We start from the raw sequence: 101359 nt of genomic DNA on the forward strand, positions 1-101359 counted from the left end.
AATCGAGGCCGACCGCAAACCGGGCATGGGCCTCGGTGGTGCAGATCGCATTGGCCGGATCGAACCCGACCCAGCCGAGGCTCGGGATATAGGCCTCGGCCCAGGCATGGCCGGCTTCCTGATGGACGATGCCGTCGGCACGCAGGAAATGACCGGCGACATAGCGCGCCGGCACGCCGCCCCGGCGCGCGCAGGCGATGAAAATATGGGCGTAATCCTGACAGACGCCGCGTTTCAGGGCAAAGGCCTCGGCAGCCGACGTGCCGCTATGGGTCGGGTCGGTGTCGAAGGTGACGATCTCATTGATCTTCTTCATCAGCGCGTGCAGGAAACCGAGCACGTCGTCGCCGAAATCGCCGCGCAGTTCCTGTGCCAGCCGGGTCATGGCCGGGCTCGCCTCGGTGAGCGCGGTCGAGCGCAAAAACAGGCTGGGCGGGAACCGCTCATCGGTTCCCTTGAGCACGCCGCCAGTGTCCGAGGTCTCGATCAGCCCCTCGACATGAATGGCGAGATCGGCGATCGGCCCATGGCTGAGCACATGGGTCAGGTTGCCGAACGCATCGATATGGCTGTCGAGCTTGGTATCGCTCGAGGTTTCGATCTGCCAGCGCACGACATATTGGCCGTCGTGGCTGCTCGGCGACATCCGCAGCACCTGGATCACCCCCGAAGCCGGCGGCTCGTAGCGATAAGTGGTCGAGTGAGCGATACGTAAGCGCATCTTATCAAGGGTCCGGCGGCGTGAGATCGGTCAGGTCAGGTATTGTCGGGCGATGATTTCGCCAAGCCGGGCGTTATCTGCAATAAACTCCTGGATGAATTCGTGCACGCCACGCTGGAAAATGTCTTCAATTTGACTCTGTTCCAGCCTGTTGCGAATGCCGCGCGCATGGCGCTGTGCCGCGCCGTGCCGGCCATAGGCGACGCCGATCTGGTCGAGATTGGTGACCAAATTCTCGTAGCACGAGGCCAGTGAGCGCGGCAGCGAGTCGTTCAGGATCAGCAGATCGGCGATCAGCCAGGGTTGCAGGGTCTGACGATAGACCCAGTGATAGGCGGTGAGCGCCGACACCGAACGCAGGATCGACGACCACTGATAGTAATCGAGTGGCCCGCCGATATGTTCCTGGTCCGGCAGCAGCAAATGATATTTCACGTCGAGAATGCGCGCGGTGTTGTCGGCGCGTTCCAGATGCAGGCCGAGCCGCGAGAACCAATAGGCGTCGTTGCGCAGCATGGTGCGATAGGCGCAGCCATCAAAGCGCAGCGAGGTTTCCTGCACGAAACGCAGGAACCTTGAGATGTCTTCGCGGCTGACCGCGCCGGAACTCCAGGATTCGCGCAACTCGATCCAGGCGCCGTTGATGGCGTCCCACATCTCGCCGGTCAGCGCGGTGCGCACCGCGCGGGCGTTGAGCCGGGCGTTCTGGATGCAGTTGCGGATCGACGACGGATTGTCTTCCGAGAACGACAGATATTCGACGACGTTGCGCTCATTGGCTTCGTCGTAATGTTGGTGGAAACTCGAGGACACGCCGACCGTGAGCAGCGCGCTTTCCCACTCATTGGTATGGCCGATATAGGTGCTCGGCAATGAGGTCAGCCGCTGCGTGGCTTCGATCGAGCGGGCGACATATTCGGCGCGCTCGACATAGCGCGCCAGCCAGAACAGGTTTTCAGCAGTGCGGGACAGCATGGTCGTTCCTTTCCCGCGCGGCGCGGGAGAGCGGAGCCCAAAGCCGCACGCCGCGGCCGAGGTGGCGGGAGCCGCAAGCCGGCGCTGCGGCGCGTGACCGATAGCGGGGGCCGGGGGCCTGACTAATCATCGAGAATCCATGTGTCCTTGGTGCCGCCGCCCTGGCTGGAATTGACCACCAGCGAACCTTCTTGCAGTGCGACCCGGGTCAGACCACCGGGCACCACGGTGATGTCGTCCCTGCCGCTGAGTACGAACGGCCGCAGATCGACATGGCGCGGCGCCAGCCCGCTGGCGGTGCAGGTCGGGCAGGTCGAGAGCGCCAGCGTCGGCTGGGCGATGAAACCATCGGGCTCGCGCTTCAGCTTGTCGCGGAACGCTTCGATGGTGGCTTTGCTGGAGGCCGGGCCGATCAACATGCCGTAGCCGCCCGAACCGTGCACTTCCTTGACCACCAGTTCGTCGAGATGGTCGAGCACATAAGCAAGGTCGGCGGGCTCGCGGCAGCGCCAGGTCGGCACGTTCTTCAGGATCGGTTCTTCGTCGAGATAGAAGCGCACGATGTCCGGCATGTAGCTGTACACCGCCTTGTCATCGGCGATGCCGGTGCCGACCGCATTGGCGAGCGTGACCTTGCCGGCCATATAGGCCGACATCAGCCCCGGCACGCCGAGCGCCGAATCCGGTCGGAAGGTGAGCGGATCGATAAAATCGTCATCGACGCGGCGATAGATGACGTCGACCCGCTTCAGACCCTCGGTGGTACGCATGAACACTTCGTCATTGCGCACTACGAGGTCGCGCCCCTCGACCAATTCGACGCCAAGCTTGTCGGCGAGAAAACTGTGCTCGAAATAGGCGGAGTTGTAGATGCCGGGCGTCAGCAGCGCCACGGTCGGCTCGGTGGTGGCGGAATGCGGCGCCACCGAGCGCAGCGCCGATAACAGCGCGTCCGGATAGTCTTCGACCGGCGCGATGCGGTGGCGCGCGAACAGGTCTGGAAACAGCCGCATCATGATCTCGCGGTTTTCCAGCATGTAGGACACGCCAGACGGCGTGCGCGCATTGTCTTCCAGCACGTAAAAATCGTCGGCGTCGATCCGCACCACGTCGATGCCGGCAATGTGCACATAGACGTTGTGCGGCACGTCGAGCTGATTCATCTCCGGGCGGAACACCGGATTCTGGAAGATCAAATCTTCCGGAATGCGGCCGGCGCGCAGGATGTCGCGCTCATGGTAGATGTCGCGCAGAAACAGATTGAGCGCGCGCACGCGCTGCTTCAATCCGGTCTCGAGCCGCGCCCATTCCTTGCCGGACAGGATGCGCGGGATCACGTCGAATGGGATCAGCCGTTCCTGGGCGGCGGCGTCGCCATAAACCGCGAAAGTGATGCCGATTCGGCGAAACAGCAGCTCTGCCTCGTGTCGCCGGTATTCCAAAGCGTCAGGCGGCGTTTCGCTTAGCCAACGGGATAGCTCCTGATAGGCTTGGCGAATATCGCCGTTACCGCCATTCATTTCGTCGAACGCAACTGCCATGCTCGTCGCTTGTCTCGCGATGGTGCGAGGAAAAGTCCCCGAGTTCAGCTTAGCAAGTGGCGGGCCAGCGGCAATATGCCTCCGGACTGCGCATTTCGCCGCGGAACGCCTGCTCATGCTCAGAAAAGCGACCGAACCCTGCACAAATTAATGGCAGGGCCTCGTGGAATGATGGTGGGCCGTGCTAAGCGAGGCAGCAGAAATAGTTGTGCTGGAGGCCCCATGACCGAAATCGTTACGGCTGGCGTTCTGGTGATCGGCGACGAGATCTTGTCGGGCCGCACCAAGGATCAGAACATCGGCTTCATCGCCGAATACCTGACCAATATCGGCATTGATCTGCGCGAGGTGCGGGTGGTCGCCGATGACGAGGCGGTGATCATCGAGGCGCTCGACGCGCTGCGCGCGCGCTACCATTATGTGTTCACCACCGGCGGCATCGGTCCGACCCATGACGACGTCACCGCCGACGCGGTCGCCAAGGCGTTCGGGGTCGGCATCGATCACCATCCCGAGGTGGTGGCGCGCTTCCGCGAGCGCTTTACCGAGGCCGAACTCAACGAAGCGCGGCTGCGCATGACCCGGATTCCGGACGGCGCCGAGCTGATCCAGAGCGCGACCATCCTGGCGCCCGGCTTCAAGATCGGCAATGTCATCGTGCTGGCCGGGGTGCCGTCGATCATGCAGGCGATGATGGACATCGTGTCGCCCAAGCTGAAATCGGGCGCGCGCATGCTGTCCGAGACCATTCGCGCCAATGCGCGCGAGGGCGATATCGGCGGGCCGCTGCGCGCACTGGCCGAGGCTCATCCCGAGGCGATCATCGGCAGCTATCCGTTCCTGGACGAGGACCGCAAGCCCAACACCAACCTGGTGGTGCGTTCGCGCGACCCCGAGCAGCTGCGGGTCGCGGTCGCGGCGGTCAAGGACATGCTGACCAAGCTGCACACACCGCATTGAGGTTGGTGCGGCAAATGCCGTATGCCTTGCTGGCGAGCGACGCGGCGCCGCGTCGCTGCCAGCCAAAGCGCGATCGGGGAGCAAACACATGACGGCAAGCGATCTCAGCAAGCAGGATCGGACAGGGCGGCCGTTTCCGGTGTCGTGGGACCAGTTTCACCGCGACTGCCGGGCGCTGACTTGGCGGTTGAACGAGGTCGGGCCGTTCAAGGCGGTGATCGCGATCACCCGCGGCGGATTGGTGCCGGCGGCGATCGTGGCGCGCGAACTCGGCATCCGCGTGATCGATACCGTGTGCATTGCCTCCTATGATCACGACAAGCAGGAAGCGTTGCAGTTGCTAAAACCGATCTCCGCCGACATCGTCGCGCTCGGCGCTGGCACCGGCGAGGGCGTGCTGATCGTCGATGATCTGGTCGACACCGGCGCCACCGCGCGCGTGGTGCGCGACATGATGCCGGCGGCGCATTTCGCCACCGTCTATGCCAAGCCGCTCGGCCGGCCGCTGGTCGATACCTTCATCACCGAAGTCTCGCAGGACACCTGGATCTATTTTCCGTGGGATCTCGGGTTGTCGTTCCAGCCGCCGATGAAGGACGGCGCCGGCTAGCGTCGTCGTTTCGGCGCGCGCACGGCGCGGGAGTCCTGGTTGCCTGGCCTTGCGCCCGCCATCACGGGAGGAGCGCCGATGCCGCTGCAAAACCGCGTGCTGCCGACCGGTGAGATCGTGGCGCTGCCGCTGCGCGGCCTGTTCACCGGCAATCGCGGCATCATCCATGATCCTGAGACAAAAACGCTGCTGGCGCGGCGCTGGAGCAGCAAGGCCTGGATCATCTGCGTTTGCGAGTTTCAAGGCCGGCGCCGCGATGTGATGGCGACCCGCAGCTGGACCGAGCTGTTCTTTCTGGACGAGGCGACCGCGATGGCCGCCGGCCATCGGCCCTGTTTCTATTGCCGGCGTCCGGCCGCAACCGCATTCGCAGCGGCCTGGGCGCGCGCGCATCATTCGCCCCATGAACGCCAGCCGCGCGCCAGCGCCAAAGAGATCGATGCCGTGCTGCATCAGCAGCGGCTGCAGGACGGCGCGCCGCGCCGCCATCCGCTGCCGGCCGCGCTTCCGGCATTGCCGGACGGCGCCATGGTGTTGGCCCCCACCAGCGGCACCAGCTTTGTGATCGTGCAGGGCCGGGCGCTGCAATGGCATTCGGATGGCTATCGGCCTGCATCACCGATCGACGCCGCCGAGCTGCAATTGTTGACGCCGCCAGCGACGCTGCGCGCGCTAGCGGCCGGCTATCGCCCGGTGCTGCATCCCAGCGCCGGGGCTGATCGATAGGCGTCAGCCGGGCGTGAGGTGACAAGGCGCGCGGGCGCGGTCTAGGATTGACGAAATCCACCAAGAGGGATGGTCAGGGGAGCGGCATGATCGATCTTTATTACGCGCCGACGCCAAATGGCTGGAAGATTTCGATCATGCTGGAGGAATGCGGGCTGCCATACCGCGTGATCCCGGTCGAGCTGGGGCGCGGCGACCAGCACCAGCCGGACTATCTCAAGCTCAATCCGAATGGCCGCATGCCGGTGATCGTCGATCAGGCGCCGGCCGATGGCGGGCCGCCGCTGCCGGTGTTCGAAAGCGGCGCGATCCTGATTTATCTGGCGGAAAAAACCGGACGCTTTCTGCCGGCCGAGCCGCGCGCCCGGCTCGACGTGCTGCAATGGCTGATGTGGCAGATGGGTGGGCTTGGTCCGATGCTCGGCCAGAACGGTCATTTCTTGCTGTACGCGCCCGAACAGATACCTTACGCGATCGATCGCTATGGCCGCGAGGCGCGGCGGCTCTACCGCGTGCTCGACGGCCACCTGGAAGGTCGCGACCACATCGCCGGCGACTACTCGATCGCCGACATGGCGTGCTTTCCCTGGATCATGACGCACAAGGCGCAGGGCCTGACGCTCGATGATTTCCCGAACCTGAAACGCTGGTACGCGCTGCTGCGGGCCCGGCCGCAATTGCAGGCCGGGCTGGCGCTCGGCAAGGAGGAGCGCAGGCCGATGGACGAGCAGGCCCGCAAGATCATGTTCGGCGTCGACCAGCCTGCCTATGCCGACGCGCAGGCGCAGCAGCAGCAATGATCGGCAAGCGCGCTGTCGCGCGGCGCGAACAACAACAAATCAGGAGGAACCGCCGATGATCGAATTCTTCTTCGATATTTCCAGCCCCTGGACGTATCTTGCGTTCCACAACATCCAGCCGCTCGCCAAAGAGTTTGACGAGGAGATTGAGTGGCGGCCGATCCTGGTCGGCGGCATCTTCAACACCATCAATCCCAGCGTCTATGAAATGCGCAAAACGCCAGTGCCGGCCAAGGCGATCTATATGCTGAAAGACCTTGGCGACTGGGCGCGCTCGGCCGGGCTCGCCATCAAGATGCCGCCCTCGGTGTTTCCGGTGAACAGCGTCAAGGCGATGCGCGGCTGTCTGTGGTTGCTGCGTGAGCAGCGCGCTGTGATGGTGCCATTTGCGACCGCGGCTTTTGCGAGTTACTGGGGCGATGACCGCGACATTTCCCAGGATGCGGTGCTGGCCGAGATTTGTGCGCGGGTCGGCGTCGACCCGCAGGCGTTGTTGGCCGGCATCGCCGAACAATCGATCAAGGATCAGCTCAAAGCCAACACCGATGACGTGATCGCGCGTGGCGGCTTTGGTTCGCCGACCATCTTTGTCGATAAGACCGACATGTATTTCGGCAATGACCGGCTGCCGCTGATCCGCGAAGTGCTGGCGCGGCGCCGCGCCCATGCCGCATCGAGCGCCGCCTGATGCCGCTTTCGGTGGTGTGCCATGCGCTCGGCGCACCGGAGACGCTGCGGCTGGAACAGTTGCCGCGGCCTGATCTGCGGCCCGGCGAAGTGCGGATCGCGGTCCATGCCGCGGGTATCAATTTCCCCGACATTTTGATGTGCGCCGGCGACTATCAGTTCAAACCTCCGCTGCCATTCGTGCCGGGCGTCGAGGTCGCGGGCGAGGTGATCGAGATCGCTGAGCCAGCGGCGGCGAAGCTTGCCATTGGCGCCAGGGTAATCGCCAAAATGCGCCTTGGCGGCTATGCCGAGGAGGTGGTGGTTGACGCGCGCAACCTGTCGCCCTGGCCCGCGACGTTCGATGCCGCCGAGGCCGCGACCTATCTCGCCGGCCACGGCACCGCCTATCACGCGCTGGTGGAGCGGGCGCGGCTAGAGGCCGGCGAATGGCTGCTGGTGCATGGCGCTGGCGGCGGCGTTGGTCTTGCGGCGGTCGAGCTTGGCAAGGTGCTCGGCGCCCAAGTGATCGCCACGGCCTCCAGCGACGACAAGCTCGAAGCGGCGCGCCGCCGCGGCGCCGATGATCTGATCCGCTATGATCGCGAACCGTTTCGCGACGCCGTGAAACGGCTGACCGATGGCCGCGGCGTTGACGTGGTGTTCGATCCGGTCGGCGGCGAGGTGTTTGAACAAAGCCTGCGCTGCATCGCCTTTGGCGCGCGGCTGTTGGTGGTCGGTTTCACCGGCGGCATCGGCGTGGCGCGCACCAATCTGGTGCTGATCAAGGGCGCGAGCGTGCTCGGCGTGCGTGCCGGGGAATCGGCGCGGCGCGATCCGGCGCTCGGTGCCGCAAGGCAGGCGGCGCTTGATCAATTGGCAGCGCAGGGCCAACTGCGGCCGCATGTCTCGCACCGGCTGCCGCTCGCGCGCTTTGCCGAGGCGATGCGGCTGATCACCGACCGCAAAGCGATCGGCCGCGTCGCGCTGATGATGCGCTGATGATGCGCTGATGGGCTGCGCTGCTGCTGCGAGGGGATCGTGCAAGGTGCGGCGCGCCGCTGCAACACACGTCGCAATCCGTTCGCGGGGCGGTGCGGAGCGCTTTGCTTTGCGCGGCCGCCTCGATTATGGAGAGAACCGGGACCGGGGGGCGCCAGCGCGGCGGCCGGCCGGGCCTGTGACCGGCGCGGGCGTGGCGGAATCGGTAGACGCAAGGGACTTAAAATCCCTCGATGGCCTCATCGTGCGGGTTCGAGTCCCGCCGCCCGCACCAGCCGGCCTCATTGCGGTCATTCGGCCGTGGCCAATAGAGCGTTTTCGAGCGAAGTGGATGCCGTTTCGCGTCAAGAAAATGCGTCAGAACATAAAGTTAGAGCTTCGGTCAGAACCGAAGCTCTAACCGACCGCAACAGACGACGAGCAGCAAGCATGACCGAACGGCCGCATCTTTCCCAAGTTCCGAACCGGGCTTTTCTGGCCGGCGCGCTGCTGCTCTCCGTGGCGCTTGGCGGCTGTGCCGGGCTTGGCGATTCTGCGGTGTCGGCGGCGTTTGTCGATCCGGCGCGCTATGACCTCTATGACTGCCAGCAGCTCGAGACCGAGCGCAAATCGCTGGCGAGCCAGCGCAAGCAGATCAACGATCTGATCGCCAAGGCCGAGACCGGGGCGGGCGGCGCGGTGGTCGCGGAAGTGGCCTACCGCAACAGCTACATTTCGGTGCAGGCGCAATCAAAACTGGCCGACGAAGTCTGGGCCCGCAACAAATGCGACCGGCCGTCGGCCGAGGCGATGCCGGCGCCGCCGCCGATGGGCGCGCGCGCGCCGCTGCGCTCCGGCAGCGCGGTTTATTGACCGCCTTCAGCTTCAGCGGCGGCCGTCAGTCCTCGCTGCGCCAATCATAGATCCAGCGTTGCCGCGCCATCAGCCGCTGGCCGAGCAGCCGCATCGCCACATCGCGCGCCAGCGCCATCGGGCCGTGCAGATGATAGATCGCGCCATTGCGCCGCGCCGTGGCCTGCACGCGGCCGACCCGGGGCTGGCGCAGCCGGGCGTAGCGCTGCAGCGCCTGCGCGGCATGGTCAGCGTTGCTGACGCCGTCAAGACATGACGCCAAAACCGCGGCGTCTTCGATCGCCATGCCCGCGCCCTGGGCTGCAAATGGCAGCATGCCGTGGGAGGCATCGCCGAGCAGCGCCACCGAGCCTTGGCTCCACACCCCGCCATCCGCCATCGTGAACAGCGCCCAGCGCCGCCAGCCATCAGCGCAGCCAATCAGCTGCCGGGCCGAGGCTGACCAGAGCGGTTCAGCGAACTGCGCCATGATTTCCGAAGGATCGCCGGGCGCGCTCCAGCCGGGCCGGTTCCAGCTGCCGGCGACAATGGCAACAATGTTGACCCGACGGCCGCCCGAGATCGGGTAGGCGACGATATGGGCGTTCTCGCCCAGCCAGAGCCGCACATCCTTGGAGATCAGATCGGCCGGCAGTCGCGCTGCGTCGATCGTGCTGCGCCAGGCGATCAGGCCGCTGAAGCGCGGCTGGGCCTGCGGAAACAGCTGCTGGCGCACCGCCGACCAGATACCATCGGCGCCGATCAGCGCCAGCGCGGTGTGTTGGCAGCGGTCGAAGCCGCCGCGATCGACAACGATGACGCCGTCATCACATGACGACACCTCATCGAAGCGGCGGCCGAGTTGCAGTTCGATCGCCGGATGGGCACGGACCTGCGCCGCCAGCGCCGCTTGCAGATCGGCACGGTGCAGCACCCAATAAGGATAGTCGTCGCGCGGCTGCGCCTCTGCGCCAAATTTCAGCCGCGCCAGCGTGTCGCCGGTGCGGGCGCTGAGCATCGACACCGCTTCCGGCGCCAGCGCGACCGCATCGAGTGCGGAGCGCAAGCCGAGCTTGGCGAGAATGTGGCTAGCATTCGGGGAGATCTGCAGACCGGCGCCGACTTCTTCCAGTCGTTCCGCCTTTTCCAGCAGCACAACGCGAAAGCCCTTGCCGGCCAGCGTCAATGCTGCGGTCAATCCTCCGATCCCCGCACCAGCGATAACGATGGTGCGTTCAACCCCCATCGACGATTAGGCGACTTTATCTTTCAGCACACACTCGGGCGGCCGGGCTTCGCCGGGCGCAAGGTCGGGTGAGTAGCGATACAGCGTCGAGCAATAGGGGCAGATGATCTCGCTGTCGTTACCGAGATCAAGAAAGACATGGGGATGATCGAAGGGCGGATTGGCCCCCACGCACATGAACTCCCGGGACCCAATTTCGATCATCGGCACGCCGGCATCGTTGTGAAAGTGAGGGACGACGTGATCGGACATGATCTCTACCTTGTGGTCGCGACGAACGAAGACAGCATGGCGCGAGCACCATACTGTTCAGGGTTCTTGATTCCTAGAGCGGCCGGCGGCCAGTAGCCTGGGCGAAATTCGACACAATCCGATGCCCGTGGAGAAGCCCTCCTTTCGTCGGGGAAGATGTGTCCGAAAGACGACGCGAATCACGGTGAGACATGAGGTTTTGTGAAACGGCGCAGTGACGGAACGGAATTGCGTTCGCCGGAACTGTTATTTGCGTTTCTGTCGTGGTGGCCGGATTTCGCCGTCTATCACAACACTGTGCTGAGTGCGCAGGTTAGTCCTGCATCAGCGGCCGGGCTGCGAACAACATTACATTTCCACCGAGCACACTCTGCCGCTGGACTGTTCTGTTGCCGCACCGCGGCATCCGATCAGCACAGCATCAACAGATAGTTGAATCGAGGCCCGTTGGGGCTGGGGAACGTACGAGCCTGCACTGATCGGCGGCGCTGCTAGCAGGGCTTGGTGCATGGCGCGCCTTCCTGCAGCGCGCTGGCGGCGGCGCGACAGCCGGGCTAGAACCGCGCGTCTTGCCGCGTGCGGCACGCGCTCACTTCGATGGACGGACTGAATGCCGAGCTTTCACAACGGCCGCGTTGAAATTGCCTATCTTGACGAAGGCGAGGGCGAGCCGATCGTGCTGGTGCATGGCTTTGCCTCCAACAAGGAGGTCAACTGGGTCTATCCGACCTGGGTGTCCGAATTGAAGAAGCATGGCCGCCGCGTGATCGCGTTCGACAATCGCGGCCATGGCCAGTCCAGCAAGTTGTATGATCCGGACGAGTATCAGATCAGCACGATGGCCGGCGATCTTGGGGCGTTGCTCGATCATCTGGCGATCGAGCGCGCCGACGTGATGGGCTATTCGATGGGCGCGCGCATCACCGCCTATGTCGCGCGCCGCCAGCCGGCGCGGCTGCGCTCGGCGATTCTCGGTGGTTTGGGCATTGGTCTGGTGCAAGGCGGCGGGCCCGGAGAAAACGTCGCAGCGGCGCTGGAAGCGCCGTCGTTCGCCGATGTCACCGATCCGGTCGGGCGCACCTTTCGCGCCTTTGCCGAACAGACGCGCTCTGATCGGGCCGCGCTGGCCGCGTGCCTGCGTGGCTCGCGGCAATTGATGAGTGCCGCGGAGGTTGCCGAGATTCGCGTGCCGCTGCTGATCGCAGTCGGCAGCACCGACGACATCGCCGGTTCAGCCACGGCGCTGCAGCAGCTGATTCCTGGGTCGCAGGTGCTCGATATTCCGCGCCGCGATCACATGCGCGCGGTTGGCGACCGGGTCTATAAGGAGGGCGTGCTCGCCTTCCTGGCAAACAGGCCCTGAGGCCGAAAACGTTCGCGCGCGGCAAACCAGCGCGCGACCACGATCAGCACCACAAAGGTCGACAGCCACACCATGCGCGCGCCGTAGCGGTCGTGCGGACCGGACACCACGCCGCAGATGAAGGCGTTGCCGAGCAGCGCCAACGCAACGGTGCCGGCCAGCAGCGTGACGTCGTCGAGCCGGCGCCGCCAAGTGGCGTGGCCGAGGATCGTCAGCAATAGCAGCATCGAGCCGAGCGCCACCGGCACGTGCACGGTGTTCACCGCGGCGAAGTTGATGTCCCAATGCTGCTGCCGGGCGTTGCGCATCGCCCGCGCCTGATCCGGCAGATAGCGCTCAATGATGCCGTAAGTGTGCGGCAGCCAGCCATTGGTGCCTTCGCCGGTCGCGACCTGGGTGAGCTGCTGCAAGGTCGCGATCAGCGCGGCCTTGGCCTGCCACAGCGGATAGGCTTTCAGCGCGTTGACAGCGATGAAGCGCATCTCGTCGTCCATGCCCTCGAACCGGCCGAGGGTGTTGAACATGCTGTTGCCCCACAGGAAGTCGTCGGCGGTGGCCGGCAGCTCGTTGCGATAGGGGCAGAGCTTCAGCTTGACCTGGTCGCAGTGGTCATTGAGGTAACGCGCGACAATGCCATCCTGCAGCATGCGGCCAAAGGTGACGCCGGCCCCGCCAGGCGTCCAGGCCAGCTTGCCGGACAGGGCGAAATTGGCCGCCAGCAGCATCGCCGCCGACACCGCCACGGCCGCAAAACCGCGCGCAATGCCGGCCCAGCTCAGGCGGGCGCCCAGAAATGGCTTGAACAGCAGCGCGGCGAGGCACAGCCCGAGCAGCACGCCGAACGTGCCGGTATGGGTGGCGGCCGCGAACGCGGTGAAGGCAAACAGCAGCAGTTTTTCCAGCCACGAGGTCCGCTCGCTGAAGGCGACCAGCAGCACCAGGGTCAGCACCGACAGCCCGGCAAAGATGTCGGTCAGCAGCATGCTGGCCAGCCAGGGCAGCGCGGTGGTGGCAATCAGCGTCAGCCCGATCGCCAGCCGGCGGAAATGGGTGGTGACCCCGAACACGCGCAGCGTGGTCCACAGCACCCACAGCGTGGCTACCGCCTGCATCGCCAGGTTGGTCCAGAACTGCCAGGGCTCGCCGAAATGCAGATACAGGCCGAACACCGTGGAGCGGCTCGGCACCAGATAGCCTTCGTACCAGCGCGCCAGATAGCCGCCGGTGTCATATTGCAGCAGAGGGTATCCATTCCACAGCGCCGGTGCGAGCAGCAGCAATGGGATGGCAATGGTGGCAACGGACGGAATTGCAACCGATCCCACGCGGAGGCGGGCGGTGGTGGTGGCGGTGCTATCACTCATGCGTGAGGTATCCTGCCGATTTCCGAAGGTCTGACAAGGCCGCAGTCCACAATCATGCCAGCGATACCGCTTGAAATAGGGCGGTTCGGGGCTACGTCTGCCTACGGTTCAGCCTGTCTGGGGGCTCGTTGCAGAGAAACTGTTAGTCGTCAATCATTTAACTTGAATGAACGCGATTGGCGGCAACAGCAAGGCAGGACAAGGCGTCCGATGCCGTGCTAAAGTCGAATATTCCCACTGGGAAATCGTGAGAAACAGCATGTCGATCCCCCTGGTCCAGCCGCAAAATGCCAGACTTTCCATTGTCGATCCGATCTGGGAGCGGGTGCGCTCCGAGGCGGAGGACATTGTGCGGCGTGAGCCCGAACTGGCTTCCTTCATTTATGCCTCGGTGCTCCATCATGAGCGCCTGGAGGACGCGGTGGTGCATCGCGTGTCTGAACGGCTCGATCATGGTGCGCTGTCCGGTGATCTGGTCCGCCAGACGTTTGAAGAAGCGCTGCGCGATCAGCCCGATCTCGGCAACGCCTTCCGCGCTGATCTGGTGGCGGTGTATGACCGCGATCCGGCGACCGCGCGCTTCATTGACGCACTGCTATACTTTAAGGGTTTTCACGCGCTGCAGAGCCACCGGCTTGCGCATTGGCTGTTCCACAAGGGACGCAAGGATTTCGCGTACTATCTGCAGAGCCGCTCCTCAGAGGTGTTCCAGACCGATATCAATCCGGCGGCCAAGATCGGCCGCGGCATCTTCCTCGATCACGCCACGGGCCTCGTGGTCGGCGAGACCGCGGTGATCGAAGATGACGTATCGATCCTGCATGGCGTCACGCTCGGCGGTACCGGCAAGGAGCATGAGGACCGTCATCCAAAGATCCGTCATGGCGTGATGATCGGCGCCGGCGCGAAAATTCTCGGCAATATCGAAGTTGGTCATTGCGCGCGCATCGCGGCGGGCTCGGTGGTGGTGAAAGAGGTGCCGCACAACGTCACCGTGGCCGGGGTGCCGGCGAAGGTGGTGGGCGAGGCCGGCTGTGCCGAACCGTCACGCACCATGGACCAGATGCTCACCGAACCGGGACTTTAACGCTATCGGGTTTTCCACGGCGCCCGCGCCAAAATGACTGGCAGCGGGCGCGATCACGGACTAAGCATCCGCCAGCACAATCGCATTGGAGATCTCCGTGGACGTTCAGGAAGTCAGAAAGCTCGACGCTTACCTCAAACGGGTGTTCGGCAACCCGAAGATCCGCGTGGTGCCGCGGCCGAAAAAGGAAGACTCGGCCGAGGTTTATATCGGCGAAGAGTTCATCGGCGTGCTGTTCGTCGACGACGAGGATGACGATCGCTCGTATCAGTTCCAGATGGCAATTCTGGAAGACGATCTGGCCGACGCCGAGTAACACCACCACGATGCGCTGCGGTGATCGCCGATGCGATTGCCGCAGCGTGCTGTCGCAATACGTGCTGTCGCAATAACAGTGTCTCGATAATAATCGCTGCGCCTTGTTCGAAGTGCAGCGTGCTGTCTCAGTTCAGAACAGGCCTGCGCTGCGCGCGATCGCCGCCATCATTTTCCTTACGCATTTGATCCGAAAAAAGCGCGGCGCGGCGTTGCGAGCAGCGTTGCCGTGCGGCGATCGCAACCTTGCCGGCTGGCCGCTCAGTGCTGCCGATGAACGCTCGACACCCGTGACGTCAGCCGATCGATCGCGGTTGCGACCTCGCGCCACTGCGTCAGCCATTGCCGCGGAAAGCGGAAGGTCAGGTCGGCACCGCCGACACGGCGTTCGCTGAGGCAGCTGCCCGGCGTCATGCCGTCGCGGGTACAGCGCGCCGCCAGGTCAGGATCAGTGCCGATGAAAAGGTCTTCGTCGGCATAAGGCGTGCCGGCGCGAAAGGTCTGCCGGCTGAGACCATCGGCGTCGGTCGCCGGCTGACCCGGCGCAAAATAGCGCGGGTAGATGGTGCGCAGCCGCTGTTCCGGCGACAGCGCGTCGTTATGCGCCGCGATCGACAAAAAGATCCGTTCAGGGAGCCGCGTCTGATCGGCGGTTTCCGTGGTGACGTGCTTGGGCTTGTCCGGTGGCTGCAGCGATGGATAGTCGAAGTTCAGATCGACGCGCTCCTGCGGACCGGCGTGCTTTTGCACTTTGATGCGGAACGCTGCGGTCGGCACGTTGAACAGCGTGCCGCCGATGCTGAGCGGCGTCTCGCCCGGGCCGTCGACGGTCTCGACATGCCAGGTCGGCCGCAGCAGGTGATAGATGATCGCGATCGCCGCACAGGCGATCACCACCGAGGCGATCAGCGGCCAGCGCTGGCCGTGAGCGGGCTTGCGGTGAGGGGCAGCGGTGCGAGCGGAAGATGCCAAAGCGGGACTGACCAACAGCAAAGAGCAGACGAATCAGGGGCGACTATCGCACGCGGGCGCGCGCAGCCGAACGGTTTTGGGCTGATCGCTGGCTGCAATTGCCGGCGCGGCATTAACCCTTTCTTAAGGATAGGGTGGCGGCCGGGGCGGCGTTCTGCGATTCAAGCACCGGGACGGTCGTGGAGCGAGGAAAGCCCGATGTCGCCGGAGACACTGAATCACTTGCTGTCACTGATGATTGGCTTTGCGTTGGCCGGCGCTTTGGTCAGCGCCTATCAAGCATTTGCGCAGCGCCAGGCGAGCTTTGGCCTGCTGGAGGACCGCGCTTCTCCGCGCGCCTTTGCCGCGGTGCCGTTTTTGGCTTTCGCCGCGCCGTTCATCATCATGCGTAACACGCTGCGGGTCGACCGCTGCGAGCGCCGCCGCTTTGAATTCGTGATGCTGGCGACGGTGCTGGCCGGGTTTTGGAGCATGATGTCCGGCACCGTGGTGGTGATGGTGCTGCGGGCGCTCGGGCTGTTGGGTTAGAGCTTCTTCGGTTCTGATGGAATCGGAACCGAAGCTCTGACTGGATGTTCTGACGCGTTTTCTTGACGCGAACCGGTGTCCACTTCGCTCGAAAACGCGACAAGCTGCGCGCGCGTACCGTCTTGCATCTGGCGGGGCTTGGTGTAGCCAGGGGGCAGCGTTTCTCCGACCGCAGGACCCCTTGGCATGGCGATCTATGAACTCGACGGGCAGGGCCCGGAACTGCCCGCTGACCAGGACTATTTCGTCGCCGACTCGGCGGCTGTGATCGGCAAGGTTCGGCTCGGGCAGGGCGCCAATATCTGGTTCGGCGCGGTGCTGCGCGGCGACAATGAGTGGATCGCGATCGGCGACGGCTCCAACATTCAGGACAACGCCACCTGCCACACCGACCCGGGCTTCCCGCTGACGGTCGGGCGCAATTGCGTGATCGGCCACAACGTCATTCTGCACGGCTGCACCGTCGAGGACGACGTGCTGGTCGGCATGGGCGCGGTGGTGATGAATGGCGCCAAGCTGGCGCGCGGCTGTGTGGTCGGCGCGGGCGCGGTGATCACCGAGGGCAAGCAGTTCCCGGAGCGTTCGCTGATCATCGGCGCGCCGGCGCGTGCGATCCGCACGCTGGAGCCGGAGCAGGTTGCCGCCATGACCGCGGGCGCCGGGTTCTACGTCGCCAACGGCCAGCGCTATCGCAAGAGCCTGAAGAAGATCGGCTGAACCACGCACGCTGCGCTCGTCATCGCTCGCGGTAGCTAGAGCGATGGCGGCTAATTGCATTACATCGCGTTCCAGCAGAATTCCGTGTCGCGGTTTTGCGTTGAGCAAAGCTCGGCGCGTGAGCGCGCGTCAACGAGAGGGCACCGCTGCTGATCGCTGCGCCGCGAGCATTGGTTCATCAAGCGACGCGGCGTGCGCCAAGCGATGAGACGTGCGCTCAGCGCGCCGCTTCCGTTTTCCAATTTGAATGAGCTGCCGGCCGTAGTCGGTGACAAGCTTTGCCCGGCGCCAAGCGCTTGGTGGTGCGCGACGCTCATTCGCTGCGCGCCGCGGTGGCGCGTGCTCATCTGCACAAAGAAAAGCCCCCCGGCGGGGCATCGCCGGGGGGCACTTGGAGGTTTACAGAAGAAGGAGCGAACTCCTTATCGGTAAGGACCTCAGAAGTTCCGCTGAGCGCGGATCACGCCGGACCAGGTGTCCTGATCCTTGAGTTCGTAGGTCTGACCGGTGGGCTTGGTACCACCCGCATTCACCGCAGTGGTCACGCCCGAGTAGTTCTGGTCGAGCTTGGTCCACATCACTTCGCCGGTGAAGGTCAGGTTCTTGACCGGGGTCCAGGCGGTGCGGGTACCGATCTGGATGATGTTGAAGTCCGGGCTACCGACAACGCCGGTGCCGACCTTGCTCTGCAGAGCCTGGGTGTACCAAGCCTTGCCCTGGCTGCTGTATTCCAGCGAGCTGTACGAACCGAAGATCGAGGTCGCCCAGTTCTGGTTCCAGTTGTGGTTGAAGGCGCCGCGGATGCCCCAGGCCTTAGTGGTTTCGATGCCGCCGTTGGTGGCGAAGATGCCGTCCGCCGCCGCACCGAAGCCGACGCTCTGGTAGGCGAGGCCGCTGCCACCGAACATCGAGAAGGTGTTCACGGTGGTGCCGCCGATCACGTAACGCGAAGCGCCGTCAGCATAGACCGCGTCGACGTTGATGCTGTCGCCAGCGCCGGTCGGCAGGTTCTTCAGCGACAACGCGGCCATCACCGCATAGCCCCACTTGTCACCCGGGTGGCCGGTCGACTCGTCGGTCGGCACATAGTACGAGGCACGCACCTGGTGCGCAGCCGCCGCGACCTGGAACAGGCCCCAGGCCTGGTCGACCCGAACCTGGCCGACGATGTCCGGAACCTGGACGCCGGCGTAGTTGTTCACGCCCGAGCCGAGACCCGCGAGGTAAGAAGCGGCATCGCCCGCGTAAGCAGCGCCAACGCCGTTGACGTTGAACAGCTGCGACTGACGATAGCGCGACTGGTCTTCCAGCGAGATCGCCGCCGACACGCCGTTACCGAACTGCGCGGTGTACGAAATCTGGTTGATGCCGGTCGAGGTGTCGTCGCCGCCGAGCAGGTTCGAGGTGATGTTGCCCGGGGTGCCGTTCCACGGCGCCGAGAACTGCGACACCGCCTTACCGAAAGTGAAGCCGGCGAACTGCACGAAGGCAAAGAACACGCCGACATCGCCGCCAGCGATGGTCGAGGTGCTGCTGCCCGAAGTCCAGGTGAACACCGCGTCAAAATAGGTGCGCACCACGCCATATTCGGTGGCGGTGCGGGTGTCGAGGTTGACGCTCTGACGGGTGCGGAAGATGTAGTCGTTCTTCAGGCGGTTGTCCTGGCCGGCGGCGCCGCTCCAGGCCGGGGTACCGGTCATGCCGGAGGCGTTGAACGCCACTTCGGCGCGGGTGTAGCCGCCCAGCTTGATGCAGGTGTCGGTGCCGGGGATGTAATAGAAGCCTGCGCCATACAGCGAGCAGACCTTCACATACTCGACCGCCTTGGCCTTGAGCGGGAGATCCGCCGCCTGAGCGCCAGCAGTGGCGAGCATGGTCGCCGCGGTGCCGAGCATGAGGCCCTTAACAAAATTCATATCAAACCTCCAAGTTTGCTTGATGGATCAGCATCGCAGCGACAGCGCCGGCGATGGCTGATCCTCGGTCCCGTTCAGAAAGCTGACGACTTGCCTCGCGTGAGAGCTTTTTGGTCTGAAACGGAGCGACTTCGAGGTGCCCCCCTCCGTCTGCATCGGGGAACTTACCGGCGGGTTTTGGTGAAGGAAACTATAAAACATAGTGAGCTAATGTGTTTCCAGAGTTTTGTTGTTTTCAGGCAACAGTGCCATCCCCTTGTCATAAATGGTCAAAATGGTTCAGAGTGGGCGACAAGTGAGCACCAGGCTGTCTGTTTTTGCTTTGACTTCCGGCTGCGGGCAGGCTCGGCTATAAAGAGAAAAAATCGACTGTTGATCGATCAAGGGCTGGAACGGGCCTGTTGTCGAAATTGGCAGTTGGGGGGATATTCGGTGGAGGGATAGGCGATGCCGAGTAGGCACAACGCCTCACGCGACGATTTGACCGGACATGATCCGGAGCCGGCCGGTGAAACGGCCAAGGGCGACGACGCCATGCCCGATCCCCACCGCGATTACGGTCTGTCCCATCAGATCATTTGGGACTTTGTGGCGATCAGCAATCATCTGGAAGACATCCGGCGATCCTGGGCCAAGCTGTTCGGCATCAGCGGCTCGCAATGGCTGATCGTGATGGCGATCAATGATCTCGACCAAGGGGGCGGTGTGTCGGTCGGTGAGGTGTCCGCCAAGATCCACGCGGTGTCGACCTTCGTCACCACTCAGACCAAAATCCTGGAAAAGCTTGGCCTGGTGATCCGGCAAACCTCCACGGCCGATGGCCGGGTGGTGCTGATGTCGCTGTCGCCATTGGCGCGCCAGCAGATCGCCGACCTGTCGGCGCGCTGGGAGGCGCTGCACGCCTTCATCTTCCGCGACTTCGACGCCCAATCGATGAGCGATGTCAAGGATAAGCTCGAGATGCTGAAAAAGCGCGCCAAGATCGCGGTGGCGCGGGTCTCCGATGGCATCTGACGCAAGTCGCTAGTTCCAGCCGTTTTGAGAAAAGCGGATGGAGGTTGGTGCTGCTGCTTTTGCGGGCGGCGGTAGCTGATTGCAACCACGTGTTGATTGCGCGCAAGGCGCGTGTTGTTGCTCGGCGCATCCTCCGCATGTGTTGCCGCAGGAGGTTTTCGATGACCCGATTATTTCTCACGATATCGTCCGCTGCTTTGGTGTGTGGCGTCAGCGCTGCCTCCGTGGCAGCGAAAACCTGTGAAGCCCCGATCAAGACCGGCGGGACCTGTGTTGCGACCTGTCCCGATGGCTGCGGCGTTCATGTCAAGAACAAGCCGGCTGCCGGTGAAGATCCGTGTTCGCGCTATTGTTTTGGGAGCGACGGCCGGCAGATCGACAATGTCGTGTTCGACAAGTCCGGCCGCGCTGTCAATCTGTTCGCGGCGCCAACGGCGCCACAACCTCAACCGCAACCTGTCGCGCCGCCGGCACCGCCGACGACCCAGTGCGACGGCGGCCCGTTCAACGAGAACTGCACGGTCAAGGCTGTTCCGCGCATCTGATGCCTCTGATGCTTCGGCGATCAGCTTGGCTGTGCAATCGACCACGGCAGTTGCTGTTCAAGCGTCCCGTCAGCTCGCTTTGGCCCCTCCAAAAGCGATGCGGCCAGCCCTTGGGGGAAGGCTGGCCGCCACGATCCGGTCTGGGACGGGGAGGGGTGGGGTGACCGGGTCGCGTTTCTCCTATTGTTACCTGCGCGGCGCGCTGGCGGTGGCGATCGCCGGGCGGGCATCGCCCAGTGCGACCCAGGTGTTGGGATCGCTCTGCGACTGCCGCTTCACGAAGCGATAGCCAGTCTCGGTCCAGGCCACGATGTCCTCGTTCTGGTTGTCGAGCACGAACTCGCCCTTGTCGCTCTTGACGGTCAGCACGGCGTGGCCGTCGCCCTTCTTGTCGCGCACCACGGTGATCAGCAGCGCCTCGCGAGGCCAGCCGGCATCGATCAACAGCTTGCGCTTCAGCAACACGTAGTCTTCGCAATCGCCATAACCGTCGGTCGGCAGCGACCACTTTTCGATCACGCCCCAATGCTCAGCATCGGTGATCGGCTTGATCGTCTCGTTCACGTAGCGATTGACGCGAACCAAATCCTTCCAGGCGGTCTGCGACATCACCACGTCGCGGGCCTGGCTCGTGCCATTCGGACACTCGGTCGGATTCTCAGAACAAAATTCCACCCAGCCGATCGGCGCGCGAGCGGTCTCACCCAGGCTCGCATACATCACCCGCTCTGAAGCAACGGACTTGGACGCTGTCAGGACGAGCGCTGCAATCGCAACCACCGTCCCAAAACTCCTGCTCAAACCCATTGTGGCCCCCGCACTTTTATGGGGACCATCATTTGCACAAACGGCTTGCGTGGCCGCTAAGTACCGCAAGTACAATTGAGAGAAATATCAATCAAATACGAAACTATATTTGAACCCTACTTGAAACGAATTTGCTTCAAATTGGATCGATCGCCATTTGATTCAAATTGTATCTTTAACCAGTAAACGCCCGCCGGATCGGCGGCGTCGCAGTGGCGCCGCGGTGACGTTAACTTTTGCGGGGGGTGCAAACGGCGGCGCGCCGTCCGCCCCGCGGCCGGCGCAACGCCTTCAAAGGGCGGCAGAATGGGATTTTGGGTGCCGCGGCGCTTTACTGCGCGGTAACGCTGTTTTCCAGCGTCTCGGCGAGTTGCTCGTGGATGAACTCGAGCGCGAAGCCTTCTTCGAGATGGCGGACCACCCGGGCGTGGACCCGGCCCAGCACCACCCGCGAGCGCAGCGGCGGCCGGAACTCGGCCGCGATCGCCGCGCCGGAGCGGGACATGTCGATGATCCGGCAATTGTGGCGGCTGCCGTCTTCCAGCATCAAGGTCGCCGCCGGGTTGCGCGGCACGATACGGTCGTGGCGGCGGTCTTCCGGCAGATTGAGGATGTCGCGGTTGGCGAGCCAGGTTAGCTGCGCCGCCAGCTTGTCGCGCTTGCGCGGCGTGGCGCCGACCGTCATCGCAAAGCCGTTGTCGATGATCCGGGTGATCTTGCCCTCGACGCGGCCGATGTGATCGAGATAGGCGATCACGCGATCGCCGACATTGCCGATGCCCGGCGCCAGCATTGCCAGGCCGCCGGGCGACATATTGATCACTTGGCAGGGGAACTCGCGGCGGTCAGGCAGCATATAGCGCCCGAGCAGGTGCACCTTGACGCGCTGAAAGCGGCGGCGCTCCTCGGTTCCCGGAAACAACGCTTTCTGTTCGGCCAACGCCATGCTGTCACCCGTTAGCCGGTACCACCCTTGGTCGCAAGCTAGAGCACGCAAGGTTAACACTGCGTTAGCAAGACTGGCACAGTCAATCCGCGTGTCGCGCCGATGATGTTGATGTGCTTACAAGAAATGATCCCGGGCCGCCGCGTTGCGCAGGGCGATAGAACGAGGTCGCTTAGCGGACGCGTTCATACACGGTCAGGCCGCGCGCCACCGCCAGCCGATGGATATTGCGACGGCGCACCGGCGGCTGCAGCACCCGCCAGGAGGTCAGCACCAGATCGCCGATCGGACTGCGCACCGGATGCAGCGGGGTCAGCAGCCCGGTCAGGCTGGCCGGGGTATAGGGCCGGGGATTGAACGGCAGCAGCAGCATTTCCAACGGCGTGATGCTGCCGTCCTCGGCTTCGCCGCTGACGCCGGCGACGGTCGGCAGCAGGTCTTCGGCGACCACCGCCACCAGATCCTGCACGGCATCCTGGTTCTTGGGGGCGAACAGCGCCGCAAAAGCCTCGTCTTTGACGTCGCGGCCGAGCAGGGCGCACACCCTCGTGCCCGCGACCCGGAACGGCAGACCGGCTTCCGGCCGGTAAGCCAGCACAAAACTGTCGCCCAGCAGTGCCCGCACCGCTCCCGGCTCGAATTGGGTACGGTCCGGCGCCTTGGCAGTGCCGCGCTGGTCGTCCCAATAGGCGTATAACGCCCGGCTCGACGGATGCTTCATACGCAAATCCTGACCCGCATTTGGCGCTGCTGGGACAGTTCTGTCCCGCTTTAGAGCAGCGCCGATCTACAACCTGTTGTGCGTGACCAGACCTGCATCGTCTATGCCGTGGGGCTCCCCCTTGGCAGTTAACCCCGGATTTGTATCGTTAACCGTAGGTTAACTAGCCGCTTGCCGGCATCAGCGGCTCTGCTACGGTGGCCGCACTCCAGGCCGCCGATCGCCAGATTGTCGGTTGTATTTACAGGGCAGGCTTCAAAGCAGAACGGCCGAGTGGGACTTCGTTCCTAAAACAGGCCGGCGTCGTTCAAGGGAGGAAGTTCTCAGCTTCCTCCCTTTTTCTTTTCCTTTGGGCCCGGTTCCACGGTCGTTTAGCGTTCTGTCTGTCACGCCCTGATTCGCCGTGGCGCGGCTTGCACCGCGTCGCCAACGCGCTTATTGGGGCCCCATCGCTCACCCGAGCCCCTCCAGCGCAGGCATCTCCTTTGCACACCGCCCCTTCGTCGCGCGAACCGATCTTGACGCTGCCGGGCGCGCTTAGCGCCTATATTCTGCTGCTGGCCGTGATCCATTTGCGGATGCTGCTGCCGCCGGAATATGACAATTGGGCGACCGAGGCTTTCGGGTTCATTCCGCAGCGCTATGGCGACACGCTGCTCGACACGCCGTTCGCGGGCGGCGAGGGTGCCAAGATTTGGTCGTTCGTCAGCTATTCGCTGCTGCACGCCAATTTCAGCCACATCGCCTTCAACGTGCTGTGGCTGCTGCCGTTCGGCAGCGCGGTGGCGCGGCGTTTTGGGCCGGCGCGGTTCTTCATGTTCATGGCGGTGACCGCGGTCGCCGGCGCGTTCGCGCATCTGTTCACCCATCCGCATGACGTCGCTCCGATGGTCGGGGCTTCGGCGGCGGTGTCCGGGGCGATGGCAGCGGCCATTCGCTTCGCGTTCGTTCAGGGCGGCTTCCTGTCGTTCCGGCTTGGCGATGATGCCGACGAGGCGGCGCGTGTGCCGGCCCAGCCGCTCAGTGAGGCGCTGCGCGACCCGCGCGTCTTGGCGTTCCTGGCGGTGTGGTTCGGCATCAACATCGTGTTTGGGGTCGGCTCGATCGCGGTCGGCACCGAAGGTGCCAGCGTGGCCTGGCAGGCGCATATCGGCGGCTTCTTTGCCGGCCTGCTGCTGTTCTCGCTGTTCGACCCGGTGCCGCAGGACAACGCCGGCGCCACCCGGTAACGAACGCGTTCGGCGGTTTGGTATTACCTTGCGCGCCTCCGCCGCTTGATCCATGATCGTTACGTGAAGCGTTGAGAGCAGGCCGCCGCTGGCGGCCCATGCAGGCTGCGGCGGTGCGCCGGACCTGGTCTGGCGGCCCCGGCCGATTGATGGAACGCGGTCCAGTTAGCAGTCCCAAAGTCACGAGCGCCCGCCAAGGGCGCCAGCAGCCATGGGAGGCAACACATGACGGTACGCGCAATTCTCGAAGCCAAAGGACGGCAGATCGTGGCGATCGAGCCGGATACGCTGCTCGCGTCAGCGGCCAAGGTGCTGGCCGATCGCCGCATCGGCGCGGTGCTGGTGCTGAGCCGAGGGCGGCTGCAGGGCATCTTGTCGGAGCGCGACGTGGTGCGCAGCATCGGCGAATTCGGCGCCGCGGTGCTGACGCTGCCGGTCAGCGCGGTGATGACCCGCAATGTTGTGAGCTGCCGGCAGACCGATACGGTCGGCTCGATCATGGAACTGATGACCAACCGCAAATTCCGCCATCTGCCGGTGGTCGAGAATGGCGAGATCATCGGCGTGATCTCGATCGGCGACATCGTCAAATCGCGGCTGCGCGAATTCGAAAACGAACAGCAGGCGCTGCAGGACTACATCAAGACCGCCTGATCGCTGGCCGTCAGACGTGTCCTCGGCAAGCTTGATCCCCGGATGGCGCTGCGCTGATCCGGGCTACCTGCTGCCTGTTGCGTGCGCACGCCGCCGCGCGCGGGCGGCGATCGGCGCTGGTATCACCCCTCACCAATCCGCCCGACCGGTTTTTCCGGAGCGATTGACTCGATCGCTTCCTGGATCGACTCGATGGCGCGTTCCGCGGCGCGGGTGCCGTGCGCCATCAATTCATCGGCGCGGTGGAAGTCGAACCAGCCGATCTTGCCGACCCGCGGCGAGATCAGAAGGTCAGGGGGATCGCCGGCCAGCCGGGCGCGGGTGATGCGGTCCTGCATGATGTTGAAGGCATCGACCATCACGGTGGAGATGCCGGGGCGCTCCGGGGTGCCAAAGATCTCGCGCTTGACGATCCATTCCGGCGAGAAGAACCGGCCGATGCCGCGCTTCGGCGCCGGGGTTTCTGCGGCGGGCTCGCTGTCTTCCAGGGCTGGGCCTTGGGAACCATGGGAGAAGATGGTGGTGCCGTGGCCGACCACATCGCTCGACACGTTGGCGGCGATCACGATCTCGGCGCCGAGCGCCCGCGCCGCCGACACTGGCACCGGGTTGACCAGCGCGCCGTCCACCAGCCAGCGGTCGCCGACCAGCACCGGGGCAAAGATGCCGGGCAGGGCATAGGAAGCGCGGATCGCATCGACCAGCCGGCCCTGGGTCAGCCAGATTTCGTGGCCGGTGCGCACCTCGGTGGCGACGCTGGCGAATTTCACCGGCAGATCGGCGATCTGCACCGGGCCGATGGTGTTTTCGAGCTGGGTCGCCAGCTTCTCGCCGCCGATCAGCCCGGAACCGTTCAGCCGGATGTCGAGATAGCCAAAAATGTTGCGCGGCTGCAGGCTGCGTGCCCAATCCTCCAGCGCGTCGAGATGGCCCGCGGCATAGGAGCCGCCGACCACCGCGCCGATCGAGGTGCCAACCACCACGTCAGGCACGATTCCGGCGGCGAGCAGCGTGCGCAAAATCCCGATATGGGCAAAACCGCGGGCGGCGCCGCCGCCGAGCGCCAGCCCGATCACCGGCCGCCGGATGCTGCCGAGCCCGATCTTGTCCCGGCCAGCGGCCGGCTGTTGGCCTCGTCCGATCAGATTTTCCAGCATCGCAGTCTCCTCGTCACGCATTGCACCCTTTGAGATAATCGCAAAATCTCGCCGTTCCATGACGCTCAGCGTCCCATGATGCGCTGCCGCGATCCCGCACTGGCCCCGGGCGGCTCGTGCCGTTGGGCACCAGTTCAGCCGAGATCGCGCGACATAGGCTTGAATTTGCCGCGTTTTCAGTGAAAACCATCGATATGATCGGAAGCGACAAAGCTGACTCAGATTCCAGGCGCGGCGCAGCTGGGCGCATGGCTGTTTTGGCATTGTTGTGCGTGTTTGGCGTGACAACGACCGCGCAGGCGCAATTGTTCAGCGATCGGCCGCCGCCGATTCCCCCGGCCGCGGTTCCGGAAGCGCCGTCGGGCGGAGCCGTCAGCCTCGCGCCGCCGTCCGGGCCGGCCGCCGCGCCCAGCCTGCCGCCGCCCTTGGTGCAGCCTCCCGTTGCCGCGGTGACGCCGCCGGCGATCTCGCCTTTGCCGACCCCGGCGGTGTCCGGGCCGCCGCAAGGGGTGTTGGCGCTCAGCGCCCGCTATGGCAAGGACCTGCCGGTGATCAATAGCGGCCTGGTGTGGCGGGTCTATTCGGACCGGCCCGATGAAACCGGCGCCTTCAAGCTGGTCCGCGAGGACCGCAACGCCACGCCCAACATCGTGCTGACCCCGGGCAGCTATGTGGTGCACGTTTCCCATGGTCTGGTGAGCGCGGTGCGCCCGGTGACCATCAAGTCCGACACCGACCGCGAAACCTTCCTGCTGCCGGCAGGCGGGCTGCGGATCGAAGGCCGGGTCGGCAGCAGCAAGATTCCGCCAAACCAGATTTCGTTCAGCGTGTTCAAGGGCAGCCAGTTTGAAGGCGGCGAGCGCGCGCCGGTGGTGCAATCGGTAGTTGCCGGCGACGTGGTGCTGCTGCCGGAAGGCACCTACTACATCATCTCCAATTATGGCGACGCCAACTCCTCGGTGCGCTCCGACATCCGCGTGCAGGCCGGCAAGCTGACCGACGTCACGGTGACGCACCGCGCCGCGGTGATCACGCTGAAACTGGTCGGCGAGCAGGGCGGCGAAGCGCTTGCCAACACAGCTTGGTCGGTGCTGACGCCCGGCGGCGATACCGTGAAGGAATCGATCGGCGCGTTCCCGCGCGTGGTGCTGTCGGAAGGCCAATACCGCGCCATTGCCAAGAACGAAGGCAAGATGTTTGAGCGCACCTTCAACGTCGTCAACGGCGTTGACGGCGAGGTCGAAGTGATCGCGCGCTAAGCGTAACCTTGCTGTCAGCCGTGCTTCATCGCACTGTCATGGTCGCTAACGGCAACTAACCATCGTCCCACTTAAAAGCGTCATAATCGCCTGCGGCCGGGCGATCACGATAAAATTACACGCGACGTTAAGCAGCGCGGTTTTCGGTGCGGCATCTGTAGTTGTTAGTTGCACTGCGAGGAAACGTGACGACCGTCAGCGCGTCATCCCAAAATCCGGACATTCAGTTTGGCAGTGATCTCGCCGTCTTGCAGCGCAAGTGGCAAGCGGCTGTGCTGCCGGGGCAGGGCCTGCCCGGCTATGAGGAAGTGATGCTGGGCAGCCTCGGGCGGCTTGCCGATCATATCGCGCTGCTGAAAGTGGACGGTGACGACCTCGAATTGTCGCGTACCGGCCGCTATGTGCAGAGCTGGGTCGGCCATGATCGCTGGAATGTGCCGCTCAGCGACGTGCCGCCCGATTGCGCGCTGGCCTTGGCGCAGGTGGCCCGCAACGCGCTGCAGAACCAGCGCCCGCATCTGGCGGTGGCGAGCTGCGTGCGCGATGGGCTGGTGCAGAAATATGAACTGCTGGCATTGCCGACCGCGTCGCGCTGGGGCGGCACGCTGATCGGCGTCTATGTCAACGAGCAGGGCCGGCGCTACCATCTGCTCGACTCGATTTTCACCACCACCGACGACGGCATTCTGTCGCTGGCGGCGATCCGCGACCATCAGCAGCGCAGCAGCGATTTTCATATCGTGCATCTCAATCCGTCGGCGGCGCGGCTGTTGGGGCAGCCGGCGCAGGCGTTGCTGTGGAGCCGGCTGCGCGCCGGCAGTCATCTGCTGGCGTCCACGGCCGTGATCGAATGGCTGCGCCAGGTGATCGACGGCCACATTAACAGCAAGCTGGAGATCGACTCCGATCAGCGCAGCTTGTCGCTCAGCGCCACCGCCTGCGGCGATATGCTGTCGGTCACCATGTCCGATGTCACCTCGCTCAAGCGCCGCGAGGCGTCGTTCCGGCTGCTATTCGACCACAACCCGATGCCGATGTTGGTGATCGATCCCGGCAACCTGGCATTTCTCAAGGTCAATGACGCCGCGATCGCTCACTATGGCTACAGCCGCGATGAGTTTCTCGGCATGAGGGTGCCGGAGATCTGGCCGCTCGATGAGCGTGAAGCCCATCTCAATGCGTTGCAGCAGGCCGGCGACAATTACCTGATCGATCGCAATTGGCGTCACCTCAAGGCCGACGGCACCGAGATTGAAATCGTGGCATTCGGCCGCCGGGTCGCCTTTGAAGGGCAGGATGGCTATCTGGTCGCGATCGTCGATGTCACCGAGCGCCGCAAGGCCGAAGCGCGCATCGCCTATATGGCGCAACATGACGCGCTCACCGGGCTGCACAACCGGGAAGCCAATCAGCAGCGCTTGCAAAACCTGTTGGAGTTGCGCGCGCCCGACAGCCATGTCGCGGTGCTGTGTGTCGATCTCGATCTGTTCAAGAACGTCAACGACGCCTTTGGTCATCCGATCGGCGACCGGCTGCTGCAAATGGTGGCCGAGCGGCTACGCCAGCAGATCAGCGGCCGCAATCTGGTGGCACGGCTCGGCGGCGATGAATTCGTGATCGTGCTGGCGCAGATCGCATCGCCCAATGAGGCCAGCGATGTTGCGACCGCGCTGATCGAACGGCTGAGCGTGCCATACACGATCGACGGGCTTGACGTGGTGATCGGTGCCTCGATCGGCATCGCGTTGTCGCCGAGCGACGGCGGCACCGCCGACGAGCTATTGCGCAATGCCGACATGGCGCTCGACCGCGCCAAGGACAGCGGCGGCAACTGCCATCACTTCTTCGAGCCGGAAATGGACCGGCTGGCGCAGCGCCGCTGTGACCTCGAAATCGATCTGCGCCGTGCTTTTGCCAGCGGCCAGTTCGAGCTGCACTATCAGCCGCTGATCGGGCTGGCGGAGGGCCGGATCGCCGGCTTTGAGGCGCTGCTGCGCTGGCGCCACCCCGAGCGCGGCATGATCTCGCCGGCCGAGTTCGTGCCGGTCGCCGAAGATATCGGCTTGATCGTCGGCATCGGCGAATGGGTGCTGCGCCAGGCCTGCGCGGAAGCGGCGAGCTGGCCGGAGCCGGTCAAAGTCGCGGTCAATCTGTCGCCGGTCCAGTTCCGCAGCCGCCATCTGGTGCAGGCGGTGCTCAGCGCGCTGGCGCAGTCCGGGCTGCCGGCCAGCCGGCTCGAACTCGAAATCACCGAAACGGTGTTTTTGGCCGACACCGAGGCCAATCTGGCGACGCTGCATCAGCTACGCGATCTCGGCGTGCGCATCTCGATGGATGATTTCGGCACCGGCTATTCCAGCCTGAGCTATCTGCGCAGTTTTCCGTTCGACAAGATCAAGATCGACCGCTCATTCGTGCAGGATCTGGCGCATCGCCCGGATTGTCTGGCGATCGTGCGCGCCATTTCCGGGCTCGGCCGCAGCCTGAATATCACCACCACCGCCGAGGGCGTGGAGAGTGCCGAGCAGCTCGATTGGCTGCGCGCTGAAGGCTGCAATGAGGGCCAGGGGTTTTTGTTCAGCCCGGCGCGGCCGGGCGCCGAAGTCGCGGCGCTGCTGGCGCAGTTTGGCGGGCAGAGGCCGCGCGCGGCTGAAACTGAACAGGAGACTGAACAGCAGGCTGAACAGTATTGTTCCTCCCCACCGCTGGCGTGCGAGGGGAGGAAAAACGTCGCTTAGAACCGGGTGACGATCTCGGCGAGGTCCGGGCGCGGCCGGTCTTCCAAAGCCGCGCTGCGGCTGCCGATATGGATGAAGCCGGCGAGCTTTTCCTCGGGCCGCAGGCCGAGGCCGGTCAGCACGTCGCGGTCATAGGCGATCCAGCCGGACATCCAGGCGGCGCCATAGCCGAGCGCGCTGGCGGCGGCGACGATGTTCATGGCGCTGGCGCCGGCCGACAATTCCTGCTCCCACTGCGGCACCTTGGGATGCGATTTCGGCACGGACACCACGGCAATCACCAGCGGTGCGTCCATCATGCGCTTGCGCTCGGCGGCGATGTCGGCCTCGGTCGCGTCCGGGTGCTTTTGCGAAAACACCCGCGCGATCACCTCGCCAGCGCGGGCGCGGCCGTCACCCTCGAACACGATGAAGCGCCACGGCGCCAGCTTGCCGTGATCGGGCACCCGCGCGCCGATGGTGAGGATGGTGTCGAGTTCGGCCGCGGACGGGCCGGGGCCGGTCATTTCGCGCGGCTTCACCGAGCGGCGGGTCTTCATGAATTCGATGATGTCGGACATGGGGTCTCCGGAGCAGCGGCGACGCCGCGGCGCGCTGGCGTCGAAGGGAAGGGCAGCGCCAGCGCCGCGGGGGCGCTGGCAGTCGCCGCCGGCGGTCAGGCCGGCGGCTTGCGGTTGCGGGGCGGGGTCAGCTCGGCGCGCGCCAGCAGGTCGCGGCCGAGGTCTTGGAGGATTTCGCGGGTGGCGAGGAACAGGCTGTGGCCGCGCTCGGTCTCGATGGCGAGCGCCACCAGCGCCGGATCATCCGGATGCGGGATCAGTTGATAGGCCCGGATCGGATAGGCCGGCAGCTGCTGTTCGTCGACGACCTCGCTCACGCCTCGCTCCTCGCGCGCTTGACGTCGGGCGGGGTTGCCTCGTCAACCAAGGCGGCGATCGCCTCATCGAGCGGCAGGATGGTCTGGCCATCGCTGCCGAGCCGGCGGATCGAGACGGTGTGGTTCTCGGCTTCCTTCTTGCCGACCACCAGCAGCGCCGGGATCTTGGCCAGCGAATGCTCGCGCACCTTGTAGTTGATCTTCTCGTTGCGCAGATCGATCTCGACCCGCAGCCCGGCCTTGCGGGCCGCGGCGGCGACCACCTTGGCGTAGTCGTCACCCTCCGAGGTGATGGTGGTGACCATCACCTGCAGCGGCGCCAGCCACAGCGGGAAGTGACCGGCAAAGTGCTCGATCAGAATGCCGGTGAAGCGCTCCATCGAGCCGCAGATCGCGCGGTGCACCATGATCGGCGTCTTCTTGGCGCCGTCGGCGTCGATATAAAACGCGCCGAACCGTTCTGGCAGGTTGAAGTCGACCTGGGTGGTGCCGCATTGCCAATCGCGGCCGATCGCATCGCGCAGCACATATTCGAACTTCGGCCCGTAGAACGCGCCTTCGCCGGGATTGATCGCGGTCTTGATGCGGCCGCCCGACTTGGCCTCGATCTCGGCGAGCACGGTGGCCATCACCCGCTCGGCGTGATCCCAGCTTTCATCGCTACCCACCCGCTTTTCCGGACGGGTCGACAATTTGACGACGATGTCGCCAAAGCCGAAGTCGGAATAGGTCGACAGGATCAGCTCGTTGATCTTCAGGCATTCCTCGGCGAGCTGCGCCTCGGTGCAGAACACATGGGCGTCGTCCTGGGTAAAACCGCGCACCCGCATCAGGCCGTGCATGGCGCCCGACGCCTCATAGCGATGCACCACGCCGAACTCGGCGAGCCGCAGCGGCAGATCGCGATAGCTCTTCAGGCCATGCTTGAAGATCTGCAGATGGCCCGGGCAGTTCATCGGCTTGAGCACGAACCAGCGCTTGTCTTCGGCCTCTTCGCCGGCGGACTGCGCCGCGAACATGTTCTCGCGGTACCACTCCCAGTGCCCCGAAGTCTCCCACAGCACCTTGTCGAGAATCTGCGGCGCGTTGACCTCGGCATAATCGCCATCCAGCCGGCGGCGCATATAGGACACCAGCGACTGGAATAGGGTCCAGCCCTTCGGGTGCCAGAACACCACGCCCGGGCCTTCTTCCTGGAAGTGGAACAGGTCGAGCTCGCGGCCGAGCCGGCGGTGGTCGCGCTTTTCGGCTTCCTCGATCTGCTTGAGATAGGCGTCGAGGTCGTCCTGCTTGGCGAAGGCGGTGCCGTAGATGCGGGTCAGCATCGGATTGTTGCTGTCGCCGCGCCAATAGGCGCCGGCCACCTTCATCAGCTTGAAGGCGGTGCCGATCTTGCCGGTCGAAGCCATATGCGGACCGCGGCACAGATCGAACCAGTCGCCCTGCTTATAGATCTTGATGCTCTGGTCGGCCGGGATCGCTTCCAGCAGCTCGACCTTGAAGCGCTCGTCCTTGTCCTCGAACACCTTGCGGGTATCGTCGCGGGTCCATTCCTCCTTGGTGAAGGGCTGGTCGCGCGCGATGATCTCGCGCATCTTCTTCTCGATCGCCGGAAAGTCTTCGGGTGTGAACGGCTCGTTGCGGAAGAAGTCGTAGTAGAAGCCGTTCTCGATCACCGGGCCGATCGTGACCTGGGTACCCGGCCACAGCGTCTGCACCGCTTCCGCCATCACATGGGCGGCGTCATGCCGGATCAGCTCCAGCGCGCGCGGGTCGTCGCGCGACACGAATTCCAGCCGGGCGTCCTGGACGATCGGATCGGTGAGGTCGGTCAGCACGCCATCCAGCGCCATCACCACGGTTCGTTTCGCCAGCGACGGCGAGATGCTCTTGGCAATCTCAAGGCCGGTGGTGCCGTACGGAAACTCGCGGGTATTGCCGTCAGGGAAGGTGACGGTGATCTTGGGCGGCTGGGTGACCGGCTTCAGATTGCTGAGGGTGAATTGAAAGCCCTGGGCGGGCGCAGACTTGTCAGGCATGGAGCTCTCCTCTGGCTCACTCCTGCGAACGAACGCAGGTAAGCGTAAGGCTGTGGTATAGCAGCGGAATTGGGCGTTGCAACGGTGGCCGTGCCGAGGCTGCCTTGCGAACAGGATGGGGATCGGCCATGCGGGCGGGGTGGATCGCGTTGGCAGCTGGAGGGCTGGCGCTGGCTGGCTGCCAGTCGCTGCCGGCCACGGGTTGCCTGCCGCCGGCGCAACCGATGGCCGCGGCCGAGCTGGTGTTCGGCCGCAATATCGGCGACCGGCTCGGGGTCAGCGAGGCCGATTTTGCCCGCTTTGCTGGCGCGCAGATCGCGCCGCGCTTCCCCGGTTTCACCGTGCTGGACAGTGTGGGGCAATGGCGCGACCCGGCGCGCGGCCGGCTGGTGCGCGAACCCGGCAAGCTGGTGATGATTGCGTTCCCCGATCGGCCGGAAGCGCGGGCGGCGCTCGCCGACATCGCCGAGGCCTATAAGCGCCAGTTTTTGCAGCAATCGGTGCTGGTCGCGGTGCGGCCGGCCTGCGTCAGTTTTTGACGGCCGCCGCCAAGCCCGTGAGCGAGGGTTGAAGTCTTCGGCCGACGTTACGGGGTGCCATCATTGACCCCGCGCCAGCGGGCATAGCGCCAGGGCAGATACCAGCGCGCCCCGGCCGGCAGTTGCTGCGGCACGTTGTCGATCCCCGATGTGCCCCAGGGCTGGCAGCGCAGCAGCCGCGCCAAGGTCATCCAGCCGCCGGCCCATAGACCGTAACGCCCGATCGCCTCGTCGCCATAGACCGAGCAGCTCGGCAGATGCCGGCAATTATAGCCGACCAGCGGCGACAGCGTGTGCCGATAGACCCAGATCGCGCCGCGGCCAGCATTGCGGGGCAGGTTGAGCAGCGCGCGCGCGCAGTCCGGACAGGGCAGGGAGATTTTCATAACAGGTAACATAAAACCCTAAATGCTGGGCTGCGGCGCCCGCGATACGGAGCATTACTTACGGCGGCCTACTGGCCACAGTGCTGAAATATCGCACATATTTGCCCCCAGCACAGCAAAAGTCCTATGGACCGCGCACCCCGCCACAGATACCTTTAGCGCACTTGCGTAACAGGTGAGACGTGTGGGGCGGGGCCGTCGCTCGAGGCCGGGCGGCAGGAAGGATGCGACTTGAAGCGCGTGACGATCCTCAGGTTTCTCGGCAAGGCGATGCTGGGCGCGGTGCTGCTGCGGATCGGCTTTGCGCTGGTCCTTCCAGACGCCGGCAGCTCGGCCCAGGCGGGCGCGATTCTCGAAGAACGCAAACTGCCGATGCGGTTTGGCTGGGTGAACTGCGAGCCGAACTGCCGCGGCTGGATCAGCGCGGTCGGCGTGGTCACCGCCGACACGCCGCGCGATTTCGAGCAATTTGCCCGCGACCGCGATCTGCAGGGCTCAACCGTGGTGCTCGATTCCAGCGGCGGTTCGGTCAATGACGCCATCACCTTGGGACGGCGCTGGCGGGCGCTCGGCCTGAAAACCACGGTCGGCCTGTCGATCGAGGCACCGGCGCCGGGCGGCGGCGGTTCGGCGCGGGTGGTGCCGGAGGCCTATTGCGAATCGATGTGCGTGTTCCTGCTGCTGTCGGGCTCGACGCGCTATGTGCCCGAGCAGGCCAAGGTGCGGGTCCACCAGATCTGGATGGGCGACCGCGCCGACAATGCCCGCGCCGCCAGCTACAGCGCTCAGGACATGACCGTGGTCGAGCGCGATATCGGCCGGCTGGCCAAATATACCTTTGAGATGGGCGCGACCGGCGACCTGCTGGCGCTGGCGCTGAGCGTGCCGCCCTGGGAGGAGCTGTATCGGCTGTCGCCGCAGGAATTGCGGCTGACCCGGCTGATCACCACCGATGCGCCCGGCGATCTGCTGCTGCCGCGCCCGGCTGACGATCTGGTCGCCGAGCTGCCGGCCAAGCCGCATCAGGATCGCGCGCCGCAGGATGGCGCCGCGCCGCACGATCTGCTGCTTGGCACCTCGAAGGCGACCAAGACCGCCTCGGCCCAGCCGCACGGGGAGATGGCGGCGCCGCAGCCGCCGCGCTGAGCGGCCGCGCTCGTTCAGGCGATTGTTCAGCCTGCTCGACGGCGTTTGAGCTGTTGGCGTTAAGTGGCGGCGCTGCCTGCTTTTTCGGTCGCTTGCGAGGCCGGGGACGCTTTGGCCTCGATCTGGCTGATCGCGTCTACCACCGCATCAAAAGTCAGTAGCGTTGAGGCGTGCCGCGCCTTGTAATCGCGCACCGGCTCGAGCAGCGCGACATCGGCCCATTTGCCTTCGGGCGGGGCGCCATTTTCTTTCAGCATTTTGCGAACTGTTTCGCGCAACTCTCTCAGCTCGCTCGATTTTGATCCGACCACATGGCGCGCCATGATCGACGATGACGCCTGGCCGAGCGCGCAGGCCTTCACTTCATGGGCGAAGTCGGTGACCACGTCGCCGTCCATCTTCAGGTCGACCTTGACCGTGGAGCCGCACAGTTTGGAATGCGCGGTGGCGCTGGCATCGGGGGCGGCAAGCCGGCCCAGCCGCGGAATATTGCCGGCCAATTCGATGATGCGTTGATTATAGATGTCGTTCAGCATCGATTGCCACACACTCTCATTTTCGCCCTTGGCGGAACTGTTCCCGACCCTATATAGGGCGAGATATCGCGAATGTCAGAGCACTCTGCGACACCGGCGATCCGGAGGGCGTGGTAGGATTCGGCGCGATATGCGGTGGGGTTTCAGGCGCCCGGCGGCCTTGCTGCCACGTCTGCCCGGTGACACCTCCGGCCTGGCGGCCGGTCGAACGGAGTGGAGATGGACGCGGTGATCAAGCCCCTGCGCGGCGGCAAGCCGAGTGATGAGCCGACTGATTTTCGGGCACCTGAACTGGACCCTTCTGATTTCCTCGATGCGGCGGTACTGCCTGATCAGCCTCGCCCGACTCGCGAGGAGGCCGAAGCCGCGGTCAAGACGCTGCTCGCCTATATCGGCGAGAACACCGAGCGCGAAGGGCTGGTCGATACGCCGCGCCGTGTGATCGAGGCCTATGACGAGCTGTTTCAGGGCTACCACCAGTGCCCGGCCGAGGTGCTGAACCGCACTTTTGGCGAGACCGCGGGCTATGACGATTTCGTGCTGATCCGCGACATGTATTTCACCTCGCATTGCGAGCATCACGTCATGCCGTTCTACGGCCAGGCGCACATCGCCTATACCCCGGTCGAGCGGGTGGTTGGCCTGTCGAAACTGGCGCGGCTGGTCGATGTGTTCGCGCGGCGGTTGCAGACCCAGGAGCATCTGACCGCGCAGATCGCCGCCGCGGTCGATGAGGTGCTAAAACCGCGCGGCGTCGCGGTGTTGGTCGAGGCCGAGCATACCTGCATGTCGGTGCGCGGCATCGCCAAGCGCGGCGCCAAAACCTTCACCACCCGTTTCACCGGCGTGTTCCGCGACAATCCCGCAGAACAGGCCCGGTTCCTGTCGATGGTCCGCAGCTAGAGCTTCGGTTCTGATAGAATCAGAACCGAAGCTCTAACTTTATGTTTTGACGCGTTTTCTTGACGCGAACCGGAATCCACTTCGCTGGAAAACGCTATAAGCTATCTGCCGACCCGAGGACTGCCCATGTCTGCCTCAACCCACGCCGCCGATATCGAGGAGGGCAGCGCGCTGCGCCCGAAATTCGACGCGGCCGGCCTTGTCACCTGCGTCACCACCGATGCCAGCGGCGAATTGCTGATGGTGGCGTTCATGAACGAGGAAGCGCTGAACAAGACCATCGCCACCGGCGAGGCTTGGTATTATTCGCGCTCGCGCGCCCGGCTGTGGCGCAAGGGCGAAAGCTCCGGCCATGTGCAGAAGGTGCTGGAGCTGCGCATCGATTGCGATCAGGACGCGGTGTGGCTGCGGGTCGAGCAAGGCGGCGGCGCGGCCTGCCATACCGGGCGGCGCTCCTGCTTCTATCGCCGCATCGACCGTGACGATGCCGGCGCGCCGGTGCTGACGCCGGTCGACGCCGAGCGGCTGTTCGATCCCGCCAAGGTCTATCGCTGAGCTGCCGGCCAACCGCTAGACTAGGGCGCGAACCGGCCAATCCGATATTTCGGCAACAGCTGGTCGGCCTCGCGCGAATGCGGCCGGCCGCGCGTTTTGGTGGCGTAGGCGTCGCTCGCTTCCTTGCCGCACCAGGCTTCGATGATCTGCGGCCGCGAAGGATGATCGGGCAAATAGCCCGTGATGTCATAGACCGCGCCATTGATCGCCATCCAGCAGCTTTGCGGCGTGGCGTGTTGTGCCAGCTCCGCCGCGCCAATCGCGCGATCGGGCATGCTTGGCGCCGCGGGCGGCTGCGCGATCGGCGCCGACAGGCTGCCGATCCAGAAGCCGAGCACGGCCAGCCAGAACACCGCGGTCGAGGTCAGAAACAGGCGCTGCATCATCGAAACTCGTATTTCTCGGAATGAAGTTGGCGCGCGCCGACGCCGCGGCGGCGCAGCATCGCACGCGCGCCTTTGATCAGACCCGGTGGTCCGCACAGATAGCATTCGACGCCCGAGAGCTGCGCGGTCTGCGGCAAGAGTCGCTTGAGATCGGGCAGCGCATCGCCGGTGGCCTCAAGTTGCAGCGTCAGCCGGGGATCCGCAGTGGCGCAGGCCTTGAGCTCGTCCAAAAATGCGGCGTCGCTCTCGTGGCGATAGAGATAAAGCAGCGTGGTCGGCGCCGGTACCGGACCGGCGCGCAGCAGACCGATGAACGGCGTGATGCCGATGCCGCCCGCCACCCATAATTGCGGTGCCGCGCCATGATGAGCAAACACGCTGTCAAAACCGCCGATGATGCGCGCCGCGACGCCGCGCGGCATGGTCAGCATCTGCCGCGTGCAATCGCCGAGCGCTTTGACCGCGATGCGCAGCATGTCGCCCCGCTCGACCGAGCTGACCGTGAACGGATGGAATTCGCCGCAGCCGCGATAGTTCGGGCCGCGATAGAACGCCACCAGCAGAAACTGCCCCGGCGCCACGGCCAAGGGCTGCCCGAGCGGCCGCAGCGCGATTTCGACCGATTGCTCGGTGAGCGGCTGCACCTCGGCCACGATGTAGGGCCGGGCGGCGAGGCCGAGATCGCCGCGCAGCGCGCGCCAGCCGACGATCAGTGCCACCACCGCGATGATCGGCAGCACCGGCTCGTCGATGCCGAGCAGCACCAGATGAATGAGCCCGAGCAGCACGCCGATCGCGAGCCCGGCATGGAGCCAGCGCCACACACCGTAGGACAGTTTTTTGCTAAACGCGGTCGCGAGGCCGACCATCAAGACCACCAGCCCGAGCCAGCCGGTCCACACCGGCCAGCCGCCATCGAACGCCGACAGCGTCTGCCAGGCGAAGCTCGGCGAGGTCGCAAGGCCATTGGCGGCGAGCGCGAGCGGATGGATCAGCAGCAGCACATAAGCGAGCACGCCGGTGGTGTGATGCCAGCGATACATGCGCTCCAGCCCGCCGAGCCAATCGGCGAGCCGCGGCTCGCGCAGCATCAACAGCAGGCTGACCATGAGCAGCCCGCCGCCGAGCCAGCCGGCCACGATGCCGGCAGCGCGCAGCGGTGCCAGTTCGCTTGGAAACGCCCACCAGGCAAAACCCAGCGGCACCGCCAGCGTCAGCAGCGGAATCGACAGCCAGCGCAGCAGACCCGGCAGGCGGCGCGGCGCCATCACGGCTGGTCCGGATTGGGTTTCAGGCGATCGCAGAAGTTCCGGCCCGACTCCGGCAGCTTCAGGCCGCGCGCCGCGGCGCGTTGCTGCATCAGCTGGTGATGCTCGGTGCGATAGGCGAGGCAGGCCTGATAATCAGTGAAACCGCGCACCCGCGCCTGATGCGCGATGCGCTCATCCGGGCTCATCAGATCCCAGCCGCGGGTATTGCCTTGATCGGCCCGCCAGGGGCCGGCGCCGGCAACGGCAGCTGTTGCCAGCAGGAGGCTTGCCGTCAAAATGGTGACTTGCGCTGTCCGCATCATCGCTCCGGATCGTTATCCGGCCTGCTCGGCATGACAGCAATCTAGCGCGCTGATGCGGAATGTCACCCGCGGCGGGCACAGACGAGCCCCGCCGCCAGTTCAGTGCTGCGGCGATTACGCCAGCCGGTTGGCGACGTCCTCCGCCGATGCCTTGATGCCGTTCGGATCGGCAATGGTGTCGATGAAATCGACCGCGGCGGAGCGCAGCTTGCCGTCCTGCAGTGAGATCACCCCCGACAGCGACTGAATGTTGATCGTTCGAATATTGTAGCGGGTCCAAGCGTCAGACTGCTGCTTGCTGCCGAGCTGGCCCTTCTCCTTGTTGTAGAGATCGAGCGCGGTCTGCGCCGCCTTCAGCGCATTGAGCGCTGAAATCTCCTTCAGCTCCTTGGCGAGAGCAGGATCGTCCCGGAACAGCTCTTCGATCTTCTCCTTCCAGGGGCCTTCCGATGTGACATTGCCGAATTTGTCGACCTTGAGCCGCACGGCGTCGTCGAGATTGACGTTTATCTTCGCAAACGCCTTGCTCAGTTTTTCGGCCAGCGCGTCGGAGCGCTTCTGCAGCCGCTCCTCGAAGGTCATCGACAGATCCTTCTGGAGCTGAAGCAGCGCCTTGGCCTGATCCGACAACTCGACAGTGTCCGAGTTAGTTACCTGTGCCGTAGCAGTGGTGGCGGCAGTGGCCGGGCTGCCTTTCGCGGCGGTCGCGGCGATCGGGAGCGGGCTGCGGGACAGCGCGCCGCTGGTGGTGTTGGCAATGCTGGTCATGGCGTCCTCGCTCGATGGTTGTCAGAAGCGTTACTCGCAACCTTATCTGGCGCCCGCGCGTATTAATACGCGGTTAAGGCGATCTCCAAGTTGCTGATTTTGGCTCGACAATGCCGGCATTAACGGTGCGTTAACCATAACTAACCACATTGCCGAGTCATAGGCGCCATTGCGCCGCCAGCGTCCGAGCGGCCGTCTCGCGCGGGAGCGGGGACACAGATGTCGGTCGAAGCAGCAAATCTCTCAACTACCGCGCTGACACCGGCGCGCGCGCAGGTCGCCGGTGCGATCAAGAACGCCGCTGGCCAGACCGGCACCAGCTTTTCCTATCTGCTCGCCACCGCGAAAATGGAATCGGATTTCAATCCGACCGCGACCGCGACCACCTCCAGTGCCAAAGGTCTGTTTCAGTTCATCGAACAGACCTGGCTCGGCACCGTGAAAGAAGCGGGCGCGCACTTTGGCTACGGCCAATATGCCGATGCGATCAGCCGCACGCCGTCCGGCGGCTATACGGTGGCCGACCCAGCCGCGCGCGCAGAGATTCTCAAGCTGCGCGACGATCCGGTGGCGTCCTCGGCGATGGCCGGGGTGCTGACTCAGTCCAACAGTTTTAAGCTGACCGGCGAGATCGGCCGCCGCCCGAGCGATGCCGAACTCTACATGGCGCATTTCATGGGCGTCGGCGGCGCCGCCAAGCTGATCAACAGCGCCGAGAGCAATCCCGGCATGCCCGGCGCGGCGCTGTTTCCCAATGCCGCCGCCGCCAATCAGTCGATCTTTTACGACCGCAGCGGCAATGCCCGCAGCGTGTCGCAAGTCTATGCCGAGCTGACCTCGCGCTATGATCGCGCGGTCAATGCATCGTCCACGCAAAACGCGATCGCTGCCAACGGAACGCTGCCGGCGATGGCGAGCAGTTTTGCGCCGGTCGCCTCAGAGGTCACGGTGGCCGACAACGCCGCGTTCCTGTCGAGACTTCCCGATCTACGCTCCGGCACCAATGCCACGGCGGTGCCGTCGACCAGCACGGCAACGCCGGTCGCGGCGCGTAGCACATCGCCAGAGCCGATCTTCCGCTCGCTGTACCAGGGCGGGGAGCGCGACCAGCCGGTGTCAAATGCAGTGCAGGAATTGTGGGGCAATCGCGCTTCGCTCACCACGACCGCCAACAGCACTAGCGCTGATGGATTGGCACAGCAGCCGACGCTGCGCGCGCCGCAGCCGCTTGATCTGTTCAGCGATCGCTCCGGCACTTTCAGCGGTTAGTCGTCATCTGATGGACCTTCGCGCGTGATCATCACGCGCGGGCTCTTGCATTCGGCGCGAATCTTCAACACGTGGCATCGTTAACGAAACGGCAACAAAGCCAAACGTTTATGGTGAACCCTTTGTTAAGCGTCATGGTTTATGGTGTGTGAATGAGAGGTGGCAGCGTCGTGTTGCTACAGCCCGTTGCGTCAGTTCACCCATGATCGTTCGGCAGTTCATCAGTTGGATCCGTACGGCTTCGGCGGGCGAACGCGCAGAAGCCACGCGCGCCTTGGCGCGGGCCTGGCTAATCTCCGATCTGTCTGACGAGGACCGCGCTGCCGCCGAAGGCGCGCTGTTGATGCTGCTCGACGATCGCTCGCCGCTGGTGCGACAAGCGATGGCCGAAGTATTTGCGCAGAGCGCCGACGCGCCACCCGCGGTGGTGCGCGCGCTGTCGGTGGATCAGCCCGCGGTCGCACTGCCTGTCCTGGAATTCTCGCCGCTGCTGATCGACGCCGATCTGGTCGATATCGTCGCCACTGGCAGCTCCGAAGTGCAGTGCGCGGTGGCGCGCCGCGCGGGGTTGCCTGCGCCGGTCGGCGCCGCGATCGCCGAGGTCGGCAGTGCCGCGGCGGCACTCGAACTGATCGAAAATCCGCACGCGGAACTGGCGCCGTTTTCCTGGGATCGCATTGTCGAACGCCACGGCCATCTCGCCGCGATCCGCGAGGCGATGCTGGTGCTGGACGATCTGCCATCGGCGACGCGGATGGCGCTGGTCACCAAGCTGTCCGACACGTTGACGCAGTTCGTGGTGGCGCGGCGTTGGCTCAGCGCGGAGCGTGCCGAGCGCCTGATGGATGAAACGCGCGATCGCTCGATCATGCTGGTGGCGTCGCGCTCGCATGAAGACGATATGCTGGCCTTGATGCGGCATCTGCGCGCCACCGGCCATCTCACCGCTGGCCTCATTCTGCGCGCGCTGCTGTCCGGCAATCTCGATCTGTTCAGCCATGCGCTCGCCGAGCTCGCCGATCTGCCCTGCGCGCGGGTGATGGCGCTGGTGCATGATGGCGCCAGTGCCAGCCTGAAAGCGCTGCTGAAGCGCGCCGGTCTGCCGGAAGCCACCCATGCCGCGTTCCGCGCGGCGCTGGAAGCGATCCGGGAAATCGGCTTCGTTGATAGCGAAAGCGGCGCCGCCGGCCTGCAACGGCGCATGGTCGAGCGGGTGCTGACCCGCTGCGAAACCGACGCCGCGGTTGCTGATCCGCTGCTGATCCTGCTGCGCCGCTTCGCCACCGAGTCGGCGCGCGAAGAGGCCAGCCGGTTCTGCGGTGAATTGCTAGCAGAGGATACGCTGGCTGAGCAAGAACAGCGTTGGATGGTCGCCTAATTCAACGACACGTGGTTGGTCACGCCCGCGCCCTGGTCGCGGGTGCACATGCTCTGAAATATGGAAGACCAAAGACGTCGATGGCCGGGACGAGCCCGGCCATAACGATTGAACCAGCCGCTATTCGGAGATTAGTCCGCATTCGGAGATTAGTCCGCCGGCACGATGCTCGGCGCCAGAATCGCTTCCAGATGTTCTGGGCGATCGTGATTGACGGCGGCGAGATACTCGTCGGCGACCGCGCGCAGCCTGCGGCTCAGCTCCTGCTGCACACCGAATTTGTCGATACGGGCGTGCTCGCGCACGATCGCCTGAATCGCCTTGACGTGGTTGTCGATCAGCTCGGTCGGAACTTTGGTGAGATCAGGCGCGTGTTCGATGATGCGGCACAGGCTGTCGGCGGCGGCAGCGGCGGTCGGATAGCCGAAGGTCGCCGCTTCGCCCTTGATGTCATGGGAGGCGCGAAACAATTCCTCGCGCGTGGTCTTGGTAAAGCCGTGCTGCTGCACATTGACGTAAGCGTCGGCGAGTCGCTGGCACTCGATCGCCATCCAGTCGCGAAACTCGCTTGATAGTTCGGCCAGCGCCTGTTCGGCGCGCGCGATCGGATCGTCGTGCTCGTCGCCGCCGATGCGTAGCGCGCCGCGCAGCGGATTGGGCTGGGTGATCACCTGGTGGGTGGCGAAGGTCTGCACCTGCAGCTCGGTTTTTTTGGCTTTGGCCATGGCGGTGGTTATCCCGTGACTCGGGCTTTATCGAGCAGCGAGGGTTGGTGAATGGTCTCGGCTTCGCCGCCGGAGCGGCGCTCAGGACCGATATAGGTATTGGCGTTGGGATTGCGACGGCGATCAGGCCCAAAGTAATTACGGGTCTTGATGAACGGCCGGGGATTGGCCACGCAATTGAGCACGCGCTGATAGAGGCCCTTGGCCGAAATCGGCTTGGCCAAAAACTCCGTGACGCCAGCGTCGCGCGCCAGCGTCACGCGGCGCTTTTCCGAATGCGCGGTCAGCATGATGATCGGCGCGAACGGATTGCCCTTGGTGTCCGGCTGCCGGATCATCTGCGACAATTCCAGCCCGTCAAAAATCGGCATCGCCCAGTCGGTGATCACGATGTCGGGTGCGTACAGGCTGTACATTTCCAGCGCGGTCGCGCCGTCCTCGGCCTCATAGACTTCACGCGCGCCAAACGAATGCAGCAGCGTGCGCAGGATGCGGCGCATATGCGGATTGTCGTCGCAGACCAGGAATCGAAGTTTGTTGAAGTCGATGCGAAACATGGTTCGGCCTTGGCGCGCGCCCGGGCAGGGCCGGTATACTCGCCATTAACGATAGGCAAGCGTCGTTAACGAAGCGTTGCGCGGCGGCACGATCGGCCGCGTCTCGTTCGCACTGCTAACCAGTTGTTAACCAAAGGGCGGCGGCTACGGGCCGAACTGCTCGCGCAAGATCCGTTCTTCCAGGCTGTGGCCGGGATCGAACAGCATCCGCATCGAGATCTTCTTGTCAGAGATCACCTCGACGCGGCGCACGTTGCGCGCTTCGTCATGATCGGCGACCGCCGCGACCGGGCGCTTGTCGCCCTCCAGCACCTCGATCACCACAAACGCGCTATTGGGCAGCAGCGCGCCGCGCCAGCGCCGCGGCCTGAACGGGCAGATCGGCGTCAAGGCCAGCAATTGCGCGTTGATCGGCAGGATCGGCCCTTGCGCCGACAGATTGTAGGCGGTGGAGCCAGCCGGAGTGGCGACCATCACGCCGTCCGCGACCAGCTCGGACATGCGCTCGCGCTCGTCGATCAGGATGCGCAGCCGCGCGGCCTGATGGGTCTGGCGGAACAGCGCCACTTCATTGATGGCGTGGTGGATGTGCACCTCGCCATTGACGTCGGTGGCGCGCATCAACAGCGGATGGATCACGGTGTCGCGTGCCGCGGCCAGCCGGCCACGGAGATCGACCGCGCTGTATTCGTTCATCAGGAAGCCGACCGTGCCGCGATGCATGCCGTAGATCGGCTTGCCGGTGCGCATATGGTCGTGCAGCGTCTGCAGCATCAAGCCGTCGCCGCCCAGCGCCACGATCACGTCGGCGTCGGCCGGCTCGACATTGCCATAGGCATCGATCAGCTGCGCCAGCGCCGTTTGCGCCTCTGCGCCGGGACTCGCGACGAAGGCGATCCGGGAGTAGCGCGAGGGATGAGTCATTGGGAGCAGCCTTTGCGAGCGGCGGCGAGGGGTAGAACGCTGCCGTGCTCTATACGACCTGCCGGGCGATTGTCGAGACGGTAGTCGGTCGCGTGCCGGCGTCGTGCCCGGCGCAGTGCGACCGCTGGTCGCTACCGTCGTTGGCAATTCACTTTGTCCGTGTGACGGTCTATGACGGCCAAAAGGGGCAAACGACGCGGGTTCTGTGGTGAAAGTGGCATTTCCGACCTTCCGTCATGCGATGCTGGGCCCGGCCGCGTTGCTGGCGTTGGCGCTTGCAGGCTGCGGCGCCGGCAGCGGTCTGACGGTGCCGACCGAAGGCGCGAACCAGCCGTTTCCGCAAAATTTCCGGGCCGAGCTGCTGGCGTTCTATAAAACCTATCTCACCAATCCGGTCGGCGTGCGCGAAGCGGCGCTGGCCGAGCCGGTGTTGCGCAAGGTCGGCGGCCGGCCGCGTTATGTCGCCTGCGTGCGTTACAATGCGCGCCAGTCCGACGGCCGGCTGCGCGGTTTGCAGGAGCAGGCGGTGGTGTTCGTCGATGGCCGGCTCGACCGCGCGGTCGACGACACCGAGGAACTGTGCGGCGGCGTCAGCTACGCCCCGTTTGCCGATCTCGAGAAATTGACGCGCTGAGCGCCAGCCGGACCGGCGCGCGGCGCAAAATCCTCCAAAGCGCAAAATCGTCACGGCGGTGAACCTTCCGGGCCGTGAAGCAACCAAATCAAAGACAGGTTGTTGTGTGACTCGTCCATAGCCGCCGTTCCGTGAGGCGGCAGCTGGCGTGGTCAAGCGTGAAGGGGAGCCCGATGACGAAGCTTCTGCTCGGTGCAGCCGCTGCGCTGATGCTGGCGGCTCCGGCGTTGGCGGCCGATCTGCCGCGCCCCACCGCCGCCGCCCCGGCCTCGGCGCCGGAGGCGGTTTACAACTGGACCGGCTTTTATGTCGGCGGCCAGCTCGGCGGTGCCTTCGCCGGCAGCGACACCATTGTCGGCAGCGACGGCCGGTTGCTGGCCGGCGTGCAGGGCGGTGCCGACTTTAATTTTGCGCGCAACTGGGTGATCGGCGTCGAGGCGCAATATAGCTGGCTGCCGAGCAACAGCAGCGGCAGTCTGCTGTATCCCGGCGGCACGCTGCTGACCGAGGACACCAGCGGTATCGGCTCGGTGACCGGCCGGCTCGGCTATAGCTGGGGCCCGGCGCTGCTCTATGGCAAGGGCGGCTATGCGTTCCGCGACAACAGTTTGAGCGCGAGCGTCGCCGGCGTGGCGCAGCCGATCACCGCCAGTGGCAATAAGCGCGATGGCTACACCATCGGCGGCGGCCTGGAATATCTGTTTGCGCCGAACTGGTCGGCCAAGGTCGAGTATCAGTACTACAATTTCGGCAACACCACGGTGAGCAGCGGTCCGGCCGAACTGGTCGGCACCAACATCCGTAACGACGAACACACCGTCAAAGCCGGCGTGAACTATCGCTTCGGCTGGGGCGGGCCGCCGGTCACGAGGTACTAACGCGCATCTCATCAGCCCCCTGCATCAGCAGGCTTTGGCCTGAACCTGTCACGGCACGCGCTCGAGTTACGTGCTGAGCTTGGGAGCGGGCAGGCGGCTACTGCCAGGGCTGGTGGCGGTTGGAAGCGAGAATCAAACGTAAACGAGTTCTGAATCTGCAAAAAAATAAGCTGCGGGACTCTTGACACCGAATCGCCCGATCATCTGCAGGCAATGAACACGATCTCACCAAACTATCCCAACGGACTGGCCGCAGGTCTGGCGCTTGGACTGTTTGCGGCCTGTATCGTCAATGTGCTGGCGCTTTGGTCGCTGGTGTAACAGCGCGGCCAGCGCGGGGTGCCCTCGGGCGGCCTGCCATCTGCCGCGTTGGCTCAATGCGCGCCGAACCAGGCACGATGCTGTCGCGGCGAGATGCGCCGCGGCACAAGCGGGCGTTCAGTCCGTGATCAGGTAGAGAAAGCAGGAGATCCCGGCGGCGTAGCTGATGGTCAGCGTCACCAGGATTTTCATCAAGCGCCGGTAGCTCTGCGCGCCTGCCGAGTCCTGACCTGTCATGAACTCGTGAAGAATGTGCCGCTGCATGGGAGCCTCCGTAGGTGCGCCATGGAATCAGCGGCGCGAGTCGCCGTCAAGGGCGCCGTCTCGCGCTGCACGCGGCGGTCGCAGAGGCTGGGCCGGGGAGATGGTTTTCCACACGCCGATAGAGCTGCCGTTTGGTCATAAAGCTCTGAACGGTAGGAAGTATCCGATTCTTATCAACAGTTTTTCCACATCTATGAATGATGCGGCCGAGCCGCCATGCAGAGGCTATCGGCGAGGACTTGCTTTAGTGGAGATGCACCGAGGCTACTTCCTCGGACGTCGCAGGAATGCAGTGATGCTGACGCTGATTGCAGTACTGCCGCCAATGACCGCTGCGGTAATGAATGCACCCTCCGCAATGGCGAAGGCGACGACGCCAAACACGATGATTGCGAAAAGTCCGGCCAAGAACTGCCCAATGTGGGTGTCGCGGACAATCAAACGTGCATCGCGATCTTCCAAGGTGTGCCTGTGCTCGGCCTCTTTCTCGAACTGGTCGATGATCCTGGCCGCTGAACCTGGAACAATTCGATCAAACTCCTCCAGTGCTCCTGGAGGAGGCAAAGGGACCTTGCCAGCCGGCGATCGTGGTCCTCTGATGCATGACGGTTTTTGACTGCTGGTTAGGCTGGGTCGTGTCCGCCGGAGAATTGGAGGGCTTTCTACTGCGCCGACTCACGTTCTTTGACTTTCCTGACCGCGCGCTCCATGTCGCCGCCCAGCCGAGCCCAATCGCCACGAAGAGCTTCGGCGGCGGTTTTTCGTGGTGCCGGCTTGCGACGCTCGGACATCGTAAGAGTGCCCATTTGCGCAATGCCCTGCACGAAACTGTCGGCTACGCGACCGGCTGCTGCACGGATGGTCTTGGTCACAAGTCTCTCCCTGAGATGGAGCTATTCGTAGCAAACCATAGCATCAAGGCATAGTTTCGATTTGGTAGCGCGCGGAAGGGTCACATAGACAGGCGTGACGGGGGCTGGTCCTGTCAGACGTCTTTTTGGCAAGCTGGTCGTGAAAGTCTAATTATTGCAAATAGATAAATGGTGCCGGCGGAGAGGATCGAACTCCCGACCTTCGGTTTACAAAACCGCTGCACTACCGCTGTGCTACGCCGGCGCGCCCGCACAGCTAGCAGCGTACTGCGCTGCCGACAAGACGCTGGCCGGGATTTGTGCCGGCGGGGCCGCTTGAGGCCGTCGGTGGGCGGCCGCATCCCTGCGCCAGCAGCATTATCGCCCATCGGCCACGTTTCGCCACAGCGACCGCGGCGGTGCCCAGCCACGGCCCGTTAGCCTTACCGGCAGGTCGTTCGCGCCCCTTAACGCATCTTGAGCTGATTGCGGCTACCATCCGCGGGGCATGAGGAGACTGTGATGCGGGCAGCGCTGACGGTGGCGGTGTGGATCGGCTCGGCGCTCGGCGCAGCCGCGCTGGAGAGCGGTCCGCAGATCGTGATTCCCGGTCGGCCCGGCGTGCCGATCATCATCAACGGCCGCGATGCCTCTTACGCCGTGATCGAAGGCGATTGGGGGCTGGCGCGCGGCAATAAGGTGCAGCCCACCATCTATGGCGGCCGGCGCGTGCCGCCGCTCAATGTCGGCCATTACTATCCGGGTGCCACCGGCGAACAGGTCGGCTATGGCCGCCTTGAAATCGAGCCGCCGGAAAACCGCAAGCTGCCGAAACCGGCCGAGAGTTTTCACCAGTCATGGTCGGCAGAATCGGCGCCGCCGATGCCGCAGCCGATGGTCGAACCGCCGCCGGTGATCCTGGCGCCGGAGCTGCCAGGGCCGCGGCGTGATTTTCGGCCGCGCAACTGAACCAGCACCACCATGACCGACAGGAGAGAGTACATGCGTCAGACCCTCGTTTCAGGACTGGTGGCCGTAGCCGCGCTGTTCGCCGTGTCGGCGACACCGGCCGAGGCCTGCGGCGGCTGGTATGCGTCCGGCTGCGCGCCGTGCGGCGGCTATGTCGCGGCGCCGATGCCATGCGGCGGCGTGGGCTATGGTTATGGCTACGGCTATGGCGGCGGTTACTACGGCTATGTCGAATACGAACGGCTGCCCGATCCGTCGCCGCAATATTTCTATGTCAATCAGGGCCCGGTCTATTCCGGCCCGGGCATGTTCGCGCCGGCGCCGTATTATCGTGAGGCCACGGTGTCGCGCTGGGGCTATGGCTACCGCCATCACCATCGCTATCATCACCGGCACGTGCACGGCCATCGCCATGGCTACGCGCCGCGCTATGGCCATGCCCCGCGCCACGGTGCCTATCGCGCCGCGCCGCGCTACCATCGCTAACCGGTCACGCGAGACGCTGGCGGAGCGCGCTGCGCTCACGCTGGCAGCGTGGTTCCGAAAGCGCGCGGAACAGACTGCCGACCAGCGCCGGGCGTTGCTCGCCCGGCACCCAGAGCGCGAAATCCTGGCCGCCGTCGTCGCGGGGCGCCTGCCGCAGCGTCGCTTCGGCGCCAAAGAACGCCGGTCCCTTGATCCATAGATCGAGCTGGCGCGGCGGCGCGCCGGTTGCGGCAAGATGCGACAGACACTGCGCTGCGACGCGCTGCGGATGCGGGAAGGCGCCGCCAAAACCCATGCGATGCGCGTAGCGCGCGTTGAGATGCATTGGGTTGTAGTCGCCGGTGAGGCGGCAGAATTCCCAGCGCCGGCCGTTGTCGATACGCCATTGCGCCACCGGCGGCGCTGATGGGTCGAGCGTCGGCGAGGTCGAAGGCGCACCGTGCGCTTCGCCATGGCTGAGCGGCGCGCCAAACCGGCCGCGATAATAGACCGTGACGATGCTGTCCCACACCACCGCGCCGCGCTGCTGCAGTCGAGTGTGTAGATCGACCTCAAGCCCCTTGGCATGCACCCGCCAGGCGCAGGCTTGCACGCTCAGTTCCGACGGCTCATCGAGTAGAAGTGGGCCGAGCAGCCGCAGCCGGTTGCGAAACTGCAGCGCGCGCCAGATCGCGAGCGGCCAGCGCGGATGGGTCAGCAGCGCCATCGTCAGCCGAAAGCCGGTGATATGCGGCGCGAGTAGCAGCAGCGCATCATCGTGATTGAACTCGCCAGCGCCGGCGAAATCGCGCAGCCTCGCCATGGTTCGCGAACTGATCCGGTAGTCCTGCCAGATGAACTGGCTGTCCGGGCAGCCGCGCTCGGCGCGCCAGCCCGGGGAAGGCCACAGCGCCTTGGGCATGAAACGCAGGGTCGCCGGACGGCTGGCAAATATTTCGCGATGCGGATTCATGGGCGGCGAGCTGTGGCTGGCAAGGGGCTATGAGGCGTTGCGGCCGGATCGCCGCACGCGATGTGCCTTGATAGGCGAAACCATTTTGGGGTCAATGATCTTGCTAATCAGGCGAGGGCGGTGCCGCGCCGTCATTGGCTGCCTGCGCTTGATCTTGTCCGCACGCGCACGTTAGATCGATGCGCAAGTGTCGATCCTGATGCCGATCGAGAGCGCTGCCACAGGGAGTTTGATGCCGCCGATGATGTTGGTGATGCACAGCGATCGGCGACAGCGCCGAGCAACACGGCAACGGCTGGGCTCATGAGCGGTTTGCGCGCGTTTCTCGATCCACGCTCGATCGCCGTGATCGGCGCGTCCGACAATCCGCACAAGATCGGCGGCCGGCCGATCCATTATCTCGGCAAGTTCGGGTTCAAGGGCGCAGTCTATCCGATCAATCCGAGCCGGCCGGAAATCCAGGGGCGCCGCAGCTATGGCTCGCTGGCTGATCTGCCGGAAGCGCCGGACCTGGCGATCGTGGCGGTGGCTGGCGATACAGCCGTCAGCACCGTGGAGGACTGCGCCGCGCGCGGTGTCAAAGCCGTGGTGGTGATGGCGTCCGGGTTCGGCGAGGTCGACCCGGTCGCCGGCAAGGCCAAAGAGCAGCGCATGACGGCGGCGGCGCGCCAGGCTGGCATGCGCATCGTTGGGCCGAACACCCAGGGGCTGGCCAATTTCGGCTCCGGCACCATTGTCTCGTTCTCGACGCTGTTCACCGAATTCGATCGCGCTGGTGGCCATGTCGCGATGCTGAGCCAGTCCGGCGCGCTGTCGACCGCGCCGGTCAGCTTTCTGCTGCGCAAGGGCATCGGCGTGCGCCACTGCCATGCCACCGGCAATGATTGCGACGTCTCGGTTGGCGAATTGGCCTGTGCGGTCGCCGAAGACCCCGAGGTGAAACTGCTGCTGCTCTATCTGGAGAGCATTCCGGACGCGCGGCATCTTGAGCAACTGGCCGCGATCGCGCGCGAGCGCGATCTGCCGATCATTGCGCTGAAATCCGGACGCAGCGTCGCCGGCCAGCGCGCCGCGCAGTCGCATACCGGGGCGCTCGCCAATGAGGACCGGGTGGTCGATGCCTTTTTGGCCCATCACGGCATCTGGCGCGCGCCCGATATCCGCGGCTTGGTGGAAGCGAGCGAATTGTATCTGAAAGGCTGGCAACCGACCGGCCGCCGGCTGGTGGCGGTGTCGAATTCCGGCGCGGTGTGCGTGCTGACCGCCGATGCCGCCAGCGAGGTCGGCATGCCGATGGCCGAGCTGGCGCCGCACATTGATCAGCAATTGAAAGCGATCCTGCCGAGCTTTGCCACCGCCGCCAATCCGATCGATCTCACGGCCGCGATGCTGTCCAACGACCGGCTGTTCGGTGAAATCCTGCCTGTGCTGGCCGCCGATCCGGGCGCCGACGCCTTTGTGATCGGCCTGCCCGTGCTCGGCCAGGGCTATGACATTGCCGGGATTGCCGAGGATAGCGCGGCCCTTGCCCGGCAGACCGGCAAACCGGTGCTGATGGCTTCGACGCAGCCCGCTATCGCGCGGCAGTTTGCGGAGCGCGGCATCGCCGTGTTCCCGACCGAAGTCGAGGCGGTCACGGCGCTGCACCAGTTTGTGGCGCATCGCGAGCTGATGGCCAAAGCCGCCGCGCGCCGCACCAGCAGCAGGGGCGAGGCGCCGCGGCAGCCGGCGGCGCAGGCGATGGTGATGCTGAATGAGGCCGACAGCCTGGCGCTGCTGGCGCAGCACGGCCTTGCGGTGGTGCCGCATCGTCTGTGCCGGTCGCCAAGCGAGGTCGCCGCGGCCGTTGCGGCGATCGGAACGCCGGTGGTGGTGAAAGGCTGCTCGGCCGACATCGCCCACAAATCGGAACTGGGCTTGGTGCGGCTCAATGTCGGGGACGAGGCGGCGGCGTGCCAGGCCTTTGCCGCCATGGAGGCCATCATTCGCGCGCAAGGCGCGCGCTTTGACGGCGTGATCGTCGCCGCGATGGCGCAGGGCCGCCGTGAATTGATGATCGGCGCGCATCGCGATCCGGTGTTCGGGCCGGTGGTGGTGGTCGGCGATGGCGGCAAATATGTCGAGGTGCTGCGCGACACCGCGCTGCTGTTGCCACCGTTCGGTTCGGACGAAGTGAACGAGGCGCTGCACAGTCTGCGGATCGCGCCGCTGTTTGCCGGCGTGCGCGGCGAGCCAGCGATGGATACCGAGGCGCTGGCGCGCGCGGTGGTCGCGATCGGCCGATTGATGATCGCGCAAGCCGACGTGATGTCGGTCGATCTCAATCCGGTGCTGATCAACGATGCCGGAGCGGGCGTGGTGGTGGTTGATGCGGTGGTGTTTCGCGCTGCGGAACAGGTGCGGGCTGACTGATAGCAGTGGCCCCGGCAAAGCCGCTGCTGTCGCTACGATCGTGGTGCGATCAGGCTGCTATCAGCGCCGCCGCCATAAAACACTTACTTCCAAAGTACGAAGTGTTCAGTATTAGAGGTCGCTGACCGGCTGTTGCTCGCATGAGCCGCGTGTCAGGGATTCCAAGGACATTGCCCGGCGTATGCCCAATTAACTATCAGCATACGATCGCAAGCGGCAGCAGCGCTGCGCCGTGCAAAGGGTGATTCGTGTAGTCCGCGGCGCGCAAATACGCGGCGATCGCCAGCAATGGATCGCAGAACTGATCGCAGCACGAGGCAGTTTGTCGCGCGGCGGAGGTGCTGACTGCAACTGTGGCGCGAGCCAACGCAGCGGAATTTGATGTAATCGCGCGTCGGCCTCGGCGCTGTAGATCGGCCGCTCAGGTGGCGATGATCGCCACTAACTGCCCTTCGGCAACCACGTCATCAAGCTGTATCAAGAGGCTGGTGAGCGTGCCGCCTTGCGGCGCGGCAACCGGAATTTCCATTTTCATCGCTTCAACAAAAGCGATGTCGTCACCTTCGCTGACCACGTCGCCGACGGCAATCGGCAGCGCGCATACCCGGCCGGCGACCTCTGTGACGATCTTGATATCTGGCATGTCATACTCCATTCGCTGCGGAACAGCTGCAACCCAGGGCAGCAGCGCTTGCCCAGCTGACCGCATGACGTAGAGGAATTGGGCTATGCGTTCTTGCGAGTGATGTTGTTCACTCACATGGCCTGATGTAGCGTTCTGTTCAAGCGGAATTCTATTCCGTTCTGCGGAATTGAGGGTGGTGCGGTGGACAGTCTCGGGGCTGAGCGGTGCAAACTCCCTCCAATAATATTGGATCAAGAAAATGGGACGACGCTCGGAACGTTTAACTAACAAAGGACTGATTTCGGGGGAGGACAGCGGGGCGAGCGATGTTATCCAGGTGGTGTCTCGAGCGTTCGACGTGCTGCGTTGCTTTGGAAGCCATGAGGTTCGACTTGGTAATCTGGAAATTTCCAATCGTTGCGGGCTGCCACGTTCAACCGTGTCGCGCTTGACGCATACGCTGACCCGGATGGGTCATCTGGTTTACTTGCCGCGCGATCAGAAATACCGGATCGGCCCCAGCGCGGTGGCGATGAGCGCATCGATGATGTGCGGGTTGCAGCTTCGTCATCTGATCCGGATCCGTTTGCAGGAAACCGCCGAGCAGATCCCGGGCACAGTCGGCTTCGTCATCCCGGATCGCTTTCATCTCGTCTATCTGGAATTCGCCCGTTCGGCGCAGGCGCTCGGTCTGCATTCCATGACCGGCAGCCGGATCGCCATCACCCGGACCGCCGCCGGCCATGCCTATACCGCCGCCCTTGATCCGGACGTCGCCGCGGCTCTGATCCGCGACATGGAACGCGACATTCCGCATGACGCCGCGGTGCTGCGCGATCGCATCGATGGCAACCGCGCGATGCTGCGCGAGCGCGGTTATGTCACCGCCTGCGGGCTGTGGAGCCCGCATATCAACGGCATCGCCATGCCGCTGTGGTCGCCGCAATATCAGACCTATGTCGCGGTCACGATCGGGCTGTTGTCGGCGATGTATGACGAGCAGCGGATGCATGATGAAGTGGCGCCGCTGCTGCTCAAGCTCGGTGCCGATATCAGCAAGCTGATCCAGAATGCCGATATCGGCTTTTATGATGATGGCAGCGAGCTGACGCCGCGGCCGGCGATGGCGCATAAGAAACCGAACGGGAGCAGCAATGACCTGGAAGCCGGAACTCGACGAGCTGGCTCGCCGCGAGGCGTTCGCGCGGCAGATGGGCGGCGTCGACAAGGTCAAGCGCCAGCATGACCAGGGGCGGCTGACGGTCCGCGAGCGGATCGACGGGCTGATCGACAGCGGCAGTTTCCACGAGATCGGCGCGGTTTCCGGCATCGGCGACTATGACGCCGATGGCGAACTGCGCGACGTCACGCCGGCGAACTGCATCTTTGGCCGTGCCAAAATCGATGGCCGGCCAGTGGTGGTGGTCGGCGACGATTTTACGGTGCGCGGCGGCTCGGCCGATGCCTCGATCCATCACAAGCCGCAGATGGCCGAGGAGATGGCGCACGATTTCCGGCTGCCGATCATCCGGGTGATCGAAGGCTCGGGCGGCGGCGGCTCGGTGAAAACCATCGAGACCAAGGGCGCCGCCAATTTGCCGGGCGGCATCGGCGGCACCGAATGGTTCTGGTACACGACCGGCAATATGGCGCAGGTGCCGGTGGTGGCGCTTGGGCTCGGCTCGGTGGCCGGGCTTGGCGCGGCGCGGCTCGCCGCCAGCCATTATTCGGTGATGACCAAGAATTCGGCGATGTTTGTCGCCGGTCCCCCGGTGGTAGCGCGGCTTGGCCAGAATCTCGACAAGCAACAACTGGGCGGCTGGGAAATCCAGACCCGGTCCGGCGCGGTCGATCATGCGGTCGAGACCGAGCAGGAGGCGTTCGAATGCGCGCGCCGGTTCCTGTCCTATTTGCCGTCCTCGGTGCACGAATTGCCGCCGACGCTGCCTTGCGAAGATGATCCGGAGCGAGCCGAGGAGGCGCTCTTGAAGGCGGTGCCGCGCAATCGCCGGCAAGTCTATAAGATGCGACCGATCATCGAAGCGGTGGTCGATAAGGGCTCGTTCTTCGAGATGGGCCAGAATTTCGGCCGCTCGATTATCGCGGGCCTGGCGCGGCTGCAGGGCCGCGCGGTGCTTCTGCTCGCCTCCGATCCGTATCACTATGGTGGCTCCTGGACCGCGGAGACCTGCCAAAAGGTGGTGCGCTATGTCGATCTCGCCGAAACATTCCATCTGCCGATTGTCTATCTGATGGATTGCCCCGGTTTCATGATCGGGCTCGAGGCGGAGAAGGCGGCGACCATCCGCCTCGGCATGCGGGCGATGGCGGCGGTCAACCAGACCACGGTGCCGTGGTGCACCATCATCGTGCGCAACTGCTTTGGCGTGGCCGGCGTGGTGCATCAGCCGGCGGCGCGGCACTCGCTGCGCTATGCCTGGCCGTCGGCCTATTGGGGCTCGCTGCCGCTGGAAGGCGGCATTGAGGCGGCCTATCGCGCCGAGATCGAGGCGGCGGACGATCCGGCTGCCAAGCTCAAGGAAATCGAGGAGCGGCTCAACAAGCTGCGCTCACCGTTCCGCTCGGCCGAAAAATTCTGGGTCGAGGAGATCATCGATCCGCGCAAAACCCGCGCGCTGCTGTGCGAATTCGCGCGGCTCGCCGAGCCGCTGCGCACGCCGGGCGTCGCGACGTCGATGCGTATCAGGCCATAATATCCAGTCATTGCGAGCGTAGCGAAGCAATCCAGGTGCCGGGCACTGGGTTTCTGGATTGCTTCGTCGCTGCGCTCCTCGCAATGACGCTTCAACCTAATCTAAGCCGCTGCGGGCTTGTGCTGCTTGGCAATCAACAGCGCGATGCTGGCGGCGATCAGACACAGCGCACCGGCGGCGAAGAATGCCGGCAGATAGCTCATCCACACGGTGCGTGACAGACCGGCCGCAAAAGCCGCGGTGGCGGCGCCGAGCTGATGGCCGCAAAATACCCAGCCGAACACCAGATTGGCGCGCTCGGCGCCAAAATTCTGCGCGGTCAGGCGCACGGTTGGCGGCACGGTGGCGATCCAATCCAGGCCGTAGAACAGCGCGAACAGTGACAGGCCGTAGAACGTAAAATCGCTGAACGGCAGGAACAGCAGCGATAGCCCGCGCAGCCCGTAGTACCAGAACAGCAGCCAGCGATTGTCGTAACGGTCCGACAGCCAGCCCGACAGAATGGTGCCGACGAAATCGAAAATCCCCATCGCCGCCAGCAGCCCGGCGGCCTGCACCTGCGGAATGCCGAAATCGGCGCAGAGCGGAATGAGGTGCACCTGGATCAGCCCATTGGTCGAGGCGCCGCAGATGAAGAAGGTTGCGAACAGAATCCAGAACACCGGCTTGCGCGAGGCGTCGCGTAGCGCCCCCAGCGCCGCGCTGGTGATCGGGCCATGCGGCGTCGGCACGGCGGCGGGCGGCAGATCGCCGCGTTCGCCATAGGCGCGCAGCCCGAGATCGCTCGGCCGGTCGCGCATCAACAGCAGCACCGCAATGGCCGCGACCGCGAGCGCGCCGCATAGCAGCAGCAGCGCCACCCGCCAGCCGAAGCTTTCGGTCAGCGTCGCCAAAATCGGCAGGAACACCAGCTGCCCGGTGGCGACGCTGGCGGTGAGAATGCCGACCACCAGGCCGCGCCGTTCGGAAAACCAGCGCGCCGCCACGGTGGCGCCAAGCACCAGCGCGGTCAGCCCGGTGCCGATCCCGACCGCAACGCCCCACAGCGCGATCAGTTGCCAGACTTGCGTCATGCCGATCGAGGCGATCAGGCTGGTGGCGATGATCAATTGCCCGGCGAGCGCGATATTGCGCAGCCCGTAGCGGTTCATCAGCGCCGCGGCGAACGGCGCCATCAGCCCGAACAGGATGAAGCGGATCGACAGCGCCGAGGAAATCTCGGCCGCGCTCCAGCCGAATTCCTGCTGCAGCGGCACGATGAACACGCCCGGCGCGCCCACGGCGCCGGCCGAGACCAGCGCGGTGAGGAAAGTTACCGCCACCATCACCCAGCCATAGTGAATGTCGCGGCGGCTGAGCAGTGCGGCGAGCCGGGAAGAAAGCATGCCTGGTCCTGTGCGAGCGCGCGGCGTCGGCCGCCCGCTATGTTTGGATGATAACCATCATATGATGGCGCATTGCTTTTGCAATTGCTTATCGTGCACACAACGCTGTGACAGACAAGGTCCGGCGGCAGGGCCCCTGATCGGCCAGCTGACGAAGCGGGGCGGTGGTGATCAGGGGCAGGGGCGCGCAGCGACGGGCGGCCGCCGGGACGACCATTGACAAGCCGGCCCGAAGGGTAGGGGAGAACGAAAGACATTCCGGTGAGAGCAGGGCTGGACAAAACGTGTCGAACGCAGCTTCGACGTACCTGCTACCAGCGCGGTCCGTATCAAGGGGGAGCGATCAGCTGAGGTGGTGAAGAATGGCGCACGCCATACTAATTGAGCTGATCAGCGAGGCCGATCGAAAGGGGCTCTGCGTCAAAATGACGATAGCGAGAATGAGTAGGTTCCATGATAGGAATCATCATTCTTTAAAGGGATGGATCGCCGATGCGGTACTCAAAAGAACACAAGAACGCCACCCACGATCGCATTGTCCGCAAGGCGTCGATGCGCCTGCGCGAAAAGGGCATTCACGGCGTCGGCGTCGCCGAGCTGATGAAAGACGCCGGGCTGACCCATGGCGGCTTCTACTCGCATTTTGAATCGCGCGAAGCGTTGATGGTGGAAGCCGTCACCTACGCGATGGACCGCTCGATGGCGAGCTGGCGCGAGCTCACCGATGATCTGCCCCCGTCGCAGCGGCTGGCGGTGATCGCCGATGCCTATCTCAGCAAGCAGCACCGCGACGATCCGGGGCGCGGCTGTGCGGTGCTGGCGGTCGGCGCGGAGATCGCCCGCGAAACCGCCAAGACGCGCCGGGCTTTTGCCGCCAAGGTGACGGCCATGATCGAGATGCTGGCGGAGCAGATGGAAGGCGTGCCGGCCAAGCAGGCGCGTCAGCAGGCGTCCGCGATGCTGGCCTCGATGGTTGGCACCTTGCTGCTGGCGCGCGTCACCGGCGCGGGCGAATTGTCGGACGAGATCCTGGCCGCCGGGCGCGCCGCGTTGCCGGTGGTGCCGGCGTCGCCGCGTCGCGGCGGCTCGGTGACGGTTAGCGGTTCCCGGGCGGCGTTCGCAGCCAAGGCCGAGGCCGGAGCCGCGCGGCCCGCGGTGAAGGGCAAAGCTGCCAGCAAGCCGGGAGTCCGCCGGGCCGCCGCCAGCAAGACGATTGCCAGCAAGACGATTGCCAGCAAAGCGATCGCCGGCAAGGTGGCCAGCAAGGTCGCCGCCAATAAGGTGGCCGTAGCTGCCAGCAAACCAGCTGCCAATAAGGCCTTGGCCAGCAAAGCGCGCACCGCGCGCCGCAGCAGCAATGGGACGGTCTCCAGTCAACAGCGTTGACCTGCCGCCTATTCAACGTTTGGCGGTTTGCCGCCCCTGAGGGACGGCGATAAGCTGCTAACAGGATTGCGTGCGGGGCCTCTTCCCAAACGCGCCAAAGCCTGTTCAAAGACTATGCAAATCTAAGCTTACCCGGAGGAAACGCATGCGCTCGATTGGGCATTTTATTGCTGGCCGTGAAGTGGCTGGAACGTCAGGACGGTTCGCCGACGTGTTCGAACCGATGACCGGCGAGGTCCAGGCCAAGGTCGCGCTGGCAACCAAGGCCGAGCTGCGTGCCGCCGTCGAGAATGCCAAGGCCGCGCAGCGCGACTGGGCGGCCACCAATCCGCAGCGCCGCGCGCGCGTGCTGATGAAGTTCCTGGAACTGGTGCAGCGCGACTATGACAAGCTCGCCGAGCTTTTGGCGCGCGAGCATGGCAAGACCATTCCGGACGCCAAGGGTGACATCCAGCGCGGTCTTGAAGTCGTTGAATTTGCTTGCGGAATTCCGCATCTGATGAAGGGCGAATACACCGAGGGCGCCGGCCCCGGCATCGACATCTATTCGATGCGCCAGCCGCTCGGCGTGGTCGCCGGCATCACCCCGTTCAACTTCCCGGCGATGATCCCGATGTGGAAGTTCGCCCCGGCGCTGGCCTGCGGCAATGCCTTCATCTTGAAGCCGTCGGAGCGCGACCCCGGGGTGCCGATGGCGCTGGCGGCGCTGCTGATCGAAGCCGGGCTGCCGGCCGGCGTGCTCAACGTCGTCAATGGCGACAAGGAAGCGGTCGACGCGATCCTGGACGATCCGGATATCCGCGCCGTCGGTTTCGTCGGCTCCTCGCCGATCGCGCAGTACATCTATGAGCGCGCCGCGGCCACCGGCAAGCGCGCGCAGTGCTTTGGCGGCGCCAAGAACCACGCCATCATCATGCCCGATGCCGATCTCGACCAGACCGTCGATGCGCTGATCGGCGCCGGCTATGGTTCGGCCGGCGAGCGCTGCATGGCGATCTCGGTGGCGGTGCCGGTCGGCAAGGCCACCGCCGATGCGCTGATGGAGAAGCTGATCCCGCGCGTCGAGAAGCTGAAGATCGGGCCCTCGACCGATCCGTCCGCGGATTTCGGTCCGCTGGTGACGCGCGAAGCGCTGGAGCGGGTCAAGAACTACGTCGAGATCGGCGTCAAGGAAGGCGCGACGCTGGCGGTCGATGGCCGCGGCTTCAAGATGCAAGGCTATGAAAACGGGTTCTACATGGGCGGCTGTCTGTTCGACAACGTCACCCGCGACATGCGCATCTACAAGGAAGAGATTTTTGGGCCGGTACTGTGCGTCGCGCGCGCCCACGACTACGCTGAAGCGCTGGCGCTGCCGTCCGAGCATGATTACGGCAACGGCGTTGCGATCTTCACCCGCGACGGCGACGCGGCGCGCGACTTCGCGGCCAAGGTCAATGTCGGCATGGTCGGCATCAACGTGCCGATCCCGGTTCCGATCGCGTACTACACTTTTGGCGGCTGGAAGCGTTCGGGCTTCGGTGACCTCAACCAGCACGGCCCGGATTCGGTGCGCTTCTACACCAAGACCAAGACCGTGACCTCGCGCTGGCCTTCGGGTGTCAAGGAAGGCGCCGAGTTCGTCATCCCGACCATGAAGTAAGCGCGGACGCGATGCAGTTCACGCTCAATGACGATCAGCGCGCCATACGAGATATGGCGCGCGACTTCGCCGCGGAGAAGATCGCCCCGCACGCGCTCGCGTGGGACGAAGAGAAGCATCTGCCGCTCGACGTGATCCGGGAAGCGGCGGCGCTCGGCATCGGCGGCATCTATATCAACGACGATGTCGGCGGCAGCGCCATGACGCGGTTTGACGCCGCGCTGATCTTCGAGGCGTTGGCCACCGGCTGCCCGGCGGTGTCGGCTTTCATCTCGATCCACAACATGGCGGCGTGGATGATCGATCGCTACGGCGACGACGCCCAGCGCCAGAAATGGCTACCCAAGCTGTGTACCATGGAGTGGGTGGCGAGCTATTGCCTCACCGAGCCAGGCTCGGGCTCGGATGCCGCGGCGCTGCGCACCCGCGCGGTGCGCGACGGCGATGACTATGTGCTCAACGGCCAAAAGCAGTTCATTTCAGGCGCCGGCAGCAACGACCTCTATGTCGTGATGGCGCGTACCGGCAGCGAGGGCGCCTCGGGCATCTCGACGCTGGTGGTGGAGCGCGACACGCCCGGCCTGTCGTTCGGCGCCAATGAGCGCAAGATGGGCTGGAACGCGCAGCCGACCCGCTCGGTGATTTTTGAGAATGTCCGGGTGCCGGTCGAGAACCGGCTCGGCGATGAGGGCATCGGCTTCAAGATCGCGATGGCCGGGCTCGATGGCGGCCGGCTTAACATCGCGGCGTGCTCGCTCGGCGGCGCGCAGGCGGCGCTCGACAAGACGCTGAACTACATGCGCGAGCGCAAGGCGTTCGGCAAGCGGCTCGACGAGTTCCAGGCGCTGCAATTCCGGCTCGCCGACATGGCAACCGAACTGGAAGCGGCGCGCACCTTTCTGTGGCGCGCGGCCGCGGCGCTCGACCGCAAGGACCATGATGCCTCGACGCTGTGCGCGATGGCCAAGCGCTTTGGCACCGATGTCGGGTTCAACGTCGCCAATGAGGCGCTGCAATTGCACGGCGGCTACGGCTATCTCAGCGAATACGGCATCGAGAAGATCGTGCGCGATCTGCGCGTGCACCAGATTCTCGAAGGCACCAATGAAATCATGCGTCTGATCGTGGCGCGGAAATTGATCGAGGGCGCGCGATGAGTGAGACCATCACTGTGGATCAGGCCGAGGGCGATCTGATCGCGCGGCGCGAGGGCGCGGCCGGCGTGCTGCGGCTGAACCGGCCCAAGGCCATCAACGCGCTGACGCTGGAAATGACCCGCGTGATCGAGGGCGCGATGGCGTCATTCGCCGCTGATCCTGAGGTGGCTTTGGTGCTGATCGAAGGCGCCGGCGAGCGCGGGCTGTGCGCGGGCGGCGACATTGTCGGGCTCTATCACAGTGCGCGCCAGGGCGGCGATCTCGGCCCGGTGTTTTGGCGCGAGGAGTACATCGTCAACGCCAACATCGCCAAATATCCAAAGCCGTATGTTGCGTTCATGGACGGCTTGGTGATGGGCGGCGGCGTCGGTCTGTCGGCCCATGGCAGCCACCGCATCGTCACCGATCGCACCAAGATCGCGATGCCGGAAGTTGGCATCGGCTTCTTTCCCGATGTCGGCGGCACCTGGCTGTTGTCGCGCGCGCCGGGCGAGGTCGGCACCTATTTCGGCCTGACCGGCGAAATCATGAATGGCAGTGACGCGATCTATGCCGGCTTCGCCGACGCGCTGGTGCCGGCCGCGAATTGGCCGGAGCTGCGCGCCGCCTTGACCGCGGCGCCGGCGAATGCCTCGGCGCAGCAGGTGCGCGACATCATCGGCCGCTTTGCGGTCACGACCGAGCCCGGCACCGCGCGGCGCCACCGTGCGGCGATCGACCGGCTGTTCGCGCATGACAGCATCGAAGCGATCGCCGCGGCGCTCGAGGCCGACGGATCGGAATTTGCGCAAGGCGCGCTGAAAGCGCTGCGCAGCAAATCGCCGACCAGCCTGAAGGTGACGCTGCGGCTGCTGCGGCAGGCGCGTCAGGCGCCGTCGCTGGAAGCGTGCCTGATCCACGAATATCGCGCCGCGCTGCAAGTGTTCGCCAGCGCCGAATTCATCGAGGGCGTGCGCGCCGCGGTGATCGACAAGGACCGGCAGCCGAAATGGCAGCCGGCGCGGATCGAAGATGTCGATGATGAAATTGTCGGGCGCTACTTCGCCCATCGGGGAGCCAACGAGCTGACATTCCCGACCTAACCAACGCGCAAAGCAGAACAGACGAGGGCAGGAAATGACCAACATCGCATTCATCGGTCTCGGCAATATGGGTGGGCCGATGGCCGCCAATCTGGTGAAGGCCGGCCATCAGGTGCGTGGCTTCGATCTGGTCGAAGCTTCGCGCGAGGCGGCCAAGGCCGACGGCGTCACCATCGCGGCGAGCGCCGTTGAGGCGGTCAGCGGCGCCGAGGTGATCGTCACCATGCTGCCGGCCGGTAAGCATGTGCTGGCGGTGTGGACCGAGGTGCTGCCGCACATCGCCAAGGGCGCGCTGCTGATCGACTGCTCGACCATCGACGTTGCCAGCGCGGTCGCCGCGCATCAGCTTGCGCAGCAGCAGGGCGTGCACTCGGTCGATGCGCCGGTGTCGGGCGGCACGGGCGGCGCCAAGGGCGCGACGCTGACCTTCATGGCCGGCGGCGAGGCCGCGGCGTTCGAGGCCGCCAAGCCGGTGCTCGACAAGATGGGCAAGAAGATCGTGCATTGCGGCGCTGCCGGCGCAGGCCAGGCCGCGAAAATCTGCAACAACATGCTGCTCGGCATTTCGATGATCGGCGTCAGCGAAGCTTTTACGCTCGCCGAAAAGCTCGGCCTGTCGCATCAGGCGCTGTTCGACGTCGCCTCGACCTCTTCAGGGCAGTGCTGGTCGCTGACCAGCTATTGCCCGGTGCCGGGTCCGGTGCCGACCTCGCCGGCCAACAACAGCTACAAGCCGGGCTTCGCCGCGTCCTTGATGCTCAAGGACCTAAAATTGTCGCAGGACGCGGCGCATAGCAGCGGCGCGGTGACGCCGCTCGGCGCCCATGCCGCCGAACTCTATGCCGAGTTCGAACAGGCCGGCCATGATGGTGCGGACTTCTCCGGCATCATCAATTTCCTGCGCGAGCGCGCGGCCAAGTAATCGTCTTCGTCATTGCGCGGAGCGATCTAGACCGCGCCAATGCGTGGCTGGATTGCTTCGTCGCTTCGCTCCTCGCAATGACGAGGTGAGTGTTTTGAATCGGCATTGGCCCTATTTCGAGGTGTCGCCATGACCACATTCCAGCAAGCCCGCGCCTTTCTGCTCGAACATCGCACTGATTACGCCAAGGCCGTCGCCGAATTCCGCTGGCCCGACCCGATCGATTTCAACTGGGCGCTCGACTGGTTCGACGCCGAACTGGCGAGCAAGCCGGGTAGCCGCGACCAGACCGCGCTGTGGATCGTCGAGGCCGCCACCGGCAACGAAACGAAGCACAGTTTTGCGGAGCTGTCGCGCCGCTCTAATCAGGTCGCCAATTTCCTGCGCGCGCAGGGCCTGCAGCGCGGCGATCATCTGCTGTTGCTGCTCGGCAATGTGGTGCCGCTGTGGGAAACCATGCTGGCGGCGATCAAGCTCGGCGTGATCGTGATCCCGGCGACCACGCTGCTGACACCGGAAGAACTGCGCGACCGGCTCGATCGCGGCGCCGCCAAGCTGGTGGTGGCAGCGCAGGATCAGGTCGCGAAGTTCGATGGCCTTGGCGATAGCTCGTTGCAGCGCGTGGTGGTCGGCGGCGGCGTGGCGCCCGGTTGGACGCCGTTCGAGCAGACCGCGGACTATCCCGAGACCTTTGTGCCGGATGGGCCGACCCGGCCCGATGATCCGATGCTGCTGTACTTCACCTCCGGCACCACCGCGAAGCCAAAACTGGTGCGGCACAGCCAGCGCAGCTATCCGGTCGGCGCGCTGTCGACCATGTTCTGGCTCGGGCTGCAGCCCGGCGACGTGCATCTCAACATCTCGTCGCCCGGCTGGGCCAAGCACGCCTGGAGCTGCTTCTTTGCGCCCTGGAACGCCGGCGCCACGGTGTTCGTGGTCAATCAGCCGCGCTTTGAGGCCAAGAGTCTGCTCGCCACCATGGTCCGCTGCGGCGTCACCACGCTATGCGCGCCGCCGACCGTGTGGCGGCTGTTCATTCAGGAGCCGCTTGCGGAGTACAAGGTTGCGCTGCGCGAAGTGTGCGGCGCTGGCGAGCCGCTCAATCCGGAAGTGATCGATCAGGTGCGTGCCGCCTGGGGGCTGACGATCCGCGACGGCTATGGCCAGACCGAAACCACGGCGATGATCGGCAATTCGCCCGGGCAGCCGATCAAGATCGGCTCGATGGGCCGGCCGCTGCCGGGCTACAGCATCGCGATCACCGATGTCGATGGCCAGCCGGCCAAGGAAGGCGAGGTGACGCTGCTGCTCGGCGCCGCGCGGCCCGCCGGCCTGATGCAGGGCTATCAGGGCGAGGGCGGCAAACTGTCCGGAACCGATGGCGAGGTCTATCGCAGCGGCGACGTGGTGTTTTGCGACGACGATGGTTATCTCACCTTCGTCGGCCGCTCCGATGACGTGTTCAAATCCTCCGACTACCGCATCAGCCCGTTCGAGCTGGAAAGCGTGCTGCTGGAACACGAGGCGGTGGCTGAGGCCGCGGTGGTGCCGACGCCGGACCCGATCCGGCTGGCGATTCCAAAGGCCTATGTGATCCTGACCTCGGGCCATGAGCCGAGCCGCGAGCTGGCGCTGTCGGTGTATCAGCATCTGCAGGCGCGGCTGTCGCCGTTCAAGCGCATCCGGCGCATCGAGTTCGTCACCGAACTGCCGAAAACCATTTCGGGCAAGATCCGCCGCGTGCATCTGCGCCGGCTCGAGCACGACAACAACCACGCTGATGCCGCGCGCGGCGTCGAATTCCGCGAGGAGGAGTTTGCCGAGCTGCAAAGCACCCGCAGCACGGCACGCTAGAGCAGGCCACGGAACTACACGCAAAAATCGCTTGGCGTGCAGCCGTGTCCCGTGGAATGTGCGCCGCAATAACAATGATTGCGGTGGAGGCGATATGAGTGCGGTGGTGGAGCGTGACGTCTATCTCGGCCTGGTCGGCCAGGAGATCGGCGTATCTTCGTGGCATGTGGTGGATCAGCAGCGCATCGACGTGTTCGCCGATGCCACCGAGGATCACCAGTTCATCCATGTCGATGCCGAGCGCGCCAAGCGCGAAACGCCGTTCGGCGGCACCATCGCCCATGGCTTTCTGACGCTGTCGCTGCTCAGCGTGTTTTCCTACGAAGCGATGCCGACCATTGCCGGCACCGTGATGGGCGTGAATTACGGCTTTGACAAAGTGCGGTTCCTGTCGCCGGTGCGCGCTGGCGCAAGGGTGCGCGGCCGCTTCACGCTCGCGGAAGCAAATCTGCGCAAGCCGACCGAGCTGCTGACGCGCTCCACCATCACCGTCGAAATCGAAGGCGAGCCGAAGCCGGCGCTGGTCGCCGACTGGCTCGGCCTGATCTATCTGGCTCCGCAAGCCATCCCCGCTTGAACCTGCAGGACACGCACATGACGATCAGATTTGACGGACGAGTGGCCATTGTCACCGGCGCGGGCAACGGGCTCGGCCGGGCTCACGCGCTGGGCCTCGCGGCGCGCGGCGCCAAGGTGGTGGTCAATGATTTCGGCGGCGCGCGCGACGGCACCGGCGGCTCGATGACCGCGGCGGAAACCGTGGTCGAGGAGATCCGCAAGGCCGGCGGCATCGCGATCGCCGACGGCGCCGACGTCTCCAATTTCGAGCAGGTCAAGGCGATGGTCGACAAGGCCACCGCCGAGTGGGGTGCGGTCGATATCCTGTGCGCCAATGCCGGCATTTTGCGCGACAAATCGTTCGCCAAGATGGAGCTGGCCGATTTCGCCAAGGTGCTCGACGTGCATCTGGTCGGCAGCTTCTATTGCTGCAAGGCGGTGTGGGACGGGATGCGCGAGCGCAACTATGGCCGCATCGTGCTCACCACCTCATCCTCGGGCATGTATGGCAATTTCGGCCAGGCCAATTACGGCGCGGCCAAAGCCGGCATGATCGGCCTGATGAATGTGCTGGCCGCGGAAGGCCGCAAGACCGATATCCGCGTCAACACCATCTCGCCGACCGCGGCTACCCGCATGACCGAAGAACTGCTGCCGCCGCAGGCGCTGGCGCTGATGAAGCCGGACGCGATCACCCCAGCGGTGCTGTATCTGCTCAGCCAAGACGCGCCGACCCGCACCATCATGGGCGCCGGGGCCGGCTCGTTCGCGGTGGTCAAGCTTTTGGAAAGCGAAGGCCTCAATCTTCCGGAAGACCAGTGGACCCCGGACGCGATCGCCGCGCATTTTGCGGAGATTTCCGACATGTCGAAGGCGCAGGCGCTGGAAGGCGCGTTCCAGCAGACCCAGAAATACGTGGCGCAGGCCGCCGCGCGGCTCGGCCTCAAGATGTGAGGCGCTGCCGCGGCCTGAGGCTCGCCGCGGCATCTCCACGCTCTCGCTGTCATCCCGGGGCGCGCGCAGCGCGCACCCGGGATCTCGTTATTGCCCGCGCCGGATTCCGGGTTCGCGAGCTGTCGCTCGCGCCCCGGAACGACGGCCGCAAACGGTGTGCTGCCCGCATTCCGGAATGACGGATTGCAGTCCGGGCGCGATTGAACCATTGCTACGGCTGATCGTGAGCCCGGTGATACCAGCGGTTCCCAAAAATGGTCCGTCATGCCCGCGCTTGTCGCGGGTATCCACGTCTTAACCGACGTGCAGGATCAAAGACGTGGATGGCCGGGACGAGCCCGGCCATGACGGGGAGGTGCGTATCACTAGCCGTTGGTATGGACCGTGACAGAATCTGACATCATCGACGTCGCCATCATTGGCGCGGGCCCGGCCGGCCTGATGGCGGCCGAGGTCGCCGCAGAGGGCGGCGCGCGCGTCACCATTTTTGACGGCATGGCGGCGCCGGGCCGCAAATTGCTGCTGGCCGGGCGCGGTGGCCTCAACCTGACCCATAGCGAGCCACTGGCGACGTTTCTCACGCGCTATGGCGCGGCGGCCGACTGGCTGACGCCGGCGATCACGGCGTTTCCGTCCGACGCGCTGCGCGCCTGGTGCGATGGCCTCGGGCAGCCGACCTTTGTCGGCAGCAGCGGCCGGGTGTTTCCGCAAGCGATGAAAGCCTCGCCGCTGCTGCGCGCCTGGCTGAGCCGGCTGGCCGGGCTCGGCGTCACGCTCCACTTAAAACACCGCTGGCACGGCTGGCGCGACGACGGCGCGCTGCTGTTCTCGACCCCGGCAGGCGAGCAGGCGGTGACGGCGCGCGCCAGCGTGCTGGCGCTTGGCGGCGCGAGCTGGCCGCGACTTGGCTCCGATGGCGGCTGGGTCCCATTGCTCGCCGCCAAAGGCATCGGGGCCGCGCCGCTGAAACCGGCCAATTGCGGCTTTGTGGTCGGCTGGTCGGAGCTGCTGCGCGAGCGTTTTGCCGGGCAACCGCTCAAGGGCGTCGACGTTCGCTTTGGCGAGCGGCGGCTGCGCGGCGAAGCCATGATCACCCGCGATGGCTTGCAGGGCGGCGCGATCTACGCGCTGTCAGCAGCGCTGCGCGACGCGATCGATCAGAACGGCGAGGCGACGCTGCATCTTGCGTTGCGGCCCGATGTGCCGACCGCGCAGCTTGCGTCAAAACTGGCCGCGCCGCGCGGCAAACAATCGCTGGCGACGTTTTTGCGCAAGGCGGCGCAATTGTCGCCGCAGGCGATCGCGCTGCTGCAAGAGGCCGCGCATCGGCTGAAGCGGCCGCTGGCATCTTTCGCGCCGGGCGAGCTTGCTGCATTGATCAATGATCTGCCGCTGCGGCTGGTCGCGACCGAGCCGATCGAACGCGCGATCTCAAGCGCCGGCGGCATTGGCCGCGAGCAATGCGACGATGATTTCATGCTGCGGCGGCTGCCGGGTGTGTTCGTGGCCGGCGAGATGCTGGATTGGGAAGCGCCGACCGGCGGCTATCTGCTCACCGCTTGCTTTGCCACCGGCGCTGCCGCCGGGCGCGGCGTGCTGCGCTATCTCGCCGGGAAGTGAGCGGCGCGGGCGGCGTTACCGCGACGATGATCCGAACCAGTGATCCGTCATGCCCGCGCTTGTCGCTTGTATCCACGTCTTAACAGCGCTGCAGCAGCAAAACGTGGATGGCCGGGACGAGCCCGGCCATGACGTGTAGAGCGGTTGGTGTCAAGGTCTATTGTTACTACGAGCCCTCGATTTCCTCGCGCAGCATTTCCAGTTCCAGCCAGCGATGCTCGGCCTCGTGCAGCGCTTCGTGGGCCTTGGCGATTGCCGCCGACACCTTGTCGAATTTGGCGCGGTCGCGGGCAAAGAGCTGCGGATCATCGAGCGCGCGCTGCAGCTCGGCAATTTCGGCTTCCAGCTTGGCGATGGTTTTCGGCAGCGTTTCCAGCGCGTGCTTTTCGTTAAAACTGAGCTTGCGCTTCGGTGCCGGTGCGGCGGCCTTGGTGTCGGTCCTGTCCGCCTTGGCGGCATCGCTTTTGGCGGCGGTGCCCTTGACCGCTTCGCGCGTCAGATCAGCGCCGCGCTGCGCCAGCATGTCGGAATAGCCGCCGGCATATTCGATCCAGCGGCCATTGCCTTCCGGCACGATCACCGAGGTCACGACGCGATCGAGAAAATCGCGGTCGTGGCTGACCAGGATCACCGTGCCCTCATAGTCGCCGAGCATTTCCTCGAGCACGTCGAGCGTTTCCAGATCGAGATCGTTGGTCGGCTCGTCGAGCACCAACAGGTTCGACGGCTTGGCCAGCGCCCGCGCCAGCATCACCCGGCCGCGCTCGCCGCCGGACAGCGCCTCCAGCGGGGTGCGCGCCTGCTGCTGCGCGAACAGAAAGTCCTTCATGTAGCCGATCACATGACGCGGCTTGCCGCCGACCATCACGGTGTCGCCGCGGCCGCCGGTCAGGGCTTCGCTGAGCGTCGATTTCGGATCGAGGCTGTCGCGGCTCTGATCGAGCGTCGCCATTTCCAGATTGGTGCCGAGCCGGATCGTGCCGGAATCCGGCGCGCTGACGCCGGTCAGCAGATTGATCAGCGTGGTCTTGCCGGCGCCGTTCGGGCCGACGATGCCGATCCGGTCGCCGCGCTGAATGCGGATCGAAAAATCGTCGACGATGGTGCGGCCGTCATAGCTGCGGCTCACCGACTTGGCTTCGATCACCAGTTTTCCGGATTTGTCGGCCTCGACGGCCGCCATCGCGGCATTGCCGACGCTGCCGCGATAATTGCGGCGCTCGCTGCGCAGCGCGTGCAGATTGGCGAGCCGCTTGACGTTGCGCTTGCGCCGGCCGGACACGCCGTAGCGCAGCCAATGTTCCTCGGCGACGATCTTGCGATCGAGCTTGTGCTGTTCGCGTTCTTCCTCGGCGAGCAGATCGTCGCGCCATTGCTCGAAGGCGGCAAAGCCGCGGTCGATCTGCCGCACTGTGCCGCGATCAAGCCAGGCGGTGGCGCGCGACAGATTGGTCAGGAAGCGGCGGTCGTGGCTGATGATCATCAGCGCCGCCTTGCGCGCGGCGAGGTCGTTTTCCAGCCATTCGATGGTGGTGAGATCGAGATGGTTGGTCGGCTCATCGAGCAGCAGAATGTCGGGATCAGGCGCCAGAATGCGCGCCAGCGCCGCGCGCCGCGCTTCGCCGCCCGACAGATGCGCGGGATTTTCATCACCATGCAGGCCGAGCTGTTCGAGGAGGTAAGTGGCCTTGTAGTGGTCGTCGCCCGGCGCCAGCCCAGCCTCGACATAGGCGAGCGTGGTCGCAAAGCTGGAAAAATCCGGCTCCTGCGGCAGATAGCGCACCGTGGCGCCCGGCTGCACAAAGCGGCTGCCATGGTCGGGCTGCACCAGCCCGGCCACGATTTTCAGCAGCGTCGATTTGCCCGAGCCGTTGCGGCCGATCAGGCAGAACCGATCGCCAGCGGACACGGTCAGTTCGACGCCGGCGAGCAGCGGCGCGCCGCCAAAAGTCAGCGCGATGTCTTTCAGTTGAATCAGCGGAGGCGCCATAACGGGTCTGGTGTCGCTCAGGTGTGCGGTTGATCGGCCCGCGCGCGCTGCAGGCGGCGGATGGTGGCGTCGAGCGTCGACAGGAAGGTAGAGCGGTCGCGCGGCGAAAAGGCGCGCGGTCCGCCGGTGACTTCGCCGGATGAGCGCAGCTCGGTCATCAGATTGCGCACCGCCAGCGTCATGCCGATCGACTCTTCGGAATATGGCTTGCCGTTCGGCGCGATCACGGTGGCGCCGGCTTTGACGCAGCGATCGGCGAGCGGGATGTCGGCGGTGATCACGATGTCGCTCGGCCCGACCCGGGCGGCGATCCAGTCGTCGGCGGCATCCATGCCGTGGCCGGCGGCAATGCGCTCAACCAGCGGATCATGCGGCACCCAGATGAAACCGCCAGCGACGATGCTGACCGGCACCCCATGCCGGAACGCCACTTTGTAGATTTCGTCTTTGACCGGACAGGCGTCGGCGTCAACATAGATGCGAATGGCGGTGGTCACGGCAGGTTCCGGTTATGGCGGCAGAAGAGGGCAGGCGGTCGCGACTGCTGCCGTAGCATTCCGCCGCCCGATCAACAACGCTCGGGGCAGGTCGTGGTGTTGATCATTGGCAGGGCAGAGCCCGGGCTTCAGCCGCGCCGCCAGGCAGTAACGCGCACGTCATCGGCGGGATCGAGCAGCGTAACCTCGTGCGGTGACAGCCCATGCGCCGCGAGCAGCTGTTCCGGGGTTTGCGCCGGCACGCCCGGAAAGCACGGCTCGCCGCCGGGCAGGCGCACGCGCGGCGCCTGCGACAGCCAGAACGTGTCGTACCGATCGAAGAACAGTGCGAAGATTTCCGGCCCGCCGATGATCGCGGCGGTGCCGGCGGTGACGCCAGCCTGCGCGCAGGCGTCGTCAAACGACGCACCGGCCGGGTTCCAGAGCGTGGCGTTCGGGTTGCTCGGATCGGGCGTCAGCGCCGCCACTTTGCGGGTGGCGATGATGCGGCGGCGGCGCGGCGAGTTCGGCTGATCCTCAAACGAATTGCGGCCGTGCACGATCAGATCGGCACGCTCGAGCGCGTCATTGAAGAAGCGCTGATCGCCCGGGAATTTCAGCGATTCCGGCATCAGGCCCGCCGCATCCGCGAGCATGCCGTCCGCGGACACGATCACATAGCCTTCGATCGCCAGCTTTGATGACTGCGACTTCACCACCTCGACGACAGGTCCCAAAACTGTGCGCGAGGATTATTCGGCAACGGTCTGCACCACGCTCGACACCGGGCGCGCCGACACGGTCGGTAGCTTGCTGTCCTTGGCGAGCGACTCGTCATAGGAGGCGATGGTCTGCAGCTGCGCCTTGGCGCGCATATGCACCACTTTGTAGCCGCCAGCCTTCAGCTTGCGCAGCAGCTGAGGCAGCGCCTCGGCCGTGTGCTTTTGGAAATCATGCATCAAGATGATGCCCTTGCCGTTCTTGTCGAGCTTGCCCATCACGGTCTCGACGATCTTGTCGGCGTTTTTGGCGCGGAAGTCGAATGAATCAACGTCGCAGGAGTAGATCGCGACATTGCGGTTGCCGAGATAGGTGACCATGGTCGGCGGGTGCTGCAGCGCCGGGAACCGGAAGAATGGCGCCGGCGCGCCGCCGATCGCCCATTTCACTGCGCTATAGCCCTTTTCGATCTCGTCGATCTGCTGCTGTTCGGACAGCTTCTTGTTGTTGAGATTGGCGTGCGACCAAGTATGCGCGCCGACCGTGTGACCGGCGGTGGCGACCTGTTTGAGAATTTCCGGGTAGTAGGTGGCGTGCTTGCCGATCGGGAAGAAGATCGCCTTGGTGCATTCTTCGCCGAGTGCTTTGAGCACGGCCGGGGTGTTGACCGGCCAGGGGCCGTCATCGAAGGTCAGCACCACTTCCTTGTCGCGCAAGAAATCGAGCTGCTTGAAATGCTCGAAGCCGAAGCCTGGGCCGCCGGTGGTGTCGATCTCGACCACCCGGCCGACGCCGAGTGCATCGGGATTGGCGCAGGTGTTCTTGATGGCCGCAGGGGCGGCGGGAGCCGGGGCCGCCGCTGGCGCAGCGGCCGCGGCAGGTGGTGTCGGTGCGGAACCAGCGCTGCGCGACGTTGCCGGCTGCGCTGAGCTTTGTGCCCATGCAGCCACCACCACGCCAGCCGAGACAGCACCCGCAATCAGCAGTCCTGCCGCAACGCGCATCGACTTCTCCTTCGTTCGACTCCCGATATTCCCCTGGCGAGAATCATGGTCTCGTCTCGCCTGTATTTTTGAAGCCTAGTGGTTGCCGCGCCGGTCCGGCAACGGGTTTTTTCCCACCGCTTGCCTTGGCAACTGCAACACTCGTCTGCCTGCGCTGCGCCGCGATCGCGGCTTCAGCGCAGCGGAATGATAAAGCCCGTGCCGGCGCCGGTTTCGCCGCTGGCAATGCCGTGATCGGAGACGATCAGCGAAGCGCCGGTGGACAGTTCCGCGGCAATCCTGGCCATCGCCTCTGCTGGAATTTTCAAGCGATCAAGCGCCTCGGCCGCGCTGTTCGGCTGTGGCTTGGCTTTGACGTCGGCAGCGGCCTCGGCCTTGCGACGCCGGCTGGCGCGGCTGTCATCGTTCGCCTCGGCCTGGCGCGCGGTCTGCGGCATCGACACCACCGACCACGAGATCGCGTTGCCATTGTCCTTGTCGAGCCGCGCGGTGAACACGTGGGTGCCGAGCGGGCGGTCGCTGGCGGTGATTTCGACCGGCACGTCGAACAGCGGCGCAAACTCCTGGCGCACATAGAGCCGCGAATCCTTGCCGCTGATGAAGGCGGCGATCTGGCCGCTGCGCTTGGGCGCCGGTGCGGTCTCAGGCTTGGCTGCGGCATCGGTGCCGGGCGCGGCCGGTTTGGCCTCCGCCTCCGCAGCAGCGCCAGCAGCCGGCTTGGTCTCGGCAGCGGCGTCGGCTTTGCTGGCCTCGGCCTTATTGGTCTCAGCCTTGTTGGTCTCGGTCTTGTTCGCCTCAGCCTTGTTGCTCTCAGCCTTATTGGCGTCGGCCTTGCCGGCGTCCGCTTGGCTGTCGGTGCCGCTCTCGGCCTTGGCGGGCGGCGCGGCCTCCTTCGCGGCCGCTGGCTCAGCGGCGGGCGCGCCGGCGTCGGAGGCGGTCGGCGTCGCGCTGGTCAGGCTGCCGGCGTCAGCGGTGCGAATCTGCGCGCGCGGCGCGGCGGTCGGCTCGCTGCTCGGATTGAGCGCAGGCCGCAGATTGAGGTCGGATGGCGGTGCGGCCACAGCTTCGCCAGCATCAGCGCGTGCCGCATCAAGGCGGCCATCTTCCGGGGCGACGGCGTTCTGGGTCGGCGCCGGCTTCTGCGCCACCAGGGTCGGATGGCTGAACGGCTCCGGCGCCACTTCGCCGGGCGTGATCACCACGCGCGAGCCCATGCGCGTCCAGTTCCAGAGCTTCATGGCAAAGCTCATCGGCATGCGGATGCAGCCATGCGACGCCGGATAGCCGGGCAGTGCGCCGGCATGCAGCGCGACCCCGGACCAGGTGATGCGCTGCATGTAAGGCATCGGCGCGCCGCTGTAGAGATTGGAGCGGTGGAACTTGTTTTTTTGGATGATGCTGAACACGCCCATCGGCGTGGAATGGCCGCGCATGCCGGTCGACACCGGCGTCTCCGCGAACAGGCCGTTGGCGTCGTACACCTTCATCGACTGGTGCGCGAGCGACACCGAGATCACCAGCGGCCCTTGCGGCTTGCTGGCCTGCTTGTGCTGCTGCTCGAGCTTGCGATCGATGGTGGGATAGGTCTTTGCACGGCGCTTGGGCGGAGGCGGCGGCGCCGGTTCGTCGTGATAATAGCCGACGTCGGAATCAGGCCAGAACAGCGATCCGAATGCGTCCGCCGTGCTGGTGGTGGCAATCAGGCCCGCCGCAGCCGCCATCACGGCCAGCGGCGTTGCTGAGTTGAAGCGGAGCGTGCAAATTGTTCTGAATCCATGGTGCCAGGCCACGAAATGTCCTCGAATACCGTCGCCGATTGCGGAATCGCTGGGTAGTGTGCGGGGCTGGTCGGCCGTTCACAAGGCTGCCGTCACTCTTCAGCCCATTTTGTTTCAACAGTACCAGAAAAGCCTCACATCTCGTTAATGCCCATAGCGCGAATCGTCGCTCTTTCGGGACGAGATCGCCACTTTAGATAGGCACCACAATGTTGACGGAGACATCGATGACTTTCCGCGATACTCGGCCCTCACGCTTGAAGATCTGGACGCTCGCCGCGCTCGCCGGCGTCTTGCTGACCGGATCGGTGGCGAGCGCCGCCGATGAGCCGGATCTGATCTTTCGTCGCTCGACCGTGTTCAAATGGCTGAGCCCGAACGACAAGCTCGCCACTTACGCCGTCGACGACCCGGAAGTGCAGGGCGTCGCCTGCCATTTCACCGTGCCGGAGCGCGGCGGTTTTAAGGGTTGGCTTGGGCTTGCCGAAGAAGTGTCGGACATCTCGCTGTCGTGCCGGCAGGTCGGTCCGATCAAGTTCAGCGACAAGCTGGAGCAGGGCGACGACATGTTCCGCAAGCGCCGCTCGCTGTTCTTCAAGAAAATGCAGATCGTGCGCGGCTGCGACACCAAGCGCAACGTGCTGGTATACATGGTGTACTCGGACCGCATCATCGAAGGTTCGCCGAAGAACTCGACCTCGTCGGTGCCGATCATGCCGTGGGGGGCCGACACCGAAGTCGCCAAGTGCGGCGACTATTTTAAGTAAGCGGGTTGCCGCTGCTGGCCTGCATGCGCCGCATTGTCGCTGGCGGATGCAGGCCAGGCCGCGCTGCCAGCGCGTCGCCACCGGCCTGCACGAGCCGCGAATCAGTCGCGATCATGGCGATCGCCATCGTCGCGACGATGATGTGGCCAGCGCTGTGTTTCATCGCAGGCGCGCGCATGAAACATTTCATGGTGATAACGAAACCGTTTTTCTTGACTATGAAGCGCTGCTGAAACACCGATTGCGTATCTGCGAAATCATGCAGCGGTAGTTTGGCTGCGACCCGTGACAGGTGATGGCCTGATGCGAGCAGTGAAGCCTATTTCACGTGAACGCGGTGCCTTGTCTCCTGATTGCTGTGGTTGCCGGCAGAGCACCGGCAGCAACGGTTTGGGGTGGGGACGGCACGACATGGCGCGGCGCGGACCATCGCGCGGTGCCAGCCGATGTCGAAGCGGTGAGGGCGTGATGCAGGTGGATGCGCGTCGATGATGCTTCGCAGTGTGGTGTTCGCCAGCATAGTGGTTGCGTTCTGCGCTCCGGCGCATGCCGAATCGAACAACCGGCCGCCGATGCCGGCTCAGCCAAAACTCCAGCTCCATAGCTGGTCGCTGAAACCCACCGATCGCCGCATCGAATTCATCCGCGCCTGCACCACCCACATGTCCGGACGCTGGGCGCACCCGCAACAAGTGTGCGGCTGCCTGCATGATCACGCCGTCGCGGTGGTGGAGGATGCCGATTTGCGCGAAGCGCTGCTGCGCGGCATCGGCGAGACCGGCGTGCCGCGGATCGAGGTCGATTGGGTGCCGCCTTCGAAGCAGCCGCTGATCGCGCCGACCTTCACCCAGATCGCGCGCCCGACCATGCAGTGCATGTTCGACCCGCTGACCTGACGGACATTGCCTCGCCGGGGGCTCGACACGCGAGCCGGGGGCCGCTGAGAGCTTTGTCGGTTCGGATGGAATCAGAGCCGAAGCGCTCTCATTTGGTTTTCTGACGCGCTGGCCCCGTCATTGCAAGCGCAGCGAAGCAATCCAGCACTCCAATAAGCGTCACTCATGGATTGCTTCGTCGGCTGCGCCGCCTCGCAATTGTGCAATGACGAAACACGTCCAGCTCGAACACACTGTGCACCCCTGCGGGCGCCTCGGTTGACCACTTGGCCGGCGTCGCTCAGCTCATTGGCACCGTCATGTCAAAGCGCAGGCCACCGGCCGTGTTAGCCCAGATGCCGTCGCCGTGCATGCGCTCGCATAGCGATTGAATCAGCCGCATCCCCACCTTGCCGTCGCGCATCATGTCGAAATCGTCAGGAAAGCCGGGGCCGTCGTCCTGGTAGCTGAAGCGCAGCAGGTCGGGGCGTGGCCGGCTGCAGACCATCGTCACCCGGCATGGCTCGTTCGCCGAGCTGGCATGTTTCAGCGAATTGGAAATCAGTTCGGCGGTGAGCAGCCCGAGCGGCAGCGCCACGCGGAACGGCACCAGATGTTCGGGGCGGCAATCGACGATGAACTCGGTCGGCTGCGGCGCCAGCGCCTGTGCGCTGTTACGGCACACCTGTTGTAGGTAGCTGCTGAGTTGCACGCCGCCCGTCATCGATTCGATCAGCAGGTTGTGCAGCGCACCGACGGCGTCGATGCGATCGGCGATCTCCAATAGCGCCGCCTGCGGGTCGGAAAGATCGGCCTTGAAGGCACGCAGCCGGATCACGCCGCTGATCATTGTCAGGCTCTTGGCGATCCGATAATCGGCTTCGCCGCGCAGATTGAATCGGGGCGCGTCGCCGCGCTTGGATGAGGATGCCTGAAACGCCATGGCTGCACCTCCGCAAAGGAATCCGCGTAATTGCAAGCCTGAGAACAGTTACTTCCGCGCGCGTCGTCAACCAAGGAAACTACGAGTTTCGCTGCGGGCGTGCCAATAGCACTACCAAAGTCCTTCAGCCGCGCAGGGCGAAGGTTGATGAGGACGGTTGCTGTGCTGGGCGCTGGCGTCGCAGCTCTCTGTGAGCGTAGTTACTATTTTCTCACGACGCGCGGCACGCACTTGCTGCTGCGGGCAACGCCATCTGGAGTGAGGGTGGTGCCGGTGACTTCCTTGATCTGGCCGGTCGGGCACGAGCCGTCATCGACCTGAATGCGCTGACCAAGCCGAAGGCTGACGATGTCGCTCTCGCGCGACACCACCTGAGCCTGCGCGGCCATGCTGAACGCGGTGACGCCGACAGCTGCCAGCAGCACGGCGCGGATCGAGAACAAACGAGAGTGAGTCATGATGGAACCGTTCAACAACAATGGAACCGGTAGCGCGGCGGCGCCGCGATCCCAGGCAAACAGGATTTGATTTGCATGCTAACGATCCGGTCCCGATTCTCAAAGCCGCGGGCCCGGAATCGCCTGCGATCGCCGCGCGGCGTGCAGCGCCATTTGCCGCGATCCCATCAATAGCTGCGTGCTGGCGCCGGCTTTGGCCGGGGCAGGTGGCTGCGCCGCGAGGAGGGAACCATGAGGCCGCTTGAGACCATCAAGTCGTTTCCGCTGCCTTTCGCCACCTTGATGGGGGTGACTTTCACCGAGGCGTCGCCGGAACGGGTAGTCGCCAGCCTGTTGGTGCGGGACGATCTGTGCACGGTCGGCCAGATCCTGCATGGCGGCGCGGCGATGGCGCTGGCCGACAGCGTCGGCGCGGCGGCGACCGTGCTCAATCTGCCGGCCGATGCCAAGGGCACCGCCACGCTGGAAAGCAAGACCAACTTCATCGGCCCGGCGCCCATGGGTGTCACTGTCTACGCGGTTGCCACCCCGGTGCATCGCGGGCGCCGGACTCAGGTCTGGCAGACCCGAATCGAGACCGACGAGGGCGGTCTGGTGGCGGTGGTAACCCAGACCCAGATGGTGCTGTAAAGCCCAGAGAATGTCGCATCGCAATACCCACAAAACGGGTATCAGGATATAGTGCAACCGGCCGCTGCAGGGCGGGTCGGATTACGGTACCGGCCGGCCTTGATCTATCTTAAGTACCGCTTAACGCTACGATTCTAACCTTGCAAAACCTAGGTTTCGCAACAGGGCACATAGGGGCCTGATCGACACGCATAACCAATGATCTTGTGTTATATGGTGCATCGCACAATATAGGTCACCGAGGGCCAGGACGCCTCAGGCCTGCCGCGAGGAGCGTTGATGCAATGAGCGACGTTGGTACTGGTCAGACGCCTGCCAAATGCCGGGTCAGGTCGCTGATCAATCAGGAACTCCCTTTGTTGAAAGACCACCTGATGCGGCTCGATTCCGAGAGCCGCCGGGACCGGTTCAACGGCTATGCCGATCAAGGTTTCGTCGAGAACTACACCGCCAAATGCGCGGGCGACGGCACCATCATCATGGCCTATTTCGCCGAGGATGGCGCCGTGCACGCGGCCGCCGAACTCCATCAGCCGGACTTGTCGTCGGACTCGTTGCCGGAACTCGCCTTCAGCGTCGAATCGCATTTGCGGCGCAAAGGGGTGGGCAGCATCCTGTTCAAGAAGCTGATCGCGGTCGCTACCGAGCTCGGCTACGAGAGGGCGCGTATCACCACCGGTTCCCAGAACCAGGCGATGCGGGCGCTGGCCAACAAGTTCGGCGCGCATCTGACGTTCCGTCAGGGCGAGTCGACCGGCGTGATCGAGCTGCATCCCAACATCGATGCACCGAGCTTCACCAATCCGCAGCCCGAACCGCTGCGCAACGATGTACCGCCCGATGCCGCGACCGCGCTGATCGATTTCAATCAGACCTGCTGGAAGCTGTTTCTGACGATGTCGGGGGCGAGCAAGCCGGCGTGATCAAGGCGGCGCACGCGCCGTCGCTCCGCTAGATGCCGCCGACATTGCAGATGCCATAGCTCAAACAAAAAGCGCGCTGGCCATGTCAGCGCGCTTTTTCTTTGAAGCTGATCTTGCTGATCGCTGATAGCGAAGGCGAACTACCCAACCCGCTTGTCGAGCGACGCGAAACGGCGCGTGACGCGGCGTTCCACCACCACCGAGCGCTGAGCGCCCTGTTCACCGGCGATCACGCGCGTGGTACGCGCGGCGACACGGCTGGCTTTCCGCACTTCGTTCTGCACGTCTTCGATCGGCAGTCCCATCAGCGACGCGGCGATTTCAGCCTGATGAGTGGGATCATCAGTGATGCCCATCGCAGCGAAGATGGCTTCCTCCAGTGTCGGCGGGTCGCGCCGCACACGTCGAACGCCATATTTCGTATTCCAATCACCGCTCATCGCGCCGGGCCTATTTTGTGTTGCGTGCTGACTAGCGGAAGCCTTGCGGCGGCTCAATGAGTTATATGGCCGCGGCGCTTCACGCGGGTCGTATCTGCCCGCATCGTCCCAGAGGCGCGTTGCGCCAGATCAATGTGGACTATTCAATCCACTGGCGCGTCAAAATTGCCCGCAAAGGTTGCGCGGCGGTTCGCTACGTGATGTCGCAGCGCGCGGTTGTGAACACGCGCGCTCACGATCTGAAGATGGTGAGACCCAGCACCAACAGCAGCAGGAAGACCGCTAAAAATACGTAGAACAGGATGCGGGCGAGATCGGCGGAGGCCGCGGAAATCCCGGTGAAGCCGAGGATGCCGGCGACCACGGAAATTACGAAGAAGATCAGCGCCCACTTCAAGATCGTCATCAAAGCCTCCGGCAATGCTTGCGCTGCGACTGAACGGAAGCGCGCTGCAATAGTTCCCTTGCTGGCACCGCCGCGACGTCGCTTGGCGCATCATTGTCGCCGGGCAGCGGGCGTCGTTTGCCAATTAGTAACGATGTTTGTGATGGTCGCCGCGGCCATCGATCTTGCGAACAACAACGCGGCAGCGAGGAGGAGGCTTATGGAACGGCTGTTGGAAGTTGTGGCCAATCTCCATACGGAACGGCTGCTGGAACTGTCGGGCACTGTGTTGCCGCATCTGACGGCGTTGCTGATCGCCTATGTGCTGGCGCTGCCGATCGGCTGGAATCGCGAGCGCGCCGAACGCAGCGCCGGTCTGCGCACGTTTCCGCTGGTGGCGCTGGCAACTTGCGGCGTGGTGCAGGCCACCGAGACCGTGCTGAACGGTCATCCCGAGGGCACCGCCCGGATCATCGAAGGGCTGATGACCGGCATGGGCTTCATCGGTGGCGGTGCGATTTTGAAGACCGACAACGCGGTTCACGGCACGGCCACCGCCGCCAGCCTGTGGGCGACCGGCGCCACCGGCGCGGCGGTCGGTCTCGGCGCGTATGATGTCGCGGTGGTGGTGTCGCTACTGACGTTTCTGACGCTGTCGGCGCTGGTGCCGTTCAAGAAGGAGGGCAATGGCGACGATGACAAGCCGCCCGCGCGGGGCCGTGGCGATCAGCAGCAGGACCGCGCGAACTGAGCGATCTGGTGGCGACGATTAGTTGCTGGGCCGGTTGCGGCGCAGCCGCGCGATTACGCCGGCTGCGACCTGCATGCTGGTGCCGATCAGCCAGAGCGCCGCAATCAGCAGCACGATGCCGATCCACAGCCGCTCATCGACCACGATCAGATACACCGACAGCACCGCGGTCAGCGCCGCGAAGAAAGTGCCGGCTGCGCTCAGCAGTTCGACCGTATCGGTCTTGGCAGCGTGCTGTTCGGCGATCGCCGGATCAGGCTTATGCAGCGGCGGCGGCAGATCGACGCCGAGATAGAAGCCGAGGCCGCCATACACGGTCATGGCGAGCGCGGCGATGCCGGCACCCATGTCGATATTGGCGCGGATCATCAGCGCGGCGACGAACAGGCCGCACGAGGCGCCAGCCATCGCGAGGCCGCTGCGCTCAAATACATGAGCCCATTTGCTGACGGTGGAACGATTGTCCCAGGTTGCATGGCGCTTGGTCATGTATTCAGATTAGCAGGTTTCACGGCGCCGTTCACCTGCTTGCTGAGCATTTGCCGCAATGATCTTCGTCGGTATACCGATGCGGGGCAAGACGTGCTTCCTGCTGACGCCGGGGCCGGTCTCGGCTAAATGCAGCGGCTCCGTGCCGAAGACAGATGAGAGGTTTGCGATGCGCCGTTCCATTCCCCTGATGCTGGCCGCCATGATCAGTTCGGCCGTGACGGCGCAAGCTTGGTGGCTGACGCCGGCGGCGGCGCAATCGGCGGATCTGGTGCTATGCGATCGGCTCGCCGCCGATCCGACCGACCCGGACAAGCCGGCCGATGTTCGCGGGGTGGGCGAGGTCGCGGCCGGCGATGTCGCGACCGCGATCAAATTCTGCAAGACGGCATCGGCCAGCTCGCGCCGCGCGCTCTATCAGCTCGGCCGCGCCTATGCCGCCAATGGCCAGGGTGCCGAGGCGATCGCGGCGTTCCGCAAGGCGGCCGACAAGGGCAGCAGCGCGGCGATGGTTGAACTCGGTGTTGCCTATGCCACCGGCGCCGGCGTCGCCAGGGATGAAGCCGCCGCCCGGCAGATGCTGGAGCGGGCCGCCAATGCCGGCAATCCGCGCGGCATCAGCAATCTGGCGGCGCTATCGGGCGGCGGTGCGCCGGCCGATCCGGCGCGCGCCCGCACGCTGCTGCAGAAGGCGGCCGAGAGCAACGCCGAGGCGCAGTATCAGCTCGGGCTGCTGCTGGCGGAAGGCCAGGGCGGCCCCAAGGACGAGGTGGGCGCGCGGGCGCTGTTCGAAAAGGCCGCGGCGCAGAACCACCCGGGCGCGCTCGAGCGCATGGGCGCATTCGCGCAGGCCGGGCGCGGCGGACCGCAGGATAGCGCGGCCGCCAAGGCCTACTATCAGCGCGCCGCCGATGCCGGCAATGAAGCGGCCAAGGCGGCGCTGAAGCGCGCCGACTGCCCCTATACGCTGAAAGACAAGCGCGGCAACGTGGTCAGCAATCTCTGCTTCTGACGATCGCCGAGGTTCTGACCGGCGCGGCGCTTGCGGCCGCGCCCACGCCACACGTCGAGATTAGGTGATATCGCGGTCGAGATAGCGCGCCTGCAGCTCGCGGCGCTCTGAGGGACCGACGCCGAGGCCTTCGGCGAGATAGTTTTCCAGATCGCCAAAATCCTCGCGCACCGCGGCGAATGCGGCATCGAGGAACGAGGTCTCGACCGAGACCAGCACCGCCTTGATATCATCCGGCAGCGGGATGCTCTTGTCGGTGACCGGATCGAGCCGATAGAACTGATTGGTGAGCAGATAGTCAGTCACCACCAGCTCATGCGCAACGCCGAGCGCGCTCAGCACCATCGCGCAGGCAAAGCCGGTGCGGTCCTTGCCGGCGGTGCAGTGGATCACCAGCGGCGCGTGATCTTCGAGCAGATGCGTCATCAACTGCCGGAATGCCGGCGTGTTGTTGCGGACATAGTCGCGATAGGAGTCACGCATCATTTCCGCAGCGTCGTCGGCGGTCAGCGGCTGGCCGGAGGCGACATGCGAGGTCAGCGCGCTATAGATCGCCGGCTCGATCGGCAGCGAATGCACCTCAATATCGTCGACGCAGCACAGTGTCGGCAAGCGCTCCGACACACCGCGCAGGTCGAATGCGGTTTTGACGCCGAGCGTGCGGATCTGCGCGATGTCGGTCTCGGTCAGCAGACCAAGATGATTGGAGCGGAACAATTGCCGCCAGCGCACCGGTCGGCCGTTGGCGCCAGGATAGCCGCCAAGATCGCGGAAGTTGCAGGCGCCAGTGAGAGCGAGATGTCGGGATACAGAATCGTGCATGGCGGGCAGTTTAGCCGGGCCGGGTGGCGAAGCCATGACGCAATTGCGCGCGGCTCACGCCAGCCCGAGCGAGAACGCCAGCGTGCCGATGGTGGCGTGCGACAGGATCAGCGGCCACAGGTTGCGCATTTTTAGATAGGCGGTGCCCCACACCAGACCGAGCAGGAAGGTGTTGAGCAGCAGCAGGCCGTCGCCATAGGCGATGTGGATCAGCGAAAACATCGCCGACGAATACAGCACATAGGCAAGACCCGAGATTTGCAGCCGGTCGGTCATCAGTTTGGGGATGGCGCGGCACACCAGTTCCTGACACGGGCTCGACACCAGCACATAGAACGGCGCGAACGACAGCCAGTCGGGCGGTTTGCGGGTGAAGGCGAACAGCTGGGTCTGCAGCAGCATGATCGCGATCAGCCCGACCGTCAGCACCGCGGCGGCGATCCAATGGGCGCGCAGCAGCGGCGGCGCCAGCCCGAGTTCGGCGGCCGAGCAGCCGCTCCACAGGCACAGCGCCACGCACAGCGCCGACACGCCGAGCAGCGCGTGCATGCGGTATTCGAACGGCAGCGCGCCGCCTTGAATGGCAAGGCCGGGGATGGCGAGCAGGGCTGCAAATCCGATCAGCGGGGCGACCGGCCGGGCTTGGCGGAGAAGCGACATGATCGCCCATAACGACCGAGCGCGACGTTTGGTTCCGCTTCCGGCTCAGTAGCCGCCGACCCCGCCGCCGATGCTGGTGGCGCCGCCGAGCTTGATGCAGGTGTCGGAGCCGGCCATCCGAACAAAACCGGGGCCGAACACCGCGCACGGATTGCTGGCCGCGGGACGCTGCGGTTGTTGCTGCGCGGGGCGCTCGCGCGGCGGCGGGCGCTGCGGCTCGGCGAGCGCGGCCGACGCGGCGACCACGCACAGCATGGCAAGGGCAAGCCAGGGGAGGGAGCGAACCGTCATGGTGAAATCCTGGCCCCGCCAGTTGAGCAACGATAGCGCGCCGTGCGCGGCGCCTGCTGGCGCTGTGCTGCGGCGGCGCGCGGCGATCATCCGGTCAGCGCTTCGGTGCGCGCCGGCCAATGCGGGCCGTGGCGATACTGCATCGCTTCGGCCAGCGGCAGCGTGAACCGGAAGATGGTGCCGCCGCCCGGATTGGGCTCGGTGCGGATCGAGCCGCCATGGGCCTGCACGATGGTCTGCGAGATCGACAGGCCGACGCCCATGCCCTCGGCCTTGGTGGTCGAGAACGGCTGAAAGATCCGCTCGGCGATGCTGGCGTCGAGGCCCGGGCCGCAATCGGCGATCACCACCTCGACCATGTCGGCTTCGAGCGGGCCGCTGCCGACGAACAGCTTGCGCTCGCTCTGATCACGCATCGCCTCGAATGCGTTGCGGATCAGGTTCAGGAACACCTGCTGCAGCTGCACCTTGTCGACCATCACCAGGTCGACCGTGGGATCGAGATTGCGCGTCACCTCGACCGGGCGGTCGCGCGAGATCACCGAGGCCAGCGCCAGCGCGTCATCGACAATGGCGCGCAGGCTTTCCGGGGTGCGCTCGGTCTCGCCGCGGCCGACGAAGTCGCGCAGCCGTTGGATCACCGCGCCGGCGCGCAGCGCCTGCTGGGCCGCCTTGTCGAGCGCCGAGCCGATCTTGGCCGCTTCCGGATGCGAGCTCTGATCCAGCATGCGCCGCGAGCCGCGCAGATAATTGGTGACGGCAGCGAGCGGCTGGTTGAGCTCATGCGCCAGCGCGCTGGTCATGCCGCCCATGGTGCCGAGCCGGGCGACCCGCAACAGCTCGGCTTGCAGCCGCTGCAGCCGCAGATCGGATTCCCGCTCGCGCGACAGCGCCCGCTGGTGTTCCAGCAGGAACGCGGTGATGGCCGCGCCGGCGACCGCCAGGATCAGCAGACAGGCGGTGATCAGTGCGGCGTTGAACGTTTCGGAATCGAGCTGCGATTGCCGTTGCATCAGCCGCGCCTGCTCACCACGCATCATGGTCGACAGCATGGTCTCGATGCGCTCGGTGAGCGGTTCGATGCGGGTCTGTTCCAGAATGTCGAGCGCCTGCGGCAGTTTTGCAGGGCCGAGGTCAACCGCGGCCTGCATCTGCGTGATGCGCATCACCGCGACCGCGCGCAGCGCATCGACGCTGGCGACCTGATCACCATTGTCGGACACCAGCGCCCGCAGGCTTTCGAACCGCGACACCAGCTGATCGCGGGTGCGGCCGAAATCGGCGGCGTAGGCATCGATTCCGGTCAGCAGAAAGGCGCGCTCGTTCGATTCCGCTTCCAGCACCGCCTGCTGGATGCCGGCGACCGCGGAGATCACGTCATTGGTGTGCTGCACCCAGGAAAAGCTCTCGCGCAGGCGTACCAGGTTGGACACCAGGACGCTGGCAATGACAATGAATAGCAGTAGTGTCGCCACCAGCAGGCCCGGCGCCAACACTCCGACGGACATTAGTGTTTTCCGAGCCATTCCTGCCCACAGTACCTGTACCCTGCGCTTTTACTGGTCGCTGCCTTGCGCTTCAAGCGCAGCGCTCGCAGAGCGGCAGCGCCAAAATGGGGACGGGCACTAAGCAGCGGGTCGGTTCGCGGTGCGGGGCGGCGGGGAACCGGCTGCACGGACAGTTTGGCCGACGAATGGTCTCATCCGCCGATCGGCTTCACGCTTGCGGTGGCATTGCGCCGGACCAACAGCCAGGCACCGAGCGCGAACGCGCCGGCGCCTGCGGCGGTGAGGCTCTGCTCCAGCCAGTGCAATGACAGCGTCTTGGGCTCGATGCGCGCGATCCGTTGCAGGGCAAACACCATCGCAAAATTCGCCAGAAACAGCGGTGCCAGCCATAGCGCCTGCCGGCGCCAGGATTCGCGCAGCAACAGCAGCGTCAGCGAGAGATTGGCGACACTGGCCAAGATCATCAGCGGCAAGAACCAGCCGCGCTCCAGCGCCAGGCCTAAACTGCGATAGACCGCGATACCGTAACCGGCGCCAATCAGCACCAGCGCCGGTAGCCAGGGCGATGGCCGCGCCGGCGTGCTGCGCGCGGCGTGCCACAAAGCACAGGCGAGCAGAGTGAAGCCCGGCGCCATCAGCGGAAACAGCGCATTGGCCAGCCACGGCAGATCGGGGCCGCCGAGCGCCAGGATCAGTTTCCAGGCGGCCTTGCTGAGCCCCGCCAGCACCACCAGCGCGGTGCCGATCAGCGCCATGCGCGCATCGCTCTGCGACAATTCGCGCACCAGCCGCGCAACGCACAGCAAGGCGAGCGCGGTGAACAGCACCGGCGCAAAATTGGCGAGCGCGAGGTCAAGCCCGAACGCGGGCAGAGCCAGGGGCGAGGATGTCATGCGCGGCAGTGTAGCGTGCCAGCAGCGCCCGACAAGCGGCCCGCCCTCGGCAGTTCGCTGTAGTCGGCATCATGCGGGGAGTGATCTGGGGTAGGTGGTAGATCAACTCGTGACCCTGTAGAGCGCAATAGCGCAGCGTATTGCGCCGCTCGGGGCTTGATAGCGGATCACGCTACCCGCATCCGACCTGCGGGCTGGTCTGACAGCTATCTGTAGCCCGGATGGCCATACGGTGGGCAGGGCGCATTCAAGACGTGACCCATCATGCAGCGAAAAGGACGTCGGACGCTGCAGCGTATCGCGCTTGGAACGCGAATGAGTGTCAGCCCCCCGTCAAGACGCGCTCATCCCGTATTGTTATGATCTACAACGACATTTCTCGTTTGGACGTCCGCTTATTTCAACCTGCAGCAGGTCATAGGAGAAATTGCACCTCATTCAACCGAATTCTCATTCGCCGATGTCTCTGCGTACTTCTGTCTCAAAGTTGACCAAAAGATCAGCCTGTTGGGATTAGTGTTGGACGCCAAGATAATTATTTGGGACGCGCTACGCAGCGGCGAGGTCGTGGCGGATTATCGATTAAGTTTCCGAAAATAAACAAATTATACTCTGACGCGGCCGCGATAGGCGATGACCTGGACAACGAGCGATGACCATTGTTTGGAAGGCTTCGTACGAAATCGATAACGGCATTGTCGACGCCGATCACAAGGCGATCATCGCAGGCATCAACGAAATCCGCGGTCTTCTGGACCAGGAAATCACGTCCGCAAAGTTGATCGAAACAATCCGCGAATTGCGAGCGTTGGCCCTCGCCCATTTTGGGCGGGAAGAACAGCTGCAGGAACTGCTGTTCTTCGCAAATCAGGAAACGCATCACCTCGAACACGTGCAACTGATCGCGGAGCTTGATCAGGTTATTGACGGTCTGAGCACCATTGCCGATACGCTGCCTAGCGCAGCTCGTTTTCGATTAAAGGGCTTTTTCCATCGTTGGATCCTCGGTCATATTCTGACGTCTGACCTTGAAATGCAGCCTTATCTGTCGGGGGCCAAGAGCCCGACCGAAGGTTCGGAAGTGTAAAGCAAGTGAAGCCATGTCGATCAAAACAGCTCAACGGATCAAAGCCGTCACAGACACTCCAGAAAGAGCAAAGCGCCTGAAAGCCGCGCTACAATCTTGCGTCAAAGTCGACCACCTGAATCTCGCGCAGGCGAATGCCGCACGTTCGCCAGCAGACGACCTGATCATTTGGGCCGATTTGAAGGCAGTGGATACGATCTTTGCGATCCGAGGCCTGATCGATATGCATCGCGACGTGGAGCGTCGCTTCTTCGTCATTGACGATCTGAGCCACCTCGCGTCAGCGCAAGCCTATGCATTGGGCGCGACCCACGTACTGATGGCCGATCGTTCGTTGAGCGCATTGCCGACGTTTTTCATTCAACCGAGTTCCTTGATTGCTGAGGGCTCGATTGAGGAGGCCGTTCTCGGCAGCATTCAAGAGCTCAAGAATGCCACCATGGCGTTCGCGAGTGGCGGCGAAGTCGATGTCGCCAGCCTTGAGAGCTGTGCCGATCCGACGATTAGCGCGCTGACGCAAAACGGCATTTCCGGGTGGCTCGACGTCGTTCGTGGTCACCACGAGGCGACTTATCAGCATGCGCTGCTGGTCACCGGCGTTCTGGTCGATTTTGGCATTAGCCTGGGGCTTCGTCCGGCCGATCTGCGGACGCTCCATCTGGCGGCTATGTTACATGACATCGGCAAGGCCAAAATCCCGATCGGCATTCTCGATAAGCCGGGCCGTCTGGCAGACACCGAGCGAGCGATCATTGAACTCCATCCGGTGATTGCTTTCGAGGCGCTCAAGCGCAATTCGCGCGTGCCGCCAGAAGTGCTCGACGCGGTCCGGCATCATCATGAGTATCTCGACGGCACAGGGTATCCGGATCGATTGTCGGGAGCACAGATCAGCGACATCGCGCGGATGACCACCATCGCCGATATCTTTGGCGCGCTGATCGAGGAGCGGCAGTATAAAGCAGCGATGCCGCGCGAACAGGCCTATGGCGTGCTGCGCCAGATGACCACGCGGCTCGAAGGAGCGCTGGTCGGTGCTTTCGAAGCGGTCGCGCTGGAACGGTAGTTTAGCGCACGCCGCTCACGCACGACCGATCAATGAAATCGCGCGCTGCGTGAACCGCGCAGCGCGGCGCCGATGATCAGCTCTAAGCGTAGGGCGAGAACGGATTGCGATTCTCGTCGACCTTCAGCGCTCGCCCGACCGGCGGCAGCGCGCGCTGCGGGCACGAGGGACGCTCGCAGATTCTGCAACCGGCGCCGATCGGGGTCGCTGCGGAGGGGCTACTGAGATCGAGTCCATCCGAATAGACCAAGCGGCCAGCGTGCTGCCAATCGCAGCCGAGCGCGACCGCGAAGGTTTTACGCGGCGTGTGATAGCCGCCCTGATCGTGCGAGACCGTTCTGGCAATCCACAGATAGGTTCGTTCGTCCGGCATCCTTGCCAGTTGGGTCAAGATCCTGCCCGGGTGCGAAAACGCCTCATAGACATTCCACAGCGGGCAGGTGCCACCGGTGCGCGAGAAGTGGAAGTCGGTCGCCGATTGACGCTTTGAGATGTTGCCGGCGCGATCCACGCGGATGAAAAAGAACGGCACCCCGCGCGCGCCGGCGCGCTGCAGCGTGCTGAGACGATGGCAGGTGGTCTCGTAGCCGACGCCGAAGTGCTGGCCGATGAGGTCGATGTCGTAGCGGAAAGCCTCGGCTTTGGCGCGGAAGGCCTCGTAGGGCAGCAGCAGCGCGCCGGCAAAGTAGTTGGCAAGGCCTATACGGGTGAGCCGACGCGAAGCTTCGTCGGCAAAGGGCGTCGCTGCGACCTGGCCGTCAATCGTCTCGCGGTGCTCGAGAAACGCGATCTGCGTCGCCATCTGAAACGCTTGCTGGCCGGGCTGCAGACGCGCCGATAGCCACAGAATGCGCGCCTCGCGGTCGAACGCGCGCTGCGCATCCTGTTGCGGATCGAGCGGCTCGGCCAGCTTGACGCGGACGCCGTGGCGCGATGACAGGTGCTGGGTGAGGGTGGCGGCGATTTCCTGCATCGGCCGGCCGGGGCCTGGAGCGGTACGTTCGGCGGCCTCGTCGAGTTCGGCGATGTAGTTGTGCCGCGCATAGAAGAAATCCCGCACTTCCTCGAACGGAGTTGAGACCGCCGATCGGGGAGGCTCCTGGCGATCGTCGCCGAGGCGCGCTGCAAGTGCCACCGATTGTTCGAGCGTGCGGTGATAGTGGCGATACAGCGTCACCAGCGCGCGGCCGGCCGCTGGCATGTTGGACGCCAGTTCTCGTATCTCGGCGTGAGTGATGCTCTCACCGATGACCGGATCGGCGAGCGCTTCCTTCAGGTCGGCCGTCAGCCGTGATTCGTCATCTTCCGAGAACAGTTGCACGTCGATGCCGAATGCGGCGTTCAGTTTTAGCAGCACGGGCACCGTGAGCGGCCGCTGATTGTTCTCGATCTGATTCAAGTAGCTCGGCGATACGCCGACCGCCGCGGCCAGCGCCTGTTGCGTCATCCTGCGCTGCTCGCGCAGACGCTTCAATCGCACACCTACAAACGCCTTCTTCATCACGCCTCCGCCGGCCGTTGTTCGCAAACTTTGCAAGCTGTCGCCGCGTCCTTTGCAAATCTACGCAAGTTCAGTGGTTTACGAATGCCGGTGTTCGCCAATAATCCGAACCACACGCCAAGACAAGAACGCCGGAGGGTTGGCCATGAATGTGCAAGGATCATTTGCACCGGCAGATACGCGCCTGATCGAGATGATTTTCCCGGAACAGGCCAATCACTACGGCACATTGTTCGGAGGCAACGCGCTGAGCCTGATGGGCAAAGCCGCCTTCGTCGCGGCCACGCGCCGCGCCCGCAAGCCGATCGTGATGGCGCGATCGGAGAAGATCGAATTCCACGTCCCGGTTCGCGTCGGCGACATGGTCGAGTTGAGAGCGCGCGTCGTCCGGGTCGGGCGTTCATCGATGACGGTGGTCGTCGATGTCATCTCAGAGGGCCTGCTGACCGGCGACCGGCGGCTGGCGGTTCAAGGCTCGTTCGAGATGGTTGCCGTCGATCAGAACGGCAAACCGACCCCGGTGGAAACCGCAACGTCCATTACGTTTGCTGAGGAGACCCTGTCGTGAAACTGCATTCCGTCCGCACCCGCAAATCGGCCGACCATCTGCCGCGCACCGAGCAACTGGCGTGGAAGATCGCCGAAGTGGCCGCCGATCCGGTCGCGGTCGAGCCCGAGGTTGTGGAGATGATCGGCAACCGCATCATCGACAACGCCGCCGTGGCCGCGGCGTCGCTGGCACGGCGCCCGGTCGCGAGCGCGCGTGCGCAGGCCGTGGCGCATCCGTTCCAGCCGGGCGCGACGGTGTTTGGGCTGCCGCTCGATCGCCGCGTCTCGCCAGAGTGGGCCGCCTGGGCCAATGGCGTGGCGGTGCGTGAACTCGATTTCCACGACACTTATCTCGCCGCCGATTATTCGCACCCCGGCGACAACATTCCGCCGATCCTGGCGGTGGCGCAGCATTGCGGCCTGGGTGGCGCAGCGTTGGTGCGCGGCTTGGCCACCGGCTACGAAATCCAGGTCGATCTCGTCACCGGCATCTGCCTGCACGAGCACAAGATCGATCACATCGCCCATCTTGGTCCCTCGGCCGCGGCGGGCATCGGCGCGGCGCTCGGGCTGGCGCCAGAGATCATCTATCAGGCCGTGCAGCAGGCGCTACACGTCACCACCACCACGCGGCAGTCGCGCAAGGGTGAGATTTCCAGCTGGAAAGCCTTCGCGCCGGCATTTGCGGGCAAAATGGCGGTCGAGGCGGTGGATCGCGTGATGCGCGGCGAGGGCGCGCCGTCGCCGGCCTGGGAAGGCGAGGACGGCTTTATTGCCTGGATGCTCGGTGGCCCGAATGCCGAGTACCGCGTGCCGCTGCCGGAAAAGGGTGAGCCGAAGCGCGCCATTCTCGACACCTATACCAAGGAACATTCGGCCGAGTATCAGAGCCAGGCGCTGATCGATCTGGCGCGGCGCATGGGGCCGGTGCTGCGCGAGCGGACGCCGGACCTGTCCAAGGTGCGTAGCATCGTCATTCACACCAGCCATCACACCCATTATGTGATCGGCACCGGCGCCAACGATCCGCAGAAAATGGATCCAAAAGCGAGCCGCGAGACGCTCGACCATTCGATCATGTACATCTTCGCAGTGGCGCTCGAGGATGGTGGCTGGCATCACGAGCGCTCCTATGCGCCCGAGCGCGCGGCAAAACCGGCCACGGTCGCGCTGTGGCACAAGATCGCGACCGTCGAAGATCCGGAATGGACGCGGCGCTACCATAGTCAAGATCCCAAGGAGAAAGCGTTCGGCGCGCGCGTCGTCATCGCGCTGGAGGACGGCTCGACCATCGAAGACGAAATCGCGGTGGCGGACGCCCATCCGCTTGGGCGCCGCCCGTTTGCCCGGCCGCAATATGTCGCCAAGTTCCGCGCCTTGGCGGACGGCATCATCACGCAAGCCGAACAGGACCGCTTCCTCGAACTGATCGACCGCCTGCCGACGCTGACCCCGGATGAACTCGGCAGCTTGAGCTTCGCGGTCGAGCCCAGCCGCCTCGGGTCGGTGCCGCGCCGCGGCATCTTCGATCGGTCTTAGACCGCGACAATCACACTCATCGTGAAAAAATAGGAGGAGACCATGACTGAACACGCTGCCGCGCGTCACAGCGCTCCGCCAAAGAAGTCCGTGGCGCTGTCGGGTGTCATCGCCGGCAACACGGCGCTGTGCACCGTGGGCCGCACCGGCAACGACCTGCATTATCGCGGCTACGACATCTTGGACGTCGCCGAGACCTGCGAGTTCGAGGAGGTGGCCCATCTGTTGGTGCACGGCACCTTGCCGACCGTGGCGGAGCTTGCCGCCTACAAGGCGAGGCTCAAGAACCGCCGCGGCCTGCCGGCCGCGGTGCGGCACGCGCTGGAGGCGCTGCCCGCCGCCGCGCATCCGATGGATGTGATGCGCTCAGGCGTGTCCGCGTTCGGCTGCGTGCTGCCGGAAGCGCATGACCTCAACATCCCCGGCGCGCGCGACATCGCGGACCGGCTGCTGGCGTCACTGGGATCGATGCTGCTGTACTGGTATCACTTCGCGCATAGCGGGCGGCGCATCGAGGTCGAGACCGACGATGACAGCATCGGTGGCCATTTCCTGCATCTGTTGCATGGCGGCGTGCCCCACGAAACGCATGTCCGCGCGATGCACACCTCGCTCAATCTCTATGCCGAGCATGAGTTCAATGCGTCGACCTTTACGGCGCGCTGTATCACCGGCACCGGCGCCGATTTCTACTCGGCGGTCGCCGGAGCGATCGGTGCGCTGCGCGGCCCCAAGCATGGCGGTGCCAACGAGGCTGCATTCGAGGTCCAGAAGCGCTACGCCACGCCCGAGGAAGCGGAAGCCGATATCGAGCGGCGGGTCGCCGCCAAGGAAGTGGTGATCGGCTTTGGCCATCCGGTCTATACCATTGCCGACCCGCGCAACCGGGTGATCAAGGAAGTCGCCCGTCGTCTGTCGGTGGAAACCGGCTCCATGAAGATGTTCCAGATCGCCGAGCGCATTGAAGCGGTGATGCACCGCTCCAAGAAGATGTTCGCCAATCTCGATTGGTTCAGTGCGGTGTCCTATCACGCCATGGGCGTGCCGACCTCGCTGTTCACGCCGCTGTTCGTGATTGCGCGCACCGCCGGCTGGGGTGCCCATATCATTGAGCAGCGCCAGGACAACAAGATCATCCGTCCGACCGCTAACTATGTCGGCCCGGAGAACAAGATTTTCGTGCCTATCGAACAGCGCGGCGGACCGGCTCCCGCTGTCCGCGTCGCGTGAGGAAATGCCAATGCCCTATCTCGTCGCTTCTGATCTTCCCAGCGAGCCCGCTGGCATTCGCTTCCGCGCTCTGGTCGAGCGCGGCGGCATCGCCAAGATCCCGGGCGCTCACAACGGCATGGCGGCGCTGCAGGCGCGGGCCGCAGGCTTTGAGGCGCTCTATCTGTCCGGCGCAGCCATGACGGCATCGATGGGGCTGCCGGATCTCGGCATGATCACCGTCGATGAGGTGGCGTTCTTCGTGCGTCAGGTGGCCCGCGCCAGCGGGCTGCCGACTCTCGTGGATGGCGACACCGGCTATGGCGAAGCCTTGAACGTCATGCATATGGTGCGCACGTTCGAGGACGCCGGCGCGGGAGCGGTTCATATCGAAGATCAGCTGCTGCCGAAGAAATGCGGGCATTTGAACGACAAGAAGCTCGCCGACGCGCGCGACATGGCGGCCAAGGTCGCCGCGGCGGTGAAGGCGCGCCGGCATCTCTATGTGATCGCGCGCACCGATGCAGCGGCGCGCGAAGGCATCGAAGGTGCCGTGGCACGTGCCAAACTCTATGTGGAGGCGGGAGCGGACGCGATTTTCCCCGAAGCACTGACCTCGCCGGAAATGCTGCGCGAGTTCGCCGCAAGGATGCCCGGCGTGCCGCTGCTTGCCAACATGACCGAGTTTGGCCGGACTCCCTTCTTCACCGCGGATGAGTTTCAGCAGATGGGCTACCGGATGGTGATCTGGCCGGTGTCGTCGCTGCGCGTCGCCAACAAGGCGCAGCAGAAGCTCTATGCCACCTTGCAACGTGACGGCAGCACCAAGGCGATGCTGGACGAGATGCAGACCCGGGCCGAGCTGTATGACGTCTTGCAACTCGAACGCTTTGAAGCGCTCGACGCCTCCATCATCCGAACGGTGATCCCACAACAGAATCCAGACTAGACCGAGGCAGGCGGTCGGCCTGCGCGCCGAGGAAGACTGATGGATACGCTAGGGCGTCCAAAGCTCAGTTGCCCCTGTGACCAAAGCAAGGTGTTGCTGCATTGCTGCTGCGCACCTTGCGCTGGAGAAGTGATCGAGACGCTGCTCTGGTCACAGATCGATCACACGATCTTCTTTTACAATCCCAACATTCATCCGCGCCGCGAGTATTTTAACCGCAAGGCCGAGCTGCAGCGTTTCGCGATTGCGCACGGCATTCCGTTTGTCGATTTCGACTATGATTCGTCGGTGTGGTTTGCGCGCGTGCGCGGCCTGGAAGCCGAGCCGGAGCGCGGCGCGCGTTGTTCGATCTGCTTCGATCTCCGCCTTGAGCAAACCGCGCGCTACGCGCATGCCAATAATTTTCCGGTGATTGCGACATCGCTTGGTATTTCGCGTTGGAAGAATATCAATCAGGTCGATGCCAGCGGCCAGCGGGCGGTAGCGGATTATCCAGGTTTGATTTACTGGGGGCATAACTGGCGTAAACGAGGCGGCGCAGACCGATCTCAGAATCTGGCAAAACAACAGGGGTTCTATCGACAAGACTATTGCGGCTGCACCTATTCGCGACGGCGCTCGAAAGTGACGTCGGACGTGCGTAGTCAGTTGATAGTCACGTGAGGCAATGCTTGACAGCGTATCGCCGCACGCCCAATAGTGCGCGACGCCGAGGTCTGCGGATCGATTGATCCGGAGCTAAGAGGGAAGCCGGTGCAACACCGGCGCTGCCCCCGCAACTGTAAGCGGCGAGCCGACGTTCTCGAGTGCCACTGGGAGTGATCCCGGGAAGGTTGAACGAAGGCCGCGACCCGCGAGCCAGGAGACCTGCCTCGACGAACTAAACGTCCTCGGGCGGGGTGCCCCGGTGGTGCGCATTGTGGCCCCGTCGTCATCGCGGCTTTGGGGATCTCACGTCGCGTCGCTAAGGCCTTGCCCCCAAAAATGGGGTTAAGCCGTGTCTGCTACCACAATCTCTGCTACCACAATCTCTGGTACCAAAATCTCTGCCACCACAGTCCGGTCGACTGTTCCGGTTGCCACACTCGGCACGCCGCGCATCGGCCCTCGGCGCGAGTTGAAGACCGCGCTCGAAAGCTACTGGTCTGGCAAGTCGACCGAAGCCGATCTGCTCAAAACGGCCGCGGTTTTGCGGGCCGCAAATTGGGCACGCCAGAAGGCGATGGGTGTCACGGTGATCCCGTCGAACGATTTTACGTTCTACGACCACGTGCTGGACACCAGCATCATGGTCGGCGCAATTCCGGAAATCTATGGCTGGAACGGCGGCGCGGTGTCGCTGGCCACCACTTTCGCGATGGCGCGCGGCTGCCAGGGGAAGGCCGAGCAGGACGGCGCGCCCACACAAGGCGTTCCCGCACAGGAGATGACCAAGTGGTTCGACACCAACTATCACTACATGGTGCCGGAACTGGTCGCCGATCAACGTTTCCAACTGTCGTCGCTGAAGGCGCTGGAGGAATATCGCGAGGCTAAGGCGCTCGGCTACGACACCAGGCCCGTGCTGCTCGGTCCGGTCACATTCCTCAAGCTCAGCAAGAGCAAGGATCCGGCGCTGAAGCCGCTGTCGCTGCTTCCGAAGCTGGTCCCGGTCTATCTCGATATCCTGCGCCGCTTGCATGATGAGGGCGCACAGTGGGTTCAACTGGATGAACCGGCGCTGGTGCTCGATCTCGACGACGCCGCACGCGCGGCGTTCCGCGATGCCTATGCACAGATCGCGCAGGCGTTGCCGGATCTCAAGATCATGCTGACCAGCTATTTTGGCGATCTCGGCGACAATCTCGATACCGCGCTGTCATTGCCGGTGGCGGGGCTGCATGTCGATCTGGTGCGCGCACCTTCGCAGATTTATGAAGTCGTGACGCGCGCGCCCGATGATCTGGTGTTGTCGCTCGGCGTGATCGACGGGCGCAACATCTGGCGCGCCGATCTTGGCGAGCTGCTCGATCGGATCGAGCCGATCGCCACGCAGCGTGGCGTGGATCGCGTGCAGGTGGCGCCATCGTGCTCGCTGCTGCACGTGCCGATCGATCTTGAGCTTGAGACCGATCTCGATCCCGATCTCAAGAGCTGGCTGTCGTTTGCGATTCAGAAGATGGGCGAATTGTCGGCGCTCGGCTGTGCGCTCAGCCAAGGGAGGGGCGTGGTGCAGGCGGAGCTGGACGCTTCGGCCAAGGCCGCTCATGCGCGGCGCAGTTCGCCGAAAGTCCATAGTCCGGCTGTAACCGGCCGCACCGCCGCCATCACCCGCGAGATGATGAAGCGCACCAGCAGCTTTGCGACCCGGGCGGCTTTGCAGCGCAAGCGGCTTGGGCTGCCGCCATTTCCGACCACCACGATCGGATCATTCCCGCAAACCGCGAAGGTGCGTAAGGCACGCTCGGACTACGCCAAGGGCATCATCTCGGAAGGTGACTATCACGACTTTCTGCGCGAGGAGACCGCGCGCACCGTGCGCTGGCAAGAGACGATCGGGCTCGACGTGCTGGTGCATGGCGAATTCGAGCGCAACGACATGGTGCAGTATTTTGGCGAGCAGCTGTCCGGCTTCGCCTTCACCAAGGAAGGCTGGGTGCAGAGCTATGGCTCGCGCTGCGTGCGACCGCCGATCCTGTTCGGCGACGTGTCGCGCCCGGAGCCGATGACGGTCAACTGGTGGACCTATGCGCAGTCGCTCACTAACAAACCGATGAAGGGCATGCTGACCGGGCCGGTGACGATCCTGAACTGGTCGTTCGTTCGTGACGACGTGCCGCGCAGCACGGCGTGCCGGCAGATCGCGCTGGCGATCCGCGACGAGGTGTTTGATCTCGAGCGGGCAGGGGCCAGGATGATTCAGATCGACGAGGCGGCGCTACGCGAGGGATTGCCGCTGCGTCGCTCGGAATGGAAGACCTATCTTGATTGGGCGGTCGAAAGCTTCCGCGTGGCGTCGTCGGGTGTCAGGGACGAGACCCAGATCCACACCCATATGTGCTACTCTGAGTTCAATGACATCATCGACGCGATCGCGGCGATGGATGCCGATGTGATCTCGATCGAGACGTCGCGCTCCAAGATGGAACTGCTGGAAGCGTTCAAGACCTACAAATATCCCAATGAGATCGGCCCTGGCGTGTACGACATCCACTCGCCGCGCGTGCCTTCGGTCGAGGAAATGACCAACTTACTCAAACTGGCGCGTCAGCGATTGTCCGATGCGCAGTTGTGGGTCAATCCCGATTGCGGCTTGAAAACCCGCGGCTGGAAGGAAGTCGAGGGCGCGTTGGTCAACATGGTCGACGCGGCGCGGCAGATCCGCCAGATCAGTGCTGGAAAAAGCGGACTGCACTGATTGAGCGTGATCTGACTCGCCGTGTTCGGGGAGGCCTCTGGCCGTCAACCAGAGGCCTCCTATCTCTCGCCAGCAGTTGACCGGCAGGCGACGTGGGTGATGGTCTCTACAGCGGTGCCTTGCCTCGGTCCCCAAACTTTCGAAAATGTAGCCGAGGGCGAGAGTCTTCCACCCGTGCGTAGGGCGCAATAGAGACGCGTATTGTGCCGTTGGCGCTGATCGGCGGACTACGCGATGCTCAACAGCAATACGGGCTTGTGTATTGCTCCGCCGCCTACGCATCCCGTCAGCTTACGGAATAAGCAAGAGGCTTCCGGTCGTACGACCGGCTTCCAGATCGGATTGGGCCTGCGCGGCATCGGCCAAAGGATACTTGCGGCCGATTTCTGCGGATACGCCCTTATGCATCATTTCGAGCAAGGCCGCGGCCGCCTGACGATAGGTCGGCAGATCGGCGGCATAAGCCATCACACTCGGCCGGGCGAGCGATAGCGAACGGATGGGGCCGATGTCCTCGAGCGCAAGCGGCGGAATTGGCCCGGCTGCCTGACCAATGCTTGCGACTGTCCCGAAGCGCCGGGTGCAGGCCAGACTTTTGAGCAGCGTATCGCCACCGATTCCGTCGATAGCGAAATCCACGCCAACGCCGTGGGTCAGCGATCCGACCTCCGACACAAGATCGGCGTCACGCCCGACTATGACGTGGTCCGCGCCATAGGATCGCGCGATGTCCGCCTTTGCGGCCGATCCGGCCGTGCCGATCACTGTAGCCCCAAGATGCTTCGCCCAACGCACGAGGATCGACCCCAGGCCGCCAGCAGCCCCGTGGATAAGCAAGGTCGTTCCCCGCTCGACGGTGTAGGTGCGGGTTAGCAGCATATGAGCTGTCAGCCCTTTGAGCATCGACGCCGCCGCGATGTGAAACTCAAGATCCTCCGGTAGCTTGATGAGCCGCGAAACCGGCAAAGAGCGCGCCGTTGCGTAGGCGCCGACTGGCCCACCCGCATAGGCGACACGATCCCCGATAGCAAAGCCGGTGACGCCTTCGCCAACGGCTTCGATCATCCCGGCGGCCTCAACGCCGAGGATGGCGGGCAGAGAGAGCGGATAAAGGCCGGTGCGGTGATAGATGTCGATGAAGTTCACCCCGACAGCAAGGTGCCGGACGCGAACCATGCCGGCGGCAGGTTGTTCCGATGGAAGCTGCGCGACTTCAAGGTTCTCGGCACCGCCGATGGCGATCATCCGCACGATAGTCTCTCGTTCGGGGGGGCTCATACGTTGACCCCCTTCATGCCTTCCGCCGTGTAGCGCTCTCCGGAAACGGGCAGGCTGGACAGAGCCTGTTCGAGAATGGTGCGCGCCGTCTCGTTGAGCGTGATCGCGGCGGCGGCGACATTTTCTTCGAGATACTTGATCCGCTTGGTGCCGGGAATCGGCACGATGTCGTCGCCCTTCGCCAGCAACCATGCCAATGCCACCTGCGCCGGGGTGCAGTTCTGTTCGGCTGCGATACCGCGCACGAGTTCGACCAGCGCGCCATTGATGGCGGCATTGTCCGGCGCGAAGCGCGGCAGGCTGGCGCGGAAATCACCATCCTCGAATTGCGATCCGGCCTGAAAGCGTCCGGTGAGAAACCCGCGTCCAAGCGGAGAATAGGCGACGAAGCCGATGCCCAGTTCCCGGCAGGTCGGCAGGATTTCGGATTCCACGTCGCGGGTCCAGAGTGAGTATTCGGTCTGCACCGCCGTTACCGGATGGACAGCATGAGCGTGGCGCAGCGTCTCGGCGCTGACCTCGCAAAGCCCGATATGACCGATCTTGCCCTCGCGTTTCAGCGCGGCCAGCGCTTCCATCGTCTCCTCGATGGGACGTTCGCGGTCGATGCGATGGACGTAATAGAGGTCGATCTGTTCCACCCCGAGCCGCTTGAGCGAGGCTTCACAAGCGCGGCGCACATAGTCGGCGCTGTTGTCGATGGTGCGGGTGTATTCGCCAGGCTTCCGCACGATGCCGAACTTGGTGGCGATCTTCACGTTCGCGCCGGTCTCGGCGAGGAAGCGGCCGATCAGTTCCTCGTTATGGTGCGGGCCATAGGTGTCGGCGGTATCAAAAAAGTCGATGCCGAGATCAACCGCCCGCCGCAGGACCGTCAAGGATTCTGCGTCGTCGCGTGGGCCATAGAACTCACTCATTCCCATACACCCGAGACCGATGGTGGATACCGAAAGATCAGGGCTGAGCATTCGATGTTGCATTGCTTTGTTCCTTGTTTGCGCAGGCTAAAGATGGCTTTCTTTTTTGATGAAGAAAGCTGCCAAAAGCCGTAATCCGATTTCCGAAATCGGAAAGCATGACGTAACCCGCCTGCGATGGGACGACGCGCGCGTATTCCTCGCCATTGCACGCTGCGGATCACTAAGTGGTGCGGCGGCGAATCTCGGGGCCGGTCTCGCCACTGTTTCGCGCCAGATCGAACGGCTCGAAGCCGCGCTCGGCCTGAAGCTTTTCAGCCGTCACCAGAATGGCTACCGGCTGACCGATGACGGCGCGGCGCTTCTGGAGCGCGCCGAAGCGCTGGAACAGGCGGCTGATGCCTTTACCGAAGGATCGGCCGCGCAGACTGAGATCGCAGGGCGCGTCCGGCTGGCTACGGCCGAGACGCTGGCGAACCACATCATCATCCCGGCCATGCCGAAGCTGACCAGCCAGTATCCCGATCTGACGCTTGAAGTCGTCACTGATGTTCAGACGGTCAACCTGCATCGGCGTGATGCCGACCTTGCTGTCCGACTGATCAAACCCCAACGCGGAAATGTCACGATCCGGCGTCTCGGAACGCTTGGCTTCGGTCTTTATGCTTCGCGGGCCTATGCCGTGCAGAGACACGAAACAGCACGGCTTGAGACCGACCGTTTCATTACATGGTGCGAGACTTACGCTCATCTTCCCGCCGCGCAATGGATCGAGCGTGCGCTGCGCGGGCATCCGCCGGTTCTGGCGACCACCACTATGTCGGCGCAGCTATCGGCGGCAATCGCAGGCGTCGGCCTTGCCGTGTTGCCGCATTTCCTCGGGCGGCAGAATGATCTCGTTTGCCTGCAAGCCGACATCGGCATCGACCAGGAAATCTGGCTCGCCGTCCATTCCGATTTGGCGCAGTCGCGTCGGGTCCGCGTGGTCAGCGAGTTTCTTGTCGAACTGGTGCGGGAAAACCGGACAGCTCTCGAAACGCCTGCGTGATGGCTACGGCGGGGGTGCCATCATGCCAGCGGAACGCAGTAAACGGCACCATTTCCCCAATCCGCCGAAATGAGGTCGCCCGATGGGGACACGGTAAGCCCAACGGGACTCAACAGGCCGTCAGCGAGTAGGGCGGTGCGGCCGTCATCAAAAACTTCGTGTATCGCCGTCCCCCCATAGTCGACCACGAAGCGCGTAGGACGCAATAGCGAAGCGTATTGCGCCGTTGGCGCTGATCGGCGGATAACGCTGCGCTCAGCCGCCCTACGGGCTGCGGGCTATTTCGCCAGTACCGACCAGGTCGAATGGATGGTCGGAGCCGACTCTATCGGTGCTTATCTAGCGGATCTGCTTGTCTGATGCTCCGCGCGGGCTTGTCAAAGCGCCGGCCAAGCCCGCGCCGGTCTCGACGTAGGTGTTGATGCGGGCCTTGTCGCACCCGCCGCGGGTGCCGAGTAAACGTCAAGCTCGGCGTCTGCCGCCCGCGCAGGGGCCGGCGTGGTCTATGCGGTGCGATCGATCCCGCCGCGTCCGCCGGCCTGCAGCGCGTAGGGCGCAATAGCGCGGCGTAGTGTGCCCTTGGCGCCGGATTACGCTTCGCTCATCCGCCCTAAGAGCTACGAGCTGAACAGTTATCTGTAGCCCGGAGGAAGCGCAGCGTAATCCGGGGAGATTGTGCTCCGCCTCGACGCCAGTCCCGGATTGCGCTGCGCTCCATTCGGGCTACACTTGCTTGCGCCGTTCGACGACGACAGCGGCAAGCGTAAGGGAGAGCGCCACATTGGAGGTGGCCAAGCCCGCCTACGTCGCTCGCTGTTTGCTGCGGCGCTGCCGGCCTCCTTCCGCTGGAACAAGGCCCTGTGCGCGCTCTACGCCCGCCTCAAAACCCGAGGCTATGCGCACAATTACGCCCTCGTCGCCTGCGCTCGAAAGCTCATCATCTACGCAAACACCGTCGTCCAGCGCGGCTCGCCATGGGTCGAAAACCACACCGCGCTCTAATGGTTGCTACGATCTTTAAAGATAATTTGTAGCCCGGATGAAGCGCAGCGTAATCCGGGGAGATTGTGCTGCGCCTCGACGCCGGTCCCGGATTTCGCTGCGCTCCATCCGGG

General features: G+C 64.4%; 104 protein-coding genes, 2 tRNA genes, 1 pseudogene and 1 riboswitch (1 of these 108 running past the window's edge). Of the genes and pseudogenes, 57 read left to right on the forward strand and 50 right to left on the reverse strand.

The annotated features are described in order from the left end of the window. The 3 genes from BJ122_RS00260 to BJ122_RS00270 all read right to left on the reverse strand — a co-directional run. Positions 1-721, reverse strand: the 5' portion of a protein-coding gene (locus BJ122_RS00260) for a transglutaminase family protein (protein WP_110779207.1). It extends 116 nt beyond the left edge of the window; 721 of the gene's 837 nt are visible here — the first part of the coding sequence; its start codon is at positions 719-721; the stop codon falls past the left edge of the window. Positions 722-751: 30 nt separating this feature from the next. Beyond that, complete coding sequence (locus BJ122_RS00265; RefSeq protein WP_103012877.1) at positions 752-1696, reverse strand: alpha-E domain-containing protein; 945 nt, start codon at positions 1694-1696, stop codon at positions 752-754. A gap of 122 nt (positions 1697-1818) precedes the next feature. Continuing rightward, positions 1819-3237: a circularly permuted type 2 ATP-grasp protein gene (locus BJ122_RS00270; RefSeq protein WP_110779208.1), complete on the reverse strand. Its 1419-nt coding sequence runs from the start codon at positions 3235-3237 to the stop codon at positions 1819-1821. A 222-nt stretch (positions 3238-3459) separates the two neighbouring features. On the opposite strand from BJ122_RS00270, the gene BJ122_RS00275 reads away from it, so the two are divergent. The 8 genes from BJ122_RS00275 to BJ122_RS00310 all read left to right on the forward strand — a co-directional run bounded on the left by BJ122_RS00275 (position 3460) and on the right by BJ122_RS00310 (position 8853). Next, positions 3460-4197 carry a competence/damage-inducible protein A gene (locus BJ122_RS00275; RefSeq protein WP_110779209.1) on the forward strand — a complete coding sequence of 246 codons (738 nt, stop codon included), beginning with the start codon at positions 3460-3462 and terminating at the stop codon, positions 4195-4197. 88 nt (positions 4198-4285) lie between these two features. Further along, positions 4286-4807 (forward strand): xanthine phosphoribosyltransferase, encoded by a 522-nt coding sequence (gene gpt / locus BJ122_RS00280; protein ID WP_110779210.1) that lies wholly within the window; start codon positions 4286-4288, stop codon positions 4805-4807. Positions 4808-4885: 78 nt separating this feature from the next. After that, a complete protein-coding gene (locus tag BJ122_RS00285; RefSeq protein ID WP_110779211.1) occupies positions 4886-5533 on the forward strand; it encodes a hypothetical protein in 648 nt (215 codons plus the stop codon). Between the two features lie 86 nt (positions 5534-5619). Further along, complete coding sequence (locus BJ122_RS00290; RefSeq protein WP_110779212.1) at positions 5620-6333, forward strand: glutathione S-transferase N-terminal domain-containing protein; 714 nt, start codon at positions 5620-5622, stop codon at positions 6331-6333. Positions 6334-6388: 55 nt separating this feature from the next. Beyond that, positions 6389-7021 (forward strand): 2-hydroxychromene-2-carboxylate isomerase, encoded by a 633-nt coding sequence (locus tag BJ122_RS00295; protein ID WP_110779213.1) that lies wholly within the window; start codon positions 6389-6391, stop codon positions 7019-7021. Next, entirely contained in the window at positions 7021-8001 is a 981-nt protein-coding gene (locus BJ122_RS00300; RefSeq protein ID WP_110779214.1) for an NADPH:quinone oxidoreductase family protein, read from the forward strand. The genes BJ122_RS00295 and BJ122_RS00300 overlap by 1 nt, the downstream gene beginning before the upstream one ends. Positions 8002-8188: 187 nt before the next feature. Next, a tRNA-Leu gene (locus tag BJ122_RS00305) sits at positions 8189-8275 on the forward strand. 155 nt (positions 8276-8430) lie between these two features. Next, on the forward strand, positions 8431-8853 hold the full coding sequence (locus BJ122_RS00310) for a twin-arginine translocation pathway signal (RefSeq protein WP_110779215.1): 423 nt from the start codon (positions 8431-8433) through the stop codon (positions 8851-8853). A 25-nt stretch (positions 8854-8878) separates the two neighbouring features. On the opposite strand, the gene BJ122_RS00315 is transcribed toward BJ122_RS00310, so the two are convergent. Both BJ122_RS00315 and BJ122_RS00320 read right to left on the reverse strand, forming a co-directional pair. After that, positions 8879-10078, reverse strand: a complete 1200-nt coding sequence (locus BJ122_RS00315) for an FAD-dependent monooxygenase (protein WP_110779216.1) — start codon at positions 10076-10078, stop codon at positions 8879-8881. Between the two features lie 6 nt (positions 10079-10084). Beyond that, positions 10085-10330, reverse strand: a complete 246-nt coding sequence (locus BJ122_RS00320) for a zinc-finger domain-containing protein (protein WP_103012887.1) — start codon at positions 10328-10330, stop codon at positions 10085-10087. Between the two features lie 610 nt (positions 10331-10940). On the opposite strand from BJ122_RS00320, the gene BJ122_RS00325 reads away from it, so the two are divergent. Further along, positions 10941-11693 carry an alpha/beta fold hydrolase gene (locus tag BJ122_RS00325; RefSeq protein WP_110779217.1) on the forward strand — a complete coding sequence of 251 codons (753 nt, stop codon included), beginning with the start codon at positions 10941-10943 and terminating at the stop codon, positions 11691-11693. Here the strand turns inward: BJ122_RS00325 and BJ122_RS00330 are convergent. Beyond that, on the reverse strand, positions 11651-13057 hold the full coding sequence (locus BJ122_RS00330; protein WP_110779218.1) for a hypothetical protein: 1407 nt from the start codon (positions 13055-13057) through the stop codon (positions 11651-11653). The two genes, BJ122_RS00325 and BJ122_RS00330, sit on opposite strands and share 43 nt — an antisense overlap. Before the next feature lie 259 nt (positions 13058-13316). Between BJ122_RS00330 and cysE the strand changes: the two genes are divergently transcribed. Both cysE and BJ122_RS00340 read left to right on the forward strand, forming a co-directional pair. Next, the gene (gene cysE, locus BJ122_RS00335) at positions 13317-14144 is read left to right on the forward strand and encodes a serine O-acetyltransferase (protein ID WP_110779219.1); all 828 of its coding nucleotides are present in this window, start codon (positions 13317-13319) and stop codon (positions 14142-14144) included. 97 nt (positions 14145-14241) lie between these two features. Further along, a complete protein-coding gene (locus tag BJ122_RS00340) occupies positions 14242-14460 on the forward strand; it encodes a DUF3126 family protein (protein ID WP_027277578.1) in 219 nt (72 codons plus the stop codon). 260 nt (positions 14461-14720) lie between these two features. On the opposite strand, the gene BJ122_RS00345 is transcribed toward BJ122_RS00340, so the two are convergent. Then, on the reverse strand, positions 14721-15431 hold the full coding sequence (locus BJ122_RS00345) for a hypothetical protein (RefSeq protein ID WP_110779220.1): 711 nt from the start codon (positions 15429-15431) through the stop codon (positions 14721-14723). A 198-nt stretch (positions 15432-15629) separates the two neighbouring features. On the opposite strand from BJ122_RS00345, the gene BJ122_RS00350 reads away from it, so the two are divergent. Together BJ122_RS00350 and BJ122_RS00355 are read left to right on the forward strand one after the other, a co-directional pair. Continuing rightward, positions 15630-15959, forward strand: coding sequence for a DUF6949 family protein (locus BJ122_RS00350; protein WP_110779221.1), 330 nt, complete (start codon positions 15630-15632; stop codon positions 15957-15959). A 186-nt stretch (positions 15960-16145) separates the two neighbouring features. Continuing rightward, the gene (locus tag BJ122_RS00355) at positions 16146-16676 is read left to right on the forward strand and encodes a gamma carbonic anhydrase family protein (RefSeq protein ID WP_027277575.1); all 531 of its coding nucleotides are present in this window, start codon (positions 16146-16148) and stop codon (positions 16674-16676) included. A gap of 437 nt (positions 16677-17113) precedes the next feature. Here the strand turns inward: BJ122_RS00355 and BJ122_RS00360 are convergent, their stop codons facing one another. Beyond that, positions 17114-18592 (reverse strand): porin, encoded by a 1479-nt coding sequence (locus BJ122_RS00360; protein ID WP_110779222.1) that lies wholly within the window; start codon positions 18590-18592, stop codon positions 17114-17116. Positions 18593-19039: 447 nt separating this feature from the next. Here BJ122_RS00360 and BJ122_RS00365 point away from each other — a divergent pair, with 447 nt between their 5' ends. Then, positions 19040-19606: a MarR family winged helix-turn-helix transcriptional regulator gene (locus BJ122_RS00365; protein ID WP_110779223.1), complete on the forward strand. Its 567-nt coding sequence runs from the start codon at positions 19040-19042 to the stop codon at positions 19604-19606. Positions 19607-19767: 161 nt separating this feature from the next. After that, positions 19768-20151: a hypothetical protein gene (locus BJ122_RS00370; RefSeq protein ID WP_146227123.1), complete on the forward strand. Its 384-nt coding sequence runs from the start codon at positions 19768-19770 to the stop codon at positions 20149-20151. A gap of 186 nt (positions 20152-20337) precedes the next feature. On the opposite strand, the gene BJ122_RS00375 is transcribed toward BJ122_RS00370, so the two are convergent. The 3 genes from BJ122_RS00375 to BJ122_RS00385 form a co-directional block, all read right to left on the reverse strand. Beyond that, positions 20338-20958, reverse strand: a complete 621-nt coding sequence (locus tag BJ122_RS00375; RefSeq protein ID WP_110779225.1) for a transglutaminase-like cysteine peptidase — start codon at positions 20956-20958, stop codon at positions 20338-20340. Positions 20959-21289: 331 nt separating this feature from the next. Then, positions 21290-21904 carry a PilZ domain-containing protein gene (locus tag BJ122_RS00380; protein WP_110779226.1) on the reverse strand — a complete coding sequence of 205 codons (615 nt, stop codon included), beginning with the start codon at positions 21902-21904 and terminating at the stop codon, positions 21290-21292. A 172-nt stretch (positions 21905-22076) separates the two neighbouring features. After that, a complete protein-coding gene (locus BJ122_RS00385) occupies positions 22077-22625 on the reverse strand; it encodes a PAS domain-containing protein (RefSeq protein WP_110779227.1) in 549 nt (182 codons plus the stop codon). Positions 22626-23110: 485 nt separating this feature from the next. On the opposite strand from BJ122_RS00385, the gene BJ122_RS00390 reads away from it, so the two are divergent. Then, positions 23111-23854, forward strand: coding sequence for a rhomboid family intramembrane serine protease (locus BJ122_RS00390; RefSeq protein WP_110779228.1), 744 nt, complete (start codon positions 23111-23113; stop codon positions 23852-23854). A gap of 225 nt (positions 23855-24079) precedes the next feature. Further along, positions 24080-24508, forward strand: coding sequence for a CBS domain-containing protein (locus tag BJ122_RS00395; RefSeq protein ID WP_110779229.1), 429 nt, complete (start codon positions 24080-24082; stop codon positions 24506-24508). Positions 24509-24630: 122 nt separating this feature from the next. On the opposite strand, the gene BJ122_RS00400 is transcribed toward BJ122_RS00395, so the two are convergent. Beyond that, positions 24631-25665 (reverse strand): patatin-like phospholipase family protein, encoded by a 1035-nt coding sequence (locus tag BJ122_RS00400; RefSeq protein ID WP_110779426.1) that lies wholly within the window; start codon positions 25663-25665, stop codon positions 24631-24633. 248 nt (positions 25666-25913) lie between these two features. Here BJ122_RS00400 and BJ122_RS00405 point away from each other — a divergent pair, with 248 nt between their 5' ends. Together BJ122_RS00405 and BJ122_RS00410 are read left to right on the forward strand one after the other, a co-directional pair. Then, positions 25914-26924, forward strand: a complete 1011-nt coding sequence (locus BJ122_RS00405) for a hypothetical protein (RefSeq protein ID WP_245407547.1) — start codon at positions 25914-25916, stop codon at positions 26922-26924. A gap of 185 nt (positions 26925-27109) precedes the next feature. Then, positions 27110-29662, forward strand: coding sequence for a putative bifunctional diguanylate cyclase/phosphodiesterase (locus BJ122_RS00410; protein WP_245407548.1), 2553 nt, complete (start codon positions 27110-27112; stop codon positions 29660-29662). On the opposite strand, the gene BJ122_RS00415 is transcribed toward BJ122_RS00410, so the two are convergent. The 3 genes from BJ122_RS00415 to thrS form a co-directional block, all read right to left on the reverse strand. Beyond that, the gene (locus BJ122_RS00415; RefSeq protein ID WP_110779230.1) at positions 29659-30222 is read right to left on the reverse strand and encodes a nitroreductase family protein; all 564 of its coding nucleotides are present in this window, start codon (positions 30220-30222) and stop codon (positions 29659-29661) included. The genes BJ122_RS00410 and BJ122_RS00415 overlap by 4 nt on opposite strands. Before the next feature lie 95 nt (positions 30223-30317). Then, a complete protein-coding gene (locus BJ122_RS00420) occupies positions 30318-30539 on the reverse strand; it encodes a hypothetical protein (RefSeq protein ID WP_110779231.1) in 222 nt (73 codons plus the stop codon). Beyond that, positions 30536-32578 (reverse strand): threonine--tRNA ligase, encoded by a 2043-nt coding sequence (thrS, locus tag BJ122_RS00425; protein WP_110779232.1) that lies wholly within the window; start codon positions 32576-32578, stop codon positions 30536-30538. Before thrS ends, BJ122_RS00420 begins: the two co-directional genes overlap by 4 nt. 128 nt (positions 32579-32706) lie before the next feature. Between thrS and BJ122_RS00430 the strand changes: the two genes are divergently transcribed. Next, on the forward strand, positions 32707-33117 hold the full coding sequence (locus BJ122_RS00430; RefSeq protein WP_110779233.1) for a DUF3574 domain-containing protein: 411 nt from the start codon (positions 32707-32709) through the stop codon (positions 33115-33117). A gap of 47 nt (positions 33118-33164) precedes the next feature. Here BJ122_RS00430 and yidD read toward each other — a convergent pair whose 3' ends face one another. Next, positions 33165-33503, reverse strand: coding sequence for a membrane protein insertion efficiency factor YidD (yidD, locus tag BJ122_RS00435; RefSeq protein ID WP_110779234.1), 339 nt, complete (start codon positions 33501-33503; stop codon positions 33165-33167). A gap of 270 nt (positions 33504-33773) precedes the next feature. Here yidD and BJ122_RS00440 point away from each other — a divergent pair, with 270 nt between their 5' ends. Beyond that, positions 33774-34649 carry a COG3904 family protein gene (locus BJ122_RS00440; protein WP_110779429.1) on the forward strand — a complete coding sequence of 292 codons (876 nt, stop codon included), beginning with the start codon at positions 33774-33776 and terminating at the stop codon, positions 34647-34649. A 59-nt stretch (positions 34650-34708) separates the two neighbouring features. On the opposite strand, the gene BJ122_RS00445 is transcribed toward BJ122_RS00440, so the two are convergent. Beyond that, on the reverse strand, positions 34709-35185 hold the full coding sequence (locus BJ122_RS00445) for an iron-sulfur cluster assembly scaffold protein (RefSeq protein ID WP_110779430.1): 477 nt from the start codon (positions 35183-35185) through the stop codon (positions 34709-34711). Between the two features lie 219 nt (positions 35186-35404). On the opposite strand from BJ122_RS00445, the gene folE reads away from it, so the two are divergent. Next, a complete protein-coding gene (gene folE, locus BJ122_RS00450) occupies positions 35405-36088 on the forward strand; it encodes a GTP cyclohydrolase I FolE (RefSeq protein WP_110779235.1) in 684 nt (227 codons plus the stop codon). Positions 36089-36214: 126 nt separating this feature from the next. Beyond that, the gene (gene hisI, locus BJ122_RS00455; RefSeq protein ID WP_103012902.1) at positions 36215-36643 is read left to right on the forward strand and encodes a phosphoribosyl-AMP cyclohydrolase; all 429 of its coding nucleotides are present in this window, start codon (positions 36215-36217) and stop codon (positions 36641-36643) included. A gap of 20 nt (positions 36644-36663) precedes the next feature. Here hisI and BJ122_RS00460 read toward each other — a convergent pair whose 3' ends face one another. The 4 genes from BJ122_RS00460 to BJ122_RS00475 all read right to left on the reverse strand — a co-directional run bounded on the left by BJ122_RS00460 (position 36664) and on the right by BJ122_RS00475 (position 39370). Beyond that, on the reverse strand, positions 36664-37029 hold the full coding sequence (locus BJ122_RS00460; RefSeq protein ID WP_110779236.1) for a cytochrome b5 domain-containing protein: 366 nt from the start codon (positions 37027-37029) through the stop codon (positions 36664-36666). Beyond that, on the reverse strand, positions 37026-38297 hold the full coding sequence (locus tag BJ122_RS00465) for a ferric reductase-like transmembrane domain-containing protein (RefSeq protein ID WP_110779237.1): 1272 nt from the start codon (positions 38295-38297) through the stop codon (positions 37026-37028). The genes BJ122_RS00460 and BJ122_RS00465 overlap by 4 nt, the downstream gene beginning before the upstream one ends. After that, positions 38297-38599: a hypothetical protein gene (locus BJ122_RS00470; RefSeq protein WP_245407549.1), complete on the reverse strand. Its 303-nt coding sequence runs from the start codon at positions 38597-38599 to the stop codon at positions 38297-38299. The genes BJ122_RS00465 and BJ122_RS00470 overlap by 1 nt, the downstream gene beginning before the upstream one ends. A gap of 117 nt (positions 38600-38716) precedes the next feature. Next, positions 38717-39370, reverse strand: coding sequence for a hypothetical protein (locus BJ122_RS00475; protein ID WP_110779239.1), 654 nt, complete (start codon positions 39368-39370; stop codon positions 38717-38719). Positions 39371-39589: 219 nt separating this feature from the next. Here BJ122_RS00475 and BJ122_RS00480 point away from each other — a divergent pair, with 219 nt between their 5' ends. Both BJ122_RS00480 and BJ122_RS00485 read left to right on the forward strand, forming a co-directional pair. Continuing rightward, positions 39590-40639: a transglycosylase SLT domain-containing protein gene (locus BJ122_RS00480; protein WP_110779240.1), complete on the forward strand. Its 1050-nt coding sequence runs from the start codon at positions 39590-39592 to the stop codon at positions 40637-40639. Between the two features lie 202 nt (positions 40640-40841). Further along, the gene (locus BJ122_RS00485; RefSeq protein WP_110779241.1) at positions 40842-42017 is read left to right on the forward strand and encodes a DUF2336 domain-containing protein; all 1176 of its coding nucleotides are present in this window, start codon (positions 40842-40844) and stop codon (positions 42015-42017) included. A 149-nt stretch (positions 42018-42166) separates the two neighbouring features. Here the strand turns inward: BJ122_RS00485 and BJ122_RS00490 are convergent, their stop codons facing one another. The 3 genes from BJ122_RS00490 to BJ122_RS00500 all read right to left on the reverse strand — a co-directional run bounded on the left by BJ122_RS00490 (position 42167) and on the right by BJ122_RS00500 (position 44223). Further along, a complete protein-coding gene (locus tag BJ122_RS00490) occupies positions 42167-42742 on the reverse strand; it encodes an Hpt domain-containing protein (RefSeq protein ID WP_110779242.1) in 576 nt (191 codons plus the stop codon). Positions 42743-42750: 8 nt separating this feature from the next. After that, on the reverse strand, positions 42751-43299 hold the full coding sequence (locus BJ122_RS00495; RefSeq protein WP_027277550.1) for a response regulator: 549 nt from the start codon (positions 43297-43299) through the stop codon (positions 42751-42753). A gap of 144 nt (positions 43300-43443) precedes the next feature. Then, entirely contained in the window at positions 43444-44223 is a 780-nt protein-coding gene (locus BJ122_RS00500; RefSeq protein ID WP_110779243.1) for an NAD kinase, read from the reverse strand. A 241-nt stretch (positions 44224-44464) separates the two neighbouring features. On the opposite strand from BJ122_RS00500, the gene BJ122_RS00505 reads away from it, so the two are divergent. Beyond that, positions 44465-44857, forward strand: a complete 393-nt coding sequence (locus BJ122_RS00505; RefSeq protein WP_110779431.1) for a hypothetical protein — start codon at positions 44465-44467, stop codon at positions 44855-44857. 173 nt (positions 44858-45030) lie between these two features. Next, positions 45031-45735 (forward strand): outer membrane protein, encoded by a 705-nt coding sequence (locus BJ122_RS00510; RefSeq protein WP_110779244.1) that lies wholly within the window; start codon positions 45031-45033, stop codon positions 45733-45735. A gap of 438 nt (positions 45736-46173) precedes the next feature. On the opposite strand, the gene BJ122_RS19090 is transcribed toward BJ122_RS00510, so the two are convergent. The 4 genes from BJ122_RS19090 to BJ122_RS00525 all read right to left on the reverse strand — a co-directional run bounded on the left by BJ122_RS19090 (position 46174) and on the right by BJ122_RS00525 (position 47436). After that, a complete protein-coding gene (locus BJ122_RS19090) occupies positions 46174-46320 on the reverse strand; it encodes a hypothetical protein (RefSeq protein ID WP_181418838.1) in 147 nt (48 codons plus the stop codon). Between the two features lie 264 nt (positions 46321-46584). Further along, entirely contained in the window at positions 46585-46884 is a 300-nt protein-coding gene (locus tag BJ122_RS19855) for a DUF2335 domain-containing protein (RefSeq protein ID WP_181418839.1), read from the reverse strand. Positions 46885-46982: 98 nt separating this feature from the next. Then, positions 46983-47192 (reverse strand): hypothetical protein, encoded by a 210-nt coding sequence (locus BJ122_RS18910; protein WP_146227124.1) that lies wholly within the window; start codon positions 47190-47192, stop codon positions 46983-46985. 169 nt (positions 47193-47361) lie between these two features. After that, positions 47362-47436, reverse strand: a tRNA-Thr gene (locus BJ122_RS00525). 257 nt (positions 47437-47693) lie between these two features. Here BJ122_RS00525 and BJ122_RS00530 point away from each other — a divergent pair. Further along, a complete protein-coding gene (locus tag BJ122_RS00530) occupies positions 47694-48140 on the forward strand; it encodes a hypothetical protein (RefSeq protein WP_110779247.1) in 447 nt (148 codons plus the stop codon). 33 nt (positions 48141-48173) lie between these two features. Next, a complete protein-coding gene (locus tag BJ122_RS00535; protein WP_110779248.1) occupies positions 48174-48626 on the forward strand; it encodes a hypothetical protein in 453 nt (150 codons plus the stop codon). 4 nt (positions 48627-48630) lie between these two features. Here BJ122_RS00535 and BJ122_RS00540 read toward each other — a convergent pair whose 3' ends face one another. After that, positions 48631-49578, reverse strand: coding sequence for a hotdog fold domain-containing protein (locus BJ122_RS00540; protein WP_110779249.1), 948 nt, complete (start codon positions 49576-49578; stop codon positions 48631-48633). 303 nt (positions 49579-49881) lie between these two features. Between BJ122_RS00540 and BJ122_RS00545 the strand changes: the two genes are divergently transcribed. Beyond that, on the forward strand, positions 49882-51990 hold the full coding sequence (locus tag BJ122_RS00545) for an acetate--CoA ligase family protein (protein WP_110779250.1): 2109 nt from the start codon (positions 49882-49884) through the stop codon (positions 51988-51990). A 421-nt stretch (positions 51991-52411) separates the two neighbouring features. Here BJ122_RS00545 and BJ122_RS00550 read toward each other — a convergent pair whose 3' ends face one another. Continuing rightward, positions 52412-52633 carry an acyl-CoA carboxylase biotin carboxyl carrier protein subunit gene (locus BJ122_RS00550; protein WP_110779432.1) on the reverse strand — a complete coding sequence of 74 codons (222 nt, stop codon included), beginning with the start codon at positions 52631-52633 and terminating at the stop codon, positions 52412-52414. A 241-nt stretch (positions 52634-52874) separates the two neighbouring features. Between BJ122_RS00550 and BJ122_RS00555 the strand changes: the two genes are divergently transcribed. Continuing rightward, positions 52875-53861, forward strand: coding sequence for an IclR family transcriptional regulator (locus tag BJ122_RS00555; protein ID WP_027277543.1), 987 nt, complete (start codon positions 52875-52877; stop codon positions 53859-53861). Next, positions 53770-55329 (forward strand): acyl-CoA carboxylase subunit beta, encoded by a 1560-nt coding sequence (locus BJ122_RS00560; RefSeq protein WP_110779251.1) that lies wholly within the window; start codon positions 53770-53772, stop codon positions 55327-55329. The genes BJ122_RS00555 and BJ122_RS00560 overlap by 92 nt, the downstream gene beginning before the upstream one ends. Before the next feature lie 101 nt (positions 55330-55430). On the opposite strand, the gene BJ122_RS00565 is transcribed toward BJ122_RS00560, so the two are convergent. Beyond that, complete coding sequence (locus BJ122_RS00565; RefSeq protein WP_110779252.1) at positions 55431-56714, reverse strand: MFS transporter; 1284 nt, start codon at positions 56712-56714, stop codon at positions 55431-55433. A gap of 492 nt (positions 56715-57206) precedes the next feature. Here BJ122_RS00565 and BJ122_RS19490 point away from each other — a divergent pair. From BJ122_RS19490 to BJ122_RS00610, 9 genes and pseudogenes are all read left to right on the forward strand, one after another. Next, positions 57207-57860: pseudogene (locus tag BJ122_RS19490) on the forward strand (TetR/AcrR family transcriptional regulator); the annotation flags it as partial. A 385-nt stretch (positions 57861-58245) separates the two neighbouring features. Beyond that, complete coding sequence (locus BJ122_RS00575) at positions 58246-59742, forward strand: CoA-acylating methylmalonate-semialdehyde dehydrogenase (RefSeq protein ID WP_110779254.1); 1497 nt, start codon at positions 58246-58248, stop codon at positions 59740-59742. Between the two features lie 11 nt (positions 59743-59753). Then, positions 59754-60899, forward strand: a complete 1146-nt coding sequence (locus BJ122_RS00580; protein WP_110779255.1) for an isobutyryl-CoA dehydrogenase — start codon at positions 59754-59756, stop codon at positions 60897-60899. Next, positions 60896-61981, forward strand: a complete 1086-nt coding sequence (locus tag BJ122_RS00585; RefSeq protein WP_110779256.1) for an enoyl-CoA hydratase/isomerase family protein — start codon at positions 60896-60898, stop codon at positions 61979-61981. The genes BJ122_RS00580 and BJ122_RS00585 overlap by 4 nt, the downstream gene beginning before the upstream one ends. 34 nt (positions 61982-62015) lie before the next feature. Continuing rightward, positions 62016-62903: a 3-hydroxyisobutyrate dehydrogenase gene (gene mmsB, locus BJ122_RS00590; RefSeq protein WP_110779257.1), complete on the forward strand. Its 888-nt coding sequence runs from the start codon at positions 62016-62018 to the stop codon at positions 62901-62903. A 129-nt stretch (positions 62904-63032) separates the two neighbouring features. Next, the gene (locus BJ122_RS00595; RefSeq protein WP_110779258.1) at positions 63033-64757 is read left to right on the forward strand and encodes an AMP-binding protein; all 1725 of its coding nucleotides are present in this window, start codon (positions 63033-63035) and stop codon (positions 64755-64757) included. Between the two features lie 94 nt (positions 64758-64851). Then, positions 64852-65334, forward strand: coding sequence for a MaoC family dehydratase (locus tag BJ122_RS00600; RefSeq protein WP_027277535.1), 483 nt, complete (start codon positions 64852-64854; stop codon positions 65332-65334). 17 nt (positions 65335-65351) lie between these two features. Continuing rightward, positions 65352-66269, forward strand: coding sequence for an SDR family NAD(P)-dependent oxidoreductase (locus BJ122_RS00605; RefSeq protein ID WP_110779433.1), 918 nt, complete (start codon positions 65352-65354; stop codon positions 66267-66269). A 384-nt stretch (positions 66270-66653) separates the two neighbouring features. Next, positions 66654-67889: a TIGR03862 family flavoprotein gene (locus BJ122_RS00610; protein ID WP_110779434.1), complete on the forward strand. Its 1236-nt coding sequence runs from the start codon at positions 66654-66656 to the stop codon at positions 67887-67889. A gap of 166 nt (positions 67890-68055) precedes the next feature. On the opposite strand, the gene BJ122_RS00615 is transcribed toward BJ122_RS00610, so the two are convergent. From BJ122_RS00615 to BJ122_RS00635, 5 genes are all read right to left on the reverse strand, one after another. Beyond that, on the reverse strand, positions 68056-69879 hold the full coding sequence (locus BJ122_RS00615; RefSeq protein WP_110779259.1) for an ATP-binding cassette domain-containing protein: 1824 nt from the start codon (positions 69877-69879) through the stop codon (positions 68056-68058). 17 nt (positions 69880-69896) lie between these two features. After that, complete coding sequence (locus BJ122_RS00620; protein ID WP_027277531.1) at positions 69897-70376, reverse strand: YaiI/YqxD family protein; 480 nt, start codon at positions 70374-70376, stop codon at positions 69897-69899. A 128-nt stretch (positions 70377-70504) separates the two neighbouring features. Further along, positions 70505-71011 carry a dihydrofolate reductase family protein gene (locus BJ122_RS00625; protein WP_110779435.1) on the reverse strand — a complete coding sequence of 169 codons (507 nt, stop codon included), beginning with the start codon at positions 71009-71011 and terminating at the stop codon, positions 70505-70507. 96 nt (positions 71012-71107) lie between these two features. After that, positions 71108-72079 carry a polysaccharide deacetylase family protein gene (locus BJ122_RS00630; RefSeq protein ID WP_110779260.1) on the reverse strand — a complete coding sequence of 324 codons (972 nt, stop codon included), beginning with the start codon at positions 72077-72079 and terminating at the stop codon, positions 71108-71110. Positions 72080-72252: 173 nt separating this feature from the next. Beyond that, positions 72253-73800, reverse strand: a complete 1548-nt coding sequence (locus tag BJ122_RS00635) for a L,D-transpeptidase (RefSeq protein WP_110779261.1) — start codon at positions 73798-73800, stop codon at positions 72253-72255. Positions 73801-74084: 284 nt separating this feature from the next. Here BJ122_RS00635 and BJ122_RS00640 point away from each other — a divergent pair, with 284 nt between their 5' ends. Continuing rightward, positions 74085-74624 carry a CreA family protein gene (locus BJ122_RS00640; RefSeq protein WP_110779436.1) on the forward strand — a complete coding sequence of 180 codons (540 nt, stop codon included), beginning with the start codon at positions 74085-74087 and terminating at the stop codon, positions 74622-74624. Here BJ122_RS00640 and BJ122_RS00645 read toward each other — a convergent pair. After that, entirely contained in the window at positions 74617-74862 is a 246-nt protein-coding gene (locus BJ122_RS00645) for a hypothetical protein (RefSeq protein ID WP_181418840.1), read from the reverse strand. The two genes, BJ122_RS00640 and BJ122_RS00645, sit on opposite strands and share 8 nt — an antisense overlap. Before the next feature lie 334 nt (positions 74863-75196). Here BJ122_RS00645 and BJ122_RS00650 point away from each other — a divergent pair, with 334 nt between their 5' ends. After that, a complete protein-coding gene (locus BJ122_RS00650; protein WP_245407568.1) occupies positions 75197-75520 on the forward strand; it encodes a hypothetical protein in 324 nt (107 codons plus the stop codon). A gap of 280 nt (positions 75521-75800) precedes the next feature. Here BJ122_RS00650 and BJ122_RS00655 read toward each other — a convergent pair whose 3' ends face one another. Further along, positions 75801-76442, reverse strand: coding sequence for a sensor histidine kinase (locus BJ122_RS00655; RefSeq protein ID WP_110779264.1), 642 nt, complete (start codon positions 76440-76442; stop codon positions 75801-75803). Positions 76443-76645: 203 nt separating this feature from the next. Next, positions 76646-76900: a DUF6719 family protein gene (locus tag BJ122_RS00660; RefSeq protein WP_181418841.1), complete on the reverse strand. Its 255-nt coding sequence runs from the start codon at positions 76898-76900 to the stop codon at positions 76646-76648. A 231-nt stretch (positions 76901-77131) separates the two neighbouring features. On the opposite strand from BJ122_RS00660, the gene BJ122_RS00665 reads away from it, so the two are divergent. Together BJ122_RS00665 and BJ122_RS00670 are read left to right on the forward strand one after the other, a co-directional pair. Beyond that, on the forward strand, positions 77132-77530 hold the full coding sequence (locus BJ122_RS00665) for a PaaI family thioesterase (RefSeq protein ID WP_110779265.1): 399 nt from the start codon (positions 77132-77134) through the stop codon (positions 77528-77530). Positions 77531-77814: 284 nt separating this feature from the next. Beyond that, on the forward strand, positions 77815-78453 hold the full coding sequence (locus BJ122_RS00670) for a GNAT family N-acetyltransferase (RefSeq protein ID WP_110779266.1): 639 nt from the start codon (positions 77815-77817) through the stop codon (positions 78451-78453). Between the two features lie 140 nt (positions 78454-78593). On the opposite strand, the gene BJ122_RS00675 is transcribed toward BJ122_RS00670, so the two are convergent. Together BJ122_RS00675 and BJ122_RS00680 are read right to left on the reverse strand one after the other, a co-directional pair. Next, positions 78594-78893: a hypothetical protein gene (locus tag BJ122_RS00675; RefSeq protein ID WP_110779267.1), complete on the reverse strand. Its 300-nt coding sequence runs from the start codon at positions 78891-78893 to the stop codon at positions 78594-78596. 232 nt (positions 78894-79125) lie between these two features. After that, positions 79126-79299 (reverse strand): DUF1328 domain-containing protein, encoded by a 174-nt coding sequence (locus BJ122_RS00680; RefSeq protein WP_110779268.1) that lies wholly within the window; start codon positions 79297-79299, stop codon positions 79126-79128. Positions 79300-79498: 199 nt separating this feature from the next. Between BJ122_RS00680 and BJ122_RS00685 the strand changes: the two genes are divergently transcribed. Beyond that, complete coding sequence (locus BJ122_RS00685; protein ID WP_110779269.1) at positions 79499-80029, forward strand: MgtC/SapB family protein; 531 nt, start codon at positions 79499-79501, stop codon at positions 80027-80029. Between the two features lie 18 nt (positions 80030-80047). Here BJ122_RS00685 and BJ122_RS00690 read toward each other — a convergent pair whose 3' ends face one another. Next, positions 80048-80518 (reverse strand): hypothetical protein, encoded by a 471-nt coding sequence (locus tag BJ122_RS00690; RefSeq protein WP_110779270.1) that lies wholly within the window; start codon positions 80516-80518, stop codon positions 80048-80050. Between the two features lie 202 nt (positions 80519-80720). Between BJ122_RS00690 and BJ122_RS00695 the strand changes: the two genes are divergently transcribed. Then, positions 80721-81530, forward strand: a complete 810-nt coding sequence (locus BJ122_RS00695) for a tetratricopeptide repeat protein (protein WP_245407569.1) — start codon at positions 80721-80723, stop codon at positions 81528-81530. A 60-nt stretch (positions 81531-81590) separates the two neighbouring features. On the opposite strand, the gene BJ122_RS00700 is transcribed toward BJ122_RS00695, so the two are convergent. The 5 genes from BJ122_RS00700 to BJ122_RS00720 form a co-directional block, all read right to left on the reverse strand. Then, on the reverse strand, positions 81591-82352 hold the full coding sequence (locus BJ122_RS00700) for a tyrosine-protein phosphatase (protein ID WP_110779272.1): 762 nt from the start codon (positions 82350-82352) through the stop codon (positions 81591-81593). Positions 82353-82406: 54 nt separating this feature from the next. Then, positions 82407-83012, reverse strand: a complete 606-nt coding sequence (locus tag BJ122_RS00705; protein WP_110779273.1) for a CPBP family glutamic-type intramembrane protease — start codon at positions 83010-83012, stop codon at positions 82407-82409. Positions 83013-83057: 45 nt separating this feature from the next. Further along, a complete protein-coding gene (locus BJ122_RS00710) occupies positions 83058-83303 on the reverse strand; it encodes a hypothetical protein (protein ID WP_146227125.1) in 246 nt (81 codons plus the stop codon). 86 nt (positions 83304-83389) lie between these two features. Beyond that, positions 83390-84811, reverse strand: a complete 1422-nt coding sequence (locus BJ122_RS00715) for a sensor histidine kinase (protein ID WP_347337796.1) — start codon at positions 84809-84811, stop codon at positions 83390-83392. Between the two features lie 191 nt (positions 84812-85002). Beyond that, entirely contained in the window at positions 85003-85704 is a 702-nt protein-coding gene (locus BJ122_RS00720; protein WP_110779276.1) for a hypothetical protein, read from the reverse strand. 652 nt (positions 85705-86356) lie between these two features. Here BJ122_RS00720 and BJ122_RS00725 point away from each other — a divergent pair. Then, positions 86357-86791, forward strand: coding sequence for a bacteriohemerythrin (locus BJ122_RS00725; protein WP_110779277.1), 435 nt, complete (start codon positions 86357-86359; stop codon positions 86789-86791). Between the two features lie 13 nt (positions 86792-86804). Continuing rightward, a complete protein-coding gene (locus BJ122_RS00730; RefSeq protein ID WP_110779278.1) occupies positions 86805-87857 on the forward strand; it encodes an HD-GYP domain-containing protein in 1053 nt (350 codons plus the stop codon). A gap of 82 nt (positions 87858-87939) precedes the next feature. Here BJ122_RS00730 and BJ122_RS00735 read toward each other — a convergent pair whose 3' ends face one another. Next, complete coding sequence (locus BJ122_RS00735) at positions 87940-89358, reverse strand: short-chain fatty acyl-CoA regulator family protein (protein ID WP_110779279.1); 1419 nt, start codon at positions 89356-89358, stop codon at positions 87940-87942. Positions 89359-89503: 145 nt separating this feature from the next. Between BJ122_RS00735 and BJ122_RS00740 the strand changes: the two genes are divergently transcribed. The 6 genes from BJ122_RS00740 to metE all read left to right on the forward strand — a co-directional run bounded on the left by BJ122_RS00740 (position 89504) and on the right by metE (position 97001). After that, on the forward strand, positions 89504-89926 hold the full coding sequence (locus BJ122_RS00740; RefSeq protein ID WP_110779280.1) for an acyl-CoA thioesterase: 423 nt from the start codon (positions 89504-89506) through the stop codon (positions 89924-89926). Next, positions 89923-91446, forward strand: a complete 1524-nt coding sequence (locus BJ122_RS00745) for an MmgE/PrpD family protein (RefSeq protein WP_110779281.1) — start codon at positions 89923-89925, stop codon at positions 91444-91446. The genes BJ122_RS00740 and BJ122_RS00745 overlap by 4 nt, the downstream gene beginning before the upstream one ends. 42 nt (positions 91447-91488) lie before the next feature. Continuing rightward, positions 91489-92676 (forward strand): bifunctional 2-methylcitrate synthase/citrate synthase, encoded by a 1188-nt coding sequence (gene prpC, locus BJ122_RS00750; protein ID WP_110779282.1) that lies wholly within the window; start codon positions 91489-91491, stop codon positions 92674-92676. 10 nt (positions 92677-92686) lie between these two features. Further along, the gene (gene prpB / locus BJ122_RS00755; RefSeq protein WP_110779283.1) at positions 92687-93604 is read left to right on the forward strand and encodes a methylisocitrate lyase; all 918 of its coding nucleotides are present in this window, start codon (positions 92687-92689) and stop codon (positions 93602-93604) included. A gap of 39 nt (positions 93605-93643) precedes the next feature. Next, positions 93644-94267: an epoxyqueuosine reductase QueH gene (locus BJ122_RS00760; protein ID WP_110779284.1), complete on the forward strand. Its 624-nt coding sequence runs from the start codon at positions 93644-93646 to the stop codon at positions 94265-94267. A 32-nt stretch (positions 94268-94299) separates the two neighbouring features. Continuing rightward, positions 94300-94493: riboswitch (cobalamin riboswitch) on the forward strand. 153 nt (positions 94494-94646) lie between these two features. Continuing rightward, the gene (gene metE, locus BJ122_RS00765; protein WP_110779438.1) at positions 94647-97001 is read left to right on the forward strand and encodes a 5-methyltetrahydropteroyltriglutamate--homocysteine S-methyltransferase; all 2355 of its coding nucleotides are present in this window, start codon (positions 94647-94649) and stop codon (positions 96999-97001) included. 291 nt (positions 97002-97292) lie between these two features. On the opposite strand, the gene BJ122_RS00770 is transcribed toward metE, so the two are convergent. After that, on the reverse strand, positions 97293-98246 hold the full coding sequence (locus tag BJ122_RS00770) for a quinone oxidoreductase family protein (RefSeq protein WP_245407570.1): 954 nt from the start codon (positions 98244-98246) through the stop codon (positions 97293-97295). A gap of 29 nt (positions 98247-98275) precedes the next feature. Next, a complete protein-coding gene (locus tag BJ122_RS00775) occupies positions 98276-99259 on the reverse strand; it encodes an aldo/keto reductase (RefSeq protein ID WP_110779286.1) in 984 nt (327 codons plus the stop codon). Positions 99260-99305: 46 nt separating this feature from the next. On the opposite strand from BJ122_RS00775, the gene BJ122_RS00780 reads away from it, so the two are divergent. Continuing rightward, the gene (locus tag BJ122_RS00780) at positions 99306-100244 is read left to right on the forward strand and encodes a LysR family transcriptional regulator (protein WP_110779287.1); all 939 of its coding nucleotides are present in this window, start codon (positions 99306-99308) and stop codon (positions 100242-100244) included. A 729-nt stretch (positions 100245-100973) separates the two neighbouring features. Further along, positions 100974-101246 carry a transposase gene (locus tag BJ122_RS00785; RefSeq protein WP_245407553.1) on the forward strand — a complete coding sequence of 91 codons (273 nt, stop codon included), beginning with the start codon at positions 100974-100976 and terminating at the stop codon, positions 101244-101246. The last annotated feature ends 113 nt before the right edge of the window (positions 101247-101359 follow it).

The organism is Rhodopseudomonas faecalis (assembly GCF_003217325.1).
GTDB lineage: Bacteria > Pseudomonadota > Alphaproteobacteria > Rhizobiales > Xanthobacteraceae > Rhodopseudomonas > Rhodopseudomonas faecalis.

Bases quoted from the DNA above. Each gene is read 5' to 3' on its own strand.
- BJ122_RS00585 (WP_110779256.1), top strand. From the start codon at position 60,896: ATGAGTGAGACCATCACTGTGGATCAGGCCGAGGGCGATCTGATCGCG.
- BJ122_RS00575 (WP_110779254.1), top strand. From the start codon at position 58,246: ATGCGCTCGATTGGGCATTTTATTGCTGGCCGTGAAGTGGCTGGAACG.
- BJ122_RS00725 (WP_110779277.1), top strand. From the start codon at position 86,357: ATGACCATTGTTTGGAAGGCTTCGTACGAAATCGATAACGGCATTGTC.
- BJ122_RS00690 (WP_110779270.1), bottom strand. From the start codon at position 80,518: ATGACCAAGCGCCATGCAACCTGGGACAATCGTTCCACCGTCAGCAAA.
- mmsB (WP_110779257.1), top strand. From the start codon at position 62,016: ATGACCAACATCGCATTCATCGGTCTCGGCAATATGGGTGGGCCGATG.
- BJ122_RS00535 (WP_110779248.1), top strand. From the start codon at position 48,174: ATGCGTCAGACCCTCGTTTCAGGACTGGTGGCCGTAGCCGCGCTGTTC.
- BJ122_RS00355 (WP_027277575.1), top strand. From the start codon at position 16,146: ATGGCGATCTATGAACTCGACGGGCAGGGCCCGGAACTGCCCGCTGAC.
- BJ122_RS00310 (WP_110779215.1), top strand. From the start codon at position 8,431: ATGACCGAACGGCCGCATCTTTCCCAAGTTCCGAACCGGGCTTTTCTG.
- BJ122_RS00445 (WP_110779430.1), bottom strand. From the start codon at position 35,185: ATGCTGAACGACATCTATAATCAACGCATCATCGAATTGGCCGGCAAT.
- BJ122_RS00565 (WP_110779252.1), bottom strand. From the start codon at position 56,714: ATGCTTTCTTCCCGGCTCGCCGCACTGCTCAGCCGCCGCGACATTCAC.
- BJ122_RS00660 (WP_181418841.1), bottom strand. From the start codon at position 76,900: ATGACTCACTCTCGTTTGTTCTCGATCCGCGCCGTGCTGCTGGCAGCT.
- BJ122_RS00365 (WP_110779223.1), top strand. From the start codon at position 19,040: ATGCCGAGTAGGCACAACGCCTCACGCGACGATTTGACCGGACATGAT.
- gpt (WP_110779210.1), top strand. From the start codon at position 4,286: ATGACGGCAAGCGATCTCAGCAAGCAGGATCGGACAGGGCGGCCGTTT.
- BJ122_RS00475 (WP_110779239.1), bottom strand. From the start codon at position 39,370: ATGACCAGCATTGCCAACACCACCAGCGGCGCGCTGTCCCGCAGCCCG.
- BJ122_RS00600 (WP_027277535.1), top strand. From the start codon at position 64,852: ATGAGTGCGGTGGTGGAGCGTGACGTCTATCTCGGCCTGGTCGGCCAG.
- BJ122_RS00540 (WP_110779249.1), bottom strand. From the start codon at position 49,578: ATGAATCCGCATCGCGAAATATTTGCCAGCCGTCCGGCGACCCTGCGT.
- BJ122_RS00720 (WP_110779276.1), bottom strand. From the start codon at position 85,704: ATGACATCCTCGCCCCTGGCTCTGCCCGCGTTCGGGCTTGACCTCGCG.
- BJ122_RS00675 (WP_110779267.1), bottom strand. From the start codon at position 78,893: ATGAGCGGTGATTGGAATACGAAATATGGCGTTCGACGTGTGCGGCGC.
- cysE (WP_110779219.1), top strand. From the start codon at position 13,317: ATGTCGATCCCCCTGGTCCAGCCGCAAAATGCCAGACTTTCCATTGTC.
- BJ122_RS00370 (WP_146227123.1), top strand. From the start codon at position 19,768: ATGACCCGATTATTTCTCACGATATCGTCCGCTGCTTTGGTGTGTGGC.
- BJ122_RS00635 (WP_110779261.1), bottom strand. From the start codon at position 73,800: ATGGCGGCTGCGGCGGGCCTGATTGCCACCACCAGCACGGCGGACGCA.
- BJ122_RS00560 (WP_110779251.1), top strand. From the start codon at position 53,770: ATGACCTGGAAGCCGGAACTCGACGAGCTGGCTCGCCGCGAGGCGTTC.
- BJ122_RS00405 (WP_245407547.1), top strand. From the start codon at position 25,914: ATGGCTGTTTTGGCATTGTTGTGCGTGTTTGGCGTGACAACGACCGCG.
- BJ122_RS00495 (WP_027277550.1), bottom strand. From the start codon at position 43,299: ATGTTTCGCATCGACTTCAACAAACTTCGATTCCTGGTCTGCGACGAC.
- BJ122_RS00605 (WP_110779433.1), top strand. From the start codon at position 65,352: ATGACGATCAGATTTGACGGACGAGTGGCCATTGTCACCGGCGCGGGC.
- BJ122_RS00630 (WP_110779260.1), bottom strand. From the start codon at position 72,079: ATGCGCGTTGCGGCAGGACTGCTGATTGCGGGTGCTGTCTCGGCTGGC.
- BJ122_RS00350 (WP_110779221.1), top strand. From the start codon at position 15,630: ATGTCGCCGGAGACACTGAATCACTTGCTGTCACTGATGATTGGCTTT.
- BJ122_RS00285 (WP_110779211.1), top strand. From the start codon at position 4,886: ATGCCGCTGCAAAACCGCGTGCTGCCGACCGGTGAGATCGTGGCGCTG.
- thrS (WP_110779232.1), bottom strand. From the start codon at position 32,578: ATGCCTGACAAGTCTGCGCCCGCCCAGGGCTTTCAATTCACCCTCAGC.
- BJ122_RS00270 (WP_110779208.1), bottom strand. From the start codon at position 3,237: ATGGCAGTTGCGTTCGACGAAATGAATGGCGGTAACGGCGATATTCGC.
- BJ122_RS00320 (WP_103012887.1), bottom strand. From the start codon at position 10,330: ATGTCCGATCACGTCGTCCCTCACTTTCACAACGATGCCGGCGTGCCG.
- BJ122_RS00545 (WP_110779250.1), top strand. From the start codon at position 49,882: ATGAGCGGTTTGCGCGCGTTTCTCGATCCACGCTCGATCGCCGTGATC.
- BJ122_RS00700 (WP_110779272.1), bottom strand. From the start codon at position 82,352: ATGCACGATTCTGTATCCCGACATCTCGCTCTCACTGGCGCCTGCAAC.
- BJ122_RS00395 (WP_110779229.1), top strand. From the start codon at position 24,080: ATGACGGTACGCGCAATTCTCGAAGCCAAAGGACGGCAGATCGTGGCG.
- BJ122_RS00640 (WP_110779436.1), top strand. From the start codon at position 74,085: ATGACTTTCCGCGATACTCGGCCCTCACGCTTGAAGATCTGGACGCTC.
- BJ122_RS00780 (WP_110779287.1), top strand. From the start codon at position 99,306: ATGAAGAAAGCTGCCAAAAGCCGTAATCCGATTTCCGAAATCGGAAAG.
- BJ122_RS00740 (WP_110779280.1), top strand. From the start codon at position 89,504: ATGAATGTGCAAGGATCATTTGCACCGGCAGATACGCGCCTGATCGAG.
- BJ122_RS00550 (WP_110779432.1), bottom strand. From the start codon at position 52,633: ATGCCAGATATCAAGATCGTCACAGAGGTCGCCGGCCGGGTATGCGCG.
- BJ122_RS00385 (WP_110779227.1), bottom strand. From the start codon at position 22,625: ATGAAGCATCCGTCGAGCCGGGCGTTATACGCCTATTGGGACGACCAG.
- BJ122_RS00440 (WP_110779429.1), top strand. From the start codon at position 33,774: ATGCTGGGCGCGGTGCTGCTGCGGATCGGCTTTGCGCTGGTCCTTCCA.
- BJ122_RS00490 (WP_110779242.1), bottom strand. From the start codon at position 42,742: ATGGCCAAAGCCAAAAAAACCGAGCTGCAGGTGCAGACCTTCGCCACC.
- BJ122_RS00275 (WP_110779209.1), top strand. From the start codon at position 3,460: ATGACCGAAATCGTTACGGCTGGCGTTCTGGTGATCGGCGACGAGATC.
- BJ122_RS00695 (WP_245407569.1), top strand. From the start codon at position 80,721: ATGATCAGTTCGGCCGTGACGGCGCAAGCTTGGTGGCTGACGCCGGCG.
- BJ122_RS00330 (WP_110779218.1), bottom strand. From the start codon at position 13,057: ATGAGTGATAGCACCGCCACCACCACCGCCCGCCTCCGCGTGGGATCG.
- BJ122_RS00770 (WP_245407570.1), bottom strand. From the start codon at position 98,246: ATGATCGCCATCGGCGGTGCCGAGAACCTTGAAGTCGCGCAGCTTCCA.
- BJ122_RS00730 (WP_110779278.1), top strand. From the start codon at position 86,805: ATGTCGATCAAAACAGCTCAACGGATCAAAGCCGTCACAGACACTCCA.
- BJ122_RS00555 (WP_027277543.1), top strand. From the start codon at position 52,875: ATGGGACGACGCTCGGAACGTTTAACTAACAAAGGACTGATTTCGGGG.
- hisI (WP_103012902.1), top strand. From the start codon at position 36,215: ATGTCTGCCTCAACCCACGCCGCCGATATCGAGGAGGGCAGCGCGCTG.
- BJ122_RS00485 (WP_110779241.1), top strand. From the start codon at position 40,842: ATGATCGTTCGGCAGTTCATCAGTTGGATCCGTACGGCTTCGGCGGGC.
- BJ122_RS00510 (WP_110779244.1), top strand. From the start codon at position 45,031: ATGACGAAGCTTCTGCTCGGTGCAGCCGCTGCGCTGATGCTGGCGGCT.
- BJ122_RS00375 (WP_110779225.1), bottom strand. From the start codon at position 20,958: ATGGGTTTGAGCAGGAGTTTTGGGACGGTGGTTGCGATTGCAGCGCTC.
- BJ122_RS00655 (WP_110779264.1), bottom strand. From the start codon at position 76,442: ATGGCGTTTCAGGCATCCTCATCCAAGCGCGGCGACGCGCCCCGATTC.
- BJ122_RS00710 (WP_146227125.1), bottom strand. From the start codon at position 83,303: ATGACGGTTCGCTCCCTCCCCTGGCTTGCCCTTGCCATGCTGTGCGTG.
- BJ122_RS00715 (WP_347337796.1), bottom strand. From the start codon at position 84,811: ATGTCCGTCGGAGTGTTGGCGCCGGGCCTGCTGGTGGCGACACTACTG.
- BJ122_RS00665 (WP_110779265.1), top strand. From the start codon at position 77,132: ATGAGGCCGCTTGAGACCATCAAGTCGTTTCCGCTGCCTTTCGCCACC.
- BJ122_RS00290 (WP_110779212.1), top strand. From the start codon at position 5,620: ATGATCGATCTTTATTACGCGCCGACGCCAAATGGCTGGAAGATTTCG.
- BJ122_RS00265 (WP_103012877.1), bottom strand. From the start codon at position 1,696: ATGCTGTCCCGCACTGCTGAAAACCTGTTCTGGCTGGCGCGCTATGTC.
- BJ122_RS00460 (WP_110779236.1), bottom strand. From the start codon at position 37,029: ATGATGCAGCGCCTGTTTCTGACCTCGACCGCGGTGTTCTGGCTGGCC.
- BJ122_RS00380 (WP_110779226.1), bottom strand. From the start codon at position 21,904: ATGGCGTTGGCCGAACAGAAAGCGTTGTTTCCGGGAACCGAGGAGCGC.
- BJ122_RS19090 (WP_181418838.1), bottom strand. From the start codon at position 46,320: ATGCAGCGGCACATTCTTCACGAGTTCATGACAGGTCAGGACTCGGCA.
- BJ122_RS00705 (WP_110779273.1), bottom strand. From the start codon at position 83,012: ATGTCGCTTCTCCGCCAAGCCCGGCCGGTCGCCCCGCTGATCGGATTT.
- BJ122_RS00360 (WP_110779222.1), bottom strand. From the start codon at position 18,592: ATGAATTTTGTTAAGGGCCTCATGCTCGGCACCGCGGCGACCATGCTC.
- BJ122_RS00315 (WP_110779216.1), bottom strand. From the start codon at position 10,078: ATGGGGGTTGAACGCACCATCGTTATCGCTGGTGCGGGGATCGGAGGA.
- BJ122_RS00685 (WP_110779269.1), top strand. From the start codon at position 79,499: ATGGAACGGCTGTTGGAAGTTGTGGCCAATCTCCATACGGAACGGCTG.
- BJ122_RS00470 (WP_245407549.1), bottom strand. From the start codon at position 38,599: ATGCGGACAGCGCAAGTCACCATTTTGACGGCAAGCCTCCTGCTGGCA.
- BJ122_RS00595 (WP_110779258.1), top strand. From the start codon at position 63,033: ATGACCACATTCCAGCAAGCCCGCGCCTTTCTGCTCGAACATCGCACT.
- BJ122_RS00415 (WP_110779230.1), bottom strand. From the start codon at position 30,222: ATGTCCGACATCATCGAATTCATGAAGACCCGCCGCTCGGTGAAGCCG.
- BJ122_RS00500 (WP_110779243.1), bottom strand. From the start codon at position 44,223: ATGACTCATCCCTCGCGCTACTCCCGGATCGCCTTCGTCGCGAGTCCC.
- BJ122_RS00580 (WP_110779255.1), top strand. From the start codon at position 59,754: ATGCAGTTCACGCTCAATGACGATCAGCGCGCCATACGAGATATGGCG.
- BJ122_RS00735 (WP_110779279.1), bottom strand. From the start codon at position 89,358: ATGAAGAAGGCGTTTGTAGGTGTGCGATTGAAGCGTCTGCGCGAGCAG.
- BJ122_RS00625 (WP_110779435.1), bottom strand. From the start codon at position 71,011: ATGCTCGCGGATGCGGCGGGCCTGATGCCGGAATCGCTGAAATTCCCG.
- BJ122_RS00680 (WP_110779268.1), bottom strand. From the start codon at position 79,299: ATGACGATCTTGAAGTGGGCGCTGATCTTCTTCGTAATTTCCGTGGTC.
- BJ122_RS00430 (WP_110779233.1), top strand. From the start codon at position 32,707: ATGCGGGCGGGGTGGATCGCGTTGGCAGCTGGAGGGCTGGCGCTGGCT.
- prpC (WP_110779282.1), top strand. From the start codon at position 91,489: ATGACTGAACACGCTGCCGCGCGTCACAGCGCTCCGCCAAAGAAGTCC.
- BJ122_RS00295 (WP_110779213.1), top strand. From the start codon at position 6,389: ATGATCGAATTCTTCTTCGATATTTCCAGCCCCTGGACGTATCTTGCG.
- BJ122_RS00530 (WP_110779247.1), top strand. From the start codon at position 47,694: ATGCGGGCAGCGCTGACGGTGGCGGTGTGGATCGGCTCGGCGCTCGGC.
- BJ122_RS00775 (WP_110779286.1), bottom strand. From the start codon at position 99,259: ATGCAACATCGAATGCTCAGCCCTGATCTTTCGGTATCCACCATCGGT.
- BJ122_RS00300 (WP_110779214.1), top strand. From the start codon at position 7,021: ATGCCGCTTTCGGTGGTGTGCCATGCGCTCGGCGCACCGGAGACGCTG.
- prpB (WP_110779283.1), top strand. From the start codon at position 92,687: ATGCCCTATCTCGTCGCTTCTGATCTTCCCAGCGAGCCCGCTGGCATT.
- folE (WP_110779235.1), top strand. From the start codon at position 35,405: ATGGACGCGGTGATCAAGCCCCTGCGCGGCGGCAAGCCGAGTGATGAG.
- BJ122_RS00465 (WP_110779237.1), bottom strand. From the start codon at position 38,297: ATGGCGCCGCGCCGCCTGCCGGGTCTGCTGCGCTGGCTGTCGATTCCG.
- BJ122_RS00480 (WP_110779240.1), top strand. From the start codon at position 39,590: ATGTCGGTCGAAGCAGCAAATCTCTCAACTACCGCGCTGACACCGGCG.
- BJ122_RS00400 (WP_110779426.1), bottom strand. From the start codon at position 25,665: ATGCTGGAAAATCTGATCGGACGAGGCCAACAGCCGGCCGCTGGCCGG.
- BJ122_RS00615 (WP_110779259.1), bottom strand. From the start codon at position 69,879: ATGGCGCCTCCGCTGATTCAACTGAAAGACATCGCGCTGACTTTTGGC.
- BJ122_RS00505 (WP_110779431.1), top strand. From the start codon at position 44,465: ATGCTGGGCCCGGCCGCGTTGCTGGCGTTGGCGCTTGCAGGCTGCGGC.
- BJ122_RS00650 (WP_245407568.1), top strand. From the start codon at position 75,197: ATGCCGGCTCAGCCAAAACTCCAGCTCCATAGCTGGTCGCTGAAACCC.
- BJ122_RS00760 (WP_110779284.1), top strand. From the start codon at position 93,644: ATGGATACGCTAGGGCGTCCAAAGCTCAGTTGCCCCTGTGACCAAAGC.
- yidD (WP_110779234.1), bottom strand. From the start codon at position 33,503: ATGAAAATCTCCCTGCCCTGTCCGGACTGCGCGCGCGCGCTGCTCAAC.
- BJ122_RS00670 (WP_110779266.1), top strand. From the start codon at position 77,815: ATGAGCGACGTTGGTACTGGTCAGACGCCTGCCAAATGCCGGGTCAGG.
- BJ122_RS00325 (WP_110779217.1), top strand. From the start codon at position 10,941: ATGCCGAGCTTTCACAACGGCCGCGTTGAAATTGCCTATCTTGACGAA.